The organism is Corynebacterium sp. p3-SID1056, from assembly GCF_025152525.1.
Taxonomy (GTDB): domain Bacteria; phylum Actinomycetota; class Actinomycetes; order Mycobacteriales; family Mycobacteriaceae; genus Corynebacterium.
Window position 1 is genome coordinate 168897 of sequence record NZ_JALXXL010000001.1, and the last position, 115343, is coordinate 284239.

General features: G+C 65.4%; 90 protein-coding genes and 1 pseudogene (2 of these 91 cut by a window edge). 23 read left to right on the top strand and 68 right to left on the bottom strand.

The window, feature by feature from the left end; translation table 11 throughout:
- The 6 genes from M3G14_RS00825 to rimM form a co-directional block, all read right to left on the bottom strand.
- Positions 1–65 carry the 5' portion of a ribonuclease HII gene (locus M3G14_RS00825; protein ID WP_259923951.1) on the bottom strand. 589 nt of this gene lie to the left of the window's left edge, so only the first 65 of its 654 coding nucleotides appear in the window; the start codon lies at positions 63–65; its stop codon lies beyond the left edge, outside the window.
- Between the two features lie 3 nt (positions 66–68).
- The gene (gene lepB, locus M3G14_RS00830) at positions 69–734 is read right to left on the bottom strand and encodes a signal peptidase I (protein ID WP_259924303.1); all 666 of its coding nucleotides are present in this window, start codon (positions 732–734) and stop codon (positions 69–71) included.
- 257 nt (positions 735–991) lie between these two features.
- Positions 992–1339, bottom strand: a complete 348-nt coding sequence (gene rplS, locus M3G14_RS00835) for a 50S ribosomal protein L19 (protein ID WP_038591270.1) — start codon at positions 1337–1339, stop codon at positions 992–994.
- Between the two features lie 115 nt (positions 1340–1454).
- Entirely contained in the window at positions 1455–3749 is a 2295-nt protein-coding gene (locus tag M3G14_RS00840) for a Tex family protein (protein WP_259923954.1), read from the bottom strand.
- Complete coding sequence (trmD, locus tag M3G14_RS00845) at positions 3746–4954, bottom strand: tRNA (guanosine(37)-N1)-methyltransferase TrmD (protein WP_259923960.1); 1209 nt, start codon at positions 4952–4954, stop codon at positions 3746–3748. The genes M3G14_RS00840 and trmD overlap by 4 nt, the downstream gene beginning before the upstream one ends.
- The gene (rimM, locus tag M3G14_RS00850; protein ID WP_259923969.1) at positions 4947–5447 is read right to left on the bottom strand and encodes a ribosome maturation factor RimM; all 501 of its coding nucleotides are present in this window, start codon (positions 5445–5447) and stop codon (positions 4947–4949) included. Before rimM ends, trmD begins: the two co-directional genes overlap by 8 nt.
- A 230-nt stretch (positions 5448–5677) precedes the next feature.
- On the opposite strand from rimM, the gene M3G14_RS00855 reads away from it, so the two are divergent.
- Positions 5678–7849 (top strand): DUF6493 family protein, encoded by a 2172-nt coding sequence (locus M3G14_RS00855; RefSeq protein ID WP_259923971.1) that lies wholly within the window; start codon positions 5678–5680, stop codon positions 7847–7849.
- Positions 7850–9193, top strand: a complete 1344-nt coding sequence (locus M3G14_RS00860; protein ID WP_259923972.1) for an SWIM zinc finger family protein — start codon at positions 7850–7852, stop codon at positions 9191–9193. It abuts the gene before it with no gap.
- Positions 9194–9400: 207 nt separating this feature from the next.
- Here M3G14_RS00860 and M3G14_RS00865 read toward each other — a convergent pair whose 3' ends face one another.
- The 3 genes from M3G14_RS00865 to rpsP form a co-directional block, all read right to left on the bottom strand.
- Entirely contained in the window at positions 9401–14383 is a 4983-nt protein-coding gene (locus tag M3G14_RS00865; RefSeq protein WP_259923973.1) for a YPDG domain-containing protein, read from the bottom strand.
- 506 nt (positions 14384–14889) lie between these two features.
- Complete coding sequence (locus M3G14_RS00870) at positions 14890–15195, bottom strand: hypothetical protein (RefSeq protein WP_259923975.1); 306 nt, start codon at positions 15193–15195, stop codon at positions 14890–14892.
- Between the two features lie 199 nt (positions 15196–15394).
- On the bottom strand, positions 15395–15910 hold the full coding sequence (gene rpsP / locus M3G14_RS00875) for a 30S ribosomal protein S16 (RefSeq protein WP_038591282.1): 516 nt from the start codon (positions 15908–15910) through the stop codon (positions 15395–15397).
- A 437-nt stretch (positions 15911–16347) separates the two neighbouring features.
- On the opposite strand from rpsP, the gene M3G14_RS00880 reads away from it, so the two are divergent.
- On the top strand, positions 16348–18645 hold the full coding sequence (locus M3G14_RS00880; protein WP_259923979.1) for an acyltransferase family protein: 2298 nt from the start codon (positions 16348–16350) through the stop codon (positions 18643–18645).
- Between the two features lie 87 nt (positions 18646–18732).
- Here M3G14_RS00880 and ffh read toward each other — a convergent pair whose 3' ends face one another.
- The 10 genes from ffh to gdhA all read right to left on the bottom strand — a co-directional run bounded on the left by ffh (position 18733) and on the right by gdhA (position 32529).
- Complete coding sequence (gene ffh, locus M3G14_RS00885; RefSeq protein WP_259923987.1) at positions 18733–20349, bottom strand: signal recognition particle protein; 1617 nt, start codon at positions 20347–20349, stop codon at positions 18733–18735.
- A 111-nt stretch (positions 20350–20460) separates the two neighbouring features.
- Complete coding sequence (gene ftsY, locus M3G14_RS00890; protein ID WP_396122173.1) at positions 20461–22233, bottom strand: signal recognition particle-docking protein FtsY; 1773 nt, start codon at positions 22231–22233, stop codon at positions 20461–20463.
- 503 nt (positions 22234–22736) lie between these two features.
- Positions 22737–26180, bottom strand: a complete 3444-nt coding sequence (gene smc / locus M3G14_RS00895) for a chromosome segregation protein SMC (protein WP_259923988.1) — start codon at positions 26178–26180, stop codon at positions 22737–22739.
- 37 nt (positions 26181–26217) lie between these two features.
- The gene (locus M3G14_RS00900; protein WP_259923989.1) at positions 26218–26520 is read right to left on the bottom strand and encodes an acylphosphatase; all 303 of its coding nucleotides are present in this window, start codon (positions 26518–26520) and stop codon (positions 26218–26220) included.
- Between the two features lie 19 nt (positions 26521–26539).
- Positions 26540–28042: a sodium:alanine symporter family protein gene (locus M3G14_RS00905; RefSeq protein ID WP_259923990.1), complete on the bottom strand. Its 1503-nt coding sequence runs from the start codon at positions 28040–28042 to the stop codon at positions 26540–26542.
- Positions 28043–28126: 84 nt separating this feature from the next.
- Complete coding sequence (gene mutM / locus M3G14_RS00910) at positions 28127–28948, bottom strand: bifunctional DNA-formamidopyrimidine glycosylase/DNA-(apurinic or apyrimidinic site) lyase (RefSeq protein ID WP_259923991.1); 822 nt, start codon at positions 28946–28948, stop codon at positions 28127–28129.
- Complete coding sequence (rnc, locus tag M3G14_RS00915; protein ID WP_259923992.1) at positions 28949–29722, bottom strand: ribonuclease III; 774 nt, start codon at positions 29720–29722, stop codon at positions 28949–28951.
- A complete protein-coding gene (locus tag M3G14_RS00920) occupies positions 29719–30255 on the bottom strand; it encodes a DUF177 domain-containing protein (protein ID WP_259923993.1) in 537 nt (178 codons plus the stop codon). Before M3G14_RS00920 ends, rnc begins: the two co-directional genes overlap by 4 nt.
- A gap of 42 nt (positions 30256–30297) precedes the next feature.
- A complete protein-coding gene (locus M3G14_RS00925) occupies positions 30298–31095 on the bottom strand; it encodes a DivIVA domain-containing protein (protein ID WP_259923995.1) in 798 nt (265 codons plus the stop codon).
- A gap of 87 nt (positions 31096–31182) precedes the next feature.
- Positions 31183–32529 (bottom strand): NADP-specific glutamate dehydrogenase, encoded by a 1347-nt coding sequence (gdhA, locus tag M3G14_RS00930; RefSeq protein WP_259923997.1) that lies wholly within the window; start codon positions 32527–32529, stop codon positions 31183–31185.
- A 159-nt stretch (positions 32530–32688) separates the two neighbouring features.
- Here gdhA and M3G14_RS00935 point away from each other — a divergent pair, with 159 nt between their 5' ends.
- Complete coding sequence (locus M3G14_RS00935; RefSeq protein WP_259923999.1) at positions 32689–33849, top strand: glycerate kinase; 1161 nt, start codon at positions 32689–32691, stop codon at positions 33847–33849.
- Here the strand turns inward: M3G14_RS00935 and M3G14_RS00940 are convergent.
- Positions 33846–34244, bottom strand: coding sequence for a hypothetical protein (locus tag M3G14_RS00940; protein WP_259924000.1), 399 nt, complete (start codon positions 34242–34244; stop codon positions 33846–33848). The genes M3G14_RS00935 and M3G14_RS00940 overlap by 4 nt on opposite strands.
- Positions 34245–34279: 35 nt before the next feature.
- Here M3G14_RS00940 and M3G14_RS00945 point away from each other — a divergent pair, with 35 nt between their 5' ends.
- From M3G14_RS00945 to M3G14_RS00965, 5 genes are all read left to right on the top strand, one after another.
- Positions 34280–35605 (top strand): DUF4921 family protein, encoded by a 1326-nt coding sequence (locus tag M3G14_RS00945; RefSeq protein ID WP_259924002.1) that lies wholly within the window; start codon positions 34280–34282, stop codon positions 35603–35605.
- A gap of 110 nt (positions 35606–35715) precedes the next feature.
- The gene (locus tag M3G14_RS00950; RefSeq protein WP_259924012.1) at positions 35716–37095 is read left to right on the top strand and encodes an amidohydrolase; all 1380 of its coding nucleotides are present in this window, start codon (positions 35716–35718) and stop codon (positions 37093–37095) included.
- 131 nt (positions 37096–37226) lie between these two features.
- Positions 37227–39617: a glycogen/starch/alpha-glucan phosphorylase gene (locus tag M3G14_RS00955; RefSeq protein WP_259924014.1), complete on the top strand. Its 2391-nt coding sequence runs from the start codon at positions 37227–37229 to the stop codon at positions 39615–39617.
- 54 nt (positions 39618–39671) lie between these two features.
- Positions 39672–41525, top strand: coding sequence for a chorismate-binding protein (locus M3G14_RS00960; protein WP_259924015.1), 1854 nt, complete (start codon positions 39672–39674; stop codon positions 41523–41525).
- A complete protein-coding gene (locus M3G14_RS00965; RefSeq protein ID WP_259924017.1) occupies positions 41518–42246 on the top strand; it encodes an aminotransferase class IV in 729 nt (242 codons plus the stop codon). The genes M3G14_RS00960 and M3G14_RS00965 overlap by 8 nt, the downstream gene beginning before the upstream one ends.
- A gap of 108 nt (positions 42247–42354) precedes the next feature.
- Here M3G14_RS00965 and M3G14_RS00970 read toward each other — a convergent pair whose 3' ends face one another.
- From M3G14_RS00970 to hisD, 15 genes are all read right to left on the bottom strand, one after another.
- Positions 42355–44772 carry an excinuclease ABC subunit UvrA gene (locus M3G14_RS00970; RefSeq protein WP_259924019.1) on the bottom strand — a complete coding sequence of 806 codons (2418 nt, stop codon included), beginning with the start codon at positions 44770–44772 and terminating at the stop codon, positions 42355–42357.
- Positions 44773–44807: 35 nt separating this feature from the next.
- Positions 44808–46226, bottom strand: a complete 1419-nt coding sequence (gene pyk, locus M3G14_RS00975) for a pyruvate kinase (protein ID WP_259924020.1) — start codon at positions 46224–46226, stop codon at positions 44808–44810.
- A gap of 139 nt (positions 46227–46365) precedes the next feature.
- Complete coding sequence (gene lgt, locus M3G14_RS00980) at positions 46366–47265, bottom strand: prolipoprotein diacylglyceryl transferase (RefSeq protein WP_259924022.1); 900 nt, start codon at positions 47263–47265, stop codon at positions 46366–46368.
- A 47-nt stretch (positions 47266–47312) separates the two neighbouring features.
- Positions 47313–48158, bottom strand: a complete 846-nt coding sequence (locus tag M3G14_RS00985) for an indole-3-glycerol-phosphate synthase (protein ID WP_259924024.1) — start codon at positions 48156–48158, stop codon at positions 47313–47315.
- Positions 48159–48237: 79 nt separating this feature from the next.
- The gene (locus M3G14_RS00990) at positions 48238–48963 is read right to left on the bottom strand and encodes a TIGR02234 family membrane protein (protein WP_259924027.1); all 726 of its coding nucleotides are present in this window, start codon (positions 48961–48963) and stop codon (positions 48238–48240) included.
- Positions 48964–49329, bottom strand: a complete 366-nt coding sequence (gene hisI / locus M3G14_RS00995; RefSeq protein ID WP_259924028.1) for a phosphoribosyl-AMP cyclohydrolase — start codon at positions 49327–49329, stop codon at positions 48964–48966. It lies immediately after the preceding gene.
- A complete protein-coding gene (gene hisF / locus M3G14_RS01000; RefSeq protein WP_259924030.1) occupies positions 49329–50102 on the bottom strand; it encodes an imidazole glycerol phosphate synthase subunit HisF in 774 nt (257 codons plus the stop codon). Before hisF ends, hisI begins: the two co-directional genes overlap by 1 nt.
- Positions 50103–50118: 16 nt before the next feature.
- Positions 50119–50955 (bottom strand): inositol monophosphatase family protein, encoded by an 837-nt coding sequence (locus tag M3G14_RS01005; RefSeq protein ID WP_259924032.1) that lies wholly within the window; start codon positions 50953–50955, stop codon positions 50119–50121.
- 11 nt (positions 50956–50966) lie between these two features.
- On the bottom strand, positions 50967–51722 hold the full coding sequence (gene priA / locus M3G14_RS01010) for a bifunctional 1-(5-phosphoribosyl)-5-((5-phosphoribosylamino)methylideneamino)imidazole-4-carboxamide isomerase/phosphoribosylanthranilate isomerase PriA (protein ID WP_259924034.1): 756 nt from the start codon (positions 51720–51722) through the stop codon (positions 50967–50969).
- A 51-nt stretch (positions 51723–51773) separates the two neighbouring features.
- On the bottom strand, positions 51774–52427 hold the full coding sequence (hisH, locus tag M3G14_RS01015) for an imidazole glycerol phosphate synthase subunit HisH (protein WP_259924036.1): 654 nt from the start codon (positions 52425–52427) through the stop codon (positions 51774–51776).
- Between the two features lie 23 nt (positions 52428–52450).
- Positions 52451–53734: an MFS transporter gene (locus M3G14_RS01020; protein WP_259924038.1), complete on the bottom strand. Its 1284-nt coding sequence runs from the start codon at positions 53732–53734 to the stop codon at positions 52451–52453.
- Positions 53735–53759: 25 nt separating this feature from the next.
- Positions 53760–53936: a hypothetical protein gene (locus tag M3G14_RS01025; RefSeq protein ID WP_259924039.1), complete on the bottom strand. Its 177-nt coding sequence runs from the start codon at positions 53934–53936 to the stop codon at positions 53760–53762.
- Entirely contained in the window at positions 53937–54560 is a 624-nt protein-coding gene (gene hisB / locus M3G14_RS01030) for an imidazoleglycerol-phosphate dehydratase HisB (protein WP_259924041.1), read from the bottom strand.
- A complete protein-coding gene (locus M3G14_RS01035; RefSeq protein ID WP_259924043.1) occupies positions 54541–55683 on the bottom strand; it encodes a histidinol-phosphate transaminase in 1143 nt (380 codons plus the stop codon). The genes hisB and M3G14_RS01035 overlap by 20 nt, the downstream gene beginning before the upstream one ends.
- The gene (gene hisD, locus M3G14_RS01040; protein ID WP_259924044.1) at positions 55683–56996 is read right to left on the bottom strand and encodes a histidinol dehydrogenase; all 1314 of its coding nucleotides are present in this window, start codon (positions 56994–56996) and stop codon (positions 55683–55685) included. The genes M3G14_RS01035 and hisD overlap by 1 nt, the downstream gene beginning before the upstream one ends.
- A 198-nt stretch (positions 56997–57194) precedes the next feature.
- On the opposite strand from hisD, the gene M3G14_RS01045 reads away from it, so the two are divergent.
- Positions 57195–58283, top strand: coding sequence for a YbjN domain-containing protein (locus M3G14_RS01045; RefSeq protein ID WP_259924046.1), 1089 nt, complete (start codon positions 57195–57197; stop codon positions 58281–58283).
- Positions 58284–58286: 3 nt separating this feature from the next.
- Here the strand turns inward: M3G14_RS01045 and M3G14_RS01050 are convergent, their stop codons facing one another.
- Together M3G14_RS01050 and M3G14_RS01055 are read right to left on the bottom strand one after the other, a co-directional pair.
- Positions 58287–58880: a hypothetical protein gene (locus M3G14_RS01050; RefSeq protein WP_259924048.1), complete on the bottom strand. Its 594-nt coding sequence runs from the start codon at positions 58878–58880 to the stop codon at positions 58287–58289.
- Between the two features lie 10 nt (positions 58881–58890).
- On the bottom strand, positions 58891–59628 hold the full coding sequence (locus M3G14_RS01055; protein WP_259924050.1) for a hypothetical protein: 738 nt from the start codon (positions 59626–59628) through the stop codon (positions 58891–58893).
- 271 nt (positions 59629–59899) lie between these two features.
- On the opposite strand from M3G14_RS01055, the gene M3G14_RS01060 reads away from it, so the two are divergent.
- The 6 genes from M3G14_RS01060 (at position 59900) to M3G14_RS01085 (ending at position 68651) form a co-directional block, all read left to right on the top strand.
- Entirely contained in the window at positions 59900–60496 is a 597-nt protein-coding gene (locus tag M3G14_RS01060; protein ID WP_259924052.1) for a TetR/AcrR family transcriptional regulator, read from the top strand.
- 11 nt (positions 60497–60507) lie between these two features.
- Positions 60508–62685: a glycogen debranching protein GlgX gene (glgX, locus tag M3G14_RS01065; RefSeq protein ID WP_259924053.1), complete on the top strand. Its 2178-nt coding sequence runs from the start codon at positions 60508–60510 to the stop codon at positions 62683–62685.
- A 92-nt stretch (positions 62686–62777) separates the two neighbouring features.
- Positions 62778–64202 carry an exonuclease domain-containing protein gene (locus tag M3G14_RS01070; protein WP_259924055.1) on the top strand — a complete coding sequence of 475 codons (1425 nt, stop codon included), beginning with the start codon at positions 62778–62780 and terminating at the stop codon, positions 64200–64202.
- Positions 64203–64278: 76 nt separating this feature from the next.
- Positions 64279–64905 (top strand): hypothetical protein, encoded by a 627-nt coding sequence (locus M3G14_RS01075; protein WP_259924057.1) that lies wholly within the window; start codon positions 64279–64281, stop codon positions 64903–64905.
- Between the two features lie 99 nt (positions 64906–65004).
- Entirely contained in the window at positions 65005–67569 is a 2565-nt protein-coding gene (treY, locus tag M3G14_RS01080) for a malto-oligosyltrehalose synthase (protein ID WP_259924060.1), read from the top strand.
- Between the two features lie 77 nt (positions 67570–67646).
- On the top strand, positions 67647–68651 hold the full coding sequence (locus tag M3G14_RS01085) for a GTP pyrophosphokinase family protein (RefSeq protein ID WP_259924061.1): 1005 nt from the start codon (positions 67647–67649) through the stop codon (positions 68649–68651).
- 22 nt (positions 68652–68673) lie between these two features.
- Here the strand turns inward: M3G14_RS01085 and M3G14_RS01090 are convergent, their stop codons facing one another.
- From M3G14_RS01090 to M3G14_RS01100, 3 genes are all read right to left on the bottom strand, one after another.
- Positions 68674–69057, bottom strand: a complete 384-nt coding sequence (locus tag M3G14_RS01090) for an RNA-binding S4 domain-containing protein (RefSeq protein WP_259924062.1) — start codon at positions 69055–69057, stop codon at positions 68674–68676.
- Positions 69058–69291, bottom strand: coding sequence for a hypothetical protein (locus M3G14_RS01095; protein WP_259924063.1), 234 nt, complete (start codon positions 69289–69291; stop codon positions 69058–69060). It abuts the gene before it with no gap.
- Between the two features lie 238 nt (positions 69292–69529).
- A complete protein-coding gene (locus M3G14_RS01100; RefSeq protein ID WP_259924065.1) occupies positions 69530–70174 on the bottom strand; it encodes a YigZ family protein in 645 nt (214 codons plus the stop codon).
- A gap of 58 nt (positions 70175–70232) precedes the next feature.
- On the opposite strand from M3G14_RS01100, the gene treZ reads away from it, so the two are divergent.
- The gene (gene treZ / locus M3G14_RS01105; RefSeq protein WP_259924067.1) at positions 70233–71990 is read left to right on the top strand and encodes a malto-oligosyltrehalose trehalohydrolase; all 1758 of its coding nucleotides are present in this window, start codon (positions 70233–70235) and stop codon (positions 71988–71990) included.
- A 10-nt stretch (positions 71991–72000) separates the two neighbouring features.
- Here treZ and ilvA read toward each other — a convergent pair whose 3' ends face one another.
- Positions 72001–73308, bottom strand: coding sequence for a threonine ammonia-lyase IlvA (gene ilvA / locus M3G14_RS01110; RefSeq protein ID WP_259924069.1), 1308 nt, complete (start codon positions 73306–73308; stop codon positions 72001–72003).
- A gap of 158 nt (positions 73309–73466) precedes the next feature.
- Here ilvA and M3G14_RS01115 point away from each other — a divergent pair, with 158 nt between their 5' ends.
- From M3G14_RS01115 to M3G14_RS01125, 3 genes are all read left to right on the top strand, one after another.
- Complete coding sequence (locus M3G14_RS01115) at positions 73467–75362, top strand: choice-of-anchor I family protein (protein ID WP_259924071.1); 1896 nt, start codon at positions 73467–73469, stop codon at positions 75360–75362.
- A 182-nt stretch (positions 75363–75544) separates the two neighbouring features.
- Complete coding sequence (locus M3G14_RS01120) at positions 75545–76033, top strand: hypothetical protein (RefSeq protein WP_259924072.1); 489 nt, start codon at positions 75545–75547, stop codon at positions 76031–76033.
- Between the two features lie 93 nt (positions 76034–76126).
- Positions 76127–76561, top strand: coding sequence for a hypothetical protein (locus tag M3G14_RS01125; RefSeq protein ID WP_259924074.1), 435 nt, complete (start codon positions 76127–76129; stop codon positions 76559–76561).
- A 90-nt stretch (positions 76562–76651) separates the two neighbouring features.
- On the opposite strand, the gene dnaE is transcribed toward M3G14_RS01125, so the two are convergent.
- The 7 genes from dnaE to lspA form a co-directional block, all read right to left on the bottom strand.
- Positions 76652–80221: a DNA polymerase III subunit alpha gene (gene dnaE / locus M3G14_RS01130; protein ID WP_259924075.1), complete on the bottom strand. Its 3570-nt coding sequence runs from the start codon at positions 80219–80221 to the stop codon at positions 76652–76654.
- Between the two features lie 36 nt (positions 80222–80257).
- Complete coding sequence (locus tag M3G14_RS01135; protein WP_259924080.1) at positions 80258–81541, bottom strand: ABC transporter permease; 1284 nt, start codon at positions 81539–81541, stop codon at positions 80258–80260.
- Between the two features lie 3 nt (positions 81542–81544).
- Positions 81545–82264: an ABC transporter ATP-binding protein gene (locus M3G14_RS01140; protein WP_259924305.1), complete on the bottom strand. Its 720-nt coding sequence runs from the start codon at positions 82262–82264 to the stop codon at positions 81545–81547.
- Between the two features lie 273 nt (positions 82265–82537).
- The gene (locus M3G14_RS01145; protein WP_259924082.1) at positions 82538–84331 is read right to left on the bottom strand and encodes an efflux RND transporter periplasmic adaptor subunit; all 1794 of its coding nucleotides are present in this window, start codon (positions 84329–84331) and stop codon (positions 82538–82540) included.
- A 176-nt stretch (positions 84332–84507) separates the two neighbouring features.
- Positions 84508–85056 (bottom strand): hypothetical protein, encoded by a 549-nt coding sequence (locus M3G14_RS01150; protein WP_259924084.1) that lies wholly within the window; start codon positions 85054–85056, stop codon positions 84508–84510.
- 1 nt (position 85057) lies between these two features.
- Positions 85058–85987 (bottom strand): RluA family pseudouridine synthase, encoded by a 930-nt coding sequence (locus M3G14_RS01155; protein WP_259924086.1) that lies wholly within the window; start codon positions 85985–85987, stop codon positions 85058–85060.
- Positions 85977–86492: a signal peptidase II gene (gene lspA, locus M3G14_RS01160; protein WP_259924088.1), complete on the bottom strand. Its 516-nt coding sequence runs from the start codon at positions 86490–86492 to the stop codon at positions 85977–85979. Before lspA ends, M3G14_RS01155 begins: the two co-directional genes overlap by 11 nt.
- Positions 86493–86570: 78 nt before the next feature.
- On the opposite strand from lspA, the gene M3G14_RS01165 reads away from it, so the two are divergent.
- On the top strand, positions 86571–87584 hold the full coding sequence (locus M3G14_RS01165) for a DUF6263 family protein (protein WP_259924089.1): 1014 nt from the start codon (positions 86571–86573) through the stop codon (positions 87582–87584).
- A 31-nt stretch (positions 87585–87615) separates the two neighbouring features.
- Positions 87616–89320 (top strand): annotated as a pseudogene (locus M3G14_RS01170) (ABC-F family ATP-binding cassette domain-containing protein).
- A gap of 7 nt (positions 89321–89327) precedes the next feature.
- Here the strand turns inward: M3G14_RS01170 and M3G14_RS01175 are convergent.
- Positions 89328–89936: a hypothetical protein gene (locus tag M3G14_RS01175; protein ID WP_259924090.1), complete on the bottom strand. Its 609-nt coding sequence runs from the start codon at positions 89934–89936 to the stop codon at positions 89328–89330.
- A gap of 115 nt (positions 89937–90051) precedes the next feature.
- On the opposite strand from M3G14_RS01175, the gene M3G14_RS01180 reads away from it, so the two are divergent.
- On the top strand, positions 90052–90978 hold the full coding sequence (locus M3G14_RS01180; RefSeq protein WP_259924091.1) for an asparaginase: 927 nt from the start codon (positions 90052–90054) through the stop codon (positions 90976–90978).
- On the opposite strand, the gene M3G14_RS01185 is transcribed toward M3G14_RS01180, so the two are convergent.
- From M3G14_RS01185 to rsmH, 19 genes are all read right to left on the bottom strand, one after another.
- Positions 90975–92363 carry a DNA polymerase IV gene (locus M3G14_RS01185; protein WP_259924092.1) on the bottom strand — a complete coding sequence of 463 codons (1389 nt, stop codon included), beginning with the start codon at positions 92361–92363 and terminating at the stop codon, positions 90975–90977. The two genes, M3G14_RS01180 and M3G14_RS01185, sit on opposite strands and share 4 nt — an antisense overlap.
- A gap of 31 nt (positions 92364–92394) precedes the next feature.
- On the bottom strand, positions 92395–95580 hold the full coding sequence (gene ileS, locus M3G14_RS01190) for an isoleucine--tRNA ligase (RefSeq protein ID WP_259924093.1): 3186 nt from the start codon (positions 95578–95580) through the stop codon (positions 92395–92397).
- A gap of 321 nt (positions 95581–95901) precedes the next feature.
- Positions 95902–96969 carry a DivIVA domain-containing protein gene (locus M3G14_RS01195; RefSeq protein ID WP_259924094.1) on the bottom strand — a complete coding sequence of 356 codons (1068 nt, stop codon included), beginning with the start codon at positions 96967–96969 and terminating at the stop codon, positions 95902–95904.
- A gap of 277 nt (positions 96970–97246) precedes the next feature.
- On the bottom strand, positions 97247–97543 hold the full coding sequence (locus tag M3G14_RS01200) for a YggT family protein (RefSeq protein WP_259924095.1): 297 nt from the start codon (positions 97541–97543) through the stop codon (positions 97247–97249).
- A 21-nt stretch (positions 97544–97564) separates the two neighbouring features.
- On the bottom strand, positions 97565–98047 hold the full coding sequence (sepF, locus tag M3G14_RS01205; protein ID WP_259924096.1) for a cell division protein SepF: 483 nt from the start codon (positions 98045–98047) through the stop codon (positions 97565–97567).
- Positions 98048–98189: 142 nt separating this feature from the next.
- On the bottom strand, positions 98190–98912 hold the full coding sequence (locus tag M3G14_RS01210; RefSeq protein ID WP_259924098.1) for a YggS family pyridoxal phosphate-dependent enzyme: 723 nt from the start codon (positions 98910–98912) through the stop codon (positions 98190–98192).
- Positions 98913–99641 carry a peptidoglycan editing factor PgeF gene (pgeF, locus tag M3G14_RS01215; protein WP_259924100.1) on the bottom strand — a complete coding sequence of 243 codons (729 nt, stop codon included), beginning with the start codon at positions 99639–99641 and terminating at the stop codon, positions 98913–98915.
- Between the two features lie 23 nt (positions 99642–99664).
- Entirely contained in the window at positions 99665–100915 is a 1251-nt protein-coding gene (gene ftsZ, locus M3G14_RS01220; protein ID WP_259924102.1) for a cell division protein FtsZ, read from the bottom strand.
- Positions 100916–101056: 141 nt separating this feature from the next.
- Positions 101057–101995 carry a cell division protein FtsQ/DivIB gene (locus M3G14_RS01225; RefSeq protein ID WP_259924103.1) on the bottom strand — a complete coding sequence of 313 codons (939 nt, stop codon included), beginning with the start codon at positions 101993–101995 and terminating at the stop codon, positions 101057–101059.
- A complete protein-coding gene (murC, locus tag M3G14_RS01230; protein ID WP_259924104.1) occupies positions 101996–103468 on the bottom strand; it encodes a UDP-N-acetylmuramate--L-alanine ligase in 1473 nt (490 codons plus the stop codon).
- A 40-nt stretch (positions 103469–103508) separates the two neighbouring features.
- On the bottom strand, positions 103509–104603 hold the full coding sequence (locus tag M3G14_RS01235; protein WP_259924106.1) for a glycosyltransferase: 1095 nt from the start codon (positions 104601–104603) through the stop codon (positions 103509–103511).
- 21 nt (positions 104604–104624) lie between these two features.
- Positions 104625–106220 (bottom strand): FtsW/RodA/SpoVE family cell cycle protein, encoded by a 1596-nt coding sequence (locus M3G14_RS01240; RefSeq protein WP_259924108.1) that lies wholly within the window; start codon positions 106218–106220, stop codon positions 104625–104627.
- Positions 106221–106320: 100 nt separating this feature from the next.
- Positions 106321–107727, bottom strand: coding sequence for a UDP-N-acetylmuramoyl-L-alanine--D-glutamate ligase (gene murD / locus M3G14_RS01245; RefSeq protein ID WP_259924110.1), 1407 nt, complete (start codon positions 107725–107727; stop codon positions 106321–106323).
- On the bottom strand, positions 107727–108833 hold the full coding sequence (gene mraY, locus M3G14_RS01250) for a phospho-N-acetylmuramoyl-pentapeptide-transferase (protein ID WP_259924112.1): 1107 nt from the start codon (positions 108831–108833) through the stop codon (positions 107727–107729). Before mraY ends, murD begins: the two co-directional genes overlap by 1 nt.
- 62 nt (positions 108834–108895) lie before the next feature.
- Entirely contained in the window at positions 108896–110449 is a 1554-nt protein-coding gene (gene murF / locus M3G14_RS01255) for a UDP-N-acetylmuramoyl-tripeptide--D-alanyl-D-alanine ligase (protein ID WP_259924113.1), read from the bottom strand.
- Positions 110450–110452: 3 nt separating this feature from the next.
- Entirely contained in the window at positions 110453–111979 is a 1527-nt protein-coding gene (locus M3G14_RS01260; RefSeq protein WP_259924115.1) for a UDP-N-acetylmuramoyl-L-alanyl-D-glutamate--2,6-diaminopimelate ligase, read from the bottom strand.
- A gap of 29 nt (positions 111980–112008) precedes the next feature.
- Positions 112009–113988 carry a penicillin-binding protein 2 gene (locus tag M3G14_RS01265; RefSeq protein ID WP_259924117.1) on the bottom strand — a complete coding sequence of 660 codons (1980 nt, stop codon included), beginning with the start codon at positions 113986–113988 and terminating at the stop codon, positions 112009–112011.
- A gap of 129 nt (positions 113989–114117) precedes the next feature.
- Positions 114118–114807, bottom strand: a complete 690-nt coding sequence (locus M3G14_RS01270) for a hypothetical protein (protein WP_259924118.1) — start codon at positions 114805–114807, stop codon at positions 114118–114120.
- A 26-nt stretch (positions 114808–114833) separates the two neighbouring features.
- On the bottom strand, positions 114834–115343 hold the 3' portion of the coding sequence (rsmH, locus tag M3G14_RS01275; protein WP_259924306.1) for a 16S rRNA (cytosine(1402)-N(4))-methyltransferase RsmH. Its footprint extends 474 nt past the window's final position; the window shows 510 of its 984 coding nt (coding positions 475–984); its start codon lies off the right edge, out of view; it ends in the stop codon at positions 114834–114836.

Here is a 115343-nt window from a genome sequence, read left to right on the forward strand (position 1 = left end):
AGCCCCGCCTTGTGCAGCGCGACCTCGTACGTGCGCAGCTGTTTCAGCCTGCGAACACGCCCCATGCGCTACTGCAGGATGTCCGGGCTCTCCACGCCACCGAAGCGGTTGAGCGGGAAGACGATGCCGAGCACCTTGCCGCGGATGTTCTCGCGCGGGATCGTGCCCTCGAGCCCGTCGCCGAGGTGGTAGCGGGAGTCCATGGAGTTGGTGCGGTTATCGCCCATCATGAAGTAGTGGTCTTCCGGCACCTCGACCGGCCCGAAGTAGGGCCCGCCGCACACGTCGGATCCCGTGCTGGGATCTACCGGGTAGAAGGAGGGCTGCATCATGTAGTCCTGCTCGATGGGAATGCCATCGACCATCACCGAGGAGTCGCCCTCCTGGCAGGACACGGTCTGGCCGCCCTCGGCGATAATGCGCTTGACCAAGGTGTTCTCGTCCTTCGGCACCAGCCCCACCCAGGAGCCGGCCTCCTGCAGGCCGCGGACAAAGGTGTTATCCGAGCGGTTGGTGGTAAAGCCGGTGTTCCAGGAATCAGTGCCCTTGAACACGATCACGTCGCCCGGCTTCGGGTCGCTGAACGCGTAGGTGACCTTCTCGACAAAGATGCGGTCGCCCGAGCCGTCCTCCCCGTGCAGCGTCGGCTCCATCGAGCCCGAGGGAATCACGTAAAGGCGCCCGATGAAGGTTTGGATGAGGAAGATGAACACCAGCGTGAGCACGATCACCATGGGGATTTCCACGTACCACGGCAGGTCCTTCTTGCCCTCGTCCTCGGGCGTCTCGGCCGCAGCCGTTGAGCCACGAGGGGCAGCAGGCGCGCCCGAGGCGACTGCCGGCACAGTAGTGTCGCGGGGGTACTCCGGCTCCGGGTGCGAGCCGCTCGGCTTTCCATTCACGTTGGTCACCTCGCACACTTTAGCAGCCCATGCAAAACGCCCCGCGCACCATTCCTGGCGTGCGGGGCGTAGGCCGAAGCTTCAAAAGCTTAGCGACGCTCCTTAATACGAGCTGCCTTACCACGCAGATCGCGCATGTAGTACAGCTTCGCACGGCGGACGTCACCCTTGCGGACAACCTCGATCTTCTCGATGTTCGGGGAGTGCACCGGGAAGGTACGCTCCACGTCGATGCCGAAGGAGACCTTGCGGACCGTGAAGGTCTCGCGGATGCCGCCACCCTGACGACGCACAACAAAGCCGGTGAAGACCTGGGTACGGGTCACCGAGCCCTCGATCACCTTCACGTGCACGTCGAGCGTGTCGCCCGGGCGGAAGTCCGGAATGTCGTCGCGCAGCTGGCCTGCGTCTACAAGATCAATAATGCCGTTGCTCATATCAAGCAATCCTTTTCGTTTAAGGACAGAGGACCCTAGCGGCTTTTCCCATTCAAGGGCGCTCGGCTGGTTCATGTCGCCTACAACAACCCGAGCAAGTTTACACAGGCCAGACCTATTTCCCAAATCCGGCACGCTTGAGCGCATCCGCCATCGAGCCGCCCGGAGCTTTTTGCTTCTCGACGCCGCGTCGTCCCCCACCCCGGCGCTTCCCACCACGCGACTGCGAAGGCTTGCCGCCGCCGCGCTTGGGTTCCTGCCCCGGCTCGTCGTCAAGCCGCAGGCTCAGCCCGATGCGCTGGCGCTCGACGTCAACGTCCATCACTTTGACCTTGACCACCTCGCCTGAGCGCACCACGTCGTGCGGGTCGTTGACGTACTTGTGGCTCATCGCGGAGACGTGGACGAGGCCGTCCTGGTGCACGCCCACGTCGACGAACGCGCCGAAGGCGGCGACGTTGGTCACTGTGCCCTCGAGGATCATGCCCGGGGTCAAGTCAGAAACCTTGTTTACGCCCTCCTTGAAGGTGGCGGTTTTGAACTCCGGGCGCGGGTCGCGGCCCGGCTTGTCCAGCTCCGCGATGATGTCGGTGACCGTGGGCACGCCGAAGGTTTCGTCAGCGAAATCGGCCGGGCGCAGCTTCGTCAGCACCGCGCTGTTGCCGATCAGCCCCTTGGTATCCAAGCCGGTCGACGCGGCGATCCGCTTGACCACCGGGTATGCCTCGGGGTGGACAGCGGAGGCGTCGAGCGGGTCGGCCGCGCCCTGGATGCGCAAGAAGCCCGCGGACTGCTCGAAGGCCTTGGGCCCGAGCCGCGGTACCTTGCCCAGCTCCTTGCGCGAGGCAAAGGAGCCGTGCTCGTCGCGGTAGGCCACGATGTTCTTCGCAATCGTGGGGTTGACCCCGGCGACGCGCTCCAGCAGGGGCACCGAGGCTGTGTTGACGTCCACGCCGACCGAGTTCACCGCGTCCTCGACCACGGCATCGAGCGTGCGCGCGAGTGCGGCCTGGTTCACGTCGTGCTGGTACTGCCCCACCCCGATGGACTTCGGGTCCACCTTCACCAGCTCGGCGAGCGGGTCCTGCAGGCGGCGGGCGATAGAGACCGCCGAGCGCAGGGAGACGTCCATATCCGGGAACTCCTCGGCGGCGATCTCGCTTGCCGAGTACACCGAGGCACCCGACTCGGAGACCACCACCGGCGTCGGCCGTTTTCCGCCCGCCTGGGCGATAAGGTCCGCGACCTCGCCGGCGAGCTTCTCCGACTCGCGACTGGCGGTACCGTTGCCCACCGCGATGAGCTCCACCGCGTGCTGCGCGCACAGCGAGGACAGCGTCTGCACCGCTTGCTGCCACTGGTTCTGCGGCTGGTGCGGGTAGACGATCGTGGTGTCGAGCACCTTGCCGGTGCCGTCGATGACCGCGCATTTCACGCCGTTGCGGTAGCCCGGGTCCAGGGCAAGCGTGGCGCGCTGGCCCGCGGGTGCGGCAAGCAAGACGTCGCGCAGGTTGGTCTTGAACACCTCGAGGGCGCCCTCCTCGGCCTTCTCTTTGAGCCGCACGCGCGTATCCAGGTTCGCGGAGACCTGCAGCTTGGTGCGCCAGCCCCACTTGACGGCCTTGGCGAGCCACTCGCTGTCGTCGACAGACAGCTCAAAGCGATCGGCGATCATGCCCTGGTAGATCGACTCGTCGCCCGCGTCTAGGTCGAGCGTGAGCACGCCCTCGTTCTCGCCGCGCAACAGCGCGAGGATGCGGTGCGAGGGCAGGGACTCGAAGGGCTCGTTGAACTCGAAGTAGTCCTTGAACTTCGCGCCTTCCGCTTCCTTGCCCTCGACGACCGACGAGCGCATCGTGCCGGTGGCGTAGAGCCGCTCGCGGACCTCGCCGACCAGGTCGGCGTCGGTGGCGAAGCGGTCGACCAGGATGGCGCGCGCGCCGTCGAGCGCGGCCTTCGTCTCCGCGAAGCCCTCGCACAGGAAGTCCTGCGCAAGCGTCTCGGGGTCGGTGCCCGGGGCGCTGATCAGCTTGTCCAGCAGCGGCTCGAGGCCGGCCTCGCGGGCGATATCCGCCTTGGTCTTGCGGCGCTTCTTGTACGGCAGATAGAGGTCCTCCACGCGCGCCTTCGTCTCGGCGGCGAGGATGTCGCGCTTGAGCTCGTCGCTCAGCTTGCCCTGCTCCTCGATGGCCTCGAGGACCGTCTGCTTGCGCTCCTCCAGCTCCACGAGGTAGGTGTGGCGCTCCTCGATGTGGCGCAGCTGCGCGTCGTCGAGCCCGCCGGTTGCTTCCTTGCGGTAGCGGGAGATGAATGGGACGGTGTTGCCCTCGGCCAGCAGCTTGAGTGCTGCCTCGACCTGGTGCGGTTGGACGTTGAGTTCTGTCGCGATTGTCGCTGCGAGAGATGTCATTGTTGTGATTCTACTTGCCGGGTCGCCCCGACCCACTGGGTGCCCCGCGGCAGGGCCGCAACCACGGCCTCGGTGGCTTCCGCGTCGCCCAGCGTGGTGCGGCCGGTGATTTCGAGCTGGCACAGCGGTACCTGCGGCGGGCGGCCGTGCTCGCGCTCGTAGGCCTGTTCCAGCATGGAGGGCTCGAAGCAGGCGGGGCCTTTGCGCTCGGTGAGTGTCGCGTCATCGACGCGGTAGCCTGCCTTGGCCAGCGCGCGACGCAAACGCTTGCGCGTCTTGGCCCAGTCGCGCGGGTCGAGTAGGACGTCGAGTCCGGTGATCACTGGGCGGGAATCGAGGAAGAACACGTCGTCTGTGTCAAGGCGACCAGATTGGCGTGCCTGCGCGATGAGGTCCGGGCGCACGCGCTGCGTGCGCGTCAGCGAGGCTTGCCTGCGCCACTGTTCCACCTTGCCGTGGTCCCCGGAGGCGAGCACGCGAGGCGCATCAATCCCGCGCCACGTGCGCGGCTTGGTGTAGCTCGGGGCCTCGAGCAGGCCGTCGGAGAAACTGTCGTCCTCGTGACTCTGGGTGTTGCCCAGCACGCCCGGGATGAGCCTCGTTACGGCCTCAGCAATGACGAGTGTGGCGACCTCGCCGCCGATGAGCACGTAGTCACCGATGGAGACCTCTCGCACGCGGTAGCGCTGCGCGGCGTCCTCGAAGACGCGCTGGTCGATGCCCTCGTAGCGCCCGCAGGCCACCACGATGTGCTTCTCGCGCGACCAGGCCTGGGCGTCCGCCTGCGTAAACGGCGCACCGGCCGGGGTAGGTACGAGCAGCAGCGGCGCTTCGGGGTCCTCGCCCTCGCGCACATCGCGGGCCTCGTACGGCCGGGCTTCGACGCCGCGACGTTCGTCGTGGCGCACCTTGTCGTTGCGGTGCGCGGCAGCGGTGGTGAGGTTTTCGGCACCCGCGGACCCGGCAGCAACCGCATCGAGCGCCGCACCCCACACCGCAGGTTTCATCACCATGCCTGGGCCGCCGCCCAAGGGCGGGGCGTCCACGGATTTGTGGTTGCCTTCGCCCCACTGCCGCAGGTCGTGCACGCCCACCTGAAGGATCCCCTGCTCAATTGCTTTACCCAGCAGCGCGTGGCGCAGCGGCTCGAGGTATTCGGGGAAGATGGTGACGACGTCGAAGCGCAGCTGCGTGGTGCTAGACATCGAGCAGCCCCTCCGGCGGGGTGATGGTCAGGTAGCCCTGCTCCAGGTCCACCTCCGGGACGATGTCCATGACGAAGGGGATGAGCACTTCCCTGCCCTGGTAGTCCACTTCGAGGATCTTGCGGTTCGGGGTGTCCATGATGCCGGTGACCTTGCCAATAGGCCTTTCGTCCATACGAACGTCAAGCCCGATGAGTTCGTGGTCGTAGTACGCGTCGTCTTCCTCGTCGTGGTCGAGGGGTTCGGCGAAGAATTTCATGCCGCGGAGGCTGTCGGCGGCGGTGCGGTCGGGGACCTCCTCAAAGCTGACCAAGAGGCGCTTTTGGTGTGGACGTACCGTCTTCACCGTCAGCCGCTGTTCTTTACCAGCTTGGCGGCCCGTGAGCACTGCTCCGACAACAATGTGGTCTTCGGATTCCTCCGTCAACAACTCCACGGCAACCTCACCCCGAATACCGTGGGATTTCACTACGCGACCGATAAGCATTTCCATGAAGCACAAGGCTACCAGCGGCGAATGCGGCGACTCCGCCGAGATCAAGCAACGTGGGCCGCCTCTTATGGTTCCAGGATGTGCGACATAGCGAAGCCATTGAAGGGATACGTAATCTGTGTCACGATGCCGGGCAAGAAGCTGCCGCCGCACCAACCTCGACCGTTTAAGGACGCAACGTGAACTACTTTGAGCAACTCGCCAAAGAGCAAGCCGAGAAAGAGCATTGGATGACCGTCAAATGGTGGCGCCCCGGCATGACCTTGGAAGAAGCCTACGAGACGATTCGCGCCCTCCCGATCGACCCCAAATATCTCATCGAGAACCCAACACAGCCCGAACAAGAGGGGTGGAACCAATTCAGGGGTGACACATTCATCCAGATTCGCCTGCGCGAGCTGTTTGAGGGCTACACGATCGCACACGGCGACCCATACTTTATTGGGTTGATGGGTCAGGCCGGCTTCGAACGCGACTTTCTCCTCTGGCACGACGCCGAGCTCCGGGAAGCACTCATTTGGCCGCTCTTTTCGCTCGGCGGCACCCAGGAAGTCAGCTTCACCACCATGGAGAAGAAGTATTGGCCCGGCTGGGCAAAATCGCTTGCTGCACTGGTGAACGAGGGAATGCTTGACCGCGGCCGGCTGCTCGATGAGATGCTCAAAGCACTGAACCGAGGGTTTCCCGCCCACCGCGTTCGCTGGTTTACCCAGCATTACGAGGATTTCGCACCGAGCGAGGAGGAAACCACGAAGCGCCAACACCTGCTGATCGCCGCGATGGGGTCGGGCGTGGGCTCAACAACCACGTTCGCAGTCAAACAGCTCTCTCGCCTATCGGAGTTGGATGCAGACGGGTTTGTTGCCGCCGCTGCCCACGCCCTGAGTGGTTCGAAGGCGACGGCCATCACGGCGCTGAGAATGCTAGAGAAGATCTCGGCCGAGCGTGAAGACCTGACTGCAGGGATCGCCAACGCCGCGCAAACCGGCCTCTACCATGCAAAGGACGAGATCGTACGCCGCAGCGCCGCACTTCTTCGCGCGCTGAATAGGGCCGAGCTTATCGACGCCGCCCGTGACACCTTGTCCCCTGTTATGGCACTCGAATTGTTCGGTCCCCAGGACACCAGCAGCGCAGACACCCCCGGAGTGCCTTCCGCATCGTTGGCACAGCACGTCGAGGCGCAACCTGTCACCCCGTGGACGGACGAGGACGCCCTGTTTCGCACCCGCGAGTTGCTCGCCACACCCGACGCGGTGGGCTTTGCGCTACTCCTTGCCTGGCTGGCTGAAACCGGGCCACGGGCGTTGGAGATCATTCAACCGGTGCTGCCGAACGACGGCCCCGCGTCTTCTGCCACCGATGCGCGCTGGCTGTTGGCACAATGCCGCTGTTCTCCTGCCGAGGTGAAAGAAGCCAACGCGTTTAGGCTGAAAACTGATCTGAGTAGGGAATCGCTGTTGCGAGTCGTTGCCATCGTGCATGGGCTCCAGCCCACGCGCACGTTGCTCTCGACGCCGACGGACACTTTCGGTCGCGTGGACAACATGGAATTCGCCCGCCGACTTGCCACATACCCAAACCGCGATGACATCTGGCACGACGATGCGCTCCTCGCTCACTTGCGATTGGTGGACTACCAGGACGACAACACCGGTTACGTGCCTGTGCAGGGAGTGCGAGCTGGCTGCGACTGCATCCTGTGGACTCCGCCTGAAGACCGATGCACCCAGTGCGGCGCAAGCCGCGTGTGGGTACGCACCGAACAAGGGTGGAAAGACCGGAGCGCAAAGCGCGAGGAGGCGCTGCCGTTTCTGGTTTCCAGCCCGTACAGCGCAACCCACTTACCGGCCGAACGCGCAATCGTCGCCCCGAGCTGCGTGGATGCCTACACCCACGACATGGAAGACGACCTTGATGGAGGGTTGTCGAGCTACCCAGAGAAGCAAGACCCCGGCATCGTTGACGTACTGACCTGGCACCCAGGCACATGGTCACGCCACACCGCCAGGTTCCTGGGCAAGGCCATGGCGAATGTTGATCCCGAAATGCGCGCAATCGCTGCGGAGCTTGTGGCAACGACGCTCCCGGAAGCCATCGAGGCGGACACCACTGCGCGCGAATGGGCACAGATAGACAACGTCATCCTTAGCCGTTGGGCGGCCTCGCTTGCCGACGCTGCAACGCTCAACCCAACCTACGTCCATGGCATCCTTGCACACCTCCTGCCTCAGCTGGACCATAAGTCACGCGACCTCGGCAAGCTCATCGAGCTCTTCCGTAACGTGCGACTCGACACCGGCTCGCGAGAACTCGACGCTGCGCTGTGCGAATGGCTTGACGCCTTCAGCGGCAAATCAAAAGCAGCGCAGGAAGCGGCGGCGCTGCTTAAGGAGGCCTAGATGCACTACACGTACACCCGCCCATCCGCCATGACTGACCGAGGCCTCGAGCTTGCCACCAGCGGCGGCACGCGTTTCCACGTGGACGAGCCGCACTTTTTCAGCGGGTTCGTGGAAAACCCGCATATCGTCGCCCGCGGGGTGCTTACCGTCGCAGACTATGCCGCGAAACGTTTCTACACGCCCGTGAATACCGTGGCGCTCGCCGCTCTTGACCCGGTGGTCACCTCCACCCCAGAAGGTCTGCGGTTCGAATCCTTCTCCGGCTGCTGCGGCGCATATGCCCGCCTGGATGTCACCGATCTTGACGCACAATCCCACCAGTCGGGCGTGACCAACGTGGACATCAACACCCCGCTGCGCGAAGCGCTTGCGACTGTCACACCGGGTTCGCCACTCCAGCTCACCATTGCAGATGACGCGCTGCACGTCACGACGATGGACAACGCCCTGGAAGAGAAAAAGGTCAACCTACCTTTACGGTGGGTGAAAGGGCTTGCAGAATCGCAGCGTATGAGCGCCACCATGACGCTGCAGCAGGAGCTTACGGGGCTGGAGGCAACAAAATTCATCACCTCGCTGCCGGGGACATCTTCACCGAAGTCAGTGTCGTGGGCCACACCAGCCTTACGGGGCTTGCGCCTGGCATCGAAGCCGTCGAAAGGTGCGGTGTGTTTGCCCGGACCGGAGCGTTTGAAAACTCTCGTCCCCCTTCTGCCCTACGTGACCAAGCTGTCGGCATACGGCACCGAGAGTGACGGCTCTTCGCAGCCGAAGTCTTCCGCATGGGTTGTTGACCTGCCCGGTGCGCGGTTCACAGTAGTGCTCAGCCCGATGAAGACGCGCGGCTTTTCCGGTGAGGGCTCACTGCTGATGTCCCTGAACAGCCGACACGCGGCCGATGATGCTGACCTTATTTCCACGGTTCTGGCGTTCGATCCCCACATTGACATCTCCCACCTCGCGGCGGAGACCGGACTCAGCCCAGAGCGCATTGAAGACGCGCTCCAAGTCCTTGCTTCAACCGGTCAGGTTGGCTACGACCTCACCCTGGGCGCGTATTTTCACCGCCCGCTGCCGCTTGACCCGAATGTGGTCGGCAAGCTCAACGCTCGCCTTGGCAGTGCCGAGGAGCTTTTGGCCGGCAACGCAGTCACCCCTCTCGACGGGCACAACGACGAATTCACGGTGCGCTCCGGCTCCAATACATACACGGTGAAGCTTGATGACGACGCTTCTGCGTTTGCGTGTACTTGCTTCTGGTTTGCGAAGCACAAAGACACCCGCGGCCCATGCAAACACGTGTTGGCGGCGAACGCGTTTCGTGAGAGGGCTCGTGAATAGCCGTAGATAAGCAAGTTGTCCTGGCGCACCGCAGCTGCCTGTGTGATTTCGGCTGCGGTTTCGCTCTCCTACCAAACGCCCGCGAGTAGAGGTGAATACTGCGACGCAAGCGGTTGGAAAAGAGAGTTGCCCCGCACCCCCCTGAGGTGGGGATGCGGGGCAACGTCGGACTCGTGGTGAGCCCTTAGTTAGGCCGCGAGGATTGGCTTACTTCTTTTCAGAGGAGCCTTCCTGCTGCTTCGAGGAGGTGTCCTCCTTCGAAGCGCCAGCCTTGTCCTGTTCCTTCTTGGACGAACCAGCGTAGGTCTTACCAGAAGAACCCTTCAGCTCCAGATCCTTGACAGAGCTACCACCATCAGGCGAGCAGTTGTCGTAGATCAGCGTGCCGGCCAGGATGCCAGCGGCAACCAGCGCCAGACCACCAGCAACAGTAGCCAGGTCAGCGCCGAACTTACCCAGCTGCTGGTTGACCGCATCAACCTGTGCAGCCAGCTGCGGGTTAAACAGACCAGCCTGCTGCTGGATCTGCGTATTCGCAGCCTGGATCTGGGCATTCGCCTGAGCAACGAAGTCAGACACACCCGGGATCTGCATCTGGGTAGCCAGACCGATCGGGATCAGCGCCAACAGCGGCAGACCGAAACCGGCAGCGGTTGCAGCACACTTACCAGCATCAATACCAACCTTTGCGGTTGCCTTGTTACCAGCACCATCGGTTGCGGTCACTGTGTCACCGGTGTTCAGCTCCACACCAGACGGAACGTTGACCTTCCAGTTCCCGTTCTCATCCGTTGTGGTGGTGACAGTCTTGCCACCCGGGAAGGTCACCGTGATGTCCTCATTCGGACGATCACCCTTACCAGAGACAGTCTTGTCACCCGGCTTGACCTCGTTGATGGACGGAGCCTTCGTATCCTCAACCGTCACATCAGCCTGGTTACCAGCACCATCAGTGACAACAACCTTATCGCCCGGATTCAGCTCCACATCAGACGGAACCTCAACCTTCCAGTCACCATTCTCATCCGTCGTGGTGTCCTTCGTCGAACCGTCCGGGAAGGTCACCGTGATCTCCTCATTGGGACGATCGCCCTTACCCGAGACCTCTTTATCACCAGGCGCAACCGGATCAACCGTCGGCGGAGTGGTGTCATCAACGTCGGCACCCGGCTTGGAGTTCGGGTCCTTCGGATCCGTGCCAGCCTTCTTCTCGTCTTCGTCGGAGACGCCGTCGTTGTCGTCATCCTCGTCCGTGACATCCGGGATGCCGTCACCATCGGTGTCACGCTGCACCGTGACAACCTTGTCGTCCTTGGCAGCCTCGTTGCCGTCGGCATCGGTGATGGTAACCGTGACGGTGACGTCCCGCTCTTCCTCATCCTTACCCCAGTCATCGAGCTTGTCCGGGGTACCGGTGACCTTGCCGGTCTCCGGGTCGACTTCCAGACCGCCAGGCAGGTTATCAACCTCTACCTTGCCGCCTTCCGGAACATTGTCGGCGGTGTCGAACGGATCAGTCTCCTGACCCTCGATAACCGTCTCATTGTCCGTGACCACAGAAGGAGTGGTGATACCCGGTACCAGCGGAGTTGCCGGGATCGAGCCCTCATCCTTCGGGTTCGAGCCCTTCTCCTTCTCCTCCTCATCGGAGATGCCGTCGTTATCGTCGTCATCATCCTTCGAGTCAGGGGTGCCGTCACCATCGGTATCCAACTCGAACTTCGCAGTCGCGTCGTCGGTGGTGCCATCCGGGTAAGTCACGGTGACCGGAACATCGAACTCCTCAACGGTGTCCTTGTCCAGCTCCTCCGGAGCCGTCACAGTGATTACACCGGTGTTCTCGTCGATGTCGACCTTGTAACCCTCCGGAACAGTGAAGTCATCCGGAATCGTGAACTTCGAGCCCTCAGGAGCCTTGGTGTCCTTGCCGTCCTTATCGGTGAAGGTCGGCGTGGACTTGGTTTCCTTACCAGGAACAACCAGCTTGTCCTCATACTTCGGCTCGAAGGACTCGTTGTCCTTCACGTCCGGAGCAACCGGATCCTCAGGCTTCGAGTCCGGATCCTTCGGGTTGGTACCCTTCTCCTTCTCCTCCTTATCAGAGACGCCGTCGTTATCGTCGTCATCATCCTTGGAATCCGGGGTGCCATCACCATCAGTATCCAACTCGAACTTCGCAGTCGCGTCGTCGGTGGTGCCATCCGGGTAAGTCACGGTGACCGGAACATCGAACTCCTCAACGGTGTCCTTGTCCAGCTCCTCCGGAGCCGTCACAGTGATTACACCGGTGTTCTCGTCGATGTCGACCTTGTAACCCTCCGGAACAGTGAAGTCATCCGGAATCGTGAACTTCGAGCCCTCAGGAGCCTTGGTGTCCTTGCCGTCCTTATCGGTGAAGGTCGGCGTGGACTTGGTTTCCTTACCAGGAACAACCAGCTTGTCCTCATACTTCGGCTCGAAGGACTCGTTGTCCTTCACGTCCGGAGCAACCGGATCCTCAGGCTTCGAGTCCGGATCCTTCGGGTTGGTACCCTTCTCCTTCTCCTCCTTATCAGAGACGCCGTCGTTATCGTCGTCATCATCCTTGGAATCCGGGGTGCCATCACCATCAGTATCCAACTCGAACTTCGCAGACGCGTCATCCGTGGTCTTATCCGGGTAGGTCACCGTGACCGGAACATCGAACTCCTCGACAGTCTCAGCATCCAGCTCCTCCGGAGCCGTCACAGTGATTACACCGGTGTTCTCGTCGATGTCGACCTTGTAGCCCTCCGGAACAGTGAAGTCATCCGGAATCGTGAACTTCGAGCCCTCAGGAGCCTCGACGGTCTCCTGGGTGACGGTGCCGTCCTCATCCTGCTTCTTGAACGTCGGATCAGACTCTGTCGGCGTCCACGGAACAACAGTCTTGTCCTCGTAGGACGGCTCAACAGTCGTGTTTGTGTCAACTGCAACCGCAAACGGCGCAGTACCAGTTGCCGTGGTGCCATCAGCGTAGGTGACCTTCACCGGCACATCCAGCGTCGTACCAGGAGCAGCATCCTTCGGGAACGTCACAGAAACGTCACCGGTTTCCGGATCCACCGAAATGTCGTAGCCGTCCGGCTTGGTGAAGGTCTCCGGCAGCTCATACTTGGTCGGCTGCTTGTCCGCGTCCTGCTCAGCAAGCTGCTCAGCAGTCAGCGTCTCGACCTCATCGGTGTCAGTGCGGTCAAACGTCGGAGCACCAGAGTTCAGCGGCTCACCAGCCTTGCCCTCCTGCTTTTCGTACTGCGGAGCCCAGTCGACGAGAACCGTGAACGCGTCGGTAGCGATGCGGTTGCCACGCTCACCGGTCTCAGCATCAACCGGGTAGAGGTTCGCAGCAAACGTCGTCGTCTCAGTAATCCCATCCGGGAACAGGTCCTTATTGCCAGTATCCAGCGGGCAAGAATCGATCGTGGTATCGCCCTTCGCCGCCTGGGCCTCGCACTTGTGCACGACCTCACCAGTATTGGTGTTGACCCACTCGATCTGGTACTTCAGACCCTCAACGAACTGCTTCGGCAAACCAGACGTAAACGTTTCCGCAACGTCACCCGGCTTCGCATAATTCTGCTGCGTGTCGTACTCGAGTACGTCAAACACGGTGTAATCCGAGTACAGCGCGAAGCTGTTGTCCGCCAAACGACCCGCCTGCACCGAATTCCACACACCAGTCCAAGTCTGGTCTGTGCTGACGTTCGTTTTACCGGTGTAGCTATTGGTGTGGAACGGCGTGACGGCAGCAACGCCATCAATATCCTCGGTCGACACAAACAGCCAATTCCAGTTGATGTGCTTCGACAGATTTTCTGCACCACGACCAGACGCAGAAATGTCATGCATCCAGCTACCGTAATCAGCAGCAGGCGCAACCGTATTGAACAAGTCATATGCCTTGTGCTTCGACCCATCCGGGAAGGTCACCTCAGCACCAGTATCACGAGCAAGATCGGAATAGATCGCCGCCCCGTCATCGTAGCCACGATCGTCCCAGGCGCGACCGAAGGTGCCCTTAAACTGCAAGGCGTACGAGCCGTCGTCACCAGTGATGGTCTCTACAGTTTCAGCGATCCACTTATCCTTGCCCTCTTCGGCAATCTTGCGCTTAATCCAGTTCTGCACCGCAGCTTCCTGATCACGCGACAAGCTACTACGAGAGGCCGTAGGAACCGCAAAGCCAAGATCCTTCTCAGCCTCTTCGTAAATGGTCTTGACCGCGTAGTCAGACAAGTACGAGCCGTAGACCTTCATGCCCTTCGCCGGCACATCCTTCTTGGGGTTGTAGACAGCCCAGTCGTTCCAACCAATAGCGGTTGCATTGCGATACAGATCCCAGTAAACCTTGCCCGTAACCTGACCATAGGCATTCGCGCTGGGCTGCTTCCACGGATCATTCTCCACAGACGCATCCAGGTTGTGCATCACATCGTTTTGCACCTTCTCACCAAACGCAAAACGAGCATTCACCAGCTGGTTCGAACCAACAAGGTTCCTCATACCAGCCGAGAGCTCCATCGTGTTGCCCAACGGGAACAACTTGCCCTGGCCAGAGCCGTAGAGCTGGGTGAACACCTCCGGGTCCGGATTCTCTGCCCAAATACGGAACTTCTCACCCTCCGGAAGGTTGGGGTCAGCGTCAAAGTTACGCACCTTGCCCAGCGAATCCACAAACGGCTTCATTCCAAGGGTAAATTTACCATCGGCAGCAGTCGTGGTGGTGTAGATCGGGGACGTAGCACCATCTTTCTCGACCCACTGTGCGTAAATACGCACGCCCTCCATCGGAATCGGCTTCAGGTTATTGGTGCCCGAGTGCACCGACATGTTGCCGTTGCGCTGGTTAATGACATAACCCTCAATGGAGTTATTCGAACCAGCTGGAACTTCAGACTCGATAGCGCCATCAATCTTGATCGGCTGATCGCCAACGTCGTACTTCTTCTGGCCAACACCAGTCTGATAGACCCCATCAGCATTCTCACCAGGGTACTTCACACCATTACCCTGCTCATTCAGCTGACCAGCCTCATCCTTCGTGCCAGCAAACGCCATTGCTGCAGACTGAGGTGCCACAACCGGCTGCGCAAACGGCGCAACCAATGCAAACGACAGCGCTGCCGCTGCCACAGATGTGCCGCGACGGCGGATATTCTGATTCTTTTTCATGAAAATCCCTTCGGAAGACAGTGCCCCACTTTGGGGCGCATTGTTTGTCCCCAGGAAAATAACATCAGTCATTGAGTCAATCCTGAGTACTCGTCTACGATACTAAAACCTTGGACATCTGTTTGCAAGAAATTTTTGAGACAAACAAATACTACTTTTGCGTACGCAAGTGCGAATCATCACAGAATGCTGTCCATCCACCATTTGACGCCCCGCCACCTACCCCAGACAGCGGGCTTGAGAAGCCTGGCTTACCGGCACACACTGGCATCTTTACCAGCTAAGAAGAGTTAGATCCGTTGCACTCACACGCCCGCGTCTTGCGCTATCATTCACCCCCTCCAACGAAGCAAACAAGATCTTGAATAGGTACGCAACTCGAGCACGCCACTACCGGACGCCAACAGTCACATTTCAGACAAATTGGTATTTTCTCTTCAAATCAAAACCGAAAAGGATACGAGTAAGTCCTTAAAAGTTTGTACACATATACGTGGTTGCGTCCCTTAAAAGAGCTCTGCAGCTTCGGATACTCCGCGGAGCAGCCATCGCCTTTCGGGAACAAAGTGGTCATAGATCAACGTGCCAGCCGAGATGCTGACCACAGTAGCGGCACACGTACCAGCAACAATGTCAACCGGCCCGGTGGACTTGTTGCCAGTAACATCGGTCATGGTGACATCGTCGCTAGGTTTCATCTCCGCACCAGACGGCACATCAACCTTCCAGCTACCGTTCTCATCCGTAGGGGTCGCGACAGTCTTGCCTCCCGGGAAGGCCACCGTGATCTCCCCATTCGGTCGATCAGCCATACCAGAGACATCGTTATCACCAGGCTCGATCCCCTTAGCCAACTGCAGCGAAGGTACTCAGTTGTCACATCAGACTTGTTGCTCTCATCCCCAGAGTCAACAACCTTATCGCCCGCGTTCAGCCCAAAAGCGGCATAACAAAACCCCGCCGTATTAACCATCACGTCAATATAGCGGGGTTCGCGGTTCGAGAAAAAGCTTAGTTCTCCTCGGACTCCTCAGCCTTCTCCTCGGAAGCTTCTGCCTCCTCAGACTCTGCCTTCTCAGCAGCCTCAGCAGCGGCAGCGGCTTCAGCCTCGGCAGCAGCCTTGGCCTCTTCCTCTTCCTTTGCCTTCTTGCGCTTCTCGGTGATCGCCTCGGCGGTCGGGCCGTTGTTGGCCTCCTCGAGTGCCTCGTTGAACAGCTCGAGCTTGGACTTCTTCTCCTCGGCAACCTTCAGGGTACCCTCGGCACCATCCAGGCCCTTGTGCTTCTGCCAGTCACCGGTGACCTTCAGCAGAGCAGCAACCGGCTCGGTCGGCTGTGCGCCGACACCCAGCCAGTACTGCGCACGCTCAGAGTCAATGCGGATGAGCGAGGGCTCTTCCTTCGGGTGGTAGATGCCGATGTTCTCGATGACGCGGCCGTCGCGGCGGGTACGAGAGTCAGCGACGACAACGCGGTACTGTGCGTTGCGGATCTTGCCCACACGCTGCAGCTTGATCTTGACAGCCATGAAATATACTTCCTTTACGGTCACTGGGCAGTGCAGACACCCGCCGTGTGCTGGCGGGCCGGTTCAACCCTTCTTCTTTAGTCTGCGCGTGACTGGCCGGTCGACCGCCCACATAACACGGGTCAGACGGGTCCGGCGCGTACGCAGTGTGCTGTCCCCTGGCATATACGATGCCGGGTAACTCGCTGTACTTTACCGCGCACACTCAGAGAAGGCCAAAACACTCCGCTCCTGCGCGTTGATCGTAGTTTTCCTCGTCCAGCCTCGCCGCGACGGTTCCGGTTTTTCTCCAGGTTCGCGGTAAGGTTTCCACCGTTACGGGGACCCCCGGGGCATTGGCGTGCCTGCACAACCACGGCGCAGGGAAACTGCCCACGGGTCGAAGTTTCACTCACAGTACCAAGAGTTTTTCGGTTCGCAGAGGTTTTTAAAGATAGATGAGCGCAACGACGACGAAGCCTGCGCAGCACGATGCGGGTCAGCACACACGAGCACGTAACTCGGCGTACCGCGTTGATATCGACGGGTTGCGTGGCTATGCCATCGGCCTGGTGGTGCTCTTCCACGTCTTCGTCGGCCGGGTCTCCGGCGGCGTCGATGTCTTCTTGCTGCTGTCGGGCTATTTCTTCCTCGGCGGGCAGCTGCGCTACGCCATGCGGCCCAACCCGAGTCTGAATCCGTGGTGGCCGCTGTGGCGAACGATGCGCCGGCTGGTACCAGCACTTGTTGTGGTGATCCTGTCCGTCTTCGTGGCAGTCCACTACCTCACCCCAGAGCTGATGAGCGATGAGTTAGCCGCGCAATTCACGGCTTCCATGCTCTACTACCAGAACTGGGAGCTGATGGTGCAGGCCGCTGACTACGCCGCGGCAAGCCAGGACACCTCCCCCCTGCAGCACCTGTGGTCGATGGCAGTCCAGGGCCAGTTCTACCTCTTCGGCATTCTGCTCGGCACGTTGATCGCCTTTTTGATTACCAAGTGCAACCTGCCGCGCACCTACGCTAAGCGCGGCGCGATTGCGGTGCTCGCAATCATTACCATTGCCTCGCTTGCCTGGGCGTCGCGCTTCGGCTTCATCGGCAACGGTGCCAACTACTACTCCACCTTCTCTCGCGCATGGGAACTTTCGCTTGGCGCGCTGTTGGCTTTCGTACCCGCGCACCGATTCCTTCCGCAGAAGACGGCCTGGCTCACATCCGCGATCGGCATCGTGTGCATCACCATTACCGGCGCGGTGGTCTCCAATACGTTGGCTTTCCCTGGCCCCATCGCCTTGCTTCCGCTGATCGGTGCAGCACTCGTTATCCTTAGCGGCGACGACAACCCGGTCTCCAAGGTGCTGGCATCCAAGCCGATGACGTGGCTGGGCGGAATCGCGTACTCCCTCTACCTGTGGCACTGGCCGATGCTGATCATCGTCACCGTCATCGGTGGCTTTGGCACCCCGCCTGCGTGGGTCGGCGTCATCGTCATCGCGGCCTCGCTTGCGCTCGCGCACGTCACGCACGTGCTGTTGGAGCAGCCGTTGCGCCAGCACCGCAAGCGTCCGAAGGCGACCGACACGCCAGTGCAGGATGCCCGCCGTAGCCTGCACACCCCTGCAGGTATCGGTCGCGCCATCGGTGGCGTGGTCATCGCAGCTCTGGTCGGCGCAGCGCTAACCATCCAACCACTGTGGAACCAGCGAGTGGAAAACGCGAACCGCCCGCTGGATGCAGAGATGTACCCCGGCGCTATGTCGATCGTCGGCACCCCGGTCCCAGACGTTGCGCCGCAGCCCGATCCGAACCTTATCTCCGGCATCTACCCACCCATCGGCTCCGAGGGCTGCATGGTCTTCCAGAACCAAGAGGCGGACGTCATGCCGCGCCCCGACTGCATCTACGGCGACAAGGACGCCGAGACCACCATTGTCATGGTCGGTGGTTCCCACATCGAGCCCTACGTCGTCCCGCTCGACCGATTGGGACGCAAGCATGGCTTCAAGATCGTCCCCTTTGTCCGCCAGACCTGCCCGCTGACCATTGGTGGCGAAGACGGCGCTGACCTGGTCTCGGATGTGTGCTTCGAGTGGAGCCAAAACGTCTTCGAGCACGTCGTCAACATGCAGCCGGACCTTGTGGTCTCCACCTCCACACGCCCCGAGGGCCGCGCCGGTGATGTCAATGTCACCGTCGACCACGTGCCCGATTCCTACCGCGCGCTGTGGAATGCGTTTGCCGAGCACGACATCCCATTTTTGGGCTTCCGCGACAACCCCTGGATCTTCAACATCTTCGGCGAAATCATGGACCCGAACATCTGCATCGTCTCCGGGTTTACGGAGGAAGAGTGCTCGATGCGCACCGACGATGTCTACGGCCCGGTCGACCCGGCGGCCGAATACCTCGACGGAACGAACAAGCAGTTCAGCGTGGATACCGCCCCATGGTTCTGCGACGCCGAGCTGTGCCGCCCTCAGATTGGCAACGTGTACGTGTACCGGGACCAAAATCACATCTCCAATGCGTACATGGCCTCGCTGACCCCGCTGGTGTGGCAGGAGCTTCGCAAGGTGTTCGACGCCCTCGAGATCCCGTACACGCCGACCGATGACCCCGAGTACACGGTGCCGCCACTGCGCCCCGACCCCGCCGCCGAGGTTCCTGTCGGCGAGGACGGTCCGGCCCCGGAAAACCTGCCGGTCAACCCCGTCGACGGGCAACGCCAGCCACTGGAACTCCTCGGCCAGTAGGCCGAAGCTAGCCCAACGAGCAAAGTTAAAAAGGTGCCCCCGCAACGCTTAACATCGCGTTGCGGGGCCACCTTCGTGAGTGCGGAGCTACTTGCCCTTGCCCATCCGCTTCATCGCCTCGTTGAAGTCGAGCTTGTCCAAGTCAAGCCCCTCCATGCCGGGCGGCATCTGCTGCTGCAGTTTCTTCAGCTCCTGCATGTCCGGCATCCCGCCGCCCATACCCGGCATCGGAGGCATCCCCGGCATGCCACCGCCGCGGCGCTTCGGCGGTTTGCGCTTGCCGTTTTTACCCCTGCGGCCCTTCGGCTTCTTCTTCGTCGCCGAACGGCCACCAGGCATACCAGGCATCCCCGGCATGCCGCCCATGCCGAACTGACCGGCCATCTTGCCCATCATCTTCTTCGCCTCAAAGAAGCGCTCCACGAGCTGGTTGACGTCGGAGACTTCGACGCCGGAGCCCTTGGCGATACGCTTGCGTCGAGAAGCATTGAGGATCTTCGGATCCTCCCGCTCGGCGGGGGTCATACCGCGGATGATCGCCTGGATGCGGTCCAGCTGCTTCTCGTCGACCATGTCGGCCATCTGGTTCATCTGCTTGCCGCCGGGCATCATCTTCAGCAGGTTGCCGATCGGGCCCATGCGGCGGATCATCAAAAGCTGATCCAGAAAGTCGTCGAGAGTGAGCTCGCCGGAGGCCAGCTTGGTCGCGGCTGCCTCGGCGTCCTTCTCGTTGTAGGTCTGCTCGGCCTGCTCGATCAGCGAGAGCAAATCGCCCATGCCGAGGATGCGGCTGGACATGCGATCCGGGTGGAAGACGTCGAAGTCGTCGAGCTTCTCGCCCGTGGAGGCAAAGAGGATCGGCTTGCCGGTGACCTCGCGGATCGACAGCGCGGCACCACCGCGGGCGTCGCCGTCGAGCTTGGTCAGCACCACGCCGGTGAAATCGACGCCGTCGGCGAAGGCCTGCGCGGTGCTCACCGCGTCCTGGCCGATCATGGCGTCGATGACGAAGAGGACCTCGTCCGGGTTCACCGCGTCGCGGATGTTGCGGGCCTGGGTCATCAGCGTCTCGTCGATACCCAAGCGGCCCGCAGTATCGATGATGACCACGTCGTGCTTGGTCTGCTTCGCGTGCTCGATACCCTGCTGTGCCACCGCGACCGGGTCGCCGTGGGAGGAGCCCATCTCGTGCTCGTAGGAGTCGATCGAGGTGCCCGGGTCCGGCGCGAAGGTATCCACGCCGGCGCGCTCGCCCACGATCTGCAGCTGCTGCACCGCGCCCGGGCGCTGCAGGTCACAGGCCACCAGCATCGGGGTGTGCCCCTGCTTCGACAGGTGCTTGGCCAGCTTGCCGGCCAGCGTCGTCTTACCGGCACCCTGCAGACCGGCGAGCATAATCACCGTCGGCGGGTTCTTCGCCAGGTTAAGGCGGCGGGTTTCCCCGCCCAGGATGGCGGTGAGCTCCTCGTCAACGATCTTGACTACCTGCTGCGCAGGGTTGAGCGCCTCGGAGACATCCGCACCAAGGGCGCGTGCTTTGACGCGCTTGATAAAGGCCTTGACCACGGTAAGCGAGACGTCGGCCTCAAGCAGGGCGAGGCGAATCTCGCGCGCGGTGGCGTTAATGTCTGCCTCGGTGAGCTTGCCTTTTCCACGCAGGCCCCCAAGGGCATCTTGCAGGCGGTCGGACAGTGACTCGAACACGTAAAGGTACTCCTGTTCGCTTCGTCTTTATCAGCGTGCGCGTGGGCGCTCGCCGTCAAAAAATGTACTCGTTACAGCCTAGCGTCTAGCTGGGCGAACCCAGAACTTGCGCTATCCCAGCAACGCGTCGACGAAGCTTTCCACCTCAAAGGGCGCGAGATCGTCCGCACCCTCGCCAAGGCCAACGAGCTTGACCGGCACACCGAGTTCCTCCTGCACCTGGAAGACAATGCCGCCCTTCGCCGTGCCATCCAGCTTGGTCAGCACCACGCCGGTGATGTCGACGACCTCGCGGAAGACGCGCGCCTGCGCGATACCGTTTTGCCCCACCGTGGCGTCGAGCACCAGCAGCACCTCGTCGACGTTGCTCTTCTTCTCCACCACGCGCTTGACCTTGCCCAGCTGGTCCATCAGGTCGGTGGAGGTGTGCAGGCGGCCCGCGGTGTCAATGAGCACCACGTCCGCGCCCTCTTGCACGCCGGTAGCCACTGCGTCGAAGGCCACGGACGCCGGGTCCGCCCCCTCCTTGCCGCGCACCGTGGAGGCGCCGACGCGACGTCCCCAGGTCTCGAGCTGGTCGGCGGCGGCCGCACGGAAGGTATCCGCAGCGCCGAGCACCACGGAGTGGCCCATTGACACCAGCACGCGCGCCAGCTTGCCGGTGGTGGTGGTCTTGCCGGTGCCGTTCACGCCGGCGACCAGGATCACGGCGGGCTTGCCCTCATTGGGCATCGCCTTGATCGAGCGGTCCATCTCCGGGCGTGCCGCCTCAATGAGCGTCTCGCGCAGCATCGCGCGCGCCTCTTCCTCCGAAGACACGCCGCGCTCGGCGATCTTGCCGCGCAGGGTTTCGGTCACTCGCATGGTGAGGTTGGCCCCGAGGTCCGCCATGATCAGCGTGTCCTCAATCTCCTCCCACGCGTCTTCATCCAGGTCACCTGCGGTGAGGATACCGAGCAGCCCCTGGCCAATCGCGTTCTGCGAGCGCGACAAACGTCCACGCAGCTTACCGATGCGGCCAGCTGCAGGCTCGATCTCCTCAATGTCTTCCGCGGGCTCGTCATGCCTCTCGACGACCACATCCTCGCCCACCTCAGCCGCCTGCGCTTCGGGCGCACGAGCAGCCTCAGCGCTTGCTGCGGCCGCCGCTGCTGCCGCGGCGGCTTCCTGCGCCTGGCGAGTCTGCGACTCATCCTCCTGCGGTGTCTCGGCCGGTTCCTCGGCGACTGGCTCGTGTTTCACCGGCTCGGGTTCCACCGGTGCCTTTGGTTCCTCAACTTCAGCGGCGGGGGTTTCCGGCTTCGGTTCTGGCTGCTCCTCGACCGGCTCGGCATCTTCCGGGGTCACCACGGTCTCACGGGTCTCCGGGTCAGCCTCCGCATCGGTATTCACCACTACTTCATCGGCCGGCTCTTCGACCTTCGCGGCCTTTTCAACCTTGGCTGCCTCTTCTACCTTCGCCGCCTTTTCGACCTTCGCCGCCTTCTCAACCTTCGCGGCCTTCTCGACCTTCGCAGCATCCTCGACCTTGGCTGCCTTCTCAACCGGCTCCCGCTCCGGTTCAACTAGCGGCTCCGGGGCCGAGGCAGCCGCCTGCTTTGGTTCCTCGACTGGCTTCGGCTCGCGCGGCTCGTCGATACGCACCGGCTCCTTCTCTGGCGTGCTGGGGGCTGCAGCCGGGGCGAAGTTGAAGCCACCTTTTGCCTGGTAATTGCCGGACTTCTCCTGCTGGGTAAGCTCCTTCGGCTCCTCGGTCTTAGCAAAGGAAACGGTCTTTTCCTCTTTGCGCTTGCGCCCCACCACGACGATGCCCACGATGATGAGGGCAACCACGACAATGGCGACGATGATCCACAACAGTGGCGAGTTCATTGCGAGTTCCATATCCATGACACCCATAGTGCCATAGTGAATCGAACGGCCAGGCACGTCAGTCACTGCTATACCCGTAGGGTTCCTGGGCATTCCTAGAGGAATGGAGCTAGCTCCATCTAGGAGAGCTGCCGACACGCGACCATGACCTTTCCAACCGACTTGGGTCCAAATGGAGCTAGCTCCATCTAGAAGAACAGCCAACACGCGACCAGGCGTTTTACCACCGGCGCAGACCCAAACGGAGCTAGCTCCATTTAGAGGAACCGCCGACACGCGACCAGGCGTTTTACCACCGGCGCAGGCCCAAACGGAGCTAGCTCCTTTTAGGAGAACCGCCGACACGCGACCATGACTTTTACAACCGACTTGGGTCCAAATGGAGCTAGCTCCATCTAGAGGAACCGCCAACACGCGACCAGGCGTTTTACCACCAACACACGGCCAAACGGAGCTAGCTCCATTTAGAAGAACAGCTCGTCAGCCACCGCTCGTCAGCCGCCACAAGTCAGCCGTTAGTCAGCCGCAGGCTGCATCCGCTGCGAAAGCACGCGGGTCACACCGTCGCCGCGCATGGTCACGCCGTAGAGCACGTTCGCCACGTCCATCGTCGGCTTTTGGTGGGTGATCACGATCAGCTGCGAGTCCTCCCGCAGTTCTTTGAGGAGTGCGATGAGGCGGCGGAGGTTGACGTCGTCAAGCGCGGCCTCGACCTCGTCGAGCACGTAGAACGGACTCGGACGCGCGCGGAAGATCGCCACGAGGAACGCGAGCGCGGTGAGCGACTTCTCGCCGCCGGAAAGCAAGGACAGACGCTTGACTTTCTTGCCGGGCGGGCGGGCTTCGATCTCAATGCCGGTGGCGAGCATGTCTTCGGGCTCGGTGAGGATGAGGCGAGCCTCGCCGCCCGGGAAGAGCGTGTGGAAGACGCGCGGGAACTCGGCTTCGACGTCCTTCCAGGCGTCGGTGAACAGTTGGAGGATCTGCCCGTCCACGTCGTTGATCACGCCGATCAAGTCTTCGCGCGCCTGGATCACGTCGTCAAGCTGCGTGGACAAGAACGCGTAGCGCTCCTCCAGCGCCTTGAACTCCTCGAGCGCGAGCGGGTTGACCTTGCCGAGCGCCCGCAAATCCTTTTCTGCCTGCGCCAGGCGAGCCTTTTCCGACGCCTCGTCGAACTCCTCGCCCGGCGTGTAGTCTCGCAGAAGATCCGGAATCGCAATGCCGAGCGACTCGGTGATCTTCTTCTCCGCCTCGTCGATGCGCACCTGCGCCTGCGACTGCGCAATCTCTGAATTATGCGAGCTGTCGGTGAGCCGCTTGAGCGTCTGCCGCGCCGCCGAGACCTGGCTGCGGGCCTGCTGTAGCTGGGCCTGCAGCTTAGCGACGCCCGCCTGCCACCGGTCCCGCTCCGCCCCCGCGCGGGAAAGCGCGTCCTGGACACGGGCGGCCACGTCGCGGCCCTGCTCTGCCACCGCCTGGGCGAGCTCGGCCTGCGCGCGGCGCTTCTGCATCGCCGCGTCGTGGCGGGCCTTCGCCTGCTTCTCGTGCTCGGCCTGCCGGCGCAGCGCATCTCCCCTGCCGGCGCGCTGCTCTGCGGCCTGCTGTGCGGTGCGCGATGCGAGCGTGGCCTCCATCTCCATCGCCTTGACCTGAGCGAGCTCCTGCTGGGCGGCGTCGCGTTGGGCCGTGGACGGCTCCTCGCTCGGCTCGTCCTCAGCGTTGACGCGTGCGAGTCGGTCACGGGTCTGCGCCAGCTCCTCTCGGCGGGCGGCAAGGCGGCCTTCGGCCTCGGTCGCGCGCTGCGCCGCGCGCTCGTGCTCGCCGCTGTTGGCCTGCCACTGCTTTTCCAGGCGCTCCTGGTCGCGCCCCAAGCGCTGCGCCTCCGCGTCGTGCTCGCGCAGGGCGGCCTTCGCCGCAGCAGCCGCGACGCGCGCGTCCTCGGCCGCAAGCTTCGCGCCCTCCAAGGTGCCGGAAAGCTCCTCGAGCTGCGCCTGCGCCACCTCGAGCTCGCCGCGGGCCTGCTCGATCTGGGCGGTCACCTCGACCGCAGTGGTAGACCCGGTTCCTGCGGCGACCCAGCCCTCGCCGACGAGGACGCCCTCGCGAGTCACGGCACGCAGGCGCGGGTCCTCGGCGACCAGCTCGCGGGCGGCGTCGAGGGTGTCTGCCACGGCGACGTCGACAAGCAGGCGGGTCACTGGCCCGAGGACGGAGTCATCCACGCGCACGTGGTCGAGCAGCCAATCCACCTTGGCGTCCGTGTCCAGGCGCCAGGTAGCGCCGCCATGGGTGTCGATGACGATGGTGCGCGCGGCGTCGGCAAGCTGGGCCACAGCACTCGGGGTCACCTCGCCGGTGAGCGCCTCCGCGTGCGCGCCGAGCGCGGCGGCGAGCGCACGGTCCATGCCGTCGTCTGCGCGCAGCAGCCCGGCGAGCGGGGCGAAATCCGCCAGCACTTCGGCGGCCTGGGGACGTGGGGCCTGCTCGACCAGGGTGGCAATGCGGGATTCGAGCGTGAACACCGCGCGCTCCCGCTCGCGCTGCTCGGCGCGCAGCTGCTCGAGGCGCTTATCGGCGGCGTCGGACTCGGTGTAGGCGCGCACGTGTTCCTCGTCGAGTGGGGCGCGCTGCGTGTCCACCTCTGCGAGCGCCTCCGCGGCCTCGCGGGCCTCCTGCTCGGCGGTACGGGCGCGGGCGCGGGTTTCTTCCAAAAGCTCTGTCAGGCGCGCGACCTCGTCTTCTGCCGCGGTGATCGCCGCCTGCTGCGATTCCTCCTGTGCGAGCAGGCGCACCACGCCCTCGCGGCGGTCGGCGATCGCGCGGACCTGCGCCATGTGCTCGCGCTCTGCGGCGTCAAAGGCCTCTTGCTTTTCGGCAACCTCCTCGCGTAGCGTCTCGAGCTTTTCGGCGGCTTCTTCGGCAGCCTCGAGCGCTTCCGCGTACTCCTCGTCGGCGAACTCGGCGCGGCGCAACAGGTGGTCCGGGTCCTGGCCCGCGTACGGCACCTGCGTGCCGGAGTGCTGGGCGCGCTCGGTGGCGATGCGCACCGTGGCGCTGACCCGCTCTGCCAAGGTGGAAAGGTCGAACCACGCCTTTTGCGCCTGCTCCGCCTTCGGCTGTGCTTCTTCCTGTTCGAATTCGATCTCGGCCTGTGCCTGCTCGGCCTCCTCGAGTACCGCCGTGGCGGTCTCGACTTGTTCGGCGAGTGCTTGGGCGGCGCTCGTGGCGTCGGCAAGCGAGGCGCGCAGCGTGACCACCTGGTGCCCGGCAAGCGAGAGGCGGGCCTCGCGCAGGGTGGACTGCACGGTGGCGGCGCGCTTGGCGGCTTCGGCCTGGCGGGCCAGCGGCTTGAGCTGTTTGCCAAGCTCTTCGGTGAGATCGCTGAGGCGGTCCAGGTTGGCCTGCATGCCGGTGAGCTTGCGCTGCGCCTTCTCCTTGCGGCGGCGGTGCTTGAGCACGCCGGCGGCCTCCTCGATGAAGGCGCGGCGCTCCTCGGGGCGCGATTCCAGGATCTCCGAAAGCTTGCCCTGGCCGACGATGATGTGCATCTCGCGGCCGATGCCGGAGTCCGACAGCAGTTCCTGGATGTCCATCAGGCGGGCTTTAGCGCCGTTGATTTCGTACTCGGAGGCGCCGTCGCGGAACATGCGGCGGGTGATCGCCACCTCGGTGTACTCGATGGGCAGGTGCTTATCGCTGTTGTCGAAGGTGAGCGTGACCTCGGCGCGGCCCAGCGGCTTGCGCTCGCCCGCGCCCGCGAAGATGACGTCCTGCATCTTCCCGCCGCGCAGGTTCTTCGCCCCTTGCTCACCCATCACCCACGCGAGCGCATCTACCACGTTGGATTTGCCCGAGCCGTTGGGGCCGACGACGGCGCAAATGCCGGGCTCGAACTTCATCGTGGTCGCCGAAGCGAAGGACTTAAATCCTTTCAGCGTCAGCGATTTCAGGTGCATTGCTGTGAGTTTACCTTCCTAGGCCAGTGCTCGTTACCTAGCGCTCCTCGAAGCCTGTGGCACCGCGCGGCTCTCCGTACTGCGTGCCGACGAACTCCACCCGGCCGGGCCGGCGCGTGGTCGTCCGCTCCTCGCGCAGCAGCGCAAGCAGCCTCTCCGTCTGCTCGCGGGTGCCCTCGGCGACGACCTCGACGCGGCCGTCGGCAAGGTTCTTCGCGTACCCGCTCAGCCCCAGCTCCAGGGCGCGGGAGCGGGTCCACCAACGAAAACCCACGCCCTGGACGTGTCCATGGACGTGGGCTGTGAGACGTACGTGCGTGTTGTCAGTGTGAGCAGCCATGCTCCCACACTAATGGTGCTTACTGCTCCGGGTGATCCGCGACCTTCAAGTCCTCGGCACTGCGGCGGGTGACCGGGTCGGAGCCATCCCAGAACTCCACGTTCTTCAGCTCCGGCAGCATGTCGCGGTGGAAGACTGGGTCGACGCCCTTGGTGCGCTGCTCGCTGAAGTTGCGCAGCAGCTTGAAGGCCACCCCGCCCAGCGGCACGATCGCGATGATGTTGATGATCGCCATGGTGCCCGCCATCGTGTCGCCCAACGCCCACACCAGCGGCAGGGAGCCGAATGCGCCGAAGATAACAAAGCCGATAACCCCGAGACGGAAGATCAGCATGACCGTCTTGGAGCTGGTGAGGTACTCCACGTTTGCCTGCGCAAGGTAGTAGTTACCAATCACCGAGGAAAACGCGAGGAAGAAGAGAATGAACGTCACCGCGTGCGCGCCCCAGACGCCGACGGAGTCCGCGAGCGCAGACTGCGTCAGCGCAGCGCCCTGAATGTCGTCCATGCCGTAGGTCACGGCCGGGCCGAGCAGCACAATAAACGCGGTGATGGTGCACACCACCAGGGTGTCGAAGTACACGCCGAGCGTCTGCACCAGGCCCTGCTTCACCGGGTGCGAGACGGTCGCGGTCGCCGCCGCGTTCGGGGCGGAGCCCTGGCCGGCCTCGTTAGAGAACAGACCACGGCGCATACCGAAGGCGAACGCCGCACCCACGGTAGCGCCGGCGACCTGCTGCAGGCCGAGCGCGTGGCCGACGATCAGGCTGATCATGCCCGGCACCTCGGAGATGTTCATGATGACCACGGCAAGGCCAATGAGGATGTAGGCGATAGCCATGAACGGCACGATGATCTGCGTGGCACTGGCGATGCGGGTCACGCCGCCGAAGATGATCAGCGCGGTCAGGGCGGCAATCACGGCAGCGACGATGACCTTCATGGTGACCGAGTCGGTCTCCAGGGAGCCGCCGACAGCCTCGACGATGGAGTTGGTCTGGATGGCGTTGAAGACAAAGCCGTAGGTCAGCGACAGGGCGACGGCGAAGATGATGGCCAGCGGGCGCCAGTTCAGACCGCGCGTCATGTAGTAGGCGGGACCACCGTGGTAGTTGCCGTCCTCATCCTTGGTCTTCCACAACTGTGCCAGCGTGGACTCGACGAACGCGGTGGCACCGCCGACGATCGCGATGATCCACATCCAGAACACCGCGCCGGGGCCGCCGACGGAGATCGCCAGCGCCACACCGGCGATGTTGCCAGTGCCCACGCGCGACGCGGCGGAGATGGTGAAGGCCTTGAAAGCGGAAATGCCGCCGTAGTCCTCATCCAGGTTGCGACCCTGCCGGTCCTTGCCCTGGGGCTTTTCGGTGACGGCCTTGAACATTTCGGGCAAAAGTCGAACCTGCACGAAGATGGTGCGCAGGCCGAAGTAGATGCCGGCTGCCAGCAGCAGCCAGGGAACGATTTCCCAGATCACGCCGTTGAGCGTGTCGTTCACAAAGGAAGTTGCGGAATCCATGGCGAGCATCTTATCTGGTGAGACAAGATCTCTTGCAACTCAAATGTTGGCTCCCCCACATTCGTGGGCGCAGCCCCGCCTACGCTACCTTGCCTGGCACACCGGGCAGAAGTAGCAGGAGCGCCCACCGACCACGCGCTTTGCAATCTCGGTGCCGCACCGGGCGCACGGCCGACCCGCCTGCCCGTAAGCGTTGAGCGAGCGGGAGAAGTAGCCGGAGGCGCCGTTGACGTTGACGTAGAGCGAATCGAAGCTCGTCCCGCCCTGCGCCAGCGCCTTTTCCATCACCTCGCGCGCCTGTGCGAGGACCTCGACGGTGTCCCGTTGGCGTAGCGAGCGCGCCATCCGCCACGGTTTCACGCGCGCGGCCCACATCGCCTCGTCGGCATAAATTGAGCCAATCCCGCTGACGATTTCCTGGTTCAGCAGTACCGTCTTGAGCGCGGAACGCCTGGTACGCATGGCGCGGGCGGTAGTGGTTGCATCGAAGCGCGGGTCGAAGGGATCACGCGCGATGTGGGCGACCGGGGCAGGTACCTCGCCATCGAATTCCGCGTACTGCCACATTCCGAACGTGCGCTGATCAACGAAGTCGAGCTGCGTGTTGCCCAGCTGCGCGCGGATGCGCACGTGCGGGCTCGTCACCCCGCCTGGCGGGCCCACGAGCATCTGCCCGCTCATGCGGAGGTGCACCACGAGCGCTGCCCCGTTATCCAGCGTCAGCCACAAATACTTGCCGCGCCTGCCAGTGCCGGTGATAGTTCTACCCGGCAAGATCCTGGTCAGGTCTTCCGTGTTGCCGCGCACCGCGCGCGGGTGCAGCACCTCAACGGTGTCAAAGGTGCGGCCCACAAGATGCGCGTCGAGGCCGCGGCGCACCACCTCTACCTCGGGCAGCTCCGGCAATTACGCCCCCTCAGCGTTACCGGCGACCCGCTCCGGGTGGTCGTGCAGGAACCCCAACGCCTTGCTGGCAGCCTCCTGCTCTGCGAGCTTCTTGCTTGAGCCCTTGCCGTGGCCGAGGACGACGTCGCCAGAGCGCACTTCACAGCGGAAGCGCTTCTGGTGGTCCGGGCCCGAGGAGGTGCACACGTACTCCGCCACCTGCGCACCCAAGCCCGCAAGTCGCTCCTGCAGCGAGGTCTTCCAGTCGCGGTGCGCACCCGCTGCGGTGGCGTTGTTGAGTTTCTCGGCGAACAGGTCAAGGATCACATCGCGGGTGCACTCGAAACCGTGCGCGAGGTAAATCGCGCCGAAGAGCGCCTCCGTCGTGTCTGCCAAAATCGAGCTCTTGTTGCGGCCCCCGCCGAGTTCTTCGCCGCGGCCCAGCAGAATGTGCGCACCCAGGTTGATCTCGCGGGCGACGTCCGCCAATCCGTAGCGCGACACGATCGAGGCGCGCATCGGCGACAGGTCCGACTCCGGGCGCGAGGGGTACAGTTCGAAGAGCTTCGTCGCAACGGTAAGTCCCAGCACCGCATCGCCCAAGAACTCGAGGCGCTCGTTGTTGGGCAGCGTGCCGTGTTCGTTGGCGAAAGAACGGTGCGTCAAGGCGTGGCGCAGTTCCTCGTCGCCAAGCTGCACGCCGATCCGCTCGAGCAACGGCTGATGGTCAACCGCCTCGAAGGCTTTCTGCCACGCTTCAACATGCGTGAGCCGCTTCTTCTTTGAGCGGCTCACAGGAACTTCTCCAGGTCCGCCCACCGCGGGTCGACCAGGTTGTTTTCCTCGCCCGAGACGCCGTCCGGTGCCGGGACGTCGGTGTCGCCGTCGCACTCCGGCTCGCAGACCGGGTTAAACGGCAAGGTCAACCCAGCCTCGTCCACGAAGGCTTGCTCCACGTCCACCGTGTCGTTTTCGATCCGGCGGATCTCATCGCCCGAGCCCTTGTCCTCGTCGGTCTCTGCATCGCCGACGATGAAGCCGTCCTCTGCCTCGAAGACCTGGGAGATGGTGATGGTGCGCGTTGGCGTGAGCGTCTTCAGGCAGCGCACGCACTGTCCCTCGAGCTGCGCGGTCACCGAGGCATCCACCAGCACCCCGGCGCCCAGCGGAGTAATTGTTGCTTCCACCTCGACCGGCTGGCCCTTCGGGATAGCAATCATCTCGGGGCCCACGCGCGACGGGCTCTCGCCGCTGCGGTGCACGGTCACAGGCATGCCGTCGCCGTGCAACGCATCGGCAACATTGAAGATGAAAGGATTCGTAGCCATAACAGCCCCTACCCTACAACCACTCGAGCACCTTCAGCGGTGCTAGTACTGATCCCGCTGCTCGCCGCGGGAACGACGCGGGTAGCGGCGCGGCTCGTAGTGGCTGGACGCCTCGTCGCGCTCCGCGCGGCGCCCGGCGGTGTCCCCGCCTCCGCCCACACCGGCACCGCGGCGCAGCGCGGAGCGGTCGGAGGACACGGTGCGCAGCACCGAGGACAGGGCCTCTTCAAACTCGGCCAGCTTGGAATCGACGTACTCATCGCACTCGCGACGCAGGCGCGAGGACTCGGAGTGCGCGTTTTCCACCAGTCGGTGTGCTTCCTCGTCCGCGCGGCGCATGACCTCGGACTCGGCGATGAGGTGTTCCTGCTGTGCCAGGCCCTCGTCAACCGAGCGCTGGTATTGCTGCTTGCCGTCCTCTACCAATCGCTCCGCCTCGCTGTGCGCGGCGTTGAGGGTGGCGTCGGCCTCCTCGCGCGCGTCGGAGACAAGGCGGTCTGCGTCTTCCTCGGAGCGGGAGAGCAACGCGGTCGCCTGGGCCTGCGCGTCGTGCAGCACGGCGTCGGCCTGCGCCTGGGCGTCGTCGACCAGCTGCTTCGCCTCCGCCTCCGCGTCACCGACCAGCTGGTGGGCGCGGTCCTCAGCGCCGCGGAGGATCTCGTCCTGGTTATCCAGCACGTCCTGCGCGTCGTCGATCTCGGCGGGCAGGGCTTCGCGGATATCGTCGAGAAGCGTGAGCATCTCGCTGCGCGGAACCATGCAGTTGGAGGTCATGGGCACGCCCATGGCGGCCTCTACAGTTTCAACGAGCTCATCTAGTGCTTCAAAAACGCGATACATGGCTCCTAAGTCTACTGCCTCTCAGACACAGAAGGGGCCCACGCCACGAAAGACGCGGGCCCTGAACGTGTGCGTGTAAAGCGCTCGCTACACCACGCCCTGTGCGAGCATGGCGTCGGCGACCTTCTTAAAGCCGGCGATGTTCGCGCCCACGACGTAGTCGCCGGAACGGTCGTATTCCTCCGCAGTCGCGGCGGTGACGTTGAAAATGCCGGACATGATCTGGTGCAGGCGACCGTCGGTGTAGTCGAAGGTCCAGGAATCGCGCGAGGCGTTCTGCTGCATCTCCAGCGCGGAGGTCGCCACACCACCGGCATTGGCGGCCTTGCCCGGGCCGAAGGAGATCTTGTTCTCGCGGAAGGTCTCGATGGCCTCGGCTGTCGACGGCATGTTCGCGCCCTCGGCGACATACTTCACGCCGTTCGAGAGCAGGGTCTTGGCGTGCGTGCCGTCAAGCTCGTTCTGGGTCGCGCACGGCAGGGCCACATCGGCGGACAGGTCCCAAATGGAACCGTCGTCGTGGAAGGTGGCGCCGGTGGCCTCCTTGGCGTAGTCGGACACGCGGGCGCGGCGTACCTCCTTGACGTCGTGCAGCAGCTCCAGGTCCACGCCGTTGGGGGTCTCGACCCAGCCGGAGGAGTCGGAGAAGCCCACGACGGTCGCGCCCAGCTCCTGCGCCTTCTGCATCGCGTAGATGGCCACGTTGCCCGAGCCGGAGACGATCACCTTGGCGCCGTCGAGGGACTCGCCCTTGGCCTTCATCATCTCTTCGGTGAAGTAGACGCAGCCGTAGCCGGTCGCCTCGGTGCGCACGAGCGAACCGCCCCAGCTCAAGCCCTTGCCGGTGAGCACGCCGGACTCGTGCTGGTTTGCCAGGCGACGGTACTGGCCGAAGAGGAAGCCGATCTCGCGGCCACCCACGCCGATGTCGCCGGCCGGGACGTCGCGGTACTCGCCGATGTGGCGCCACAGCTCCGTCATGAAGGACTGGCAAAAGCGCATGACCTCGCCCTCAGACTTGCCCTTCGGGTCGAAGTCGGAGCCGCCCTTGCCGCCGCCGATCGGCAGGCCGGTCAGCGAGTTCTTGAAGATCTGCTCAAACCCCAAGAACTTGATGATGCCCAGGTTCACGCTCGGGTGGAAGCGCAAGCCGCCCTTGTAGGGACCGAGTGCCGAATTGAACTGGACGCGGAAGCCGCGGTTGACGCGGATTTCGTTGTTGTCGTCCATCCAGGGCACGCGGAAGATAATCTGACGCTCGGGTTCGCAGAGTCGCTCGATGAGACCGTAGTCGGCGTAGTGCGGGTCCTTGCCCAGGACAATTTTCAGCGAGTCCAGCACCTCGGCGACGGCCTGGTGGAACTCCGGCTCACCCGCGTTGCGCTGCAACAGCTTGTCGTAATAGCCGGCTACCTCTTGTTCGATCGAGCTCATGAGCGTTCCTTTCAATACCTGTTAGGCAGTAGGTTTTAGAATCGTGAAACAGCTTACAACAGGTTTCGGTCTCACGATAGAAAACAGATGCCGCCTCCACCGGTACCGACCGATAGAATGCCTGCAATGTCCCCCGCACCCACGGAAAAAGGCACAAATATGAGCTTGATCACACAAGACGCGGAAGGTGCCGAGGCACCCTCCCCGCGCATCCTGATTGCCCCCGACTCTTTCAAGGGCACCGCCACCGCCGAGCAGGCCGCCGAATGGCTCGGCGAGGGCGTGCGCAGCATCATCCGCGACGCCGAGATCACCCTGCTGCCCATGGCCGACGGCGGCGAGGGCACCTCCGCGCTCTTTACGGGCGAGCACATCACGCTGCCCACCACCGATGCCGCCGGCCGCCTCACCGAGGCCACGTACACCTACGACGCCGAGACCACCACCGCGTTTATCGACGTCGCCGCCGCCTCCGGACTGCCCGCCGTCGCCGACCGAAAAGTACCGATGACCGGCGACACCTACGGCACCGGCGTACTCATCGCCGACGCCCAGACCCGCGGCGCAACCCGCATTGTCTTGGGCCTCGGCGGCTCCGCCACCATCGACGGCGGCACCGGGATCCTCGTCGCGCTTGGTGCCAACCCGCTCGACGAGCGCGGCTACCAGCTCGCCCCCGGCGGCGGCTCGCTGCACAAGCTCGGCGATATCGACACCGCCAAAGTCAACATCCCGGCCGGCTCACTCGAATGGCACCTGCTTTTCGACGTCGCGTCGCCGGCCACCGGCCCCGAAGGCGCAGCCACCGTCTTCGGCCCTCAGAAGGGCGCGCAGGAAGACGAGGTCAAGGTGCTGGACGACGGGCTCGCGCGCCTGTGCGAGGTCGCCGGCGTGGATCCTGCCACCCCGGGCATGGGCGCTGCCGGCGGCGTGGCCATCGGCATTACCTGGCTGTCCAGCCTGCTGCACGGCAACGCCGAGCACGTCCACCTGCAGCCCGGCGCGCGCACGGTCGCCGAAGCGAATGGCCTGGCCGAGGCGCTCGGCGCCGCATCGCTCGTGATTACCGGCGAGGGCCGCTTTGACGAGCAGACCGCGGCGGGCAAGGTCGTTGCCACGGTGTGCGAGATGGCCCGCGAGGTCGGCGAAGAGGGGCCGACGGTTGCCGTGGTTGCGGGGGAGTTTGACGGCGAGACCGACGAAGGGGTGCTCGCCGTTAAGTTGGAGGATATCGCCGATACCCGCGAGCAGCTCATCCGCGCGGGCAAGCAGGCGGCGGTGGCATACCTGAACGCCGGCCGCCAGGCCGGCGAGCGCTAGCGCAGGATCGTCACGGTCCAGGGGAACAGCGCGGGGAGCTCGAAGCGGTCCTGTTGCTCCAGCGCGACCGGATCTCGCGGCAGGTCCGCCTTCGGGGTAAGGATGCGGGACAGACCCATGGCGAGCCGGTTGTAGCTGTCCACCCCTTCGGCCTGAATGAGGTAGCGGTGCACCTCGGCACCTTCCTCGTCTGCGGTGAAGCCGCGGTCGGATTCGTAGGTGCGGGCGAATTCGGCGGTCACGTGGGCGTCGAGAAGCACTGGGCCCTGCGCTTCGAGCGAGGCGGAGCTGAGCTTTTCGCGACGGACCAGGATGTCGAGGGCGCGCTGGAAGGCCTCGGCGATTTCGCCTGCGTAGGCCGGCGGGACGAGGACGTCGAATTGGATTGTGGGCATGCGATAAGCCTAACCAAGGGTCTACGCTGGGACGCATGAGCTTTCCCTTGCCCTCGTATAGAGATGCACTGTCCACCATGGCCGACGGGACGATCAAGCAGGTCAACCCGTTTTCCGGAACCCAGGTGTGGACGGTGCCGGGGCGCGGCAACCGGCCGCTGAGCAAACCCGCGGGCGAAGCACGGGCGCTGCAACCGGAGGATTTCACCCACGCCTGCAACTTTTGCGAAGGGAAGCTTCTGGCCACCCCGCCGGAGAAATCGCGCATGGTGCGCACCGATGGCGGCTGGGAGATTCTGCGCAACCAGATGCCGCATGAGCTCGAGGCGACCCGCGCGGAATTTCGCCGTGTGCCGAACCTCTTCGAAATTGTCTCCTACCAGTATTGGAAGGAGAATTACGGCTTCGATATGTCGGACGCCCAGCGCGAGCACATGGAGCGCTACCTTGCCGATCACGCCGGGCGCGAGCACATCTTCAAAATCGTGCGCACGCGGCTGAAAGCTTCTGGGATTACCGGGGAGCCGACCGAGGAGGAGCTGCTCGACTACGTGCCGGCCTATTTCGCCGGCGGCCACGACGTGATCATTGGACGCCGCCACTTCACCGACGGCGCGGACAACGACTCGCAGCTCGCCGGCTCCGGCACCCTGACCCCCGACGAGCACAACGCGTTTATCGCCTTCACCATCGACGCGCTGCGCGACCTAGTGGAGAACAACCGCTACTCGCCGTACGTAGTGGTCTTCCAGAACTGGCTCGCGCCCGCCGGCGCCTCTTTCAATCACCTGCACAAGCAGCTGGTGGCTATCGACGAGCGCGGGGTGCAAGCCGACCTGGAGATCTCCAAGCTGCGGCAGAACCTCAACATGTACAACGAGTGGGGCGTCAACTACGCCAGCTACCACAACCTCGTTGTGGCCGAGAACGAGGACGCGATCGTGGTGGTGGGCATCGGGCACCGCTACCCCACCTTGAGTGTCTACTCCAAGTCGCCGGTGTGCGAGCCGTGGCAGCAGTCCGAGCGCGAGGTGCGCAACATGTCCAACCTGTTGCACGCCGTCCACGCTGCAACCGGCACCGAGGTCTCGACCAACGAGGAGTGGCACTACAAGCCGGTCGACCTCGACTTGCCGATGCCGTGGCGCATCAACATCAAGTGGCGCATCTCCACCCTGGCCGGGTTCGAGGGCGGCACGAAGATCTACGTCAATACGCTTTCCCCCTTTGACATCCGCGACCGCGTGGTGTCGAACATGTACCGCTTGCGCGATGAAGGACACATTGACCAGGGCATTCGCATCGCCACCGAGTGTGCGCCGGCGCGCAACGCGCTGCGCTACAACCCGGCCGTGGGTTAAGGCTTGCGCGTGCTCGCTTTGCCCCGACGCCTACGCAACGATGGTAAACATGTAGCAACACCAAAGAACCCATCGAGCGTGCGGCGCGAACGCCGCGCGGAGGAGTGACCTTGAGCGACACGAGCACGATCGCGTCCATCATCGAATCCTACGAAATCGACCCGGCCTGGCAGCGCAGGCTCTACGAACTGCTGCACGCCAACCCGGAGCTCTCTCTCCAGGAGGAGGAGACCCACCAGCGCCTGCTTTTGGAGTTGAGCTACCTCGACTGCGAGGTCATCGCCCCGATTGGCAAGTACGGCATCTGCGCCATCTTCCGTAACGGGGAGGGGCCCACCGTGCTGCACCGCGCGGATTTCGACGGCCTGCCGGTCACCGAGCAGACCGGCGTGCCCTATGCCTCGCACAAGAAGGTCACCACCAAGGACGGCGAGGTCGTCGGCACGATGCACGCCTGTGGCCACGACATCCACACCGCAGCCCTGGTCGGCATGTGCCACCACTTGGACAACACGCGCGAGAAGTGGTCGGGCACCTTCATCGCGCTGTTCCAGCCGGGCGAGGAAATCGGTGCCGGTGCCGAGGCGATGGTGGACGACGGGTTGGTAGACAAGATCCCCTTCCCCGAGGTCTGCTTCGGCCAGCACATCATGCCGGGCCGCGCGGGCCAGGTAATGTCCAAGGCCGGCCCGCAGTTCGCCGCCTGTGATTCCATCCGCATTAGGATTCCCGGCCGCAGCGCCCACGGCTCGATGCCGCACAACGCGATCGACCCCACCTACACCGCGGCGATGATCATCGCCCGCATGCAGGCAGTGGTGGGCCGCGAGGTCGACCCGAATGACTTCGCGGTGGTCACCGTGGCCAGCATGCACGCCGGCACCACCAACAACATCATCCCCGGGCACGCCGAACTGGTGCTCAACTGCCGTTTCTACAGCGAGCGCACCAAGGCGCGCGTGTACGCCTCCATCGAACGCGTCGTCCACGCCGAGGTGCTCGCGTCCGGGTCGACCGAGGCCCCCACGCTTGAGTACTTCGCGCACGGCGAGCTCATGAGCAACGACGCGATCGTGTACAACAAGGTCCGCGCCACGTTCAACGACGTCTTCGGCACCGACAGCGTCAATGCCGCGCGCAAAACCGTCTCGGAGGATTTCCCCGTGCTGCCGCAGGCTTTCGGGGTGCCCTATTTCTTCTGGCTGATCGGGTGCACACCGCAGGAGCAGTGGGACAAGGCGGTGGCCGCCGACCGCGTGGAGCAAGACATCCCGGTCAACCACATGGCCACCTTCCTGCCCGAGTACGAGCCGACCATCAAGGCTGCTACCAATGCGGGGCTCGCCGCAGTGCTGACCTACCTGGCCAAGACTGATGCTGCGGCAGAAGACATCGAAGACGCTGAGGACGCCGAAGACGCTGAGGATCCTGCCGACGCGGCGCGCGCGGATATCGAGCAGCTCAAGCTGCCGGAGGCATCCTCTCGTTAAGCGGTCCGCGCAGTCGGCCGGCTACGCGCGGGCATACAGCGAATTGGCGGGGCAGTCTGTAGGCTCGAAAGACAATGGCGTGCATACCGCACGTAGAAGCCAATTGAAGGTGGAATGAGGTTATTTTCAGGATGAATACCCCCGCACACGCCCCCGCACTCAAGGATGCGCTGGCCGGCCACGTCCGAGCATTCGGCGGCCGCACCCCAGAAAACGCCACGAACAAGAAGTTCTGGACGGGGCTTTCCGCAGCCGTGATGGAACAGCTCGCCGACAACTGGGAGGCAACCCGCGCCAAGTACGACGCGAGCCGTCAAGCCGCGTACTTCTCCGCGGAGTTTCTGCAGGGCCGTGCGCTGCTGAACAACCTGACTAACCTCGGCTTGGTCGATGAGGCCAAGGCTGCGGCTAAGGCCAACGGGCACGAGCTCTCTGACGTGCTCGAGGCCGAGCACGACGCCGCGCTGGGCAACGGCGGCCTCGGCCGCCTGGCCGCCTGCTTCCTGGATTCCGCCGTCACACAGGACTACCCGCTGACCGGCTACGGGTTGTTGTACCGCTACGGCCTGTTCCGCCAGGAGTTCGTCGACGGCTTCCAGAAGGAGCACCCGGACGCGTGGAAGGAGTCCTTCTACCCCTTCGTCGTGCGCCACGGCTCCCAGCAGCGCATCGTGAAGTTCGACGACATGCACGTGCGCGCCATCCCACACGACATGCCGATCACCGGCTACGGCACCGACAACGTCGGCACCCTGCGCCTGTGGGATGCCGCGCCGATGCACGAGTTCGACTACGACGCGTTCAACCACCAGCGCTTCACCGACGCGATTTTGGAGCGCGAGGCAGTCCACGACATCACCCGCGTGCTCTACCCCAACGACTCGAGCTACGCCGGCAAGCTGTTGCGCGTGCGCCAGCAGTACTTCTTCGTCTCCGCCTCCCTGCAGGAGCTGGTGGACAACTACATCGAGCACCACGGCGAGGACTTGAGCGACTTCCACACGTACAACTCGATCCAGCTCAACGACACCCACCCGGTCCTCGGTATCCCGGAGCTCATGCGCCTTTTGATGGACGAGCACGGCATGGGCTGGGAGGAAGCCTGGGAGGTGACCTCCAAGACGTTTGCCTACACCAACCACACCGTGCTGCAGGAGGCGCTGGAGACCTGGGAAGAGTCCATCTTCAAGCAGCTGTTCTGGCGCATTTGGGAGATCGTGCAGGAGATCGACCGCCGCTACCGTATCGACATGGAGGCGCGCGGCATCGCCCCGGAGACGGCCCACCACTACTCGCCGGTGCACGACGGTGCGATCCACATGGCCTGGATCGCCTGCTACGCCTCCTACTCCGTCAACGGCGTGGCCGCGCTGCACACCGAGATTCTCAAGCGCGACACGCTCAACTACTGGTACGAGATGTACCCGGAGCGCTTCAACAACAAGACCAACGGCGTGACCCCGCGCCGCTGGCTGCGCATGTGCAACCCGCGCCTGTCTGCGCTACTGGACCGCCTGGCCGGCAACGACGAGTGGGTCACCGACCTGTCGCAGCTGCGCGAGCTGCGCCACTACGCCACCGACCCGGAGGTCCTGCGCGAGCTGCGCGAGATCAAGGCCGCGAACAAGCGCGACTTCGCCGAGTGGATCGCCCAGCGCCAGGGCGAGGAGATCGACCCGGACTCGGTCTTTGACACCCAGATCAAGCGCCTGCACGAGTACAAGCGCCAGCTGATGAACGCCCTGTACATCCTGGACCTCTACTTCCGCATCACCCAGGACGGCGAGCGCGACCTGCCGAAGCGCACCTTCATCTTCGGCGCGAAGGCGGCCCCGGGCTACACGATGGCCAAGGGCATCATCAAGCTGATCAACACGATCGGCGAGCTGGTCAACAACGACCCGGTGGCCTCGCAGTACCTGCACGTGGTCTTCGTGGAAAACTACAACGTTTCGCCCGCCGAACAGATCATTCCGGCCACCGACGTCTCCGAGCAGATCTCCACCGCCGGCAAGGAGGCCTCGGGCACCTCCAACATGAAGTTCATGATGAACGGCGCGCTGACCCTGGGCACCATGGACGGCGCGAACGTGGAGATCGTCGATGCTGTGGGCGAGGACAACGCCTACATCTTCGGCGCCCGCGAAGAGGAGCTGCCTGAGCTGAAGCGCAACTACGATCCGAAGGCCGTCGCCGCGGAGACCCCCGGGTTGATGCGCGTGCTCGATGCGCTTGTCGACGGCACGTTGGACGACAACGGCAGCGGCGCCTTCCACGACATCCGCACCTCCCTGCTCGACGGCTTCGGCTTCGACGACCCGGACGTCTACTACACCCTCGGCGACTACGCGGACTACCGCGCCACCCGCGACCGCATGGCCGAGGAGTACTACGCGGACCCGGACCACTGGGCGAAGATGTGCTGGATCAACATCTGCGAGTCCGGCCGCTTCTCCTCCGACCGCACGATCCGCGACTACGCCGAAGAGGTCTGGAAGATCGACCCGACCCCGATCAACTAGCCCCAACGGGCCGAGGCCGAACGGAGCCGCCCCAGCAGTACAATCAACGGCGCTATGATCTTGCTGCTGGACAACCGCGATTCCTACACCTTTAACCTCGCCCACCTCGTCGCCGAGATCACCGGCGCGTTGCCGCTCGTAGTGCCCTGCGACGATCCAGCGGCAGCCGAACTCCCCGCGCGCATCCGCGCCGGGGAGTTTTCCCATATCCTCATCTCCCCCGGCCCCGGGACCCCGGAGCGCGAGGAGGACTTCGGCACTTCCCGCCGCGTGATCGAAGCTGCCGCCCAAGCTGACATCCCGCTGCTGGGTGTGTGCCTGGGACACCAGGGGCTCGCGATGCTCGCCGGTGCGGACGTGACCCGCGCACCCGAGCCGCGCCACGGCTTCGTCTCTCGCCTCACGCATTCCGGCCGAGGCATCTTCGCCGGCATTCCGCAGGACGTCGAGGTAGTGCGCTACCACTCCCTGCACATCGACGAAGAGGTCCCCGGCGTGACGGTGCACGCCCGCAGCGAAGACGGGGTCATCCAGGCGCTCAAGGTCGACGGCCTGGACCACTGGGGCGTGCAATTTCACCCTGAGTCCGTGCTCACCCAGCACGGCGAAACACTCATGCGCAACTTCCTTGGCGGGTGGCGCGTGATCCACCGCGAGGTGCCTGGCGCGCTCGACTGCCAGCGCGTCTTTAACGCCATCACACGCAGCGGCAACGACGCGTTCTTCCTCGACTCCGCCGACGCCCGCGGACGCTTTTCCATCCTCGGCGACACCGCCGGCGCCCTGTCGCTCGCTTTCCGCTACTCGCTCGGCGACGCCACCGATATCCTCACCACCCTCGAACGCGAACTCGCCACCCCTATCTACGACGCCCCCGACCTGCCGTTTACCGGTGGAGTCATCGGGTATCTCGGCTACGAGTGCGCCGAGCTCACCCTGCCTATCACGCTGCGCCACCGCTCCCCGTACCCGGACGCCTACTTCGTGCGCCCGCAGTCCTTCATCGTCTACGACCACCAGGCCGAGACCGCCCACCTGTGCGCGCTGGCCGGCGAGGGCGCAGACGAGCTCCTCGACCGCCTCGAACGCGCGCTTGCGGGCGCGGACGGTGGGCAGGGGGCGTCGATAAGCGAGGGTGCCTGGCACAATCCGGACTACCTGGCGAGCATCGAGCAGGCCCAGGAGCAGCTACGCGCGGGCGAGAGTTACGAGGTCTGCCTGACCGACACCTACTCGGCCAAAGCGACCGGCGACATCTACCGCCAGCTGCGCGAACACAACCCCGCGCCGTACGCCGCGCACCTACTTTTCGACGGCGTGGAGGTTGCCAGCGCCTCGCCCGAGCGCTTCCTCAGCGTGCGCGGGCGCGACGTGGAGGCCAAGCCGATCAAGGGCACCGTCGCCGCCGATCAGGACCCCGCGCTGCTGGACGACGCAAAGACCCGTGCGGAAAACCTCATGATCGTCGACCTGCTCCGCAACGATCTGTCGCGCGTCTGCGAGCCCGGCAGCGTGCGCGTGCCTGGGCTGATGCGGGTGGAGTCGTACGCCACCGTGCACCAGCTGGTTTCCACCATCACGGGGCGACTGCGCGAGGGGCATACCGCCGTCGACGCGGTGCGCGCGGCCTTCCCGCCGGGCTCGATGACGGGCGCGCCGAAGCTGCGCACCTGCGAGATCATCGACCGGCTCGAGTGCTCCCCGCGCGGCGTGTACTCGGGCGCGCTGGGCTACCTCGGCTTCGACGGTCAGGCCGACCTGTCGGTGGTCATCCGCACCGCGGTGCGCGCAGGCGACACCGTGACGGTGGGCGCGGGTGGTGCGATCGTGCTTGCTTCCGACCCGGAGGCCGAGCTCGCCGAACGCAACCTGAAGGCCCAGTCCGTGCTGGAGGCGTGGGATGCGTAGGTACGCCTGGCAGGGCTCGTTTGTGGAGTCCGACGTCCCCGACGGCCCCCTCGAGGTCGTCGACTCCTGGCGGCATTCGTCCGGCCGCGCGCACGGTCTCGACCTGCACCTCGAACGCTTCGCCCGGTCTGCCGGCCCGCTGCCCGAGGGTTTCGTCGACGCCATGCTGCCCCTGCTGCAGGACGGCGAGCTCTTTCCCCGCATCGCGTTGTCGCAGGGGCTGTTGCTTCTCGACGTCCGCCCCGCCCCTCCCCCACGTTCGTCTACTGCGTTGACGTACGCGGCGGCTGAAGACCCGCGGACGCAACCCGAGGTCAAGGGCCCCGACTTCGCCGCGTTTCGCGCCTACCGTTCGCGGTACCAGACCGAAGGCACGGACGACACGGTGATCGTGGACGCGGATGGCGCGATGCTGGAGGCCACCACCGGCGCACTCGTGATGTGGGACGGCGACACGCTGTGCCTCCCCGACGGCGTGTGGCTGCCGAGCATCACCCTGCACCAGGTTGTGGCGCGGGCTGAGTCGCTGGGGCTACCCGTGGAGCGCCGTCGGCTGCTGCCCGGTGCCGCGGCTGAGCACCCACTGTGGTTCCTCAACTCCCTGCACGGCATTAGCCCGGTCAGCGAGCTGCGCGACGGCACGCGTGTGGTCACTCCCCCGGCGCACCCGCGCGTCGACGCGTGGCGCGACTGGTGGTGGAGCGGCTTCCGGCCCGCGTAGAAGTTTCGTTGGACCTGTTCCAAATGGAGCTAGCTCCATTTGCACCAACGCCACCGGCAAAACCCCAGGTCGCGCAAAACCGCACACCCCAAACGGAGCTAGCTCCATTTAGCCCCGCGCCGCGCGTTCGGCGAGCACCCGCCCGGTCGGCGTGTCGCACTCGGCCAACTCTGCCGGGGTGCCGGTGGCAACCACCTGACCGCCCTCGGTGCCGGCGCCCGGGCCCATCTCAATCACGCGGTCGGCTTGGGCGATTACGGAGAGGTCGTGCTCGACCACGATCACGGTCTGCCCCGCGTCGACCAGGCTGTTGAGTTCCTGGACAAGCAAAGAAACGTCGGCGGGGTGCAGGCCGGTGGTGGGCTCGTCGAGCAGGTACACGGTGTGGCCCCGGCGCGAGTTGCGGGAGCGCTGCAGCTCGGTGGCCAGTTTGATGCGCTGCGCCTCGCCGCCGGAAAGCTCGGGCGCGCCCTGGCCGAGCCGCAGGTAGCCCAGCCCCACGGCTTGCAGGGTTTCCACCGCGCGCAGGATCTTCGGCTCGTCGGCGAACACGTCTGCGGCTTCGTCGACGGTAAGCTCCAGCACGTCGGCGATGGTGCGCCCCTGCCAAGTCACCTCGAGTGTCTCGTCGTTGTAGCGCGCGCCGCCGCAGTCCGGGCAAGTGGTGTACGAGCCGGGCAGGAACACCAGCTCGACCTCGATCTTGCCGGCGCCGCCGCAGGTCGGGCACTGCCCCTGCTTCACGTTGTAGGAAAAGCGCGAGACGGTCCACTTGCGCCGCTTCGCCTCATCGGTGCTGGCGAAGAGTTTGCGCACGGCGTCGAAAAGCCCGGTGTAGGTGGCGAGCGTCGAGCGCGGGGTGCGCCCGATCGGTTTCTGGGTAATCTGCACCACCCGCCGCACAGCGTCGAAGCCGGAGTGCTTCTCGACGCTCCACTCACCCGGCTGCTCAGCGTCTTCTTCTTCGACCACGGTGGAGGCGGCGTCGCGAAGCAGCCCGGCGAGCACGGTGCTGACCAAGGTGGACTTGCCGGATCCGGACACGCCCGCGACCGCGGTGAACTGGCCGAGCCCGAAGGACACGTCGAGGCCGTCGATGGTGCGTGCCTTTACCCCGGCTACAGCGAGCGAACCGGCGGCGTCGCGCGGCGTGCTGTTGAGCGAAGGTGCCCGGTTCGCCAGCGCCTTCGCGGTGGGTGCCTCCCCGGTGTACTCGCTGGTGGGCCCGGAGTAGACGATGTTGCCGCCGCCTTCGCCCGCGAGCGGGCCGACGTCGACGAGCCAGTCGGTTTGGGAAACGAGCTCCATGTCGTGCTCGACGAGCAGGACGGAGTTGCCGGCGTCGATGAAGCGGCGGCAGATATCCAGCACCGCGCCGCGCTCTGCGGGGTGCAGGCCAGCAGACGGCTCGTCGAGCACGTAGGTCACGCCGAACAGTCCCGAGCGCAGTTGGGCGGACAGGCGGATGCGCTGCAGCTCGCCGGCCGAAAGGGTCGGCGCTGGCCGATCCAGGCTCAGGTGCGCCAGCCCCAGGTCAAGCGCGGATTGCAGCGCGGGCAGGATCTGCTTGAGCAGCAGGTCCTCGGCGGAGCCCTCGGACGGTTCCTGCGCGGCCAGCACCTCGTGGACTTGGTCCAGCGGCAGGGCGCCGAGCTCGTCAATAGGCATGCCGGCGTAGGTGACCTTGAGCGCCTCCGGGTTGAGTCGACGACCGTGGCAGGTTTCGCAGACGCGCGATTCCATGTAGCTCAGCACGCGTTTGCGCAGCGTGTCGGACTGAGTTTCGGCGAGGGTGTTGGTCAAATACGAGGCCACGGAACGCCACGTGCCCTTGTAGTTGCGCTGGATTTGGTCCGCGCCGCGCAGCGGTTTGACGGTGACGACGGGGCGTTCCTCGGTGAACAGGATCCACTCGCGGTCCTTCTTCGGCAGGTCTTGCCAGGGCGAATCCAGGTCGTAGCCCAGCGTGGCCAGAATGTCGTGGAAGTTCTTGCCGGCCCACGCGCCTGGCCAGGCTTTGATGGCACCGTCCTCGATGGATAGCGTGGGATCCGGAACCATGGATTCCTCGGTCGGCTCGTGCACCACGCCGGTGCCCTGGCACGTCGGGCACATGCCTTCTGGCGTGTTCGGGGAAAAGGAGTCGGAGTACAGGCCTGTCGGGTTGTCGCCGGAGCGCGAGTACAACAGCCGGATGCTGTTGGACAGCGCGGAGACGGTACCCACCGTGGAGCGCGCCCCGCCGCCGGAGGTGGACTGCTCGAGTGCCACGGTCGGCGGCAGGCCGTCGACCGAGCCAACCTGCGGGTCCACCGCAGATCCGATGAGGCGGCGGGCAAAAGGCGCGACCGATTCGAGGTAGCGGCGTTGGCCCTCGCCGTGGATAGTGTCGAAGGCGAGCGAGGACTTGCCCGAGCCAGACACCCCGGTTACCGCGACGAGCGTGCCGCGAGGGATGTCCACATCCACGTTGCGGAGGTTGTGCAGGTGGGCGTCGCGTACACGAATGTCTCGGTTGTCATGCATGACCCCCACCCTACGTGCGCCTTCCGGCACCGTGTTTAGAGGCCGATGTCCTCGCCCAGCTCGTGGACGCGAATGGTGTTGGTGGTACCCGGGATCCCCGGCGGGGTGCCGGCAACGACCACGATGGTGTCGCCCTCGCTGTAGTCGTCCAGCGTGAGCAGCGACTCGTCCACCACGGCAATCATGTCGTCGGTGGTGTGGGTCCGGCGGCACAGGAAGGTGTCGGTGCCCCAGGTGACCGCGAGCTGGGAGCGCACCTGCTGGTTCGGAGTAAACGCGAGCAGCGGCAGGTCCGGGCGCAGGCGGGCGACGCGACGTGTGGTGTCGCCTGAGGTAGTAAACGTGATGATCGCCTTCGCGTGCAGGTTGGTGGCGATGTCCTTCGCGGCGTAGGCCACCACGCCGCGCTTGGTGCGGGGCACGTGCTGCAGCTTCGGTTTGATGCCGGAGTCCTCGGCGGAACGCACAATGCGGCTCATGGTGCGCACCACGTTGTGCGGGTCCACGCCCACGGAGGTCTCACCGGAGAGCATAACGGCATCCGCGCCGTCGATGACCGCATTGGCCACGTCGGAAGCCTCGGCGCGGGTGGGTCGCGAGTTCTCGATCATAGAGTCGAGCATCTGCGTTGCCACGATCACCGGCTTCGCGTTCTCGCGCGCAATCTGGATCACGCGCTTCTGCACCGCCGGCACCTCCTCGAGCGGAATCTCCACACCCAGGTCGCCGCGAGCAACCATAACCGCGTCGAAGGCCAGGATGATCGACTCGATGGCGTCGACTGCCTCCGGCTTCTCCAGCTTTGCGATTACAGGGACGCGGCGGCCGACCTCGTCCATAATCTCGTGGACCAGCTCCGCATCTGCCGGTGAACGCACAAAGGACAGGGCGATCAGGTCGACGCCCATGCGCAGCGCGAAGCGCAGGTCGTCCTTGTCCTTCTCGCTCAGCGCCGGAACGGAGATGTTCATCCCCGGCAGGGACACGCCCTTGTTGTTCGACACCGGGCCGCCCTCGGTGACGCGGCAGACCACGTCGTTGCCGTCAACTTCGACGCAGACCAGGCCGACCTTGCCATCGTCGACAAGCAGGCGATCGCCCGGCGAAGCATCTCGGGCCAGCCCCTTGTACGTGGTAGAGACGCGATCGTGCGTGCCCTCCACATCCTCGGTGGTGATGCGGACGATCTCGCCGTCCTTCCACTCCGTTGCGCCCTCAATAAAGCGGCCGAGGCGGATCTTCGGGCCCTGCAGGTCGGCGAGCACGCCGACTGCGTGCCCCGTCTCGTCGGTCGCCTCGCGCACCCAGTTGTAATTCTGCTGGTGGTCGGCGTGATCGCCGTGGGAGAAGTTCAGGCGCGCAACGTTCATGCCGTCGCGCACGAGACCGACAATGGCTTCCTTGCTCGCCACCGCTGGGCCGAGCGTGCACACGATCTTTGTTCTTCTATCCATGTTTATGCACCTACTTGGATGTCGCGAACGTACCGGGCCGAAATCAGAGGTGTGTGGTGTTTCGTCCCTTGTCTTGCAAGAGACCACGCTACTCCCTTTCGCCAGATCATGCCCGACCGGACATAATCAGGCATTGTTCTCACCTGTCGTTCGCACCGCGGCCCGCGCCCTGCGCTTGCCGACGAGGGTCTACCTCAGCTGGCGTTTCCCTGCCCTTCGCACTGAGAAAGAAGGCCACAACCGCGACGAGGAAGACGAGCGCCGAAACCCAAGAGTTGACTCTCTGCCCGAGAATCATTGTGGCCTCGTCCGTGCGCATCAGCTCGATGAAGAAGCGACCGAAGGTGTAGCCGGCCACATACAGCCAGAACACCCGGCCGTGCCCGAGTCGGAAGTAGCGGTCGGCCCAGATGAGCAGACAGAATATGGCAACGTTCCATATCAGCTCGTAGAGGAAGGTCGGGTGCACACTAGCCAGCACTTCGCCGGTCGAGTGCCCCGTCAACGGGGCGTAGTTGCCGGCCGCATCGACGCGGTAGTAGATGTCCAGCGCCCACGGCACATCCGTCTCCGCGCCGTAGAGCTCCTGGTTAAACCAGTTGCCCAGTCGCCCGATGCCCTGGGCGAGCACGACGCCGGGCGCGAGGGCGTCGGCAAGCGGTGCAAAGGGCACGTTGCGGTAACGCATCAACGCCCAGACTGCGAGCGTGCCGAGCGCGACCGCGCCCCAAATGCCTAAGCCACCGGCAGTGATGTTGAAAGCCTGCCAGGGGTTTTTGCCCTCGCCGAAGTACTTGTCGTAATCCGTGATGACATGGTAGAGCCGACCGCCGATGATGCCCGCGGGGATGGCCACAATCGCCGCGTCCCACACCACATCCGCGTCCCCGCCGCGCGCCGTGTACCGACGCACGCCGATCCACAGCGCGACAAGAATGCCGGTAATGATGCACAGCGCGTAGGCGCGGATGGGGATTGGGCCAAGGTGCCACACGCCCTGCGGCGGGGAAGGAATATTTGCCAGAATGTAGGTTTCCACGTCACACAGTGTGCCTGAGCCTGCCCCGAAATTCGAACAGCGCCCCGCTAACGACGCGACGGGCACGCCGGGTGCTGCCCCGCCGCCGACAACGCGCGGGTGGCCTGGCAAATATCGCCGCCGCTCATGATCGCCTCGGCGGCCAGCACCGCATCCGCCCCGCAGGCCGCGGCGTTGATCAGGTCACGCGCGGTGGTCACCCCGCCCAGGCTGATCTTAATGACCTCGCTGGGCAGGCCCGGCGCGATCTCGGCGAAGGCCTGCGGGTTGCGGGAATTTGTGTCGAACGTCCACGAGTTCACCGCGATGACGCTCGCGCCCGCCGCAAGCGCACGGTCCGCGTCCTTTGGCGTGCGCACCTCGGCCATGACCACCATCCCCAGCGACTCCGCCCGGTCAATCAGCGAGGCTAAGCGGGCCTGTTCCAAGATTCCCACCTGCAGCGGCAGCACGTCCGCGCCGAAACAGCGGGCCTCGTGGATCTGGTAGGGGTCGACGATCACATCGCGGCACACCATCGGCAGTGAGACGGCGGCGCGGGCGGCGGCCATATCTGCCAGGGAGCCGTCGAAACGCAGGCGCTCCGTCTGGCACGCGATCAGGTGCGCACCGCCAGCTTCAATGGCGTGCGCGACTTCTTCTATCGAGCGGTATTTGGCCGCGGTGGGCCCGTAGACGGGCGAGTTGCGCTTGATTTCGGCGACCACGCTACAGCCCGGTCGCAGCAGGGCGGCGCGTGCGTCCCTGGTCGGTGCCATGTCGCGCGAGCGCGCCTTGACGTCCTGGAAGGGCACCTCGGCTTCGCGGCGCGCTACGTCGCGCAGCACGCTCTCGACGATCGCTTCGGCGATCTCCGCGTTGCCTGCGGTGTCGGCAGTGTCCGGTACCACCATGACTACCTCCAGGGGGTTTTACTCTTGTCAACAGAATAGACAACGCCCTAGAGGGCGCGAAATTCTCCCCCGCCTCCGCTTATTTGTCCCCGGGCCTCGGCTGCCCTGTGGGGGCCTGGGTAGGGTCTTCAGTCGGGTCTTCAGTCGGATCGATGTCCGCGTCGAGTGCGTCCCACATCACGCGGCCCGAGTCCGGCTGTGACTCCAGATCGTCGCGGATCTTTTCGCGGCGTACCGTCTCCTGCTCGTATTTGTTCAACTTGGCCGAATCCTGCCCGGGCCGCAGCGCGAGCGCGACGCCCCCGACGATGGCGCACACGCAGCCGACGAGCGCACCGACCGGACCGACTGCCGCCACCGTGGTCGCGGTGATCTCCGCCCAGTCTGCGATCACGCCGGTCTCCGCTGCCTGCGCGGTGTCGGACCCTGCGGTGAGAAGGGAATGGACGCGCTCGTGATCAATCGGGCCCGCCAGCACTGCGATCGGGGCGACAGCGGCTCCGATCCCTGCCAGTGCGCCAACGACGCCGACGAGGCGTCGGCCAGTGCGCCGCAGCGCCAACCCGGCGATCATGCCCACGACGAGCAGCAGCGCAAGCGCAGTGGTCTCCGTCGACCAGTCCGAGCCAAGGACCTCTGCCGTGCCGTTGCCTGCGAAGTTGTCCTCGTAGGCCGCCTCGATCCACGGCATCCGGGCAAACGCCCACAGCGCGGCGCCACCGACGCCCATCGCCACTGCGCCCGGCTTTGACCAGCCCCGGTTTACGCTCTGGTGCACAGCCGTGTCGGTATCCTTCTGTCCCATCTACAGCAACCTTTCCGCATCAAAGCACGTGCGATCCCCGGTGTGGCAGGCACCGCCTTCCTGGTCGACGACGAGCAGGATCGTGTCGCCGTCGCAATCCAGGCGCACCTCGCGCACGTGCTGGGTGTGCCCGCTGGTCAACCCCTTAATCCAGTACTCTTGCCGCGAGCGCGAATAGTAGGTACCCCGCTGGGTGGCCAGCGTGTAGGCCAGGGCGTGATCGTCCATCCAGGCGAGCATGAGCACTTCGCCGCTGCCCGCCGCCTGGACCACGGCGGGGACAAGCCCGGCGCTGTTGCGCTTCAGCTTCGCCGCAATCTCAGGGGCAAGCTCGTAGGACGCTGGGTTCTCCGAGGCAACCGACACTAGCGAACCTCCTGCCCTGCCGCGGCGAGCGCCTGTTTCACCTCGGCGATCGACACCTCGCCGAAGTGGAAGATGGACGCGGCCAACACCGCGTTGGCACCGGCCTCGACCGCGGGCGGGAAGTGTTCGGCCTTGCCCGCACCACCAGAGGCGATCACTGGGATGGATACCGCCTCGCGGACCAGGCGCAACAGCTCCAGGTCGAAGCCCGCCTTCGTGCCGTCGCCGTCCATGGAGTTCAGCAGGATCTCGCCAACGCCCAAGTCCTGGCCGGTACGCGCCCACTCCACGGCGTCGATACCCGCGGATTTCGTGCCCCCGTGCGTGGTCACCTCGAACCCGGAGGGCTGCGGCACCCCGCCTTCGGGCACACGACGCGCATCGACCGAGAGCACGATGCACTGCGCACCGAACTCCTCGCTCAGCTCGCGCAGCAAGTTCGGATTGGCGATGGCTGCGGTGTTCACGCTGACCTTGTCGGCGCCGGCGCGCAGCAGCTCGCGGACGTCTGCGGCCGAGCGCACGCCGCCGCCCACCGTCAGCGGGATAAACACCTGATCTGCGGTGCGGCGCACGACCTCGACCATGGTGCCGCGGCCCTCCTTGGAGGCGGACACATCCAAAAACGTCAGCTCGTCGGCACCCTCGGCGCCGTAGCGCTTGGCCAACTCAACCGGGTCGCCCGCGTCTTTGAGATCTGCGAACTTCACCCCCTTGACCACACGACCATTGTCCACGTCCAAGCACGGAATCACACGGATGGCAACAGCCATTTACAAAGCACTCCTTCTACGGGGTATTGGGGTCTGGGGTGGGCGTTGCACGCACTGCCTTCATGCTACTCAGCATCATTTCGTGCGCCGATGGGGTCCCTATCACTACGCCGACCGAGTCTGTCGTCCACGAGCTTCCGTCCGGTGCGCTCACGCTCGCGCCCGCGCTGCGCGCCAGGCACACCCCTGCCGCGTTATCCCAGATATAGGGCGAAAAGCTCACGGCGGCCTGGTAGACCCCCTGTGCCACGAAAGCCAGGTCCACGCCAACCGACCCGGAGATGCGGGGGCGCAACTCCGCGTCGGCAAGCGCACCGACAAGCTGCAGGCGCACGTGCGCGGGAAACGCCTGCCGATCGTCGGAGCCGACGGAGCCCACGCCGACCTGCCAGGCAACCGCCGTGGTGTGATCCACCTGAGGCAGCGGGTCGTGGTTGAGCAGCACCGGCCCGCCCGCGCGACAGGACAACTGCGTGTGCAACAGCGGGATATCCGTCACGGCGACGACGGGCTCACCTGCCAACAGCAGGGACACGAGGATCGCGCAGTTGGGGTTGCCCGAGGAGTAGTTTGAGGTCCCGTCGATTGGATCGACCACCCAGCACGCCTCATTATTGAGCTTGCCGCCTTGCTCTTCGCCAAAAACCGGAATGCCGGTGGCGGCCTCTAACCGACGGCGCAGCAGCTCCTCGATGGCAAGGTCGGCCTCGGTGGCAAAATCGCCTTTGCCTTTGTACAGGGCGGGGGCGGCGCCCAGGTGCGCGAGAAAGAGCTCCCGCGCCTCGGCGACGACCTCGTGAGCGACACCCAGGTAGTGCTCGAGCTGGTGCGGCGAGTTCGCGTGTGCAGGCACGTGTGTGACGCCTACTCTTCGCCCGCCGGGGTGGCGTGGGCGACTGCGTCGAGGGCTTCGGCGAGCGTGAACTTGTGCTCGTAGAGTGCCTTGCCGATAATCGCCGAGTCGATCCCCTCGTGCGCGTAGGACGCAAGCTCGGCCACGTTGTCCACGGTGGCGATCCCGCCGGAAGCAGTCACGCGCGCATCACAGGCGGCGGAAACCTCGCGCAGCAAATCCACATTCGGGCCGCTGAGCATGCCGTCCTTGCTCACATCTGTGACCACAAAGCGCGCACACCCAGCCGAATCGAAGAGTTCCAGAACCTCCCACAGGTCCCCACCGTCCGACGTCCAGCCGTTGCCCTTCGCGCGCCACTCGCCGTCCTCCTCGCGCACGGCGAGGTCAATGGCCACCTTGTCGCCGTAGCGGGAGATCACATCCACCATCCACTCCGGGTTCTTCAGCGCCGCGGTCCCGATGTTGACGCGCTGCGCGCCGGTGGCAAGCGCGCGCTCAAGCGAAGCATCGTCGCGAATGCCGCCCGTGAGCTCTACATTGATGTCGAGCTTTTTGACCACGTCGGCCATCAGCTCGTGGTTGGACCCGCGACCGAATGCCGCATCCAAGTCCACAAAGTGCAGCCAGCTCGCCCCCTGCTCCTGCCAGCGCAGCGCGGCCTCGAGCGGGTCACCATAGGTTTTTTCGGTGCCGGCCTCGCCCTGATCGAGGCGAACGGCCTGGCCATTGACTACATCCACGGCGGGCAACAGTGTGAAATCCATGAAGCACATGGTAGCAGCGTGCTCGCGCGCCTCGTGCAGCATTGGCCGGTCTCAGCGCAGCGTACCCACCCAGTTTTCCAGCAGGTGTAGGCCGGCTTCCCCGGACTTCTCCGGGTGGAACTGGGTCGCACACAGCGGACCGTTTTCTACAGCGGCGAGAAACCTGCTCGCGCCGTGGGTCGCCCAGCTCAGCTTGGGGTAGGCGATAAATTCGTCGGCGGCGAGCGGGAAGTCACGCACCCCGTAGGAGTGGACGAAGTAGAAGCGCGTGTCCGCGTCGAGGCCGGCGAACAATGCGCTGTCTTCTGCCATCTCGACGGTGTTCCACCCCATGTGCGGCAGCACCGGGGCGTCCAGCTTTTCCACCACGCCCGGCCACTCGCCAAACCCCTTGGTGTCGACCCCGTGCTCCACACCGCGCTCAAACATCACTTGCAGGCCCACGCAAATACCCAGCACGGGCCGGGAGCCGGCGAGGCGCTGGCCGATGACGCGGCCGCCATCGACACGGTTGAGCCCGCGCATGCAAGCATCAAAGGCACCGACGCCGGGGACCACCAGGCCCGCGGCCTCGGTGGCCACGTAAGGGTCGGTGGTGACCGTGACTTCGGCGCCGACGTGTTCCAGCGCGCGCTGGGCCGAACGGATATTTCCGGCACCGTAGTCTAAGAGAGCAACCTGCAGTTTTGGTCGAGCGACGTTCATGGTGGCTTATCCTACTGCCCCGATCAACGCTTTTTCGCCCCGCGGTTATATCGCCGCGGCGCCTGGACGGACTGCAGGCGTGCAGCCAGGTTGTTTACCTCTACGACGCGGTGGCGGCCCAGCTGGCGGTCGAGCAACGTGACCACCAGCCCCAGCATGATCACGCCCGCGGCGATGCCGAACATTGGCGCAAACGCCATCGTGGTCAAGAGCATGCCGTAGAAGGTTGAGCCTATGCCCGTGCCGCCGTCGTAGGCGATGTTCCAAATTGCGGCCGCCTCCGAAGTCTTCGTGCGCGGCAGTCGGTAGAACATCATGGTCAGCGCCTCGTTTTGCACCGCGCCGAAGCCCGCGCCGTAGAGCAGCGCGGCGAGCGCCATCCACCACACCGGCAGATCCAAAAACAGGATGACCGCCATGACGAACACGCCGAGCGCGGCGATGATCTGGAAACGGATCATCACCGTGCCCGGCTGGCCCACCTTGTCCATCACACGCCCCGCGTAGTAGCGCGAGAGCATGGAGGCGAAATTCATCACTCCGAGCATCAACCCGCCGAGCGCCGCACCGGTGGCCGCGTCGAGCTCGCGCATCGACGCCGGCAGGAAGTTCGTGATCGCACCGTAGGCGGTAGTGACAAACATCAGGGCCAGGGCGGGCACAAGGACGAGGCGCCAGATGGGGACGTAGATGTGGTCGGTCTCGGAGGTTTTTTCCGTCGGCGGCGGGATCGGCGGGATGCCCTGGCAGGCCACAAGCGCGAGCAGACCAATACCGCCCGCGATGAGGTAGACGGCGTCGTAGCCGATTCGCTGCACCAGCCACATGCCGGCTGGCAGCGCAACCATCTGTGCCAGACCGATCATGATGCCCACCAGCCCGGTGGCTCGGCCAAGCAGCCGAATCGGCACGAGTTCGGCGACGATCGCCGCCTCCGCGACCGTGAGCGCGCCGAAGCCGACGCCACGGATCGCGGACACGGTCAGCACCGCCGGCGCGCTCATGCCAAGCAGGTAGCCCACTGCGGGAAAACCCAGGAGGAAGGCAGAGACCGACAGGACCGCGGTATAGCCCACCTTGCGCAAGAGCATGGGCGTGAAGACCTGGGTGACCACGGTAAAGAGCATGAACACACCGGTGGTCAGCCCCGCCAGGGTTTCGGACCCGCCGGCGTCGAGCACCGCAGTCGGCACCACTGGCAAAAGCAGCGCCCAGGCACCGAAGGCGCAGATCATTGCCAAAAAGACGGGCTTGAGTCCGCGTGCCCGCCACACGCTGTCTAGGGCATTGACTTCTTCCGTAGTCACAGGACGACGGGAAAATAGTGACACCTTACACCACCTTTGCCATGTTGAAGAGGGCGAATGCGAACGCGACGACGGCGAAGAGCGCCAGGATCACGGTGACGGCTTTCGAGCCTTTCTGGTAGGCCGACCAGACCCCGCCGACGAGCATGCCGGCAAGCAGGAAAAGGATGACCACCCACATACCGGCGGCGACGTTAAACATTTACAGCGCCCCCTTCGTGGACGGCACCCCCGTGATCCTCGGGTCCTGCTCCACAGCCTGGCGGAGGCTGCGCGCGACGGCTTTGTACTCCGCCTCGGTGATGTGGTGCGGGTCGCGCCCGTAGCGCACGTTGACGTGCAAGGTCATCCGCGCGTTGTACGCGAGCGTTTCGAAGAAATGACGATTGATCACGGTGGCGTAGTGTCCGCCGATGACCTGCCAGTCCATGTGCTCGGGCTCGCCGTGCATGACAAAGTAGGGCCGCCCCGACAGATCCACCACGCCCTCGACCAGGGTTTCGTCCATGGGCAGCAGCATGGAGCCGAAACGGCGGATGCCGCGCTTGTCTCCCACGGCGTCGATAAGCGCCCAGCCCAGGGTGATCGCGGTGTCTTCTACCGTGTGGTGGGCGTCGATGTGGGTGTCGCCTGTCGCCTGGACCTTCAGGTCGAACGCGCCGTGGGTACCGAAGGCGGTGAGCATGTGGTCGAAAAAGGGCAGGCCCGTATCCACCTCGACTGCGCCCGTGCCGTCGAGGTTGATCTCGACCGTGATGTCGGACTCGCTGGTGGTGCGAGTCGCCGTGCCGATGCGCGGTGCTGACTTACGCGAGTTCTTCAGCATTGCGTACCTCCTTCGCTGCTTGCAGGAATGCGTCGTTTTCGTGCGGCAGGCCGATCGTGGTGCGCAGGTGGCCTGCCACCCCGACGTCGCGGATGAGCACTCCCCGATCCAAAAATGCCTGCCATGCGGCGTGCGTTTCCGCAGTACTCGAGCCGAATGGCCCGAAGAACACGAAGTTCGACTCGCTCGGCACGACATCGTAGCCCATCGCCTCGAGTTCCGCTTGGACGCGCTTGCGCTCCTCGGCGAGTTTGTCCACGCTGGCCAGCGTTTCGTCGGCAAAGCGCAGCGCCACCCGCGCCGAAGCCTGCGCCAACACCGAGAGGTGGTACGGCAGGCGCACGAGCATCACGGCCTCGATGAACGCGGGGGCGGCCACAAAATAGCCCAGGCGCCCGCCTGCGAAGTCGAAGGCCTTGGACATCGTGCGCGAGACCACCAGCTTTTCCGGGTACGCCTCAAGCAGGGTGGTCGCAGAAGCACTCGGCGAAAACTCGGCGTAGGCCTCGTCCACGATCACGATGCCGGGCGCGGCCTTGAGCAACCGCTCGATGTCGTCCAGGCTGGTCACATCGCCAGTCGGGTTGTTCGGGGTGGTGATGAAGATAACGTCCGGCGCATGCTTTTCGACGGCAGCCAGCGCCGCCCCCATATCAATCCGGAAATCTTCCCCGCGCGGGATCGGGATGAACTCCGTCTGCGTACCCGCCGACAAGATTGGGTGCATGGAGTAGCTGGGGACGAACCCCATCGCGCTACGTCCCGGCCCGCCAAAGGCCTGCAAGAGTTGCTGCAGCACCTCGTTCGAGCCGTTGGCCGCCCAGATATTATCGCGGGTCACGCGCACCCCGGTTTGGCGGGAGACGTAGGCGGCGAGGTCCTCGCGCAGCGCGAGTGCGTCGCGCTCCGGGTAGCGGTTGAGCCCCTTGGAGACGCGGGCGACTTCCTCCACGAGGGCGTCGATAAGCTGCTGCGAAGGTGCGTACGGGTTCTCGTTCGTGTTCAGCGCCACCGGCACCTCGAGCTGCGGGGCACCGTAGGCGGACTTGCCGCGCAGTTCCTCGCGCAGCGGCAGGTTGGCAAGCGCGGTGTCGGCGGCGAGTGTTGTGTCCTGGAACTGCATTAGTCGTCCTCCTCCATGCGTGCACGGATGGATTCGCCGTGTGCGGGCAGCTGCTCGTCGGTGGCCAGCGCGATGATGTCCGCGCCGATGTCCTGTAAGGCCTGCTGGTCGTACTCGATGAGGTTGACCGGCTTGAGGAAGGTGTGCGTGGACAGGCCCGCCGAAAACCGCGCCGTGCCGGAGGTCGGCAGCACGTGGTTCGACCCAGCGGCGTAGTCGCCCAGCGGGACCGGGGAGTAGGGGCCGACGAAGATCGCGCCGGCGTTAATGATGCGCTCGGCGACCTCGCGGGCTTTGTGCGTGTGGATCTCCAGGTGCTCGGCAGCATACGCGTTGGCCACGTCGATTGCCGCGTCCAAGTCGCTGACGAGCACGATGCCGGACTGCTTACCGCCGAGAGCGCTGCGGGCGCGCTCCGCGTTGAGCGTGGCCTGGGAGTGCTTTTCCACCAGGGCGTCGACGCGCTCGGCGAAGTCTGGCGAGTCCGTGATGAGCACGCTGGCCGCCTGCTCGTCGTGCTCCGCCTGCGAGATGAGATCGAGTGCGACGTACTCGGCGTTCGCGTCCTTGTCGGCGATAATCGCGATCTCGCTGGGGCCTGCCTCGGCGTCAATGCCCACAACGCCGTTGACCACGCGCTTGGCGGCGGTGACGAAGATGTTGCCCGGGCCGGTGATCAGGTCAACCGGTTCCAGCTCGTGCGCGTCGTCGCCATACGCCATCAGCGCTACTGCCTGCGCGCCGCCGACGGCCCACACCTCGTCGATGCCCAGCAACGCGCACGCCGCCAGCGTGGTCGGGTGCGGCCAGCCGCCGAACTCCTCCTGCGGCGGGGTGCACACCACCAGCGAATTGACGCCTGCGGCCTGTGCCGGGATGACGTTCATCAGCACGCTCGAGGGGTAGACGGCCTTGCCGCCGGGCACGTAGAGGCCAACGCGGTGGACTGGGATGAACTTCTCAGTCACCCGCGCGTTCTCGGCCAAGCTCGTGGTGTGGCTTTGGGGCTTTTGCTCCTCGTGCACCTTACGGATGCGCGAAATTGCCAGCTGAAGGGCCTGTCGCACGGCGTCATCGAGCGTGTCGACTGCCTGCTGGATCACCTCCGCGGGCACCCGCACCGCCGTGGGGCGCACGTGGTCAAACTGCTCGCCGTAGTCCAGCGCGGTGGCGGCACCGCCTTCGCGCACCGCTTCCACAATCGGCGTGACGGTGGGCAGGACCGCGTTGACGTCGGTGCCGCCGCGCGGCAACACGCGGCGCAGCTCGGACGTGGACGGGGTGCGGCCCCGTAGGTCTGTGACGTGCAGCATGAATTCTCCAGGAGTTTGCTCTCAACGATGCTCAAATTGCGTGCTTCGGGCGGGTGCGGCCGGCCACATGTGTCGGTACACTGCGTCCTAAGACAACAACCAGTCTAGGGGGCGGGCTGACCACGCGCGGGGTGTGGGTGGCCCAACATCGCAGCACCGCTGTGCCTGCCCCGGCAACAGGAAAACGAGGAGGCACCCATGTCCGCGCCGCACCACGATGCCCACCGCGATGACAGCCAGCCGCAGGGCACGACAACCAAGGTCAGCCTCGCGCGGGTCAGCCTCGCGCTCGCCGAGCTCGGCTACGACCCGCTCGAACGGGAAGATCGGCTGGTCGTGGGCCTGCCCGGCTACATCCTGACCTGCTGGATGGAACCGCACCTGCCCTCCTCACTCCACCTAGATGGCCAGTTGCGCGTCCCGCTGCCGCTTGCGGCGTCGAGCGAGCTGACTCGCATCCTCAATGCGTACAACGGCCAGTCCCCCGGACCGGTCGCCAGCTATCGGGTGACCGACGCGGGCACGCTGAGCGTGCGGATGCGTGCGGGCGTGTTCGTCTCGGACGGCATGACTGAGGACCAGCTGCACAGTTGGCTGCGCGTGCTGCTCGAGGCAAGCGCGCACCTCGTGCACGAGTTGGACCGGCTCTTCCCCGATGCGGACCTGTTCGCCCCGCTTCCCGACCCGTTGCGCACCGAGCAGGACTACGCTGCGCTGACCGGCAAGCATCCGCAGTGGCGCCACCGCGCCGAGGCACCGCGTGGTCCCTCGCGCGCGGAGATGGACGCCTTCCCCTATACCGACACGGCGCTGGAAAACAACGCGCGGCTGCGCCCACAGTGGTTGACTGAGCAGATGCTGCGCGATGCGGTCGGCGGCCTAGGCTTTACCTACGGCATCCGCGAGGACAACGTGTTGCTCACCCAGATCAACGGCATGTCGATCTCCGTCGAGTCGCTCATCGGCGAGTGGATCCGCGTCTACGGGATCTGGTACACCGACCTTGATTCGAAGGAGCACGCGACCAACCTCGCCCTGTTGTGCAACGAGGCCAACGACCGCACCCTGGTCGAAGGCTGCAGCGTGTTTTCCGATGCGGAGCACGCCATTGTGCTGGTCAGCTCGCATTTGCTTATCGACGTCGGCGTCTCCCCCGCCCAGCTTTTCACCTTCATCCAGCACGCGATCCGCTACCACATGGACATGCTGGACTACATCTCAACCCAGGCCACCGGCGTGTGCTGCATCGATTGGCCGCAGCAATACCCCGACGACCCGCCGCGCTAGGCCTTATTCGGTGTCTTCCTCCGCCCAGAACGCGGACAAGTTGGCCAGCCAGTAGGACAGGGCCGCGGTAAACGGGCCCACACACCACGCGACGCCGAGCCCGGCCGGCGCGACCGGTGGCACCACGTGCAGTGGCTCCCCATCCGGCAACTCTGTGAGCCCCTGCTGCCCAACGCTGACCAGCAGGGTGCCCGTGGTGTACACGGCGAAGGCTGCGGCGAGCCCACAGAGCATAAGCCAAAGAATCGCGCCGACGCCTCCCCGGGCGCGCCCGCGGGCAGCCTGCCACACTGCGATCGCGGCGAGCACGGTACCGATGACGGCGGTGAGCAGACTGAACCACCCCAGCGCGGCGAACTCCACGTTTACGGGGCTTGAGACCTGGTCAACTGCCACGCCGCCGTGGGCGACGGTGCCGACATAGGCCGGTCGCAGCCACCCCCAGCCGAGCCCGCCGATGATGCCGAGACCGAGCGCGCACGCAACAAGGCCCGCCCCCGCCCCGAGACGCGCAGTCAACGCGCGGCTTCGGTGGCGTCGGGCGGGCTGCGCCACAGCGTGCAACGCCGCGGCGGAATCTTCTACGGCAGTACTCAACGTCAAGCGTTTAGTTACAGAGCTTCCAGCGGCCGTCTTCGCGCTGGAACAGCTGCGTCTGCGTATCCTCGCCGGAATCGTTGCGCGCGGTCACCGAGGCCGAGGCGCGATCCCCGTCCACGCGTACGTCGGCAAGCGAGATCTCCGAGCGCGGCAGGTCGATACCCATGCCGGCCTCTTCCTGCATCCGCGCCGCTTCTTCAACGGACTCGAGCGTCATGCCCTGGCGCTCGAGTTCCTCCATTGCCGGATCGGTGACGGCCTTGCAGGAGTTGTCCAAGATGACGCGGGTCCACGTTGCAAGCGACTCCGGGTTGGAGACAGCTCGGACAACCTCGGTCATCTCATCAATATCCGCCTGGGAAGCCTCCTGGCCGCCCGCGATCGGCTCGTGCGTGACCTGCTCGTATTCGCCGTCCGCGAAGGGGTTAGCAATGGTTGGCATCTCGCCGGCGTCACCGGAAGCGTCGCCCTCGCCGTCCTTCTTGTCCGAGCTCTTCCCGTCCTTGGCATCCTTGGCGTCGCTGCCGCCTTCGCCCTCGTCGGCCTTCTTTTCATCGTCCGACTTCTCCGCGGACTCCTTTGCCGCCCCGTCGACGGACTCGGTCTCGGCCGGTGCTTCAGCGGCGGTAGAGAGGCCGGAGCTCGTGGTTTCCTCGTCGGAGCCACATGCGGCAAGCGGAAGCGTTAGTGCCAACGCGGTCATGCCAGCTGCTGCAGCCTTCGATGTCTTGGTAGAAAACCTCACGTACTAACCTCTCTTCGTTTTCCGGCCCACACATCAAAGCCGGTCTCGCACTCAGCGCCCCAGGACCATGGGTAGGCCGGTGCGGGCTCGCGCGAGTGTCAATTACATTGTGTTGTCCCAGATATCTTAACAACGTGCAACTGAGGCCCGGTTTCAGCGCAGGTGCTAACTCACTGGGCGGTCTCTGTGAGGTTGCGCAGTGCCCGATCCCGACCCGATCCCCGGCAAACCCACTGATACCTCACGCCGACCACTACTACGATGAGATGCCATGCAGCTGTCCCGAGAAACGATCACCGCCGCCGCCTTCAACATTTTGGGCGAGTACGGGCTCGGCGACGTCTCCATGCGCCGCGTCGCCACCGCCCTCGGTGTCGCGCCCGGCGCGCTGTACTGGCACATCGAAAACAAGCAGGACCTCATCGCCAGCCTCGCGGCCGAGATTGTGCGCCCGCTGTCCACCGGTACCGACGCTACCGACGCTACCGGCACTGCCAACGTGGCCACGCTTGCTGCCGCGCTGCGCACGCAGGTACTGAGCGTGCGCGACGGGGCCGAGGTGGTACTCGCCGCGCTGAGCCAGCCGGACGCACCTGTACGCGAGGAGCTGATTGCGGTGTTTGTGGCGCAGGTGCGTGCGGAGTGGGGCGACGCGGCGTCGGCAAGCGTGGCGCGCGCAGCGGCTGCAAACCTGGTGTACATGACGCTGGGGGCCGCAATGGTCTATCAGGCAGGCGCACAGCTGGCCGCGCTCACCGGCGAGCCACCGGCGGTGAGCGCGGCGGATGCCGCCCGCGAGCACGCCGAAGGGGTGGCGCTGCTGCTGGCAGGCCTACGCACGCCGAGCGGCCCGACCGAATTGGACTAGAATCATCTCCCATGACTGAATCTGCAGCGACACCGCAATCCCCCGAGTCCCCCATCGTGTGGCCGGGGTCCGCTTACCCTCTGGGCTCGACCTACGACGGTGCTGGCACCAACTTTGCCCTGTTCTCCGGCGTAGCCGACCGCGTCGAGCTGTGCCTGATCGACGACGACGGTGCGGAGACTCGCGTGGAGCTGGAAGAGATGGACAACCACGTGTGGCACGGCTACCTGCCTACGGTCTCCCCTGGGCAGCGCTACGGCTACCGCGTGCACGGTCCGTGGGACCCGGCAAACGGCAAGCGATGCGACCCGAACAAGCTGCTCATCGACCCCTACGCGCGCGCCTTCGACGGCACCTTTGACACGCACAGCGCGTTGTTCTCCTACGACCCGGGAGCCGATGAGCCGGGCACCGGCCGCAACGAGGAAGACTCACTCGGCCACACGATGCTCTCGGTGGTCATCAACCCCTTCTTCGACTGGGGCGATGACCGCAGCCCGCGCATCCCCGACGAAGAGACGGTGATCTACGAGTGCCACGTCAAGGGCATGACGCAGACTCACCCGGAGGTACCGGAGAACCTGCGCGGCACCTACGCGGGCATGGCGCACCCGGCGGTGGTGGATTACCTGAAAGACCTGGGTGTCACCTCGGTGGAGCTGCTGCCGGTGCACCAGTTCTTCCAGGACGACCGGCTCAAGGAGCTGGGGCTGCGCAACTACTGGGGCTACAACACCTTCGGCTTCTTCGCCCCTGAGCACCACTACGCCTCGAGTTCCAACCCGGGCGATGCGGTCGCCGAGTTCAAGCACATGGTGCGCGCCTACCACGACGCGGGCATGGAGGTCATCCTGGACGTGGTGTACAACCACACCGCTGAGGGCAACCACTTAGGCCCCACGATCGCCTTCCGCGGCATCGACAACGAGGCCTACTACCGCCTGGTCGACGAGGACAAGTACCACTACATGGACTACACCGGCACCGGTAACTCCTTCAACGTGCGCGACCCGCACTCCTTGCAGCTGATCATGGACAGCCTGCGCTACTGGGTCACCGAGATGCACGTCGACGGTTTCCGCTTCGACCTGGCCTCGACCCTGGCGCGCGAGTTCTCGGACGTGGACCGCCTTGCCACCTTCTTCGACCTGGTGCAGCAGGACCCGGTAGTCAGCCAGGTCAAGCTCATCGCCGAGCCCTGGGATGTGGGCGAGGGCGGCTACCAGGTGGGCAACTTCCCCGCACTGTGGAGCGAGTGGAACGGCAAGTACCGCGACACCATGCGCGACTTCTGGCGCGGCGAGCCCGCGACCCTTGGCGAGTTCGCCTCCCGCCTCACCGGCTCTTCGGACCTGTACCAGCACAACGACCGGCGCCCGACCGCTTCGATCAACTTCATCACCGCCCACGACGGTTTCACGCTCAACGACCTGGTCAGCTACAACGAGAAACACAACGAGGCCAACGGCGAGGACAACCGGGACGGCGAGAGCCACAACCGTTCCTGGAACTGTGGAGTGGAAGGGCCCACGGATGATCCCGAGGTCCGCCAGCTGCGCGCGCAGCAGCGCCGCAACTTCCTCACCACCCTCTTGCTGTCGCAGGGCACCCCGATGATCTCGCACGGCGACGAGTTCGCCCGCACCCAGGGCGGTAACAACAACGTCTACTGCCAGGACAATGAGATCGCCTGGATGAACTGGGATCGCCTGCAGGAGGCCGATGAGCTCCACGACTTCACCAAACGCCTCATCGCGATCCGCCAGGCCCACCCTGTCTTCCGCCGCCGTCGCTTCCTCTCGGGTGGTGCGCTCGGCGAAGATGTGTTGGACCGCGAGATCGCGTGGCTGGTGCCGGATGGCCAGCTCATGGAGCAGAAGGACTGGGATTTCGCCTTCGGCAAAGCGCTGATGGTCTACCTCAACGGCGACGCGATTTCCGAGCCGGATTCCCGCGGTCGCCAGGTCACAGACGATTCCTTCGTGCTGATGTTCAACGCCCACTACGAGGACATCGAGTTCCGCATCCCGCCGCAGAAGTTCGGCGCGAAGTGGGAGGTGCTCATCGACACCACGGAGCCGCTGGGTTACCCGGTGGGCTTTGCCCCGGCAGAAGCCGAAGGCAGCTTGACCGTGCCCGCTCGCTCGACGATTGTGCTCAAGCAGATCGAGCCTCCGGTCAAGCCTTAAAGCTGCCGCTTCTCGACGGCGCGTGGCCCCGTTAGACTGAAGCGAACCCACCGCCCCTTTTTGGTTGCCCCTGCGATTGGAGAGTTTTTAACGTGATTGCCGCCCACGGTGCCCTGATTACGGTGACGAACACCGAGGTGGTGGTCCGCCCCTCCCCGCTGCGTGCTGCCCTTTCCGGGAACAGCGCCGAGCGCAGTGTGGCGATCGACGATATCGCCGACGTACGTGTGGCAGCCGGTGATGGTGTCAGCGAGTACCGCGTCGAGTGCGCACTGCGCAGCGAGGCCGGCGAACCGCTTACGCTGCGCTTCGCACCCGGCGCGGCAGAAGCGGTCGACGAGTTAGTCAACCTGCTCGAGCTTGCGCGCCAGGGCAAAGCCCCCGAGGTGGACACGCTCGCCGCCGGCGGCAGTGCGGCCGGGGTACCGGGCCTGAGTTTCATCGGTTTTGACGTTGAAACGGCGAACCCAAACTGGGGCTCGATCTGCCAGATCGGGCTGGTGAAAATCATCGACGGCGAAGAAACCGAGCGCGTCTCCTGGCTGTGCCAGCCACCAGAGCAATACAGCGCTTTTGAACCGGGCAATGTGGCTATCCACGGCATTCGTCCCGAGGATGTCGCCGACGCACCTGGTGTGCGCGAGCGCATTGACCAGCTCGTCGAGTTTGTCGGCGAGTTGCCGCTGGTGGCGCACAACGCCCAGTTCGACGCCTCCGCGCTGCACTCGGCGTGCGTCGCTACCGGCCGCGACGTACCCCCGCTGATCTTCGCATGCACGCTCGCGCAAGCACGCGCGAAGAAGTTGGGCGTGCGCAATCACCGCCTGCCCACGTTGGCGGAGCACTTTGGCACCCCGCTGGATAATCACCACGACGCCTGCGCCGACGCCGCTGCGTGCGCCGGGATCATGTTGGGTTTGGCCCGCGAGGCCGGCTACACCGGGTCCTTGATGGGCTTTGTCCACGACTCCGGGTTCGCGCTCGGCACGATCGAGGAGGCGAAGGTCTCACCGGTGGTGCGTGACCGCTCCGGCGACAAGCGCGCCGCGCAGGCCGAGCGATTTGCGCACGGCGGGGCGCGTGCCGTCGTGGAGGCGGCTGCGGCACCACGGGGCAGCAACCAGGCGGGGCCAAAGCGCAACCGCGGTGCTGGTGGTGCCGGTGGTACACAACGCGGGCCAGCTCCCTGGCAGTCGGTAGCCACGCCGGATACCGTGCCGGAGCCGAACCCGGACGCGAGCCCGGATTCCGCCCTGTTCGGCGAGCACGTCACGCTCACCGGCGAGTTTGAGCCCTTTGACAAGGGAACGCTGTGGAAGGGCATTGCGGAGCTCGGCGGCCAGGTGGGCAAAAACGTGACCAAGAAGACCACCATCCTGGTCGTCGGTGCGTGGAACTCGGTGACCTCGAAGGAAAAGCGCGCCAACGAGCTCAACGAGAAGGGCCAGGGCATCCAGATCTGGCAGGCAGACAAGCTTTTACACGTACTGGGTCTGGACGAAACCCCACCGTTTTAAGGTCGGCCCAACCGGGGCGAGAAAATTTCTTGCCCGCGGAGGGAACCGCGGCACGCTCGGCTGCGTCTAAGTATGTATGACGCATTCCACTGTCCTGTCCCCTGCCCAACGACCGACCCGAAAAACCCCGGCTGTCATACCGCAGCTTGCGTGGCGCGACGAGCGCTACGGTGTGGGCCCTTATGCGTGGCTAAGCCCCGGGCTCAATTCTTCGACCGCGTACGTACGACTGTCACGCGGACTCGCCTGCGTTTTTCTCACAGCCTCCCACGGCCCGTTGTCTCACCAGCAAGTTGGCCACCTAGGTTTTGCCGAGCACCAGCTCTGGAACGCGATCGGCTCCCACCTTGCTGGCCTCGCGGATGCGGCAAGCGACGCGTTTTGGGTCCGCGCCCCGCACCCTTCACTCGGACGTGCGCCGGGCCAGCTCCCGCCCGGGGTCGAGGTCCAAGCGCGCGGACGCACCGCTGCGGGCTGGCTCGCCCACCCGCAATCCTTCCAGCGCCTCCACCACCATCTCGTTGCCACGCTTCGCCCACGCCACGAGCTGACGTACTACGTCGGTGACAACGACACCCTGTTTGCGTTCGACGCCACCGCGCGGGAGGTTGCGCAAACACTGGGCTGGGAGCGTCTCATGCGCTACTCGCTTGGCTTTCCGCTGTTGGCCGTCCCGCCCCGCGCACCGCTGCGCTTCAGCTAATCCCGGTTTCCCAGCAGGCTTTTCACTACAGTATGTGGGGTGAACTGGCAGCGAAGCGTTGCCGTGAGTCAAGCAAGCCCGCACAAGGAGCGTGACGTCGTGCGTCAACCGATCACTTCTACCTACCGCTTGCAGTTGCGCGGTCCCGGGGCAGACCCCTCCGGGCGCGCCTTCGGCTTCGCCGAGGCCGTGCAGCTCATCCCCTACCTTCGCTCGCTGGGGGTGTCCCACCTCTACCTCTCCCCCATCTTCACGGCCATGCCGGATTCCAACCACGGCTACGACGTGTTGGATCCCACCGAAATCAACCCGCAGCTCGGCGGCATCGACGGGCTGCGCACGCTCGCAGCCGAGGCGAAGGAGGCCGGCCTCGGGCTGATCGCCGATATCGTGCCCAACCACGTCGGCGTGGAAGTGCCACGCTACAACCGCTGGTGGTGGGATGTCCTCAAGCACGGCCAGGAATCCGAGTACGCCTCCTTCTTTGACATCGACTGGCACGAGGACAACGGCGCCGGTGGCAAATTGGGCATGCCCGTGCTGGGCAAAGAGGGCGACGAAACCGAGTTGCGCCTCGTCCACCTCCCGGCGGAAGAGTTTCCGGCGGGCATGGCCCCCGAAGGCGAGGATGTGCTCGCCTACTTTGACAAGTATTTCCCGCTGCGCCCTGGATCCTACGACAGTACCGACGACGACCCGCAGGAGGTCTACGCCCGCCAGGCCTACCGCCTGATGTTCTGGCGCGACGGGGTCATCTCTTATCGCAGGTTCTTCTCGGTCAACGGGCTCGCCGGGGTACGCCAGGAAGACCCGCTGGTTTTCGAGCACACCCACCGCCTGCTGCGCCAACTTATCGCCGAAGACCTCCTCGATGGCGTGCGCGTCGACCACCCGGACGGGCTGACCGATCCCTTCGGCTACCTGTCGCGGCTACGTGAGCTGATCGGCCCGGACCGCTGGCTGGTTGTAGAAAAGATCCTGGAAGTCGACGAGCCTTTAGACCCGCGCCTGCGGGTGGACGGCACCACCGGATACGACGCGATGCGTGAGCTCGACGGCATCTTCCTCAACCGGTCTGCAGAGGACACCTTGAGCATGCTCGCCCTCCAACAATCGGGTTCCACCTGGGACGATGAGGCCATCGCCGCAAGCGCGCAGCAGCTCAAGCGCGACGTCGCCAGCTCCGAGCTGGCTGCGGAGGTACGACGCCTTGTGCGGGCGATCCGGCGCGACAACTTCGCGGCCGCGGCGACTCGCACCGCGGAGTCCGCGGCCGCGGACTCCGACGAGCGGCGACACGAGGTCTCCGACGAGGAACTCGCCTCGACCGTCATCGAGCTGGTCGCCGCCATGCCGGTCTACCGCGCCGACTACCGCTCGCTGTCGCGGATCACCTCCACCGTGATTGCCGAAATGTCCAAGCGGTTCCCCTCCCGCCGTGGTGCGCTCGACCTCATCTCCGCGGCCTTCTTGGCCTCCGGGGAAGCAAAGAACCGCTTCGCCCAGGTCTGCGGTGCCGTGATGGCCAAGGGCGTCGAGGACACCCTCTTCTACCGAGCCAGCCGCCTCGTGGCGCTGCAGGAAGTCGGCGGCGCGCCGGGCCGCTTTGGAGTCGGCGCGGCCGAGTTCCACCTCTTACAAGACGAGCGCGCCAGCCTCTGGCCGCAGGCGATGACCGCGCTGTCGACGCACGACACCAAGCGCAGCGAGGACACCCGCGCCCGGATACTCGAGTATGCGGAAGTGCCCAACGACTTTGCCGAATTGGTACGCCAAGTCATGGCGATGGTCCCGCCGCCGGACGCCGCCACTGGCCATTTCCTGCTCCAGAACATCCTCGGTGTCTGGCCGCACAACGGAGACATCACCGACGCGCTGCAAGCTCGCCTGCACGCCTACGCCATGAAGGCGGTGCGCGAGGCCGCGCTGCACACCACCTGGTTCGATCAGAACGAACGCTACGAGCACCGCGTTATCGACTGGGTCGACGCCGTGCTCTACGGGCCGGCCGCAGCGAAGATCACCGAGTTTGTCGGGCAGCTCCACCCCGGCGCGGTACAGGTGAGCTTGGGCAGAAAACTTTTGCAGCTGGTCGGACCTGGCGTGCCGGATACCTACCAAGGCCAGGAGTTTGTGCAGCTGACGCTGGTGGACCCGGACAACCGCGCTTTCGTGGATTACACCGCGAGGACCCAGGCGCTGCAGCAATACGACCAGGCGCGCGCCGCGGAAGACTTCTCGCTCGCGCGCTTCCTTTACGGCGAGGAGGATCCCTCCGCGGAAGCGCTCGCCGAGGCTGCGGACTGGGTGAAACAGTGCGTCACCGCCGAGGGGCTGCGCCTGCGTAAGGCGCTCCCGGAGGTGTTTCAGTCCGGTACTTACCGCGCCGTGTACGCGAGCGGTGCGGCAAGGCATCACCTCGTGGGCATGGCACGCGGGCACGCGAACGGCGAGGCTCCAGAAAACACGCAAGTCATCGGCCTTGCCACCCGCGAGCCGCTCAAGCTCGCCCGCACCGGCGGGTGGGGCGAAACGTTCGTAGCACTGCCGCAGGGTACCTGGGTCGACCGGCTCACCGGTGCCACGTTTTCGGGTACCGCAGCGCTCACGCAGCTGTTCGCCACGCTGCCGGTTGCGCTCTTGGTGCGCGCCGAGCACGTGTGAGGGCGAGTATGCTGTAGCCCCTGATGGTTAAGGATCAAACAAAGCGGCAAGGGGCGGATGGCGCCGCGTCGAGAAGCATGAAGAGCAAAGTGCCCGACGCGACGATCGCGAGCCTGGGCAACACCTACTTCTCCTGGGTGAATGCGCACGAGGACGCGGCGACGGCCTTCCGCCACGCGCTGCACGAGCTGATGCGCGACGCTGCGGTGAATTTTGATCGCGTCGACGCGCGCGTCAAGACGTGGCCTTCGTTGAAAGAGAAGGCGCGCAAAGTCCGCGACGGCAAGCCGGTGTACCCAGATCCGTGGAATGACATTAAAGACATCATCGGCACGCGCATTACCGTGCTGCACTCCACCGAAATCCCGGCCGTGCAGCGGCTGCTCGCCGAGGAGTTCGAGGTGCTGCGCAGCGTGGACAAAGCCGAGGAGACGCGGGTGGCCGGCGGCTTCGGCTACGGCTCGCACCACCTGGTGCTGCGGGTCCAAGACAGCTCGGAGGGGCTCGAAGATTACGTCGGCATGGCTTTTGAGGTGCAGATTCGCACCGTGCTGCAGCACGCGTGGGCGGAATTTGAGCACGACGTGCGCTACAAGCGCTCTAACGGCGAGGTCGACCCCCAAGTGGATCGCGCGTTCACCCTGGCTGCCGGGCTGATCGAGCTCGCGGATCAACAATTCGACCAGATCGCGAGCCTCACCGACCTGCAGCCTGGCGAGACGACGGACGAGGATTCGCAGATCGCCCCGGAGACGCTGCCGGGCATTTTGACCATGCTGCTGGGTTCGCGCTACCCGCTCTCTCGTGCGGGCGATTACCGCTTCCTCAACGAGCTGCTGCGCGCGCACGGACTCGAGCGCGTCTCGCAGGTCGCGGAGCTGATCAACCCGGCCGACCTCGAGGCGGTGTCCAACAGCCTCGCCTACACCTTCGTGCCGGGCCAGGTCAGGCTTGTCGACGACCTGTTGCTCAACCGCTACGGCACCGACCACATCGAGCGCACCTGGGACGCCGGCAACCGACCGAAGGTGCGCAAGGCGCGACTGACCCGTCGTTTCGCGCAGCTACGCTCGGCGGGTTAGGCGGCCTGATCCGCCTGCTTGCTTAGCGCCGCCGGCCGAGCAGCCGGTCCGTTTCGCGGCGCTCCTTCTTCGTCGGCCGGCCCGCACCGCGGTCACGCTTTGGCATGCTGGCAAAAATGTCCATCGGCGGGGGCGGCGGCGAGTGGTCCACGTAGCACTGCTTCGCTACCGGCGCGCCGACGCGCTTGCGCACTGTAGCGGTGACTTCCAGGTCGCGGTAGCGGTGGTCTTTCCACACGCGCACCCTATCGCCCGGCACCACCTGGGCTGCTGGCTTGACCGCCTGACCGTTGAGCTTGACGTGGCCTGCACGCACCGCCTCAGCGGCCAACGTGCGGGTCTTGAAGATGCGGACGCCCCACAGCCAGGCGTCGATCCGCACCGCTTTTCCGTCAGGTTGGGTCATCTAGTACACGTCTTTGTGGTTGACGATCTTTTGCACCTTCATCCAGTTACCCACACCGCCAACCACGGCCACGACGAGGCCGAGGGCAAGGATCGCCCAGGAACTGAAGATCAGTCCGAGCGCGACGCCGCCGACGACACCACCGCCGGCCCACAACACAGCGTTGCGGCTGTAGGTGCGTACCGCCTGCTTGCGGCGTTCGATCGGATTGTTTGGGCGTGGCTGCATCGTCATGCTGTTTAGTCTAGCGCCTTGGCGCACGCGGATTCCTCAGGAGTACACGCTTCCGGAGCACACGCCGGGGTCTCGCTCGACTCGAGGTGCCAGATGGAGCTAGCTCCATCTGGGGCCAGCACGGCCGGAAAACCCCAGGTCGCGACTTGCCGGATTGCCTAAATGGAGCTAGCTCCATTTGCACCAGCCGGAAAACACCAGCCGGAAAACACCAGGTCGCATCCCCCGTATCCTCGCCCTAGCGTGCCGTTTCCACCCAGCGGTGGCCCGCGTCCTTGGTCTCCGCGGTGCCCTGGGTCGAGGCCGCAAGTTGGGCGTCGATACGCTCGCGCTCCCCCGGCGCGAACGCCAACGTGTACGTAGCCTGCGCGCCATAGCTGATGTCGACGACCTCGATCCCGGCGTTGCGCAGCTCCGATTCGATCCTCCCGGCCTCGGCGTGCGGGAGGTTAACCGTGACGAGCTCGCGCAGGTTCCGCTTCACGCGCGGCGTCGCCTCAAGGCAGCCGGAGACCGCGTTGGTGTACGCGCTGACCAGGCCGCCGGTGCCCAACTTGGTTCCACCGAAGTAGCGGATGACCACGGCGCACACGTTCATCAGCCCGGAACCTTTCAGCACCTCCAGCATCGGGGTGCCGGCCGTGCCTGAGGGTTCGCCGTCGTCGGAGGAGCGCTCGATCGGCAGCGCGCCGTCGACGTGCACGATGAATGCGGAGCAGTGGTGCCGCGCGTCCGGGTACGCTCCGCGGGCGGCGTTGATGAACTCGCGCGCGTCTTCCTCCGTTTCCACACGCCCAACCCAGGTGATGAAGCGGGAGCGTTTAATTTCAAGCTCGCTTGTCGTGGGTGCGCCGGCGGCGGGCAGCTCGTAGGAGGTCAGCATAAGCCACGAGTCTAGCGAGTCATTGCAGCGCGCTTGCCACCTCCTTAGGCTGGAATCCATGGTTGATATTCCCGTTGCTCCCGCCCGTTTCGAAGTCTGGGCCCCGCGCGCGCACCAGGCGCGTGTGCACATCGAGGGCGGGGATTTTCCGCTCGCGCCCGATACGGACCGCGAAGGATGGTGGGTGCTTGACCCCGCCACCGCCGAGCCCACGCCGGGTGCGCGCTACGCATTCTCGCTTTTCGACGGTGCGCAGTGGTCCCAGCCCATGCCGGACCCCCGCACCCGCGCCCAACCCGACGGCGTGCACGGCCCCTCGGAAGTGGTCGGCACCGAGTTTGACTGGACCGATAGCGCCTGGGCCGGCATCGAGACCAAGGACCTGCGCATCTACGAGCTGCACGTAGGCACCTTCACCCCGGACGGCACGTTCGAGGGCGTAGCTGACAAGCTCGACTACCTGTCTGAGCTGGGCGTCAACGCCATCGAGCTGATGCCCGTCCAGCCTTTCCCCGGCACGCGCAATTGGGGCTACGACGGTGTCGATTGGTTCGCCGTCCACGACACGTACGGCGGGCGCGAGGGGCTCAAAACGCTTATCGACGCCGCGCATTCCCGCGGCATCGCCGTCCTTTTGGACGTGGTGTACAACCACTTCGGGCCGGAAGGCAATTACAACAACGCGTTTGGCCCTTACCTCGCGGGTGGGCGCACGGGCTGGGGCGAGGTGATTAACCTTTCCGGGCCCGACTCCGACGAGGTCCGCGCCTACGTCCTCGACGCCGTGCGCCAGTGGTTGGGCGAGTTTCACGTCGACGGGCTGCGCCTGGACGCGGTGCAGACCTACGACGACCGCCTCGCGTTTTCCATCATGGAGGAGATCACTCGCGTCGCGGAGGAGATCGCCGCCGAGACTGGGGTGCCGCGCACCGTGATCGGCGAGTCGGATCAGAACGATCCGCGCCTGATCAGCGATGTGTCCCGCGGCGGCTACGGCCTTTCCGGTCAGTGGCTCGACGATGTCCACCACGGCATCCATACCCTGGTCACCGGCGAGGACGAGGGCTATTACGTGGATTACGGCACGATGGACATCCTCGCCGACACGTTGCAAAACGGCTACCGCTTCCGTAACTCCTACTCTCGCTACCGGGGGCGCACCCACGGCCGCGAGCTGGACTTAGCCCACGTCGCGCCCTGGAAGCTGGTCACCTACACCACCACGCATGATCAGACGGGCAACCGCGCTGCCGGCGACCGCCCGAGCCAAAACCTCACGCCCGCGCAGCAGGTGCTCAAGGCTGCGGTCGTGTTCCACTCCCCATTCACCCCAATGCTGTTCATGGGCGAGGAGTTTGGGGCGCGCACCCCCTTCCCCTTCTTCATCTCGCATACTGATGCCGGTCTCATCGAAGGCACCCGCCAGGGCCGCCTGGACGAGTTCGCGCGCCAGGGTTGGGACGCGGCAGATGTCCCGGACCCGGCGAGCCCGGACACCTACGAGAGCGCGAAGCTCGACTGGGAGTTTTCCGAGCAGCAGACGCAGGTGCTTGAGGCTTACCGACGGCTGCTGGCGCTGCGCAGCGAGTACGGGTGCGACCGCGAGGATCTGCGCCGCCTGCGCGTCGACCACGGCGAGCAGTGGCTGACCATGGCCGACGAGGCTGACAGCGCCGTGGTCCTCGCCGCGAATTTCAGCGGCGAGCCGGTACGCGTGCCCGTCGGCGGCACGCTGCTCTACTCGTTTACCGAACCGGAGGTTGGTGCAGACGAAACCGTGCTGGATCCGTGGGGGTTCGCATACATCCAACGCTAGCCATCCAGAGCTAGCCTGCGACGATGAACTCGTACTCCGGGGTCCCGGGCTCGAGCTGGCGGCATTCGATTACGGATGCCGCCATCCGTGCAAGCAGCGGGTCGAGGTCGCTGGCGCGAGTCAGCTCGACACCGACGAGTGCCGCCCCGGTCTCGCGGTTGTTCTTCTTGAGGTATTCGAACAAGACGATGTCATCGTCAGGCCCGAGGATGTCGGTGAGGAAGGTGCGCAGCTGCCCGGGTTCCTGCGGGAAGTTCACTAGGAAGTAGTGCTTGAGTCCGCGGTGCACGAGCGAGCGTTCCATCACTTCTGCGTAGCGCAGGACGTCGTTGTTGCCGCCGGAGATCACGCACACCACGGTGCTGCCCGGCTGGATCTTCATGCCGGCGAGTCCGGCAACTGAGAGGGCACCGGCCGGCTCGGCGATGATCCCCTCGTTTTGGTACAGCGCGAGCATCTCCGTGCATACCGCTCCCTCGTCTGCGCGCAGAAGGTGGGTGCGCCCCTGGTTGTGCTCGATGACCTCGAAGGGGAACGCACCGATGCGCTTGACCGCCGCGCCGTCGACGAAGGGGTCAATGTCTGTCAGGGTGACCGGGCTGCCGTGCTCGAGCGCGGCGTACAGCGAGGCCGCGCCGCGCGGCTCCACGCCAACAACCGCGGTGCGCGGCGACATATCGGCCACATAAGAAACGATGCCGCCGAGCAGGCCGCCGCCGCCAACCGGCACCATGATGGTGTCGAGCTCGCGGCCCAGACCTGTCAGCTGCGCGAGGATTTCCGCCGCGACAGTGCCCTGGCCAATGACCGTGTCACGCGCGTCGAAGGGCTCGACGATCGTCGCGCCGCGTTCCGCCGCGTCCGCGCGCGCCGCCTCTGCCGCTTCGTCGAAGGTGTTGCCGGTGACTACGAGCTCCACGAAGTCGCCACCGTGCACCATGATCCGGTCGCGCTTCTGCTTCGGGGTGGGCTTCGGCACGAAAATCTTGCCCTGGATGCCCATCGCGCGGCAGGCGTAAGCCACGCCCTGGGCGTGGTTGCCGGCAGAGGCGGCGACCACGCCTGCCGCCCGCTCCGACTCGCTGAGTCGCGAGATGTTGTAGTACGCACCGCGGATCTTGTAGGAGCGCACGTCTTGCAGGTCTTCGCGCTTGAGGTAGATGTCCGCCCCGTACTGCTGCGACAGGCGCGGACAGTACTGCAACGGGGTGGGGTCAATCACCGAGGAAATCTTTGCCTGAGCTGCCTGAATATCGGCCGCGTGGACCGGCTGAAACGTGCTTTCGGTTGGCTGTGTGCGCTCGGTGCCTGGATTCATGGTGGATAAGTCTATCCCTTAACAGGTATCGATGTGCTGAATCATCAGCTTCCGGCGTCTGCGGCGGGATTCACCAAGTGTTCACTTCAGGTTCTCCTGGCAACCACCTGGAAAAAATATGCTCGGCTGCCAGTTTCTCATACGTAGAAAGGTTTCCCATGTCCACGTTTTCCCGCGCCTCCCGCCGCGCGCTGTCGCTTCCCGCCGCGGTCTCGCTTGCCGCAGGGCTCGCCACCGTCGCGCCGGCCAATGCCACTGTCGTCGCCGAGCCCATCTACGACCAAGCCGCAGATTCGAGCGTCTCGGTCACACCCCTCGGCTCCTACGACACGGGCGTGTTCGACGAGTCGGCGGCAGAGATTGTGGCCTACCACGCGGCGTCGAAAAGGCTGCTCACAGTCAATGCCAAATCCGGCAAGATTGACGTCCTAGATATTTCGGACCCGGCAGCGCCGACCAAGGTCGGCGAGGTCCACGGCGGTGCGGATACCACCATTAACTCCGTTGCCGTGCGCGCAGACGGGCTTGCCGTTGCCACCGTCGAGCCCGACGCGGACAAGACGGCCCCGGGCGAGGTCATCTTCTTCGACGCCGGCGCGGACACGCTCGGCGAGGTGCTCGGGCGCGTCGGCGTCGGTGCGCTACCGGACATGGTCACGCTGACGGAAAAGGGCGACTACGCCCTGGTGGCGAACGAGGGCGAGCCCGCCGAGGACTACTCGGTCGACCCGGAAGGCACGATCTCCGTGATCAGCTTGCCGAAGGACGTCGCCGCACCTGGCGAGGACGCCGTGCGCACTGCGGATTTCCGCGCATTCGAGGGCACGCTTGCGGGCAAGGGCGTGCACATTTTCGGCCAGGTTGGAGCGTCGACAAGCGAAGCGCAGAACCTCGAGCCGGAGTACATCGCGGTCGACGGGGGCACGGCGTACGTCACCCTGCAGGAAAACAACGCGATCGCGGTGGTCGACATCGCCAACGCGAAGGTCGACGACGTCTGGCCGCTCGGCACCATCGACCGCCGCGAGGTCCCTTTCGACGCCTCCGATAAGGACGGCGAGGTCAACATCGCGAACTGGCCGGTCAAGTCCATCCTCCAGCCCGATTCCATCGCCGCATACAGCGCCGACGGCACCACCTACCTCGTGGTTGCCAACGAGGGCGATGCCCGCGACTGGGACGGCTACTCCGAGGAAGCACGCCTGAAGAAGTTCGGCACCAAGGACATCGCGCCCATCTGCGAGGGCTACGCGGGGCTTTCCGCCGAGCAGCTCGAGGCGCTCCAGTCCGACGAGCAGCTGGGGCGGCTGAACATGACCACCGCCTTCGGCCTGAACGAAAAGCAGGGCTGCTACGACGACCTGTACAACTTCGGCGGCCGCAGCTTCTCCATCTACACCACCGATGGCACGCGCGTGTTCGATTCCGGTGCCGACTTCGAAGACATCACCGCGCGAATCCTGCCGGAGTACTTCAACTCCAACCACACCGAAACCTCCCTTGACACCCGCTCGGACGACAAGGGTCCGGAGCCGGAGGGGATCACCGTCGGCACGCTCAACGACCGCACGTACGCCTTTGTCGGCTTCGAGCGGCTCGGCGGCGTGATGGTCTACGACATCACCGACCCGAAGCACGCGAAATACCAGGCCTACATCAACAACCGCGATTTCTCTGTGGATATGGAGTCACTCGAAGGCGAGCAAGCGCTTGCCGACGGCCTGTCCACCGCCGGCGACCTCGGCGCCGAAGGACTCGCGTTCATCCCCGCCGCGGACTCCCCGAACGGCGAGGCGCTGCTGGCGGTCGGCAACGAAGTCTCCGGCACCACTTCCCTCTTCCAAGTCGCCTCCCTGCTTCAGGCGCAGGCCCCGGGCGATACGGGTCACCCTGGCAAGGCGGAGGAAGGTTCCTCGACCGCTGGCAAGGTCGTCGCGGCGGTTGCTGGGGTGCTCGGTGTGCTCGCCGCGCTTGTCGCGGCTGGCGTGTCGCTTGGGCTGGTGCGCAATCCGATCGACCACGTGCTGAGCCAGCTGCCGACGCTGCCCCGTTAACCACAGGGGTTTACTGTCGCCACACGAGCTCAGTACAGCAGCGGCGAACCCACCGTCGTAGCTGGTAGCGCCGTTGCACTATCCAAATCGTTATAAACCTGCTAATTTTTCTATCGACCTTGCTGTAATCGTCCAGTCGATTCACGGCTAAGTACAGAGATTCCCACGAGGAGCACACAACTATGAAGCGTATTTCTACCGCCGTTGTCGCCGCCGCGACCGCACTGGCCATGACCGCGACCCCGGCATTCGCTGCCGAGGAGACCCAGAACGACCAGAACGTCACCGGCACTGACCAGGGCACCGAGAACCAGGAGCAGCAGGAGAACCCGGGCGAGGGCTCCAAGGACGGCGAAGGCTCCGAGGACCAGGAGAAGCCTGAGACCCCGAAGAACCCGGAGACCCCGGAGCAGCCTGGCGACAAGGACAACCAGGGCGGCAACCAGGGTGGCGGCAAGAAGCAGCAGGGTTCCGCTGGTTCTTCCAACGGCCACGTCGTGGGCATCACCTCCGGCCTGGCTGGCGCGACGCTCACCCTCGCTCTGATCATCGGTTCCAACCCGACCGGCATCAACAAGATCATCGATTACCTCAACGCAAACTTCCAGCTGGGTCTGCCGCACCTGCATGTCCCGAAGGTGCAGCTGCCGAACATCCCGAACTTCTTCTAAGTTCGCTGTAGTGTCGTAAACGGCACTGTCGGCGGGGCGCTGTTGAGGTGCGCCCCGCCTTTTCTTTTCTCTCCCCCTCGGAAGGACACAGACGTGAAGGCTCCCTACCCCATTGCGGCCGCGAGTGTCGCAGTACTCGCTGTTGCTGGGCTTAGCCCCGTCTCGGCGCAAGACGCACCGGAGACGCCCACCGCCACCGCGACCGCAACGGCAACACCGGCAACACCGAGTGCCACAGCAACCGCGACGCCGCCGACAACGACGCCTGCGGGCCCGACTCCGGTCACGGTGACCGTCACCGCGCCCGCAGTGACCGCGACGACCACCCCGTTCCGTGCGAAGGGCCCGAGCTCCGAATGGATCAACAAGGGCGCGCTCGATGAGCGCGGGAAGGAAATCTTTACCTACATTTCCTTTGCGCTCAGCTTGATCGGTGGTCTGCTGCAGGCTGCGGCCTTTGTCGCCGCCGCATCTCCCGACATGCAGGCTCGTTTGAAGTCGATGCTCGCCCAGGTTGGCATTAAGTAGCTGCTACTTCCGAACACTGAAGCGCCCGTGGCACCGCAGATGCGGCACCGCGGGCGCTGGTGTTTTTGCGCTGCGTTTAGCCCAAGGTGCTTAGCCTAAGATCCCCATGCCCATTGTGGCCTTGAGGTCACCCATGAGGTTGGCAGAACGCTCCACGCGTAGGTGATCGCCCAGCACCATCATCTGCGTGTGCTCGCCATTGACCAGGTTCAGGTACACATCCGAATCGCCCGGGTTGTTCTGCAGCACGCCCTTCAAGCGCGCAATGTTTTCGATGGTGCACTGGTCGGTGCGCAGCGTCAGCCGCAGCGGGAGGCCCGCGCCCTGCCCCGGCCCGAGTTCGGGGACCTTGACATCGTCGCCAAAGAGGCTCATGCGCTCGTCGCGGATCGTCACGCGCGCCTTCACCAGGATGATGTTGTCCTCCACAATTTGCGGGGCGACCAGCGAGTAGACCTTGTTAAACAGCAGCACGTCCACCTGCGCACCGTGGTGGTCCTCAATGGTCACGATTGCCCAGGGTGAGCCGTCTTTCTTGGAGAAGCGGCGGTCCACACTCGAGATCAGCCCGCCGAGAGTGACCTCGGTGCCGTGGCGCAGCTCGCCGGAAAGCACCGTGGTCAACTCGGTGTCGGTCTGCTGTGCAATTGCCTCCTCGAAGCCGTCGAGCGGGTGGCCAGAGACGTACAGGCCGAGCATTTCACGCTCCAGGGCCAGCTTGTGCTTCTTGTCCCACTCATCGTCCGGGATGTCCATGGAAAACGCGGCTGTGGCGCTTTCCTGTCCATCTTCGCCGCCGCCCAGGCCGGCGAATAGGTCGAACTGTCCCTTGTCCGCGGCCTTCTTCGTGGTGAGCACGGCGTCGACCATGTCCTCTTGGACCAGCATGAGCCCCTTGCGCGCGTGCCCCAGCGAGTCGAAGGCGCCAGCTTTGATCAGCGACTCGGTGATGCGCTTGTTGCACGGCAGCAGGTCGATCTTGTCCAAGTAGTCGGAGAAACTCGTAAAGTTGCCCTTCGTGTGGCGCGTCTCCTTGATGGACTCGACCACCTCAGCGCCGACGTTGCGCACCGCGGCAAGGCCGTAGCGGATATCTTTGCCCACAGCCATGAAGTTTTCTTCCGACTCGTTGATATCCGGCTGCAGCACGGAGATGCCCAGATGGCGGCAGTCGGACAGGTAGATCGCAGACTTGTCCTTCTTGTCGCCAACCGACGTCAGCAGCGCGGCCATGTACTCGGCGGTGTAGTTCGCCTTCATGTACGCCGTCCAGTACGAGACCAGGGCGTAGCCTGCCGCGTGCGACTTGTTAAACGCGTAGGAAGCAAACGGCTCGATCGTGCCCCACAGCGCGTCCATGGCGCTCTTGGAGTAGCCATTTTCCTGCATGCCGCCCCAGAACTTGTCGTACTGTTGCGCAAGCACCTCTGGCTTCTTCTTACCCATCGCCTTACGGAAGCCGTCTGCTTCGCCTGCGGTGTAGTTGGCCACCTTCTGCGAGATACGCATGATCTGCTCCTGGTAGACGATCAGGCCGTAGGTCTCGTCCAGGATTTCCTTCAGCGGCTCGTCCAGCTCCGGGTGGATCGGCGTAATGGGCTTGCGCCCGTTCTTGCGGTCCGCGTAGTCCCAGTGGGCGTTCACACCCATCGGGCCCGGGCGATAGAGCGCGAGCGAAGCGACGATGTCTTTAAACCCGGTCGGCTTCATGCGCTTGAGCAGTTCCTGCATGCCGCCGGAGTCCAGCTGGAACACGCCGAGGGTGTCGCCGCGTGAGAGCAGCTCGTAGACCGCCGGGTCGTCGGTATCCAGGCCCTCCAGGTCCAGGGTCTCGCCGCGGTTTTTCTGCACGTTTTCCAGCGCGTCGCCAAGCACGGTGAGGTTGCGCAGGCCAAGGAAGTCCATCTTCAGCAGGCCGATTGCCTCGCAGGCCGGGTAGTCCCAGCCGGTGATGATCGCGCCGTCGGCAGGCCGCTTCCACATCGGGATGTGGTCCATCAAGGGCACCGAGGCCATAATCACCGCGCAGGCGTGCACGCCCGCCTGGCGCACCACGCCTTCCAGGCCGCGCGCGGTCTCGTAAATCTTGGCCACGTCCGGGTCCGTCTCAATCAGCGAGCGCACCTCGGCCGCCTCCTTGTAGCGGGCGTGCTCCGGGTCGGTAATGCCGGCCAACGGGATGTCCTTGGCCATGATCGCCGGCGGCAGGGCCGCGTTGATGCGGTCGGCCATTTGGAAGCCGGGCTGGCCGAAGTTCACCTTCGCCGAGTCTTTGATGGCCTGCTTCGTCTTCACCGTGCCGAAGGTGATCACCTGGGCGATCTTGTCTTCGCCCCAGCGCTCGGCAGCGTAGGTGATCATTTCACCGCGGCGGCGATCGTCGAAGTCGATATCAATATCGGGCGCGGACGGGCGCTCCGGGTTGAGGAATCGCTCGAACAGCAGGCCGTGCTCCATCGGGTCGATGTTGGTGATGGTCAGCGCGTAGGCCACCAGCGCACCTGCAGCCGAGCCACGGCCGGGCCCCACGCGGATGCCGATCTCGCGAGCATGCTTGATCAGCTCCGCGACGATGAGGAAGTAGGAGGGGTAGCCCTTCATGTCGATGACGTCGATCTCGTACTTCGCGCGGTCCAGGTACTCCTGGGGTACCTCTTTGCCCTCGAAGCGGTCCTCCAGACCGCGCTGGACCTCCTTGCGCAGCCAACTGGTCGGGGTTTCCCCTTCCGGCACGTCGGCGATCGGCATGCGGTCGTGCGGGTGTTCCTCCCACAGCTCGCCGTAGTCGCCGACGCGCTCGGCGATCCACAGCGTGTTGTCGCAGCCGTCGGGCACCGTGGAGTCCCACAGCTCGCGCATCTGCTCGGCGGTCTTGATGTAGTAGCCGGTGCCGTCGAACTTGAAGCGGTCCGGGTCCATCAAGGTCTTGCCGGTTTGCACGCAGAGCATGGCCTCGTGCGAGGGTGCCTGGGATTCCAAAACGTAGTGGCAGTCGTTGGTCACCAGCGGCGGCAGGTCGAGCTCTTTGCCGATGCGTAGCAGGTCGTCGCGCACGCGCCGCTCGATGTGCAGGCCGTGGTCCATCAACTCCAAAAAGTAGTTGTCCCGGCCGTAGATGTCCTGCCACATCGCGGCGGCCTCGAGCGCCTCGTTGTACTGGCCCAAGCGCAGACGCGTCTGCACATCGCCGGAGGGGCAGCCGGTGGTGGCAATGATGCCGTCGGCGTGCTCCGCGATCAGCTCGGCGTCCATGCGCGGCCACTTGCCAAGCTGGCCTTCGTAGGAGGCGAGCGAGGAAAGGCGGAAGAGGTTGCGTAGTCCCGTCGCGTTTTCGGCGAGCATGGTCTGGTGCAGGTACGCGCCGGACGCGGAAACGTCGTCGCGCTTCTGGTCCGGGGTGCCCCACAGTTGGCGTTTCTTGTTCAGTCGCGAGCCGGGGGCCATGTAGGCCTCGATGCCGATGATCGGCTTGATGCCTGCGTCGACCATGCGGCGGTAGAAGGCGTTGGAGCCGAACATGTTGCCGTGGTCGGTCATGCCGACGGCCGGCATGCCCTGGCGCGAGACCTCCTCCGCAAGCAGATCCACCTTTGCCATGCCGTCCAGCATGGAAAATTCGGTGTGGTTATGCAGGTGGACGAAGGAGGATTTTTTGGCCATGCCGGCCATCATATCCCGCCGAGCAAACGCGCAAAACTACTCGTAGCGCAGCGCCTCGATAGGCTGCATCTTCGCCGCCTTGGACGCCGGATACGCGCCGAAGAACACACCGGTAGCCAAAGAAAACAGCAGTGAGAAGAGCACCGCGCCCACCGGCGGCCACACGAAGGCGTCGAAGGCGGCGGTAGCGATCATGCCGATGGCTCCGCCCAGGATCACGCCGATGACGCCGCCGACGAGGCAGACCAGCATTGCTTCGACGATGAACTGGGTACGGATGTCGCCGTGGGTCGCGCCGAGTGCCTTGCGCACGCCGATCTCGCGGGTGCGCTCGGTGACCGTGATGAGCATGATGTTCATCACGCCGATGCCGCCGACGAGCAGCGAGATACCACCGATGGCCGACAGCACCGTCGACATGATGCGGAAGACGCTAGTCAGCTCCTGCAAGGAGGAGGACAGGTCGATAACCTCGGCCTCGAAGTCTTCATTGCCCTTATACAGGCGGTCAAGATACGACTGCAGGTCGGCCTGGAACACCTCGGCTTCCTCGTCCGGCGCGGAGCGCACCGAGAACGAGCTAAACCAGTCGCCGTTTAATCCCACGCGGTCGGCAGCGGTGACCGGGATGAAAATGTCCGAGTAGGACTCCATGCCGCCCATCATGCCGCCGCCGGAGTTATTCTCCGCGTCGCCGTCCATCACACCGATGATGGTGAACACGGCCGGGTGTCCGTCCTGCACCACGTCGATGCGCTGGCCGAGTGCGGAGGCTGCGTCGCCGTCAAACATGGCGTCGATAAGCTCGGGGCTCACCACGGCCACGGGGCGCTGCCCCGCCATGTCCTTGTCCGAGATGCCGCGGCCGAACTCTATCTCGCTGCCGCGCATGTCGAAGGATTCCGGCAGCACCGGGTAAATCGTGGTGCTGACCATTTCGCCGTCGTTGTCGATTTCGCCCATGCTGGACAGCTCGATGTCCACGCCGGTGACGCGCTCGCCGAAGGAGGCCTTCAAGTCGTCGAGGTCCTGTAGCGTCACCGCGTCTTGCTCGTCGGTGGGCGGGGCCATGGACAGGGCGGCGAATGGGTCGTCCGAGCCCTCGCCTTCTTCGGCGCGCTCGTGCACCGCCACCGGGTGGGTGGTCGTGCCCACGCCCTGGAGGCCCGACATGACTTGGTTTTCCAGCCCGCGGCCGAGCGTCATGATGATCACCACGGCCATGATGCCGATGATGATGCCCAGCAGGGTCAGCAGCGAGCGCAGCTTGTTCTTGTTCAGGCTGGACGTGGCCAACCTGATGGATTCAGTGAGATTCACGTCCTACTCCTCGCCTCGCAGCCCGGCGGGCACCCGCACCTTGTCGATTCGCCCGTCGAGCATCTCCACGACACGGCCAGTCTCCTCGGCTAGCTCCGGGTTGTGCGTAATAAACACCACGGATTTACCCAGGTCGTCGTGCAGTTTGTGGAATAAGTCCATCACCATTCGGCCTGTTTTGGAATCGAGTGCGCCGGTTGGCTCGTCGGCAAGCAACAGGTCTGGGTCATTGGCGAGGCTGCGCGCGATCGCCACACGCTGCTTCTGGCCGCCGGAAAGCTCGTTGGGGTTGTGGTGGAGGCGATCGCCCATGCCCATCATCTCCAACAGCTCGGCGGCGCGTGCCTCGCGCTCTTGGCGCTCCACGCCCGCGTACATCATGGGCATAGCCACATTTTGCAGCGCGTCGATGCGCCCGATTAGGTTGAAGTTCTGGAAAATGAAGCCGATGTTTTGGCTCCGGTAGGCGGCCAGCTCCTTATCCTCTTTGGCGTAGACCGGCTCGCCGTTGAAGGCGTAGCCGCCCTTCGTGGGCCGGTCGAGCATGCCGATGAGGTTCATCAGGGTCGACTTGCCGCAGCCCGAGGGCCCGACGATGGACACGAACTCGCCGTGCTCAGCGTAGAAATCGATGCCGTGCAGCACGGTGAGCTCGCTCGGCTCGCCCTCGTTGTAGGTCTTGACGATGCCGCGCATGTCGATGAGCAGCCCAGAGTCAGCCATCGAGGGCGCATGCTTCTCGACGCCCACCTGTCCACTTCCCGCAACCACACCGGCCGGGGCGTCCGTGACCGGGAGTGTCTCGGTCACGGGCTCAGTCTCGGTCACCGGCTCGTCGTCTTCCTCGTCGCCGAAGAAGAAGGGGTCGGTTTCCGGGTTGCCGTCGTATGCTTCCTCGGCAGCGTGGTCGCCGGCCGCATGCTTTGCACTGCGGCGTGATTTCTTAGAAAACTTGGAGAACTTTTTCGAAAACGGAGTGCTCAATGGCTCACTCCCCTACTTGTCGTCGCCGCCCTCGGCGGCGGGGTCGTTCTTCGAGTCCTTGGAGTTCTTCTTGGAATCCTTCTTCTCGTCTTTGGGCTTGCCCTCTTTCGCCTCGCGGACCTGCTCCGGGTCGAAGCCCGGGTCAGAGATGCTCACCTTGTCGCCGAGCTTGCCGGAGTATTCGTCGGGCCAGTTGATCACGATGTCGCCGGCCTTGAGCTCGCCGCCAGTAATGGCGATGTCGACGTCGTTGCTCGCTCCGGTGTCCACCTTGCGCTCTTCCACCACGCCGGAGGACGCATCGTCGCCGTCGGTAGCCATGACCAGAACCTTTTCGTCGCCTTCGTCGCCGTAGACGGCGTCGAGCGGCACGTTGAGCGCGTCCGGGGACTCCTGGGTGATGATCTCGGCGCGCACCGTGCCGCCGAGCAGGAGGCCCTTGGTGTCGCCCGTGACCTCGATCTCGACCGGGAAGGACACGCTGCCGGACTCGCTGCCGGATTCCGAACCGCCCGCTGGCATCCCGCCCGGCATACCGGCGGGCGCAGCGCTGGACTCGTCGGCTGCAGGCGCGATGCGCTTGACGCGGCCCTTGAACTTCTTGTCGCCCGTTGCCGTGGACGTGAACTCCACACGGTTGCCCTGCTTAATGTTGGGCACGTCCGCCTCGCGGACCTCGGACTTGATCAGCAGGCTGGAATCGTCGGCGAGGCTGAGCAGCTTGCCCTGCGGGATATCGCCTTCTTCTACGTCCACAGAGGTGACCACGCCGGCCAGCGGCGAGTAGAGGGTCGCCTCCTGTAGCTGGTACTCCAGGGTGCCGTCGGATTCAGAAATGCCGGCGCTTTCCGCCTGCCGACGCGCCGAATCCACCTGCCCCTGCAACTGCTGACGCTCCTGCTGGGCCTGCGACTGCGCTGCGGCGAGGCCCGCCTTGGCGTCCTGCAAGGCCGCGTAGGCCTCGTCGACGCCCATCGGCGCGCCGCCAGCGGCACCCGCGCCGGCGCCGTCTGCGCCTGCGATCTGCGCGAGCTGCTCCGGCGACATCCCGCCCGGAGCACCTGCGCCACCCGGCGCGCCCGCAGCACCGGCACCACCTGCCGCACCCGGCACGCTCGGCGCGCCTGCACCGCCCGGCACACTCGGCGCGCTCGCGCCCGGTGCCTTCGGGCCCTGGTTTGCGCCGTGAGAGCTATTGCCCGGCAGGTGCGAGGACAGGTTGCCAGCCATCTGGGTGAAGACGTCGGCCACGCGAGTGGCCGAGCGGCCGCCCTGTGCAGCAACCGCCGCGTCGTAAGCGGCCTGCGCCTGGTCAACCTGGGCTTGCGCCTGGCGGATCGTCTGGTTTGTCCCGTCCGCCATCGACTGGTCGTGCGCATTGAGCTGCGCCTGGGCCTGCTCGAGCGCCTGGGTGGCGTCGGCCTGCGCGTTGGCCTGCTGACGCTCCTGCGCGGCAAGCTGGCGGTCCAGCTGCTCGGTGTTCATCGAGGCCAGGAACTGTTCCTTTTGCACCCGGTCGCCCGGCTGCACGGCGATCTTTTCCACCTCAGACTGCACCGAGGTGGTGATGTTCATGGCCCGGATCGGCGCGATGTGGCCGTTGACGATCACGCTGTCCGAGACGCCCTCGGCGGCGGCAATGGTGTAGTCGCCCGGCTGGAGGCCCGAGCCCTGTGCCTCATCCGACCCGCCGAACCCGCACGCGGAAGCGAACAGCGCCACGCTGGTCAGCGCGGCGACGGTGCGCAGCTTCAGCGAGCGGCGGCGGGTGGTGGCGTGCGGGGTGGCAGTTCCGAATTCGGACACCAAACATTCTCCTCACAAACGGGCGCGCCACGAATAGCCCCAAGCTCGAAAGGGCAGCGGGCGCGAAAGGCGTGCAACTTCCGCAAACTATACACGCTGCACCCTTCATATGGCAGTGCTGGATCAGTGTTGGAACTCTGCCTCCACCCCAGTAAATCCCATTCTTGGAATTCGCTTTATGCACCCGGTGTGGACACTGCGAACGCGCCCCACACCGCATCGGCGGGCAGCACCTCGACGGCAGCGACCTCTGGCAGGGCCGCAATGTGTTGCAGCGTGCGCGCGTCTGCGGTGACGATCACGCCAACAACGCGTGGGTCGTCCGGTGCGTGGTGCGCACGCTCACCCGCGCGCCGTAGCTCCCGCTCGCACACCTCGGTGCGGTCAGCGCCGTCCGCCGGCTCCGGGGTGTCTTTGTACGCCAGGCCGGCGGGCACGATCGCGTTGACTCTCGGCGCGGCCTCGTAGGTCGCCGCCGCCTGGGGGCAGTGCAGCGGGGTGGCAAAACTCAGCAGGGCGAAATGTTGCGCGTCATCCTGCGCGGCACGGGCAAGGGAGGCCGCCGCGCGCGACGCGTAGTGCTCGGCAGGCTCGCCGTTGAAAGGTCCGAGCGTATCGCCCTGCACCGTCTCCGGTTGCGGCGGGTGCAGCGCGCCGACGGCGAAGGTGCCGGCTGCCAGCACCACGGCCGCCGCGAGCGCACCGAGCACCTGGTTCGCCCGCATGCTATCCGGCCCGCAGCAGGTCGAGGGCGCGCTGCAGGTCGTCCGGGTAGCCGGATTCCACCACCATGTACTCGCCAGTGCGGGGGTGGGTAAACCCGAGTGCCTTGGCGTGCAACCACTGGCGGATCAGCCCGAGGCGCTTGGCCAGGTTCGGGTCCGAGCCGTACATGGGATCGCCAACGCACGGGTGCCCGGTGGCGGACATATGCACGCGGATCTGGTGGGTCCGCCCGGTCTCTAGGTGCACCTCTAACAGGCTGGCCTGCCGGAACGCCTCGAGCACCGTGTAGTGGGTAATGCTTTCACGGCCGTCGTCGGTGACCGCAAACTTCCACCCGGCGGAGGGGTGGCGCCCGATAGGCGCGTCGATGGTGCCCACGATCGGATCCGGCAAGCCTTGGACCACCGCGTGGTAGGTCTTATCCACGGTGCGCTCCTTAAACGCACGCTTGAGCACCGAGTAGCCCTGCATGCTCGCGGCCACCACCATCACCCCAGAGGTGCCCACATCCAAACGCTGCACAATGCCCTTGCGTTCGGGCGGCCCCGCGTCCGGCAGCGTAAAGCCCATCGCCTGCAGGCCGCCGAGCACGGTCGGTCCCTCCCAGCCGAGCGTGGGGTGTGCCGCCACCCCCACCGGCTTGTCCACGGCGATGACGTCGGCGTCCTGGTACAGCACGTCAAGGCCCTCGACCATCTCAGCGACGGGCTCCGGGGCGCGCTTGGGCTCGGGCAGGGTGGCCTCGATGATGACGCCCGGGGTAACGCGGTCGGATTTTTGGGGCAACGTGGCGTCGATAAGCACCTGCTCCGAGGCAATCATCTCGGCGGCGACGCTGCGCGAAACCCCGAAGAGCTTGGCCAGCGCGGCGTCGACGCGCATGCCGGCGAGGCCTTCTGGGACGGGAAGGCGGCGGAAATCACCCGGCATCCGAATCCTCCTTGAGAAAGAGGGCGAGGGCGAAGATCGCAACGCCGACAGTAATAGAGGCATCGGCGAGGTTAAACACCGCAAAGCTTCCCACCGAGATGTAATCCACCACGTGCCCGAACCAAAAGCCCGGGTCGCGCGCGAGGCGGTCGATGAGGTTGCCGAGCGCACCACCAGCGATCATGGCCAGGCCAACGGCCTCGACGCGATTACCCAGGCGCGGAGCCGCGAAAAGCGAACCGAGGACGAACACGAGCTGAATCGTGGTGAACAGCCACGTCGAGTTCTGCCCCATGGAAAAGGCCGCGCCCGGGTTAAACAGCAGGTAGAAGCGGAACCAGTCCCCGATGACCGCAACCGGCTCGCCGGGGGTCAGCCAGCTGAGCATAAGCTGTTTGACCGCCTGGTCTACCGCCGCAATGGCGAGCATGATGCCCGCGACCAGCGGCAGGAAGCCGCGCCTGCGAGCGGTGCCGCCGTGAAGTTGGCTAGTTGTGTGTTGCATCGCTTGTTTACTGTAGCCGCTTCGGCACAAAGCGGGTATCGCCTCTTCGCCCCATGCAGTGTGCGGTAGGTTCAAAGTGTGTTTTCTCTGCTCGACCGCCCCAATTCCCCCGCACGACGCGCAGCACTCGCCCTGGGCGCCTGCCTTGCGCTGACTCCCCTGTCCGCGTGCAGCGGCGCCGACAGCGACCCGCTCGAAACCATCCCCGCCTTCGCGCTCGACACCCCGGCGGTGGAGGTCACCGAGGCCGGTGAGCGTCCGCAGCTGCTCGAATATACAGACGCGAGCGCAGGCGAGGACGCGACTGCCTGGGAGACCACCGTGGAAGTCTCCACCGGGCTCGACCAAGACGTGTTGCCCGCGGACCACATCGACGAGCACAGCCAGGCCCCCGCCGGCGGCAACGTGGATACCGTGACCCTGCCGTTGCAGGTGGCAAGCTCGCCCGCGGCCGAGCCGGGCGAGGGTGAGTCCCCCGCCGCGCGCGAGGTGGAGTTCACCGTCGGCACCGCCACCCACTCCGATCTGGATCGCAACGAGGAGCTCGCCAGCGCGAAAGACTTTCTCATGCGCTGGCGCGCCGCCGAAAGCGGTGCGATCTCGACGCTCAAGCTTTTAGCCCCCGGCGACTCGACGGAGGCAGGCCGGGAGACCGTGGAGCGCTCGCTGCTACTTCTCGCCTCCACCAACGTGGTCCTGCCGAAGGAACCGGTCGGCGTTGGCGGGTCGTGGACGGTACGTAACCGGATCACCGGCGCGTCGAACATGCTGCGCACCAGCACGTACACGGTCACCGCGATCGACGGCGACCGGGTCGAACTCGACGTCGACGTTCAGGAACGCCCGACCCAGCAGTCGCTGTCGATTGATAACGAGGTGGCAGGCGAGCTGAACGGTTCCTCGCTTGATGTGGAGACTACGTCTACTACCTCGCAGGGCAGTATTACGCTTGACTTAACCCGCCCGCTGCCGGTAGCGGGGCAGGTCGCCTCGACAACTCGCTTGGTCTACTCGGGCGCGGGCGGCACCAGCAGCGGCTTCAAAGTGGTCCAAGACGTCACCGAGGCGCTGACCTACGGCGCGGACGCTTAAGCGCCCCCTACTTGTTACACGGAGGTTTCCCATGGTTGCACCGCTACACATCGGCCTTGACGGCATCTCGTTTTCCTACCCCGGCGGCAAGCGCGTGCTCACCGACATCTCCTTCGCCGTCCCCTCCGGCTCGGTCACGGGACTCATCGGCGAGAACGGCGCGGGCAAATCCACCTTGCTGTCCGTCATCTCCCGCGAGCTCGTCCCAGACACCGGCGAGCTGATCACCCCGCCGGTCACCGGCTTCATCGCCCAGGAAACCTCCCTGCCCTTTACCGAGCCCGCCAGCATGCTTATCGACGCCGCCGTGGCCGAACTGCGCAACGTCGAAGCCGACATCTCCCGCCTCGGCGAGGCGATGGCGACCGAGGAAGGCGCGGGTGACGCCACCCTCGCCGCGGACTTCGACCTCGCGCTCGCGCGCGCGGAGCAGTCAGGTGTGTGGGAACTCGATGCGCGCATCGCCACCGTGCTCGCCGGCCTCGGCCTGGCCAACGTGCCGTTGTCGACACCGCTGGGCGAGATGAGCGGCGGGCAGCGCCGCCGCTTCGCCCTGGCGACCCTCCTGTTGCGGCCCATCGACGCGATGGTGCTCGACGAGCCCACCAACCACCTCGACGACGAGGCGGTCGACTTCCTCGTCGGCGAGCTCGAGGCGTTCAAGGGCCCGGTGCTGGTGGCCTCGCACAACCGCTACTTCTTGGACACGGTGTGCGACGGCATCGTCGACCTCGACTTAGGCCTGGGTTCCGAGGGCGGCTTCGGCGAAGAAACCCGCCAGGGCGCGCGCTTCTCCGGCGCGTTTTCCGACTACCTCAAAGCCCGCGAGGACCGCCGCCGCCGCTGGGAGAGCGACTACGCCGCCCAGGAGCACGAGCGGGCACGCCTGGAAAAGGCGGCCGAGCAGGATGAAGAGGACGTCTTCCACTCCCACGAGAACAAGACGGAGACCCGCAAGGCTGCGAAGTTCTACGCAGACAAAGCGGCGAAAACGGTGGGCAACCGACGCCGTTCGGCCCGACTGCGCCTCGAGGCGCTCGAGCGCGAAGCAATCCCGGCCCCGCCTGCGCGCCTGGCCTTTCGTGGGGTGCCGGAGCACACGGCGACGTCGATAGGCGTGCCGGCGATCGTGACCACAGGGCTTGCGGTGCCGGAGCGGCTTGCGCCGCTGGATCTCAAGGTGCAGCCGGGCGAGCAGCTGCTCATCGAAGGCCCGAACGGATCCGGCAAGTCCACCCTGCTGAAAATCCTCGACGGCACCCTCACCGACTTCGAAGGCGAGTGCGTCATCCCCGAGGAATACTCGGTCGCCCGCCTCGAGCAGGACGACGACTGGCAGGACTTAAGCGTCACCGCCGCGGAGGCCTTCGCGGCGCGCACCGGCGAGACCGGCCCCCCCCCTGGTCGAGATGGGTCTGATGACGCAGGTGCAGTCGGAGAAGAAGCTCGAAGACCTCTCGCTCGGCCAGCGCCGCCGTGTTTCGCTCGGCATCATTCTGTCCTCCCCGCCGGACCTTTTGCTTCTCGACGAGCCCACCAACCACCTCTCACTCGCCCTTGCCGAAGAGCTCGAGCACGCACTGCTCGACTTCGCCGGCACCGTTGTGATTACCAGCCACGATAGGTGGGTGCGCCGCCAGTGGCGCGAGCGCATCCGCAAGAAAGACGAACGCGCCAGGATCCTCACCCTGTCCACGATGTGGACCGATGAAGTCTGGCGCGACGAGACGGACTAGCGCGGGCTTACAGCGCCGGGGCCTCCTGGTACTCGCCCTCCGGGTCCGGAGCCTCCGCCGGCGCTTCAGCCGGCGCTTCGGCAGGCGCGTCTGCCGGGGCCGGTGCCTGGCACATCTGCGGCAGCTGCTCCGGCGGCAGCGTGTTGCTGACCAGGGTGCAGGCCCACTCCTGGGAAAGTTTCCACTGGCCGTCCTCAAACACGAATTCCACGTCTTCCGCCTGCTGGGAAGACTGCTGCTCCGGCTGGGTGAAGTTCACCGTAGCCAGCACGGTATTCGGACCATAGCCGGGCAGAATCGGGTCGACGACCTGGAAGTTGGCCCCGGACTCCTGCTGGGACTGCGCCATCACGTCGAAAAGCTCGGGCACCGTCTCCCCACCCTGCACAGTGTTGGTGCGCTCGCCGATCGGCAGGTTCGAGTCGGTGGCACGCGCCAGTACCGCGTTGAGCTCGTCCGCACTGGGCAGCTCGGCAACCGGTGCGGCCTGCTGCGCCGAGGTCTGCTCGCTCGCGCTGGTGCCCTCGTTTTCGGCGGCATCATCGTTGGAGCAGGCCGCCAGGGTAAGGCTCATGCCTACAGCGGCGACGGCGGCGACGAGTTTGTGTGCGTTCACTGGTTCTCCTTGCAGCAGCTCATGCGCCATACCCTCTGGTATGGGCTCTTCTTGCACTCAAGCGTACCGCCCGTGTTGCCCCACACCAACTACACCATCTGGCACGCTTGAGGTCATGGACCCCACGGAAAGCTTCGTTCTTGTCATCTCGACCGGTGGCACCATCGCGTCAACCACCGATGCCAGCGGCGCCCGCGTCCCCACGCTCGACTGCGCCGCACTGGTTGCCCGCGCCGGTGTGCGCACCCCCGTGCGCACCACCGATGCGGTCAGCCTCGATTCCTCCGCCATGTCCCTGGCCGAGGTCGACATGCTGCGTGAGCTCGTGCGCGCCTCGCTTGCCGACGCCCACGTCACCGGCATCGTGATTACCCACGGCACCGACTCCATGGCCGATACCGCGCTCGCGCTCGACCTCGTCCACGACGATCCTCGCCCCGTCGTGCTGACCGGTGCCCAGCGTCCTGCCGATAGCGACGCCCCCGACGGCCCGGCCAACCTGCGAGGCGCAATCGCGGCGGCCGCCGACCCCACACAGCGCGACCGGGGCGTGCTTGTGCACTTCGGCGGCGACACCCTGCCCGCGCGTGGCCTGTACAAGGCCGACACCGAGGCGCTGCGCGCCTTCGCGCTGACCTCGCCGGAGCCCCTGCCGCGGCCTGCTGCCGTCGCGGCCGCGCCCCTGGCGGGGGCTCGCGTCCCTGTACTCGCTGCCTGGCCCGGGGCAGACTCCGAGCTTGCCGACGCGCTCGTTGACCAGCGCCCCGACGGCATCGTCGTTGCCGGCCTTGGTTCCGGCAACGTCTCCACGGCGATGGGGCAGGCGCTTGCCCGCGCGCTCGAGCGCGGCATCGAGGTCGTGATCTCGACTGCCGTTGCTCGCGGTGAAGTCTCACTCGCCTACGGCGGCGAAGGCGGCGGGGCGACCCTCGCCGACCTCGGTGCGTACTCGGCGGGCTTTTTGCGGCCCGGACAGGCGCGCATGGCGCTGGTCACCGCGCTCGCTACCGGCACAGACCCGGCGCGACTGCTAGGTGCCTAGTCCGCGCGCCCGCCGAGCCACTCGCCCCAATCCAGAGAGTCGAGAGGGTCTGCGGGGACAAGCTCCGCGTCGTCCTCGCGCAGGCTCTTGATCCGTCCTGGGCCGCTCGCACGCGTTTCGAATCGCACTGTCACCCAGCCCTTGCCCGCGCCCTGAACCCAGCCGTGGCCGAACTCCGGGTGATAGACGTCCTGGGTGGCCTGCCACTTCCCCTTCGCCGGGCCCTGGGCGGTAGTCACCTCGATCGCTTCGTTGGCGGCGTGGTCGCTCACGCCTGTCTCGTAGTCCGTATTCGCCGGCGCTGGCTTCACGATCGCCTGGTCCAGCTCTGGGAAGAGCACGTCTTGAAGGCTGTCTTCCAACCCGGAATAGGACACCCCCACCAGCCGCACCGGACCTACCTCGTCCGGGTAGCGCACCAGTTTGAAGGCGGTGGCCAGTAGCGTCTCGGCGTCGTCGGTGGCGTATGGCAGCGTCGCCGAGCGGGACTCGATGCGAAAATCGGCCATGCGCAGCTTCACGGTCACCGTCCTCGCGCCGCGCCCGGCACGGATTAGCCGCCGGTGCGACTCGCCCGCTGCACGCTCCAGCGCCGCATCCATCTCCGGCTCGGTCGTGAGGTCCTGCGGGTAGGTGTGCTCCGAGGAGATCTGCTTCGCCTCGGCGCGCGGGGCGACGGGACGCTCATCAATCCCGCGAGCGAGCTCCCACAGTTGCCTGCCCACCACTCCCCCGAGCGAGATGTCGACTTCCTTCTCGCTGAGCGCGGCAAAGTCCCCAATCGTAGTAATCCCGGCTGCGGCGAGCTTCGCCTCGGTCACGGGGCCGACGCCCCACAGCTCGTTGACGGGCAGCGGGTGCAAGATATCGAGCTGCTCGGCGTACGGGATCACAAACACACCATCGGGTTTGGCCAGGCCGGAGCCGATCTTGGCGTACTGCTTGCCGCTTCCCGCGCCGATCGAGCTCGGCAGCCCGGTCTCCGCTTTGATCTCCGCGCGCAGCTCGTTGGCCCATTCGCGGACGCGGGTGGGCGTGGCGTCGTAAAGCGCGGCGGGCTCCATGAAGGCCTCGTCGATAGACAACTGCTCGACCACGTCGACGTGGCGGCCGATGACCTCGAAGACGCGTTGGGAGGCCGCCTTGTACACGGCACGACGCGGGGCGACGAGCACCGCCTGCGGCCCGACCAACCGCGCGGCCCGGTGCGTGGGCATGGCGGAGCGCGCCCCGAATTTGCGTGCCTCGTAGCTCGCGCCGGCGACCACGCCGCGCCCGCTTACGCCGGCGACCAGCACCGGGCGGCCCTTGAGTGTGGGGCGGGTGAGCTGCTCGCAGGACGCGTAGAAGGCGTCCATGTCGATGTGCAGCACCCAGCGTGTCATGAGCTCAAGGTACCAACCCGTTTTAGCCGCGCTAGTTCTTGCTCACCTTCGCGGTCACACCGTCGATGACCTCGTGGCCCTCGACCGGTTCGGTGACCACGTCGAAGGAGGTGGCCAGAGTCTCGGCCGCGATGTGCTCGGCGTGGCGCTTCGCCCACTCCTGCTTCTCCGCCGGAACCGCAAGGGTCACGCAGATGCGGTCGGAGACCTCCAGGCCCTCGCGCTTGCGCGCGTCCTGCAGGCCGCGGATCACATCGGCGGCCCAGCCTTCGGCCTCGAGCTCCTCGGTGACCTCGGTATCAAGCACGACCAGGCCGGCCACGCCCCCGTCTGCATCGACGCGCGCGGTGCTGTCGGGGTTCTCCGCGACCAGGCGCTCGGTGTAGAGCTCCGGGGTGAGCACGATGTCGCCGTCGACAACCACGTCGTCGCCGCGGCGCTCGTAGTTGCCGGCCTTGACGTTCTTGATGGCGCGCTGCACGTCGCGGCCCAGCTTGGGACCTGCGACCTTCGCGTTGACAACGACCTCGAAGGACCCGGCCGAATCCACATCCTCGGTCAACTCGACGTCCTTGACGTTGACCTCGTCGCGGATGACGGAGGCGAACTCCGACAGCTTGCCAGCGTCCGGCAGCGCGACCGTCAACTTCGGTAGCGGCAGGCGGTTGCGCAGCTTCCGCGCCTTGCGCACCGACGACGCCGCCGAGCACACTGCACGGGTGGCGTCCATGGTGGCTACCAGCTGCGCGTCCGCCGGGATCTGCTCTGCGCGCGGGTAATCCGTCAGGTGCACGGAGCGACCGCCGGTCAGGCCGCGCCAGATCACCTCGGAGATGTACGGCAACAGCGGTGCGGTCACACGGGTCAGGATCTCCAGCACCGTGTACAGGGTGTTGAAGGCCTCCGGGTGCGCCTCCTGCCCCTCCCAGAAGCGGTCGCGGGAGCGGCGCACGTACCAGTTGGTCAGGGTGTCGGCGAAACGGCGGACCTCGTCGCAGGCATCCGCGATGCGGGTATCGGCAAGCGCCGCGTCGACGGCGGCGACCACGTCGTGTGTCTTTGCCAGGATGTAGCGGTCCAGCACGTCGGTGGAGTCCACCGACCACGTAGCCTCGTGCGAGCTGTAGAGCTGCAGGAAGGTGTACGCGTTCCAGATCGGCAACAGTGCCTGGCGCACGCCGTCGCGGATGCCCTGCTCGGTGACGATCAGGTTGCCGCCACGCAGGATCGGGCTGGACATGAGGAACCAGCGCATCGCGTCGGAGCCGTCGCGGTCGAAGACCTCGTTGACGTCCGGGTAGTTGCCCTTGGACTTCGACATCTTCAGCCCGTCGTTGCCCAGCACAATGCCGTGGGCGACGACCTTCTTAAACGCCGGGCGGTCAAACAGCGCCGTGGCCAGGACGTGCTGCACGTAGAACCAGCCGCGGGACTGCCCCGAGTATTCCACGATGAAGTCCGCCGGCTGGCGCGCATCGTGCTCCTCGACGTTTTCAAACGGGTAGTGGTACTGCGCAAACGGCATCGAGCCGGACTCAAACCAGCAGTCCAGCACGTCCGGCACGCGGCGCATCATGGACTTGCCCGTCGGGTCGTCCGGGTTGGGGCGCACCAGCTCGTCGATGTGCGGGCGGTGCAGCGACTCGGGCCGGCGGCCGAAGTCGCGCTCCAGCTCGTCGAGCGAACCGTAGACGTCAACGCGCGGGTACTCCGGGTTGTCAGAGACCCACGCCGGCACCGGGGAGCCCCAGTAGCGGGTGCGCGAGATGTTCCAATCGCGGGCACCCTCGAGCCACTTGCCGAACTGGCCGTCGCGGATGTGCGAAGGGATCCAATCGATCTGCTGGTTCAGCTCCACCATGCGGTCGCGGAAGTCGGTGACCTTGACAAACCAAGCGGGCAGCGCCATGTAGATCAGCGGCTCGCCGGAGCGCCAAGAGTGCGGGTAGGAGTGGACGATCGTCTGGTCGCGCACGACGCGGCCCGCGGACTTCAGGTCGCGGATGATGTCGCGGTTAGCGTCGAAGACCAGCTTGCCGGCGTACTCGGGCACCCGGGTGGTGAACTTGCCGTCGGCGTCGACCGGGATCACCAGGTCGATGTCGTACTTTTCGGTGGTGAGCATATCGTCCTCACCAAAGGCGGGAGCCTGGTGGACCACGCCCGTGCCGTCCTCGGTGGTGACGTAGTCCGCCAGCAGGATCATGAAGGCGTTCTTCGTGTCCTTGAAGTGCTCGAAAACCGGCTGGTATTCCAGACCCTCCAGCTGCGCGCCACTAAAGGTCGCAACGATCTCCGGATCGGTGCCCAGCTCCTTGGCGTATGCGCCCATCAGGTCGGTGGCCAGCAGCAGCTTCTGGCCGACAAACCCGTCGACGCCGTCCTCGGCGACGCGGACCAGCGAGTACTCGACCTCCGGGTGAACTGCCAGCGCAAGGTTCGACGGCAAGGTCCAGGGGGTGGTGGTCCAGGCGATCGCGGCGGCGTCGTGAAGTTCGGGGTGCGCCTCCCACGTCTGCGCGGCGGCGAAGCCCTCGCGCGCGCCGGTAAACGGCAGGGTCACCGTCACTGTGGGGTCCTGGCGCTCGCGGTAGGAATCGTCCAGGCGGGTCTCCTGGTTCGACAGCGGGGTGTGCTCCGCCCACGAGTACGGCAGCACGCGGAAGCCCTGGTAGATCAGGCCCTTGTCATAAAGCTTCTTAAACGCCCACATGACGGACTCCATGTACTCCGGGTCCATCGTCTTGTAGCCGTTCTTGAAATCCACCCAGCGGGCCTGGCGGGTAACGTAGTCCTCCCACTCGTCGGCGTAGTGCATCACCGACTTAGCGCAGTACTCGTTGAAACGCTCGAGGCCCATGTCCTCGATCTCCGCCTTGTCCTTGATACCCAGCTGCTTTTCTGCCTCCAGCTCGGCGGGCAGGCCGTGGCAGTCCCAGCCGAACACGCGCGGGACAAAGTAGCCGGCCTGGGTGCGGTAACGCGGCACGATGTCTTTGACGTAGCCGGTCAGGAGGTGCCCGTAGTGCGGCAGGCCGTTGGCGAACGGCGGGCCGTCATTGAATACGTATTCTTCTGCGTCCGCGCGGTTATCCAACGATGCCTGGAAGGTACCGTCGGCGTTCCAATAGTCCAGCACGACGCGTTCCATATCGGGGAAACGGCTGCTGCCGCCGGTCATGTCCACCTTAGGGTACACGCCACCAACCTCGGTCATATGCATCCTCCACACACTGCTCGTGCAGGGACGCGGGCAACCGCGCGGTACCACCCTGCTTGGAGCCGGCGTTTGCCCGCTCCCGCTTCATTTGTGGTGAAGGAAGTAACGTCTTCCCCTATAGGTTGTAACGTCCGGTTCTACTTGCCGCGCGACACTCGCGTGCGGGGTTCTTCCGGAAACGCTCCCCGGTGATGGCCGGATCAACACGTGCGCCAAAAATTGTGCCCCGCCAGTATAACGCACACCACGACGCAACGACGCCCCGCCACCGCCTGCGCACAATCGGCAGGGGTGACGGGGCGTAAAGCGGGTGCGGGCTTACTTGTTGCCTGCGTCGCCGCTCGGGGCGGAGGTGCCGCGGGTCTCCAGCTCCTCGAGCTGGGACTGCAGCAGGGTCTTCAGGCGGGTGCGGTACTCGCGCTCGAAGGTACGCAGCTCGGCGATACGGTTCTCCAGCGCCGTCTGCTGCTGCTTCACCGTGTTCATGATCTCGGTGTGCTTGCGCTCCGCATCGGCCTGCAGCTTCTGCGCCTGCTCCTCTGCCTGGCGGATCTGCGCCTCGGCGCGGGAGTTGGCCTCGTTGGTGGTCTCCTCGGCCTTGCGCTGCGCCTCGGATACCAGCTGCTGCGCGCGAGACTCCGCGGAGGTCGTGGTCTCCTCGGCCTTCTTCTTCGCTTCCTCGAGCTGGGTGCGGGAACGGGTCTCGGCGTCTGCCAGCTGCTTCTTCGCCTTGCTGTCCGCGTCAGACAGCTGACGCTCTGCGGCACCGCGTGCCTCGTCGAGCATGGAGCGCGCCTCTGCCTGCGCGTCGTTGGTCAGGCGATCCGCCATCTCCTGGGCCAGGCCAAGCACCTTGGCTGCCTGCACGTGCGTGTCTGCCGACGCCGCCTCGGAAGACGCTGCGGAGGCTGCGGCAGCCGGAGCGGCAGCAGCGGCGACGGAAGAGCCCTCGGAGCGCTCTGCCGCCTTGCGGGCCTCTGCGACGCGCTTGTCTGCGTCCTGGGAGGCAGCCTCTGCCTGCTTGCGTGCCTTCTCAGCCTCGCTCTTCGCGGTGCGAGCCTCGGCCTCTGCCTTGTCCAGGGACTGCTTTGCCTCGCGCAGCTTCTGCTCGTACTCAGCGCGCAGCTCCTGCTCAACCTGCTTACGCACGGCTGCCTCATCGGCGCCGGAGGTTGCAGCCGCTGCCGCCGGGGCAGCCTTTGCGGCGGAGCCGGAGGAGAGTTCATCGACGCGGGAGCGCAGGTCATCGTTCTCGTCCTGCAGTTGCGCCAGCGTATCCTCGACGAGGTCCAGGAACTGGTCGACCTCATCCTCGTTGTAGCCGCGCTTACCAATCGGCGGCTTACTGAATGCGACATTGTGCACGTCTGCTGGAGTCAGCGGCATGGGCGTTCCCTTCGAAGTCAGTGACGTACCCGAACCTCGGGCACAAGATTGCTCCCCACGTTACGGGAAAGTAATCCGTGTTTCTAATAATTTGTAACGCTTGTACTGGTCGAGTCTAGCCGATACAGCGAACCTCGCCATGTCCGGCCAATCCATTTATACACATCTGCGCACCCCACGGGGGCGTACGCACCGCGAAAACCGTGAAAAAGTCTGAAAAATCGCGCAAAAATGCCCCTCAAATTGAGGGGCCTGATTTCGCTTCTCGACGAAACGTCTACGACAGCATCGTGCGCGCAACGATAATCTGGATGACCTGCAGCGCGATAAACAGGACGATCACGCTCACGTCAATACCGATCCCGTTGCCGGCGCGCAACGGCGGGATCATCCGACGCACGGCTTTGACCGGTGGGTCAGTGAGCCGGAAGCAGAATTCCCCGGCCACCATGAACCAGTGCGGCGGGGTGAACCGCCGGGAGAAGGACTCGATCATCTCGATGATCAAGCGAATGATCAACACGAGTGAGTACAGCCCCACAAGTGCGTAGAGTATTGCTCCAAAAAGTGCCACGCAGCTACCTTAACCTACCTGCTAAATCAGGTGCGCTTCGCGCTGCAGCTCGCGTACGGTCACGTCCGCGTCCTGCGGCACGATGGCGAACACGCGGCGGTCAACGTCCAGGCCGCGGCTGAGGTTGTGCATCTGGCCGAACAGCGCCATGCACATACCGGAGGCGAAGTCGATGTACGCCTTGGCGTCGATCTTCTTCATGTTGGTCAGGTCCATGATGACGATGTCGCCGTTGCGGAAGGGCTCCCCAACCTGCTTCGCGTCGCGGTAGGAGTGCAGCAAAGGCACGACCACGCTCGGGTTCGGGCGGGACGCAGGCGTCTGTGCGTAGTCGGCGGCGCGGGCGGCAGAGTAACGCTCGCCGCGCACGTCGTGGCGGGCGCGGGTGTGCTCGCCGCGGGCGGCACGCTCGTCCACGTCGTTGTCGTACTCGTCGTCGTAGTACGCGTCGTTCTCGTAGGGGCCGAAGCCGAGGAATTCGCGCGCGCTTTCAATGATGGACATGAGTCGTGCTCCTTTGAAACAGGGGGTACAAGTGCTGGTTATGCTGCCGTGAAGGTCAACCGCAAGTACTGCCATTTTCCCAGCTCCCGGCGCTGCCGCCGAGGGTGGGAGAATACAGAGCATGTAATTTACGGGTTCGCGCTTAGCCTACGGGGCGCGGTCCGCACACCGCGGTTCCGACACGCACGACATCCGAGCCATGTGCAATCGCCAGCTCGAAGTCGCCCGACATGCCGGCCGAGAAGCGCAGGGGGCGTCCCAGTTGCGCCGACAGCCGGTCGGTGTGCTCGCGGATCTTGGCGAAGACGGCAGCCGGGTCGGCGTCGAGCGGAGGGACCACCATCAGGCCGTCGAGGATGAGGTGGGTGGCCTGTTCGGTGGCGTCGACAAGCGCATCGAGCTCATCGAGCGGGACCCCACCGCGGCTGGTATCGCCGTCGGCAGAGACCTGCAGCAGGCACGGCAAGCCGTCGACGTGGCGGTCGCCGCGTTCGAGCGCGAGCGCCATGCCGCGGTCGAGGCCGCGGGCCAGCTTCACCGAGTCGAGCGAGTGCACCTCAGAAGCCCAGCGCGCAACGGCGTTGGCCTTCTTCGACTGGATCTGGCCGATCATGGCGATGCCGCAGTCGACCTCGTCGGTGTGCAGTGCCTCCGCCTTCGCGCGGGCCTCTTGCTCGCGGTTCTCCCCCACCAGGGTCACGCCACTTTCGGCGAGCGCACGGATGACGCTCACGTCGTGGAACTTCGTCACCGGCAAGAGCTGTACGCTGCCGGGCGCACGCCCTGCGGCGCGCTCCGCGGCCTGGATGCGCTCGCGCACGGCCGCCAGGTTCTCCCGCAGCTGTGCAACGCTGAGTTCTGACATTTACTTTGCTCCCGTCAACCAGATCACGCCCGCCTGCCGGCCGGTTGTGCCCTCGCGGCGGTGCGAGAAGAATGCTTCGTCGGTAATCGTGTCGCGCGGGTCCGCGTCGATGTGGGTCACGCCCACGGACATTAGCTGGCGCACGATACCGGCCCGGATGTCGAGGCCTGGTGTGCCCTTGGCCGTCGTGGTGGCGGAGCCGGGCAGGTGCGCCTCGACATCGGCGGCCATTGCTGCGGGAACCTCGTAGGATTCGCCCGCTGCCGCAGGCCCCAGCAGCGCCTGAATATTTGCCGGCTTCGCCCCGAGCTTGACCATCTGCGCCACGGTGCGCGTGACGATCCCGTTGCGCGCGCCCATCCGGCCCGCGTGCACGGCGCCGATCACGCCGGCCGCGTGGTCGCTGAGCAGCACCGGCGTGCAATCGGCCACCAGGACGCACAGCGCAAGGCCCACCTGGGTCGTCACCAGGGCGTCGGTGGCGGGCACCGGTTCCGCCTGCGGCCCGTCGACGACGGTCACGGTGTTGGTGTGCAGCTGCTCCATCCACACGAAGCTTTCTGCGGGCAGACCGAGGATCCCGGCGAGGCGCTCGCGGTTGGCGCGCACGGCGGCCGGGTCGTCACCGACGTGTTCGGCCAGGTTGAAGCTGTCGTACGGGGACGCCGAAGCCCCGCCCGCACGGGAGGTAAACACCATGCGGACGGGGCGTGAAGAAAGGTTTTCCATGCCCTTCAGGCTAGCGCGTCTGCCTAGCGGAGGAAGTCCGGCACGTCGATATCGAAATCGTCATCGCCGCCGTCGCGCTCGTCGCGGCGCTCCTCCTGGCGCCCAAAGTTCGAGCGCTCGGTGCTGGTGAACAGCCCGCCGCGCTGCGAATCGTAGCTGTGGCGCGGGGCGCGCTCCTCACGCGGCGCGACCTCTTCGCGGTGCGCGGGCTCGCGCTCCGGGGCGGGGGCTGCAGCCTGGGACGCGCGATCGTCGAAAAGCGAGGCGCGCGGGGCCTGCTCGACCTGCGCCTGCTCGGTTGCCTGCGCGGCGTCGGGGCGCACGTTGGCCGCCTCGTCGAAACCGGTGGCGATGATGGTCACGCGGACCTCGTCGCCCAGGTTGTCATCGATGATGGTGCCGAAGATGATGTTGGCGTCCTCGTCGGCCTTCTCCTGCACGATCGAGGCGGCGGTGTTGACCTCCATGATGCCCAGGTCGGAGCCACCGGCGACCGAAAGCAGCACGCCCTTCGCGCCCTCCATGGTGGCCTCGAGCAGCGGCGAATTTATCGCCTGCTCGGTCGCCGACATCACGCGGCCCTCGCCGCTGGCGGAACCCACGCCCATCAGCGCGGAGCCGGCATCGGCCATGACGGAGCGGACGTCGGCGAAGTCGACGTTGATCACGCCCGGGATGGTAATCAGGTTGGTAATACCCTGCACACCGTTGTACAGCACCTCATCGGCGGCGCGGAAGGCGTCCATCATGGACAGCTCCGCGTCACCCAGCTGCAGCAGGCGGTCGTTCGGGATGACGATGACGGTGTCGCAGACCTGCTTGAGCTGCTCAATGCCCTCGAGCGCCTGGCGGGTACGGCGCTTGCCCTCGAAGGTGAACGGGCGGGTGACCACGCCAATGGTCAGCGCGCCCATCTTCTTCGCAATGCCCGCGACAACCGGGGCCGCGCCGGTGCCGGTGCCGCCGCCCTCGCCTGCGGTGACGAAGACCATGTCGGAGCCCTTGAGCGATTCCTCGATCTCCTGCTTGTGGTCCTCGGCGGAGGTGCGCCCCACCTCGGGGTTTGCGCCGGCACCGAGGCCGCGGGTGGCCTCGCGGCCGATATCGAGCTTGGTGTCTGCGTCGGTAAACAGCAGCGCCTGGGAGTCGGTGTTGATAGCGACGAACTCGACGCCCTTCAACCCTTCTTCGATCATGCGGTTGACGGCGTTTACGCCACCGCCGCCGACACCGACGACGCGGATCATGGCGAGGTAGTTCGCGGGAGAGGTCATGATGTGAGGTCTCGCCTTTCAGAGAGTCTTATGGATTAGTCAGTAACGCCATCCATCATGAACGACGCGTTGCAGATTTTTGTGTTCTCCCCCGGCGTGTCACTACCCTCAACCTCTACTTTAGAGTTTTGACCTGGGCTTTTAGCGGGAAGTGACCAACTCCGGGTTCGAAATATTAAACTCCGTCCCCTCCATCTGCAGCACCGACTCCAGCGCCAGCGCCTTGTTCGCGTTATCTTCCGCTGCACCCCACACCACGGTGCGCCCCTCGCGCAGCCGCAGCACATACTCGTAGGGGCCGCGCGCATCCAGCGCCTCGACCTGCCCGCGGGCTTTCTCGCTTATCGACGCCGCGATCTCCACCGCAGCCCGCTTCCCCTCCTCATCCTCGATCCCGGGGCCAACGAGCTCCATTGCGCCCGGCGGCGGGTCCGCCACAAGGAAGTCCTTGCCTTCAGCGTCGATCAAGTGCGTGCCATCATCCAGCGCGACGAAAGCCACCGCGGTGTACTCCTCCACGTCCACCTGGATAGCGCTCGGCCAGTCGCGTTTGACCGTCGCCGACTTCACCCACGGGTTTCCGGCTACGCCCTCCGCCGCGGCCCGCACATCGACACGCCCAATCGGAGTCTCCGGGGCAATCCCGGTCAGCTCCTCAACCTCTTCCGGCGTCAGCGCGGCGTTGCCATCCACGTTGACCCCGTGCACCGGCATCATCGGCGTAAACGGCATCGCCGCGCCAATGGCCGCCAGCACAAGCAGGGACGCGCCTACCGAGGCGACGGTGCGACGCCGCGCGCGCTTGCGCTCCTCCGGGTCGGGCGCGGGCGCTTCTCGACGCTCCGCCGCCGGTTCCGGCTCAGGCTGGGGTTTTTCGGGCTCGGACGCAGGCTCGGGTTCTTCGGGCTCCGCGGGTTCTTCGGGTTCCGGCTCCGGCTCTGGCTCAGCGGGCTCTTCCTCGATGTCAGGCTCTGTGCCTTCGGTTTCCGGTGCGGTTTCCGGTGCGGTGTCCGGCTCGGGCTCCTGCTCAGGCGTGCCCTTCGGGGTCTCGTCGTCTGGCCTGCCGATAACGGTGGACATTTACGCCTCCGTCTGCTCGCGCAGCTGCGCCAGGATCTCCGGAGCGAGCATCGTCACCGTGCCCGCGCCCATCGTGAGCACGAGGTCGCCCGGCTGCGTGACTGCGGCGACCGTCCGCGGCGCGGCAGAGAAGTCCGGCTCCAGGCGGACGAGCGTGTCCTCGTCCATGCGGTCGGTGATGATGCGCGAGGTCACGCCCTCGACGGGGGTTTCGCGGGCGCCGTAGATATCGAGGATGACGCAGGCGTCGGCAAGCGAAAGGGCGCGGGCAAACTCCTCGGCGAAGGCCTCGGTGCGGGAGAACAGGTGCGGCTGGAAGCACACGACCACACGGGCTCCCTTGCCCTCAGAAACCACCTTGTCGCGGGCGGCGGTGAGCACGGCGCTCACCTCCGTTGGGTGGTGCGCATAATCGTCGTAGACACGAACGCCCTCGTAGGGGCCCGATTCGACCTGGCCCGTGAACTCGAAACGGCGGCGCACACCCGTGAAATCACTCAGGCCCTCCCCCAGCTTTGCCGCGCTCGCGCCGACCAGCACGCCGGCGAGCATCGCGGCGGCAGAGTTAAGCACCATGTGGCGCCCCGGCACGGTCAGACGGTAGTGAGCCTTGTGCGGCGCAGCATCGGGCAGGTGCAGCTCGACGGTGGTGTTGACGTAGGAACCGTCAACCTCCTCGTTGGTGATGACGGCACCGGCCGGCACCACAGGGTGGCGCGCAGCTGCGGCGGCCGTGCCGTAGCCGAGCACGTTCACCCCGCGTGCGATGGCACGCTCGCCGCAGCGGGCAGCAAACTCATCGTCGAGGCAGACCACGAGGTGGCCGCCGGGCTGGATGCGGTCTGCGAAGTCATCGAAGACCTTGAAGTACGCCTCGTGGGTGCCGAAGAAGTCGAGGTGGTCCGGCTCGATGTTGGTAATCACGGCCACGTCTGGCTTGTAGCGAAGGAGCGAGGCGTCGGACTCGTCCGCCTCTGCCACGAAGATCTCGCCCGCGCCGTGGTGCGCGTTCGTGCCTGCGCGGTTGAGCTGGCCGCCGATGGCGAAAGACGGGTCCAGACCAGCGGCCTGCAAGGCGACGACGGCCATCGACGTCGTCGACGTCTTGCCGTGCGTGCCGGCGAGCAGTACCTGGGTGTAGCCCTCCATGAGCTCGCCAAGCAGGTCCGAGCGGCGAATGACCGGGATGCCCGCCTCGGCAGCTGCCACAAGTTCCGGGTTATCCTTCGGGATCGCCGCGAAGCTGGTCACGACCACGGTGGGCAGCTGGCCAGAAAGCGTGAGGTTTTCCTTCGCGTGCCCGATGGCGACCTTCGCGCCCTGCGTTTGCAGTGCGCGCACCGGCCGGGAGTCCTTGGCGTCGGAGCCAGTCACCACCGCGCCCCGGTCGAGCAGGATATGGGCGACGCCAGACATGCCGGCGCCGCCGATGCCGATGAGGTGCACGCGGGAAAGATCAATGGTCTGCGTCATGGTTGTGCTCCTTTTAGCAACAAAGAATCGGGCGGGGTGGCTACTCGTGGTGGCTGCGGGCCGCAATGCCAACGACGCGGCGCGCGAGTTCCTCGGCGACGTTGCCCGCCCCCGAGGTGACCAGCGCGTCGCGCATCTCGGCGTAGCGTGCCTCGTCGCCCAGAATGGCGGTGATTTCTGCGACGAGGGCGTCGGGGCTAAGCTGCGCGTCGTCGATACGCACCGCGGCGCCGGTCGCGACGAGGTGGGCGGAGTTGAGCCCCTGTTCGCCGTTGCCGTGCGGCAACGGCACGTAGATCGCAGGCAGGCCGGCCGATGAGTTCTCCGCCACCGTCATCGCGCCCGAGCGGCACACCACGAGGTCAGCAACCGCGTAGGCGGCCTCCATGTCGTCGATGTATGGCACGGCGGTGTAGCCCGCATGCGTCGCCGGGGCGTCGTTCTTGTGCCCGTAGGCGTGCAGGACCTGGAAGCCCGCGGCGGTGATGCGCTCAACCGCGCCGCCAAGCGCCGAGTTAATGCTCACCGCGCCCTGCGAGCCGCCGGTGACCAGCACCGTCTTCTTCTCCGGGTCGAGGTTCCACATCTTGTACCCGCGCTCGGCCTTCGCCCCGTCCGGATCCACGCCCACACCAGGGCGCACCGGGATGCCGACGACATCGCCCGCCATCCCGGAGTTCGGCACCGCGTTGAGCCCGATACCGCCGAGGCGCACGCCGAGCTTGTTGGCCATGCCGGCCAGCGCGTTGGTCTCCAGCACGAAAAACGGCAGCCCGAGCCGCTTTGCAGCCAGGTAGGCGGGCGCGGCAACGTAGCCACCAGTGCCGAAGACCACGTCTGCGTCCGCCTGCTGCATCGCTGCCCGCGCCTGCGAGACCGCCCGGCGCAGCCGCGAGGGTACCTTGAGCAGCTGCAGCGGCTTCTTGCGCGGGATCGGAACCGGGTCGATCAGTGCGAGTTCGAAGCCGCGGGCCGGGACGATTGTGGTCTCGAGCCCACGCTCAGTGCCGAGCGCGACCACGTGCGCGCCGTAGGAATCGCGCAGCACCTCCCCGACGGCCAGCGCCGGCTCGATGTGCCCGGCGGTGCCGCCGCCAGCCACCACGACCGACAGCTGCTCGTGTGCCTCACTCATGCGTTGTCCTTTTAAGCCTTTCTAGCCTGCGCGGCGGTTCCGCGGTTCATCGTAGCGCGGGCGCTGCCGCGACCGAGGAGCGTACGCTTGCCGACGCCCCGTTGCCCCATGCACGCCGCCACCCGTGCGGTCCGGGCGCGCAACTCGTGTGTGCCCCGGAGTACTCGCCGAACGCGTCTCCCGCGCTGTCACCGGCGTGCCGAAGCGGGCCTCGCGCTCGTCCTGGCGAACTACCCGGCGACCGCGCAGCACGCGCTGCTTCTGCGGAGCCCGTGCCGGCTGTGGCGCGGCCTTCGCAGTGCGTGCGCCCCCGGCCACGACCGGTTGCGGCTCCGCGATCCGGAAGACACGGTCGAAGCGCGGGCGTCCGTAGTTCTGCATTGCAGAGACCGCGTCCGGCTCGTGGCGTGCGATCGAGGCGAGCACGCCCATCGCGCCGAAGGTCACCACAGCGGAAGAGCCGCCCGCAGAAATCATCGGCAGCTGGATGCCGGTCACCGGCAGAAGGCCCACGACGTAGCTGATGTTGATCAGCGCCTGCACCACCACGGCGGCGGTCAGCGACGCCGCGATCATGCGCTGTTCCTGCGTCGCCGCGCGGCGGGCCGCGCGCAGGCCGAAGTAGCCCAGCGCGGCGAACAAGCCAATGACCAGGGCGCCGCCCCACAGGCCGAGCTCCTCGCCGATGATGGCGAAGATGAAGTCATTCTTCGCCTCTGGCAGGTAGAACCACTTGGCTCGCGACTGGCCGAGTCCGACGCCGAAGAGGCCGCCGTCGGCAAGCGATAAGAAGCCCTGGTGGGACTGGAAGGCGATGCCGCGGGTGTCCTCGAACTTGCCGAAGAGCGCGTCGAAGTAGACGTGGAAGCGGTCGGAGCGGAAGCCGCCGCTCAAGAAGGTGATGAGCAAGACCAGCAGCGCGGCGCCGCCCAAAACGCCCACCATCAAGCGGTGCACCCCGCCGAAGAACATGATCAGACCCATGATCAGCACAAACGACAGGGCCATACCCATGTCCTTCTGCGCCACGATGAGGAAGAACCCGCCAACGCCGACCAAGTAGAAAAGGCCCGCGCCGTCAGTTGTCGGCCGCACTCCTTTTCGCGCGACCTCCTGGGCGCCCCAGATGGCATAGGTCAATCGCACCATCTCCGAGGGCTGCACGCGCAGTGGGCCTAAGGCAAGCCAGGACTGCGAGCCCACCTCTTCCGCGCCCGTACCGAAGGGCAGGACCAACACGAGCAGGATAAAGGAAATCACCAGCATGATCGTGCTGATACTGCGCAGCCACCGCAGCGGCATCTTCAGCGCCGCCAGAAAGGCCACCAGCCCCATGAGCACCATGAAGCCCTGGCGCGCGGCGGTTTTCCAGGGGGACGCCGCCTCGTAATAGGACACCGCCATCGATGAGGACAGCACCATGACCAGGCCGAGGCCCGCGAGCACGAAGATCACGCTGCGGATCATCGTGTAGTCGATGAGCGGGCGCGCGTCGAGGAAGCCCTCGATCCGCCGCGAGGCGGCCCCCAGCCGCGATTCCGGTCGCTGCGCGCGCTCGTTCCGCCGCGGCGGGCGGGCCGATCGTGCGGCAAAGTGTCGCTCGCGGGGGACCGTCATGGCCTCATCCTTTCGCCTGGGGCTCCAAAAAGTATCAAGTACCACTTGAGACTACACGGTGCACGGCGCTTCCCCGCGCGATATGGCTCCGTGTCCCCTGTCAATTACGTGGGCACGCCCGCACGGCCGCCGCGCGAAAGGCCTCGCCGCGCGCCGCCATCCCCGGATACATGTCCAGGCTTGCAGCGGCGGGCGCGAGCAGCACGGTGTCCCCAGGCTGCGCCTGCGCCGCCGCAAAGTCCACGACCTGCTGCATCGCGAGCTCCGGGTCCGTCTCGTCGGTGACGAAGACCGGCACCTGCGGCGCCAGCCGCGCAAAAGCGTCGTGCAGCAGCTGACGGTCCTGGCCGAGCAATGCGACCGCCCGCATCTGCGGGGCGTGCTCGCGCACCAGCTCGTCCACGCTCGCCCCCTTCAACTGGCCACCGGCGATCCACACCACAGCGCCGGTGCTGCCGGAGAGCGCGGAGTGCGCGGCGTGCGGGTTCGTGGCCTTCGAGTTATCGACCCAGTCCACGCCCCCCGCCGTGTGCACCACCGCGCCGCGGTGGTCGGCGACCCGGTAGGAGGCGAGCCCAGCCTGAATCTGCGCAGGTGTCGCGCCCTGGGTCAGCGCTACAGCGGACGCGGCGAGCGCGTCCAGCACGCCAGCCGCACCTGGCGGCTGGATGCCGGTGGCGGAGGCGACGTCGACAAGCGTGCCGTGCCTGCGCGCGACGATTCGCCCGTTGTCCACCCCGACTTCGCCCTCGCCCGGCGCGCCGTTGGTAAAGCCGATGATGTCGTCGCGGCCGGTCTCCCGCGCCAGCACGCGAACCTCCGCGTCGTCGATGCCCGCCACCGCGTTGCGTGCGCGCAGCACTTTGCTTTTCGACGCCGCGTAGCCCGCAAAAGACCCATGCCAGTCAAGATGGTCATCAGCCAGGTTGAGCAACACGCCCGCGTCGGGCACCAGCTGGCTCGACCAATGCAGTTGGAAGCTCGACAGCTCCGCGACGAGGACATCCACGCGCGGCTCGGCCACGAGCGCGTCGGCGACAGCCAACCCGATATTGCCGCAGGCCTGCGCCCGCTTGCCGGTTGCTGTGCCGACCTGCTCCATGATGGCTGCAAGCATGCCGGTAGTGGTGGTTTTGCCATTCGTGCCGGTGACCACCAGCCAGTCGCGCGGGTCACCGAAAACACCGGCGCGGTCGAGGCGGAAGCACAGCTCCACATCGCCGATCACTTCGAGCCCGGCCTCCGCGGCCCGTACGAGCAGTGGGGTGTCCGGACGCCACCCCGGCGAGGTGACGACGGAGCCAAACTCACCCAAGCGCTCCGCGGCTTCCTCGGCCGTGAGTGTGGGCGAGCCGGTCGCCTCGTGCAGTGCCGTGCGGCCGGCGGCGTTGTCATCGGCGACGGCGTGCGCGACACCGAGATCAGTGAGCAATTTCGCCGCGCCGAGCCCGGACACGCCGGCACCGGTGATCAACACAGGGGCGGCAACTGGCAGCTGCGCGCCCATTAGAGGCTCACCCCGTTTTGCGTGAGCCACTCGCCGTAGAACAGGGCGAGGCCGATCGCGACGGACATCGCGGCGATGATCCAGAAGCGGATCACCACCGAGGTCTCGGCCCACCCGCCGTTTTCAAAGTGGTGGTGGAAGGGTGCCATGCGGAACACACGCTTGCCAGTGGCCTTGAATGAAGCCACCTGGATCACCACGGAGGCGGCCTCCATGACGAAGAGCGCACCGACGACGACCATGAGCAATTCCGTGCGCGAGGTCACCGACAGCCCGGCGACGAGGCCGCCGAGCGCGAGCGAGCCGGTATCGCCCATGAAGATCTTCGCGGGTGCGGCGTTCCACCACAGGAAGCCGATGCAGGCACCGAATCCGGCGGCCGCCAGGATGGCCAGATCAAGCGGGTCGCGCACCGAGTAGCACCCCGGCGTGGCCTCCAGGGCACACGAGTTGCGGAACTGCCAGAAGGTGATGGTGACGTACGCCGACATCACCAGCGCCGTCGTCCCTGCCGCCAAGCCGTCCAGCCCGTCGGTGAGGTTAACCGCGTTCGACCAGGCCGCGAGCAGGATATAGATGAACACGAGGAAGACGATGGTGCCGATGATGCCCCCGCCAACCGCGATATTGAGCGTATCCATGTCGCGCACGAAGCTCAGCGCCGTCGAGCCGGGGGTGAGCCCGTTGTCGTCCGGGAACTGCAGGACAAGGATGCCGAAGGCCAGCGCGATGGCGAGTTGGGAGACAAGCTTCGCGGTCTTGTTCAAGCCGAGGTTGCGCTTCATGAACAGCTTGATGCCGTCGTCGGCAAAGCCAACGAGCCCGAGCGCGAGCGTCAGGCCCAACACGATCAAGCCGGTGGCCGTGAACGCCTCGTGGCCGGTCACCAGCGCGATCACGGAGCTTGCAATGTAGCTGACCGTGATCGCCACCAAGATGGCAATACCGCCCATCGTCGGCGTGCCGCGCTTCCGCGCATGGGACTGGGGGCCGTCCTCGCGAATCTCCTGGCCCATGGCCCTCCGGTGGAAGTACCGAATGAGCACGGGGGTGGTAAAGATTGCGACGAGGAAGCTGATAATCCCTGCGCTGATGACTTGAATCATGACAATGCTTCCTGGCTTCCTTGGCTTTCTTATTTCAACGTTATGAAAAGTATGTTGCGGGTCTAGGTATGAGGATAATTCGACGCATCGTCGCGCAGGCGATGCCCCGCCAACAGCGACTCCGCAACCGTCCACAGCTTGCCCGCGTTGGATGCCTTCACCAGGACGACATCGCGGTCGACGCGCGTGTCCCACCCGGTCTCACCGTGGGGCGCCGACGCCAGCAGCTGGCGCACTGCATCGGTCGCTGCCGCAGCGTCAGCCACGTGCGTGGTGCGTATCCCCGCCGCGTGTGCGCCGTGCAGGAGCGCATCCATCGACGGGTTGTGTCCGACGGCAACGAGGTGGGAGACGCGGTAGCGCGCGAGTTCCTCGGCGAGCGCGGCGTGCGCCTGGGGGGCGTCTGCGCCAAGCTCGCCCATCTCGCCAAGCACGGCCACCGACCGCACGCCGGGGCGAGCTGCGGCGGTGTAGCCGAGCGCGGCGATGGCCGCACGCATGGATTCCGGGTTGGCGTTGTAGGCGTCGTTGATCACCGTCACCCCGTCTTCGCGGGTGTTGACGTCCATCCGGTTGACAGAGACCGAACGCGCAGCGCTGAGTGCCTCGGCCACCTCGGCCGGCGAGAGCCCCGCTTCGACGCCAACGGCCGCCGCAGCCAGCGCGTTGCCCACCTGATGCGCGCCAAAGACGCCGAGCGAGACCCGTTGCGGCTCGCCCTGCGGGCAGTGCATGGTAAACGTCGCGCGGGCCACCGCGTCCAAGGAGATGTCGGTGGCGTAGAAGTCGCCGCCACGCGGCTGGGTGGAAAAGGTAACCACCCGCGCCGTGGTGCGCGAAGCCATCGCCGCAACCAGGTCGTCGTCGGCGTTGAGTACCGCCACGCCGCCGTCGGCAGCCGCGGGCAGCGCCTCGACCAGCTCGCCCTTTGCCTGGGCAATGTTTTCGCGGGACCCGAACTCCCCCAGGTGGGCAGATCCGACATTGAGCACCACACCGATGCGCGGTGGGGCAATCTGGGCCAAGTGCGCGATATGGCCGATGCCGCGCGCCGACATCTCGGCGACTAAGAAATCGGTGGACTCGGTGCACCGCAGCACGGTGTACGGATGCCCGATTTCGTTGTTGAACGAGCCCGGCGGCGCGACCGTCTCCCCCGCACGCGAAAGCAGCGTGGCCATGAGGTCCTTTGTGGACGTCTTGCCTGCAGAGCCGGTCACCCCGGCGATGGTCAAACCGTGGCCGGCGGAAAGCTCGCGCGCCACGTGCGCGGCCAAAGCGCTCATCCCGGCGACCACGCCGGCGGTAGAACCGTCCGGGTCGCCCGCCGCGAGATCGGAGTTGTCGCCGGGCCGCCGGGGCGCTTTCGGCACGATGATTGCGGGCACACCGACCTCACGTACCGTCAGCGCCGCGACCGCGCCGTCACGCACCGCGGCTTCTGCGAAGTCGTGGCCGTCAACGCGCGCGCCACGCAGGGCGACAAACAGCCCGCCCGGGGCGAGTTTGCGCGAATCGAACTCGACGTTGCCGGTCACCACGGCGTCCGGATCAGCCTCGGGGCTGAGTGTGCCGCCGGTGATGGAAGCGATTTGGGCCAGCGTCAGCGGAATCATGCCTTACTCCTTGTCGCTCGTGTGTTGGTAACCGCGCTGGGCAAGCGCCCTGCGCATTTCTTCGCGATCGTCGAAGTGGTGCGTGGTCGTGCCCACGATCTGGCCGACCTCGTGGCCTTTGCCCACTACCACGATCGCGTCACCCGGCTGCGCCCAGGCGACGAGCTGGTCGATGGCGCCGGCGCGGCTTGCGTCCTCGCGGATCTCCACGCCGGGGGCGGCTTCCTTCTCGGCGCCGGCGCGGACCGCAGCGCGGATGGCTGCTGGGTCCTCGGTGCGCGGGTTGTCGTCCGCCACCACGACAAAGTCGGCGCCGCGCGCTGCCTCCGCGCCCATGATTTCCCGCTTGGAGGCGTCGCGGTCGCCGCCGGCGCCGACGACGATGCCGACACGACCTTGCACCTGTGATCGCAGCGTTGTGAGCACCGCGGCGATCGCCGCCGGCTTGTGAGCGTAGTCCACCACGGCGATGAAGTCCTGCCCTGCGTCGATGCGCTCCATGCGCCCGGGTACGGCCGCTTGCGTAAGTCCGTGGACAAAGGCGTCGAGGTCGACGCCCACACGATTGGCCAGGCCCGCCGCGAGTGCCGCATTGGCGACGTTAAACGCGCCCGGCAGTGGCAGGCGGAACTGTAACGTCTGCCCCGCGACCTGCAGCTGCACCTCCTGGGCCCCGGTGTCCTCCACCGACAGCTGCGTTGCCGAAATGTCGACGCCTGCTTGGCCGCGCGTGCCCACGGTGAGCGGGTCAGCGGCGCGGTCCGCCATGCGCTCGCCCCATGCATCGTCGACGCAGACGACGCTCGAGCGCGCGGCGAGTGGCGAGGCAGCGTCGAAAAACAGCGCCTTCGCCTCGAAGTAATCCTCCATCGTGGGGTGGAAATCCAGGTGGTCCTGGCTCAGGTTGGTAAAGCCGGCGACGTCGAAGTCCGTGCCTCCGACCCGGCCGAGCATGAGCGCGTGCGAGGACACTTCCATCACCACGTGCGTGACGCCCTCGTCGCGCATCTGTGCAAAGAGGCGCTGCAGGTCGGGTGCTTCCGGGGTGGTCAGCTTGCTCGGCACCTCAACGCCCGCGATCCGAGTGCCGGTGGTGCCGATCAGCCCGACCGTGCAACCTGCGGCGGCAAGGCCGCGCTCCAACAGGTAGGTGGTGGTCGTTTTGCCCGAGGTGCCCGTCACGCCGATGAGCGTCATGTCACGGGAGGGGTAGCCGTAGACCGCGGCGGAGACTTCGCCGAGGATGGCGCGCACGTCGTCGACGACCAGCACTGGGCGCGTGTCACCGGTGGCGGCGATGATGTCCAGGCCGGCGGCGTCGGTAAGCATTGCTTGCGCCTTGCTTTCCGCGGCAAACGACGCGCCGTGCACCCGCGTGCCAGGCAGCGCGGCGAACAGCCCACCCGGGTCAAGCGCAGCGGAATCAAGGCTGATGGAGCGCACGGTCATCTGTGTAGCCGGCGGGTTGACCACGCGCGCACCTGCCAATTCGGCGAGCTGATCAAGCGTGGGTGCCTCGTGGGAAGTCATTGGGTCTCCTTCATCGTGTGTCATTGTCGCTACTGCGCCTGCAGCACTAAGGGTTTCGCCTCGGGGCTCGGCGGGATGTTCTCGCGGTTGAGCAGCCACGCCGCGATCTCTTTGAACACCGGTGCTGCGGACTGTCCGCCCCGGCCGCCCTCGAGCGGGCCGCGCTGCGGTTCGTCGAGCATCAGCGCAACGACGAAGCGCGGATCATCTGCAGGTGCAATACCTGCGAAGGTAATCCAGTAGCGGCTCTGCGAGTACGCGCCGGTTTCCTCGTCGACCTTCTGCGCAGTACCGGTCTTGCCGGAGAGCTGGTAGCCCTCGATGCCGTTGCCCTGGGCGGTGCCATTTTGCACACCGTTCGGGTCTTCTTGGAAGGTGGCGCGGAACATGTCGACGGTCGTGCGCGCGGTCTCCGGGCTGACCACCCGCGTGGTCGCCGGCTCCTGCTGGTCCATCTCCTCGCCGTCCGAGCCGGTGATCCGGGAGACGATGCGCGGCTCGATGCGCTCGCCGCCGTTGGCCAGGGTTTGGAACACGCTTGCCATCTGCAGCGCCGTCCAGCTCATGCCCTGCCCGATCGGCAGGTTGGCAAAGGTGCCGCCAGACCACTGCTCGAGCACCGGCAGGATACCGGCCGATTCGTTCGGCAGCTCGATGCCGGTGGTCTTGCCCAGGCCGAAGCGCTGCAGGTAGTCCCAGTAGCGCTCCTCGCCCAGGCGCTGCGCCAGCTGCAGGGTGCCCACGTTGGAGGACTTACCAAAGATGCCGGCGGTGGTGTACGGCAGCTCGCCGTGCTCCCAGGCGTCGGCGACCGTCACCCCCGCCATATCGATGGATCCGGGGACCGTGTGGACCTCCTCCGGGTTCGTCGTGCCTTCCTCGATGGAGGCTGCGGCGGTGATGATCTTGGCCACCGATCCGGGTTCGAACGGGTGCGAGATGGCGTTGTTTTCAAAGTCGCGGCCCTCCGCGAGCTGCTTCTCGACGTCCGCGTTCGGGTCAATCGTGCCCGTATTCGCCATCGCCAGCACCTCGCCGGTGCGCGCGTCAAGCACGACCGCCTCGGCGCCCTTGGCCTGCGAATTCGCCTTCGCCTGCTCGAGGGTTTGCTGCACAAAGGTCTGCAAATCCAAGTCGATCGTCAGCTCAACTTCTGCCCCGTCAACCGGCGGCACCACGTCGCGCAGGGTGCCCGGGATTGCCATGCCTTTGCCGGAGACGTCCTCGGTCGAGCGGCCGTTAATACCGGTGAGCACCGCGTCGCTGGAGGCCTCCAGGCCGAACTGGCCCTGGCCGTCCATGGACACCTTGCCCACAATGTTCTCGCCAATCGCGCCGTTGGGGTACTTGCGGATGTCTTGGTGGTCAGCCGCCAAGCCCTGGAACGTGCGCGCCAAACCCATCGCTACGTCCGGGTCGACGTTGCGTACCAGCACCTCGTAGTTACTGTCAGCGTGCAGCTTCTCGTGGATGTCCTTCGAGCTGACCGCGCCGATTTTGCGTTCTTCGTTGTCCTTCGCGTCGGTGACTTTGGCCCCCGATCCGCCCTCGGCGTCGATGTCGGCCAGGGCGCGGTCAAGCACCTCCATGCGGGTCTCATCGTCACCTGGCTCCGGGAGCACGTAGTCATTTCCGATGATCACGGGGATGGAGTTGGCCATCTTGCGCAGGTAGTCCTCCGCGCGCGCACCGAGCTGCGCCTGGATGCTGTCTTCGGACACGCCGTCATTGCGCATCTGCAGGGTCAGCATCTCCTCGACCTCGCCGCGCAGCACCTTCGGCGAGACCGTCAGCGAGCGGGCCTGCATGGTGTAGGCGAGTTGGTTACCTTCGCGGTCGACGACCTGTCCGCGGCGCGCCGGATCAACGTAGACGCGGGTGCGCTGGATTTGCGCCTGTTCGCGCAGGTCCGGGCCCCACACCACCTGGACCCATGCAAGGCGGGCGATGAGGATCACAGCAACGACAATCACCGCGGTCACCACGATCCCCACCCGCGTATTCGTCATTTGGCGCATCATCGACGCCTGCGGTTGAGGGGACCGCGCATCGCCACGTGGCCCTCGCGACCCCGAATCCACCACGTGTACTCCTTCTATGTGTTCCGTGTCCGCGCCTGCGGATGCAGGTACCTCATCTTAGAAGTTCGAGGCGACGTTTGGTTGATACGGCGCGACATTATCAAGCTGCTGTGCCGGCGCCGGCCGGCGGTTGTTGCCGCCCGGTGTGGCGGTGAGTGAATCGCCGATCTCGTCGGTCGCTTCCCTATCGCTCGACGCGCGACCAGCGTCGGCCTGCGCGCTGTTGACGTCGATGACCTTCGCGTTGGCTTCCGGATCGAACTCGCGACGCACGTGCGTCGCCCCGTTTTCCTTCACGTCTACAATGCCCGGCTGCGAGGCCACCAGCATGCCCTGCTCGGAAGCGCGCTGCGCCAGCTCGGCCGAAGAGCGGCGCTGCTCCAAATCGCGATTGAGCGTTTCGACCTCAGCCGCCAGGTTGCGCTCCTGCTTCTGCAGCTCCTGGATGCTAAACGACTGCGACGTCGCCAACCCGGACAGCCCCATCGCCGCCAGCACTCCGGCAATCAACAGCGGCACACCGATGGAGGAAAGCTTGGAAAAGCGGTGCGGGGCATCCGTCACGCGCGCCTCGGCCACGCGCCGGCCGCGCACAGAGACGACCTGGCTCGAGCCCAGCCGCCCGCGAGCCTTCTCGTGCGGCACGTGCGGCCGCGCCACCCGTGTGCGCGGCGTCGCTTGCCGGGATGGGCGGGGCCGCGTGAGCGTGCTTGTCGACGCCACCGCGTTGAAGTCTCGTGCTCCCATAGTCTTTGCGTCCTTTTCGGCCGGTGTTATGTGGACAGTTTCTCTACTCCCCGCACCCTCACGGGTGCGGCGCGCGGGTTACGCTCAATTTCCTCTTTCGACGCCCGCTCCGCCCCATTGGTGATTGGGGCGAACTTTGCTGCAGTGCCGGGCAAGTCCATCGGCAGGCCCGGTGGCGTCTTTGAGGTAGTCAGCTCGCGAAGCGCGGACTTGATGATCTTGTCCTCGTGCGACTGATAGCTCATAAACACCACCCGCCCGCCCGGCGCGAGCAAGCTCGTAATGACCGGGATGACGCCCCGGATCGCGTCGAGCTCACCGTTGACCTCCACGCGCAGCGCCTGGAATGTGCGCTTCGCGGGGTGCCCGCCCGTGCGGCGAGTGGCCGCCGGGATGGTGTCGTAGAGCAGCTCGACGAGCCGCGCACTGGTGCGAAACGGCTCCCGCTCGCGCTCCTTGATCACCGCAGAAGCGATCTTGCCGGCGAAGCGCTCATCGCCATACGTCTTGAGCACCCGGGCGAGCTCGCCGTGGTC

Excerpts from the sequence above, each read along its gene's own strand:
- lepB (WP_259924303.1), bottom strand. The coding sequence starts at position 734 with ATGGTGATCGTGCTCACGCTGGTGTTCATCTTCCTCATCCAAACCTTC.
- rplS (WP_038591270.1), bottom strand. The coding sequence starts at position 1,339 with ATGAGCAACGGCATTATTGATCTTGTAGACGCAGGCCAGCTGCGCGAC.
- M3G14_RS00840 (WP_259923954.1), bottom strand. The coding sequence starts at position 3,749 with ATGACATCTCTCGCAGCGACAATCGCGACAGAACTCAACGTCCAACCG.
- trmD (WP_259923960.1), bottom strand. The coding sequence starts at position 4,954 with ATGTCTAGCACCACGCAGCTGCGCTTCGACGTCGTCACCATCTTCCCC.
- rimM (WP_259923969.1), bottom strand. The coding sequence starts at position 5,447 with ATGGAAATGCTTATCGGTCGCGTAGTGAAATCCCACGGTATTCGGGGT.
- M3G14_RS00855 (WP_259923971.1), top strand. The coding sequence starts at position 5,678 with ATGACCGTCAAATGGTGGCGCCCCGGCATGACCTTGGAAGAAGCCTAC.
- M3G14_RS00860 (WP_259923972.1), top strand. The coding sequence starts at position 7,850 with ATGCACTACACGTACACCCGCCCATCCGCCATGACTGACCGAGGCCTC.
- M3G14_RS00865 (WP_259923973.1), bottom strand. The coding sequence starts at position 14,383 with ATGAAAAAGAATCAGAATATCCGCCGTCGCGGCACATCTGTGGCAGCG.
- M3G14_RS00870 (WP_259923975.1), bottom strand. The coding sequence starts at position 15,195 with ATGGCTGATCGACCGAATGGGGAGATCACGGTGGCCTTCCCGGGAGGC.
- rpsP (WP_038591282.1), bottom strand. The coding sequence starts at position 15,910 with ATGGCTGTCAAGATCAAGCTGCAGCGTGTGGGCAAGATCCGCAACGCA.
- M3G14_RS00880 (WP_259923979.1), top strand. The coding sequence starts at position 16,348 with ATGAGCGCAACGACGACGAAGCCTGCGCAGCACGATGCGGGTCAGCAC.
- ftsY (WP_396122173.1), bottom strand. The coding sequence starts at position 22,233 with ATGGAACTCGCAATGAACTCGCCACTGTTGTGGATCATCGTCGCCATT.
- smc (WP_259923988.1), bottom strand. The coding sequence starts at position 26,180 with ATGCACCTGAAATCGCTGACGCTGAAAGGATTTAAGTCCTTCGCTTCG.
- M3G14_RS00900 (WP_259923989.1), bottom strand. The coding sequence starts at position 26,520 with ATGGCTGCTCACACTGACAACACGCACGTACGTCTCACAGCCCACGTC.
- M3G14_RS00905 (WP_259923990.1), bottom strand. The coding sequence starts at position 28,042 with ATGGATTCCGCAACTTCCTTTGTGAACGACACGCTCAACGGCGTGATC.
- M3G14_RS00920 (WP_259923993.1), bottom strand. The coding sequence starts at position 30,255 with ATGGCTACGAATCCTTTCATCTTCAATGTTGCCGATGCGTTGCACGGC.
- M3G14_RS00925 (WP_259923995.1), bottom strand. The coding sequence starts at position 31,095 with ATGTATCGCGTTTTTGAAGCACTAGATGAGCTCGTTGAAACTGTAGAG.
- gdhA (WP_259923997.1), bottom strand. The coding sequence starts at position 32,529 with ATGAGCTCGATCGAACAAGAGGTAGCCGGCTATTACGACAAGCTGTTG.
- M3G14_RS00935 (WP_259923999.1), top strand. The coding sequence starts at position 32,689 with ATGAGCTTGATCACACAAGACGCGGAAGGTGCCGAGGCACCCTCCCCG.
- M3G14_RS00940 (WP_259924000.1), bottom strand. The coding sequence starts at position 34,244 with ATGCCCACAATCCAATTCGACGTCCTCGTCCCGCCGGCCTACGCAGGC.
- M3G14_RS00945 (WP_259924002.1), top strand. The coding sequence starts at position 34,280 with ATGAGCTTTCCCTTGCCCTCGTATAGAGATGCACTGTCCACCATGGCC.
- M3G14_RS00955 (WP_259924014.1), top strand. The coding sequence starts at position 37,227 with ATGAATACCCCCGCACACGCCCCCGCACTCAAGGATGCGCTGGCCGGC.
- M3G14_RS00960 (WP_259924015.1), top strand. The coding sequence starts at position 39,672 with ATGATCTTGCTGCTGGACAACCGCGATTCCTACACCTTTAACCTCGCC.
- M3G14_RS00965 (WP_259924017.1), top strand. The coding sequence starts at position 41,518 with ATGCGTAGGTACGCCTGGCAGGGCTCGTTTGTGGAGTCCGACGTCCCC.
- M3G14_RS00970 (WP_259924019.1), bottom strand. The coding sequence starts at position 44,772 with ATGCATGACAACCGAGACATTCGTGTACGCGACGCCCACCTGCACAAC.
- pyk (WP_259924020.1), bottom strand. The coding sequence starts at position 46,226 with ATGGATAGAAGAACAAAGATCGTGTGCACGCTCGGCCCAGCGGTGGCG.
- M3G14_RS00985 (WP_259924024.1), bottom strand. The coding sequence starts at position 48,158 with ATGGTGGTACCGGACACTGCCGACACCGCAGGCAACGCGGAGATCGCC.
- M3G14_RS00990 (WP_259924027.1), bottom strand. The coding sequence starts at position 48,963 with ATGGGACAGAAGGATACCGACACGGCTGTGCACCAGAGCGTAAACCGG.
- hisF (WP_259924030.1), bottom strand. The coding sequence starts at position 50,102 with ATGGCTGTTGCCATCCGTGTGATTCCGTGCTTGGACGTGGACAATGGT.
- priA (WP_259924034.1), bottom strand. The coding sequence starts at position 51,722 with ATGGATTTCACACTGTTGCCCGCCGTGGATGTAGTCAATGGCCAGGCC.
- hisH (WP_259924036.1), bottom strand. The coding sequence starts at position 52,427 with ATGAACGTCGCTCGACCAAAACTGCAGGTTGCTCTCTTAGACTACGGT.
- M3G14_RS01025 (WP_259924039.1), bottom strand. The coding sequence starts at position 53,936 with ATGTTTAACGTCGCCGCCGGTATGTGGGTGGTCATCCTTTTCCTGCTT.
- hisB (WP_259924041.1), bottom strand. The coding sequence starts at position 54,560 with ATGCTGAAGAACTCGCGTAAGTCAGCACCGCGCATCGGCACGGCGACT.
- M3G14_RS01035 (WP_259924043.1), bottom strand. The coding sequence starts at position 55,683 with ATGCAGTTCCAGGACACAACACTCGCCGCCGACACCGCGCTTGCCAAC.
- hisD (WP_259924044.1), bottom strand. The coding sequence starts at position 56,996 with ATGCTGCACGTCACAGACCTACGGGGCCGCACCCCGTCCACGTCCGAG.
- M3G14_RS01045 (WP_259924046.1), top strand. The coding sequence starts at position 57,195 with ATGTCCGCGCCGCACCACGATGCCCACCGCGATGACAGCCAGCCGCAG.
- M3G14_RS01060 (WP_259924052.1), top strand. The coding sequence starts at position 59,900 with ATGCAGCTGTCCCGAGAAACGATCACCGCCGCCGCCTTCAACATTTTG.
- glgX (WP_259924053.1), top strand. The coding sequence starts at position 60,508 with ATGACTGAATCTGCAGCGACACCGCAATCCCCCGAGTCCCCCATCGTG.
- M3G14_RS01075 (WP_259924057.1), top strand. The coding sequence starts at position 64,279 with ATGACGCATTCCACTGTCCTGTCCCCTGCCCAACGACCGACCCGAAAA.
- M3G14_RS01085 (WP_259924061.1), top strand. The coding sequence starts at position 67,647 with ATGAAGAGCAAAGTGCCCGACGCGACGATCGCGAGCCTGGGCAACACC.
- M3G14_RS01090 (WP_259924062.1), bottom strand. The coding sequence starts at position 69,057 with ATGACCCAACCTGACGGAAAAGCGGTGCGGATCGACGCCTGGCTGTGG.
- M3G14_RS01095 (WP_259924063.1), bottom strand. The coding sequence starts at position 69,291 with ATGACGATGCAGCCACGCCCAAACAATCCGATCGAACGCCGCAAGCAG.
- M3G14_RS01100 (WP_259924065.1), bottom strand. The coding sequence starts at position 70,174 with ATGCTGACCTCCTACGAGCTGCCCGCCGCCGGCGCACCCACGACAAGC.
- treZ (WP_259924067.1), top strand. The coding sequence starts at position 70,233 with ATGGTTGATATTCCCGTTGCTCCCGCCCGTTTCGAAGTCTGGGCCCCG.
- ilvA (WP_259924069.1), bottom strand. The coding sequence starts at position 73,308 with ATGAATCCAGGCACCGAGCGCACACAGCCAACCGAAAGCACGTTTCAG.
- M3G14_RS01115 (WP_259924071.1), top strand. The coding sequence starts at position 73,467 with ATGTCCACGTTTTCCCGCGCCTCCCGCCGCGCGCTGTCGCTTCCCGCC.
- M3G14_RS01120 (WP_259924072.1), top strand. The coding sequence starts at position 75,545 with ATGAAGCGTATTTCTACCGCCGTTGTCGCCGCCGCGACCGCACTGGCC.
- dnaE (WP_259924075.1), bottom strand. The coding sequence starts at position 80,221 with ATGGCCAAAAAATCCTCCTTCGTCCACCTGCATAACCACACCGAATTT.
- M3G14_RS01140 (WP_259924305.1), bottom strand. The coding sequence starts at position 82,264 with ATGGCTGACTCTGGGCTGCTCATCGACATGCGCGGCATCGTCAAGACC.
- M3G14_RS01150 (WP_259924084.1), bottom strand. The coding sequence starts at position 85,056 with ATGCGGGCGAACCAGGTGCTCGGTGCGCTCGCGGCGGCCGTGGTGCTG.
- M3G14_RS01155 (WP_259924086.1), bottom strand. The coding sequence starts at position 85,987 with ATGCCGGGTGATTTCCGCCGCCTTCCCGTCCCAGAAGGCCTCGCCGGC.
- lspA (WP_259924088.1), bottom strand. The coding sequence starts at position 86,492 with ATGCAACACACAACTAGCCAACTTCACGGCGGCACCGCTCGCAGGCGC.
- M3G14_RS01180 (WP_259924091.1), top strand. The coding sequence starts at position 90,052 with ATGGACCCCACGGAAAGCTTCGTTCTTGTCATCTCGACCGGTGGCACC.
- M3G14_RS01185 (WP_259924092.1), bottom strand. The coding sequence starts at position 92,363 with ATGACACGCTGGGTGCTGCACATCGACATGGACGCCTTCTACGCGTCC.
- ileS (WP_259924093.1), bottom strand. The coding sequence starts at position 95,580 with ATGACCGAGGTTGGTGGCGTGTACCCTAAGGTGGACATGACCGGCGGC.
- M3G14_RS01195 (WP_259924094.1), bottom strand. The coding sequence starts at position 96,969 with ATGCCGCTGACTCCAGCAGACGTGCACAATGTCGCATTCAGTAAGCCG.
- sepF (WP_259924096.1), bottom strand. The coding sequence starts at position 98,047 with ATGTCCATCATTGAAAGCGCGCGCGAATTCCTCGGCTTCGGCCCCTAC.
- M3G14_RS01210 (WP_259924098.1), bottom strand. The coding sequence starts at position 98,912 with ATGTCAGAACTCAGCGTTGCACAGCTGCGGGAGAACCTGGCGGCCGTG.
- pgeF (WP_259924100.1), bottom strand. The coding sequence starts at position 99,641 with ATGGAAAACCTTTCTTCACGCCCCGTCCGCATGGTGTTTACCTCCCGT.
- ftsZ (WP_259924102.1), bottom strand. The coding sequence starts at position 100,915 with ATGACCTCTCCCGCGAACTACCTCGCCATGATCCGCGTCGTCGGTGTC.
- M3G14_RS01225 (WP_259924103.1), bottom strand. The coding sequence starts at position 101,995 with ATGTCCACCGTTATCGGCAGGCCAGACGACGAGACCCCGAAGGGCACG.
- murC (WP_259924104.1), bottom strand. The coding sequence starts at position 103,468 with ATGACGCAGACCATTGATCTTTCCCGCGTGCACCTCATCGGCATCGGC.
- M3G14_RS01235 (WP_259924106.1), bottom strand. The coding sequence starts at position 104,603 with ATGAGTGAGGCACACGAGCAGCTGTCGGTCGTGGTGGCTGGCGGCGGC.
- M3G14_RS01240 (WP_259924108.1), bottom strand. The coding sequence starts at position 106,220 with ATGACGGTCCCCCGCGAGCGACACTTTGCCGCACGATCGGCCCGCCCG.
- murD (WP_259924110.1), bottom strand. The coding sequence starts at position 107,727 with ATGGGCGCGCAGCTGCCAGTTGCCGCCCCTGTGTTGATCACCGGTGCC.
- mraY (WP_259924112.1), bottom strand. The coding sequence starts at position 108,833 with ATGATTCAAGTCATCAGCGCAGGGATTATCAGCTTCCTCGTCGCAATC.
- murF (WP_259924113.1), bottom strand. The coding sequence starts at position 110,449 with ATGATTCCGCTGACGCTGGCCCAAATCGCTTCCATCACCGGCGGCACA.
- M3G14_RS01260 (WP_259924115.1), bottom strand. The coding sequence starts at position 111,979 with ATGACTTCCCACGAGGCACCCACGCTTGATCAGCTCGCCGAATTGGCA.
- M3G14_RS01265 (WP_259924117.1), bottom strand. The coding sequence starts at position 113,988 with ATGACGAATACGCGGGTGGGGATCGTGGTGACCGCGGTGATTGTCGTT.
- M3G14_RS01270 (WP_259924118.1), bottom strand. The coding sequence starts at position 114,807 with ATGGGAGCACGAGACTTCAACGCGGTGGCGTCGACAAGCACGCTCACG.